Origin of the sequence: Nocardia sp. GCM10030253, from assembly GCF_042675075.1 — a bacterium.
In the GTDB taxonomy this organism is placed as follows: Bacteria; Actinomycetota; Actinomycetes; order Mycobacteriales; family Mycobacteriaceae; genus Nocardia.
Map to the genome: position 1 here is coordinate 56562 of NZ_JBHTDL010000010.1, position 110848 is coordinate 167409.

Sequence of the window (110848 nt, forward strand, 5' to 3'; positions counted from 1 at the left end):
ACCCCCGCATCGATGGCGGCGGAACCGGTCCTGCCACCCAGTGACGGGATCACATGATCGGTCAGCAGGGCATCACCACGGGCCACACCGAACTCGGTGTGCAACAGCTCCTGGAACTCAGTCAACCGCACCGTGTTCAAGATACTCGCGCCGTCCGACCCAGCCCGCTCCGGATACAGGTCCTATTGGGCTCGCACGTTGTCGAGTACCTCGCGGCAGAGATCGATCGGGTCGGCGACGGCGACAACGCCGGACGCCGCGGATCGGGCCGCTGTGGTGTAGGCGGGGGTGTGCAGCAGATCGAGGACTGCCGCGCGGACGGCTTCGGCGGTCAGTGGGCGGACCAGGATCGAACTGCCTTGACGGACGGCGCGATTGGCCAGTTCCCACTGGTCGCCACCGCCCGGGACCGTGACGATCGGGACGCCCGCGAGCAGGGATTTGGCCAGCAGGCCGTGGCCGCCGCCGCCCACGACGGCGGCAGCGTGGGTGAGCAGTTCGTCTTGGCGGCCAAGGCCCGCGATCGCCCATGGCGGCAGGTCGGTGGGCGGGGTATCCAGCATGGAAATCGCCACGCGGACGCCAGCGCCGTCGAGCGCCTCCAGCACGGTCTCGACCATGCCCGTGACCCCGGTGTGCGCGGTCGAGGGGGCGACCATGACCAGCGGTTCGTCACCGGGCGGCGGTTCGAGGATCTCGCTGGTCGGCTCCCACAGCAACGGGCCGACAACGTGGGTGCGCTCCGGCCAGTCCGGGCGCGGCACCTCGAGTGCGGGCAGCGTGGCGATCAGACGCGCGACCGGGCCCGGATCCGTCGCGGGCAGCCCCACACTCTCGCGGGCCTGCTCGCGCTGTCGCTGACCGTTGCGAATATCGCGTGCGGTCATGGTGCGCAGCAGTCCGTCGCGCAACCTGCCGCACACGCCCTCCCCCGGTGCGAGTCCACTCCCGATCGGCGGCAATGCTTTCGACGGCAGGTACAGCGGATGTGGGGACAGCTCGACCCACGGCACACCCAGCCGCTCGGCGGCCATGCCGCCGCCCGCGGTGAGCACATCCGACACCACAAGCTCGGGCAGCATCGCACTCATGTCGGGCAGGATCTCCGTCGAAATGTGCGCGGCTCGTTCATGAATCCGCTGCCCGGCGTCGCCGTCGTCATCGGCGGCCCGCGGTGCGAGCCCCTTGAGCCGGCGCACGGGAATGCCCGCCTCTCGAGCGACATCGAACCACCGTGGCCCGGTGAACAGCACGGGCTCGTCGCCGGCCGCCAGGAATCGCTCGCACAGCGCCAACGCCGGGAAAGCATGCCCTGGATCCGGCCCCGCTACTACGGCAACACGCATTCGCTCAGCCTGCCACACCATCGATCGCGTCGAGGGAACCTGTCGTGCTGATGTTCACGCAGTGGTCGATTGCTGGACGCCGCACGGGGACGAAATCGCCCCCATAATGGTCTAGACCAATAAGGCCCCCTATGGAGGATGAAGGTGCCCATCTCCACCGTGGACGAATTGATGAGCTTGCTGACCGGCTGTCACGACGTCTGGGATACGCCGGACCGCAGCGGCGACCCGGTCGATATTCTGGATCACGACCTGCAATGCGCGGAACTGCTGCGCCAGGCCTATCCAGCCGACGAGGAACTGCAAGTGGCCGGACTGCTGCACGACATCGGCCATATGCTCGTCCCAGGCGACGATGCGGGACACGGCAGGCACGGCGCACAGGCCGTCCGGCCGCTGCTCGGCAACCGAGTCGCCCGGCTGGTGGAGCTCCACGTTGTCGCCAAGCGATATCTGGCGGCGACCGACGCGGCGCACGCCGAAGGGTTGTCACCATCCAGCCGACGCACCCTGGTCGCCCAGGGTGGACCCATGGACACAGCGGAAAAAGCCGAGTTCCAAGCTGATCCGGACTTCACCGCCGCAATCGCCCTGCGCCGCGCCGATGACGCCGGCAAGGTTGTCGGACTGGAAGTAGCACCCTTGGAGTCGTGGCGCGACGTCATCGAACGAGTCGCGGCCGCAAGCTGACGACTGAATCGCAGGCTGCGCGGCCGACCCGAACGGACGATATCCTGCGCATGATTCCGCGCCTCATGTCGAGAGATGTCCATTCAGAACAGATCTCGCAGCAGGCCGACGCGCCTGGAATGCCATGGACAGCCACGGCCGAGCGCTGCCGGCCCGCCACTGTCGCAACACGCATCACCGACGCGAGCCGCCGAGGACTGATCGGCTGATCCCGGAGGACAGTTCACGCATTGCGCACGATTCCGGCCCAGTCACATCGCAAAGGTCCGTGACGACCGGATCGAGCGTCAGCTGCGGAAGTAATAGAGCTCGAAGCCGACAGCGTGCGCGGCGGGGAAGCCTTCCTTAGGGCCGATTGCCATCTCGATGACGGCACGAACCTGGTCGGCGACCGGCTCGGGGCTGAGGATCTCCAAGTAGCGGCGGTGCTCGGCGAGGGCGGCCGCGGCCTGGTCGAGGTTGTCTGAGACGTCGACGGCGTGCGTCGCGGTCGGGCCGGATACAGCCGCCCACCGTGGTGAACACGGCGCGAGGTCGGAAAGTTCCGGGAAGATCCACTCGTTGCCCGCGTCGGAGATGGCATCGAGGGCGGCGCGTCCTACCGCGCGATGGTCGGCGCTGTTGGCATAGCCGGGAGCCCAAGTGTCGCCGAAGTTGAACAGCACCACCAACTCTGGCTGATGGCGCCGGATCGCGGCCGCCAGATCCCGGCGCAACGCCAAGCTTTCTTCCACTCGACCATCGGGGTAGCCGAGGAACTCGACCTCGTGCACCCCGACAACCTTGGCCGAGGCAATCTCTTCCGCCTCGCGCAGCGGACCGGCCTCGGCAGGCGGGATCCCAGCCATCCCGGCTTCACCCGAAGTCACCAGGACGTACCGAATGTCCTTGCCCTGCCCTGTCCAGCGCGCCACTGCCGCAGCCGCCCCGTATTCGATGTCATCGGGATGGGCCACGATCACCAGGCCACGCCGCCAGTCTTCCGGAACCTGTTCCACAGCACACATTTAAGCACCTGGATTGCCGAACAGGCTGCGCCTCTCCAATTTCCACGCTCCGGCCGGTGCCTCGACTACGCCCCGGCCTGGTGTCGGCCGCCGACGCGGTACAGGTGCTCTCGATCACGTCGACCGAGGGCACTCGCGCCACCGCCTCGCGCGCCGACCACACAGCAGTCCGAGCTACAGCTTGGTGACGGAGGACTTGTCCGAGCCCGATACCGCCTTGTACAGCAGGTACAGGCCGAATACCACGGCGCTGATCACCAGGATCGGAAACAGTCCCTTGATGAGTGCGCCGATAATGGCGAGCGCGATCCAGACGACCGCCACGACACCGATGATCTTCCACAACATTTTTGCCTCCCAGCAGTCCTTTGTACGAACCAATCATGCCCCCTGGTCGAGGCGAAATCACCAGGTCAACACCGATATCCGGGTGAAGATCAGGGTTCACCCTGACATTCCGACAGCGCCCAATACATCCTGGGGATTCCCAGCAGTTGCTCCGGGACGACGAGGACCACGCTCCCACGCTGGTCGACGCTCGACTGGTCCCGGCCGCTGCGAAACGCAGGCACGGAGTTGGATTCGTGGAGTCGGGGCTACGAGCGCCCAGATCGATGGCTTCGGCTGGCTTCTGACGAACGCCGCGACCCCACCGTCTCGCATGGTTATGCTTCAGCAACACTGAGCCCGTCGGCGAAACGACCTGCGAACCGGACCTGCCAACGGCCAATTGCGGGTCCGCGACGTAGACCTCCTCGCCGACAAGGCGCTCCTGAGAACTGCGCGAATTAACTCGGATATGTCGAATTCTCACAGCTCAGAGCATTTTTCTCGTTCGCTACCCGCTAATCGCAGGCCACCTCGGTGAAAGCCTCGGCTCGAGGCGATACCTCGACGGTACAAGGGAAACCACCGAGCCGAGTGCGCGTCGCTGCTACCATCTAGCAAAGCATCGGAGTAATGGGCCCTGCGGTTGGGAGAGGCTGGGATTGCGATGGTTTCGAATTGGTGCCGATGGGCCGGGGCGGTGGTCGTGCTGGTTGCGGCAACCGCGGCATGTACGTCGAATAACAACGAGAAGCCAGCGTCACAGGAGTCGACAGGCACCACAACTGTGAGCCGGGTGCCAGACGCCGGAAAGTTCGTGCCCAAGTATGACCGTGCGATGGCTTCGCAACTGTCGAAAGATGGCAAGAGGGTCGCTCAAGACAACCGGATAATCGAAGATCTCGCCGAGGCGTTGGGTGCGGTGTACAAGCTGCCCAAGGATATTCCCGTCATCGGCATGGAATGCGGCCAGTTCAACGCGTACTGGGACCCGGAGAAGCGGTCGATTGTCCTCTGTTATGAGATGTTCGCGGTCGCGGAGGAATATGCGAACGCGCAGTCCGAGGGACGTCCTGACTACTTCAACCTGTACTTCGACGGCGTAACGCGCATGATCGCCTTCCACGAGTCCGCACACATGGCGATCGACGTGTATTCGCTGCCTGCGACGGGACGTGAGGAGGACTCCGCAGACCAGCTCGGCGCCCTACTCATGTTGACCACCCCCGGCCCTATAGGCGTCGGTAGCGTGGCAGCGGCGGCCGACTTCTGGTTCGACATCTCTGACGATCCGGGAAATTTCAATGCCAGCACCTTCGCTGACGAACACTCGCTCTCCCAGGTACGCGGCTATAACCTGTTGTGCTGGGATTACGGTGCCCTCCCCGACGAGCTCAGCGTCCTGGTGACTGCACCGGGTGAGCCGGAGCAAAAAGGGCGCCTGCCAGCGGAGCGTGCCGTCGAGTGTGTCGACGAATACCAGAAGATGCAGACAGCGTGGGAGACCCTTCTGAAGCCCTATCTAAAGGTCGACCTCGGCGTTCCCGACACCATGAGCACCGACACAACGCATGCGACACCCTCTACCACAACCACCCCTACGCGGTAGGGACTGCAATCGCGCGATCCGGTCTGCTGCTGCCGACGTCGAGAATCATTCGCTCCCGCACCGGAACCGGTTGGAAGCTGTGGTCTTTCAACTGCGACCGCAGCAATATCCAGGAGGTCGAGCACCCTAAAGTCGGGGTGGCGGCGGTTGAGCGGCGACCTGATGGTCGGCGACCTCGGTGAGCGCCTGCGCCCAGCCGTCGAGGCGGTCGGCGGCGTGCCGCAGGTCGGAGACGATCATGTCGAAATCGTGCCGCAGCACGATGGTCTCGGGCACCGCGAGAATGCGTCCGGCGGCGGCGACCACCTGCTCGTATTCGACGACGCCCGCATCGAGCCGGGCCAATGCGAATCGCATATTGCCCGAAAGGTCCTCTGCCGCATCGGAATTCGTCCCGCCCATCATGCTGACGGCCTGCTCCATCGCGGCCACGTCCGCGGCGAGCGCATGCAAGGCTGCGGCACCCGATTCCGCGGTCTCGAGCATGTCGGCCAATTCGTCGTCGGGCAGCCGGTTCGATCGTGCGATCTGCCCGGCCAATCCGTGCATGGCTCGCTCCGCACGGATCAATCTGGTGATCGGCGAACGCGCAGCCGACCACAGCGGGGGCTGCTTGCGTGGCACGAACGTCGCCTGCGGTAGCGGCGCATTGCGCAATCGCAGATAGCGACGCGCGCTCAGCGCGGTCCCGGTTACCAAGGCGACTGCTCCCCCGCCCACGACGACGACGGCCCAGGCCGGTGCGGCGATGATGACGAGCCCGACCGTGCCCGCGGTGGTGAGACCGGACACCGTGCCGAGCTGAAAGCTGCGACGGCGGGCCCTGCGCCGCTTGCGCAGCTCCCGTTCCCTCGGATCCGCCCAGCGGCGCACCGCGACCAAGGCGTGTTGGCCGACCTCGCGCAGATTGTCAGGAAGACTGCCCGGTTGCGGCACGATCGTGGACTGTGCGCGGACAACAGCGCGGCGTCCCGACCGCACGACACCGGCTCCCGCCCGGACCTCCCGGATTCGCCTGCGGCTCACGGCTTCCCTCCCACGGGTGGTGCGGGCCGAGCACGGTCGAAAAAAGGCCCGAGCGGCACCCGAGCGCTGCGCTCCCGCACCGAGAGCGCCTGTACCGAACGAGCCTTCACCGAACCAGTCCTCGCCGAGCCTCCGGCAGCGTAGTTCCGAGCGACCTGCCAGCGGTCGCCTGCGGCTACTGCTGCGCGGTCTGGCCCTTGTTCATCTGCGGCTGCGCCGGATTTGCCTGGGTCTGCGCCGGGTTGATGGCGGGCGCGCCGGCGCCGCCCGCGGGCAGCGCATCGCCGCGCATCGATGCGCGGATCTGCTCGAGCTTGCTGTGCCCGGCCATCTGGATGCTGGCCTGCTGGACCTCGAGCATGCGGCCCTGCACCGAGTTCTGTGCGAGTTCCGCGGAGCCGAGCGCATTGGCGTAGCGGCGCTCGATCTTGTCGCGCACCGCATCCAGGCTCGGGGTACTGCCCGGCGCGGACAGCGTGGAGTCCATCTGCTGCAACGAGGCGGAAACCTGCTCCTGCATCTTGGCCTGCTCGAGCTGGCTGAGCAGCTTGGTGCGCTCGGCGACCTTCTGCTGCAGCATCATCGCGTTCTGCTCGACGGCCTTCTTGGCCTGCGCGGCAGCCTGCAGCGACTGGTCGTGCAGCACCTTGAGGTCTTCGACGGACTGCTCGGCGGTGACCAGCTGCGCGGCAAAAGCCTCGGCCGCATTGGTGTACTGGATCGCCTTCTCGGTGTCATTGGCGGCCGCGGCCTGGTCGGCGAGCAGGACCGCCTGGCGCGCATTGGCGTTGAGCTTCTCGACCTCGTCGAGCTGACGGTTGAGCTTCATCTCCAGCTGACGCTGGTTGCCGATGACCGACGCGGCCTGCTGAGACAGGGCCTGATGCTGGCGCTGAGCTTCCTCGATAGCCTGCTGAATCTGGACCTTCGGATCCGCATGCTCCTCGATCTTCGAATCGAAGAGGGCCATCAGGTATTTCCAGGCCTTCACGAACGGATTAGCCATCGATTGATCCCGCCTCCATCTGATGCGCCGCGCTTACCGCGACTCTAGTGCGCGACCGTCACGCACCCGATATGTGCCTATCCTCCACCATGTGGGCACCTGACCGGGACAACCCGGCCTTTCCGACGCCTAAGGAGAATCTATCCGTTCCCGGCACCGGTCCGCAGCGTTGCCCGGGGCTGCCACCACTCGTTCTGCGTCAATTGCTCTTCACCAGGATCAGCATGTCGGCTTTCGGCGCCGGAATGACGATCCGCGTGTCCTCCGCGATATGCGGCGGGCGGACCTTGGTAGCGGCACCGGCCGCCGACATCGTGGCGGCCGCAGGCTCGGGTGCGGCGCTGGTCTCGGCGGGTTCGGCAGCAGGCGTCCGCTCCGCTTCGGTCGCGGGAGCGGCGGCGGTCGCGGGCTCGCGGGCGGGCGGGCCGTCGGAGCCGGCCATGATTGTGCTCACATCCCAGAGCACCCGCGACAGCGGCACATCCAGGGCGGCGCAGATGGCGGCCAGCAGCTCGCTGGATGCCTCCTTGCGGCCGCGCTCGACCTCGGACAGATAACCCAGGCTCACGCGCGCCGAGGTGGACACCTCACGCAGGGTCCGGCTCTGGGCGAGACGAGCACGCCGCAGACTGTCCCCGATCGCCTCTCGCAGCAGCGTCATCTCGTTCTCCTTCGCTCACTGACAGCGGACCACACGCCGCACCTACAAGCATTGCGCATGCCGTTCTTTCTGGCACAACGTCGGACACAGCACAGTTGGTTCCCGCGGAGCGAACTTCGATTCACCCCGCGCTCACTGTGCCGAACCCGAAGTCCCTCCGGCCGTCACATATCGCAGTAACTCCCGGATGGCCATGTGCGTCGCGCCAATCCTGATAGTCCACCGGTCACCGAGGAGTTTCAACCGGACGACCTCGGTATGCCCCGGACCTGCGAGTCCGAGGAAGACGGTGCCGACAGGATGCCCGTCCTGGGAGTCCGGTCCGGCAACCCCGGTCAGCCCGACGCCCCAGTCCGCGCCACATCGGATCCGAGCACCGACGGCCAACTGCTCGGCCGTGCTTGCGGCCACCGGACCCTCCGTCGCCAGTACTTCGTCGCTGACGCCCGCGAGGCTGTGTTTGAGATCGGTGGCGTACACCACCAATCCGCCGCGCAGCACCACGCTGGCGCCGGGCACTCCGGCGATGGTCGCCGCCAGCAGGCCGGCGGTGAGGGATTCCGCGGTCGCCACGGTCTGTCCCGCCGCGCCGAGTGCGCGCACCAGGTCGGCGGCAGGCACATCGGCGATCAGCGGATCTGTCATGCCCCGCGAGCCCGGCCCGGTGCGCCGGCGAACCACACCCTGGCCGCCTGACCGACGTAATCGAGGCCGGTGACGACCGTCAGCGCGACCGCCACGTACATCAACGCCATCCCCGCGGTGGCGAAGCCGCCCGCCAACGGCAGCAGCAGCGCCGCGATCGCGACGGACTGCACCAGCGTCTTGAGTTTGCCGCCGCGACCGGCCGGGATCACGCCGCGGCGCACTACCGCCAACCGCAACACGGTGACTCCGATCTCGCGGCCGCAGATCACCAGGGTGATCCACCATGCCAGATCACCGAGGACCGAAAGGCCGATCACCGCGGACCCGATGAGCGCCTTGTCCGCGATCGGGTCGGCCAGCTTGCCGAAATCGGTGACCAATCCGTATTTGCGGGCCAATTGCCCGTCGAAGCGATCGGTGATCGCGGCGATGCCGAACAGCGCGGCCGCGGCGATCCGCCAACCGGTCTGATGCCCGCCTGCCGCAAACAGCGCGAGCACGAACAGTGGCACCAGCGCGATGCGCACCATGGTGAGGATATTCGCGATATTCATCAGCGGAACGGCAGGCTCGGCCTGCGCGGGCACGAACCCGGAACGGGTCGGGGCGGACTCGGCCCAGTGGCGGTCGATCTCGTCGGGCTGCACGCTCATGCCTCCGCCTCGGCGGGCGGCCTCATGGCCGCCTCTCCATCCGGTCGCGCTGCTCGGCGCGATGCGGTGAGCGGAGCGATCGGATGTGCGGCACACCTTCAGCCTATCGGTAACCGGGCCGACTACTGTGCACCACATGACCTCTCGGGGACCAGTAGGTGGTCCGACCAGCGACGCGCATCCCAGCGTGGCACCCGCCGCGCACGACTCTGCCCTTGTGGTACGCCGCGCCCGAACCTCCGATGTACCCGAGATCAAACACCTCGTCGACGTCTACGCCGGTCGAATCCTGCTGGAAAAGAACCTGGTCACACTGTACGAAGCGGTGCAGGAATTCTGGGTGGCCGAACTCGACGGCCGGGTGGTCGGCTGTGGCGCGCTGCACGTGCTGTGGGCAGATCTCGGCGAGGTGCGCACGGTCGCGGTGCATCCGGACGTCAAGGGGCACGGCGTCGGCAAGCTCATCGTGCATCGGCTCGTCGCGGTAGCCAGGGAGTTGGAGCTCGGGCGGCTGTTCGTGCTCACCTTCGAGGTGGACTTCTTCGCCAGGCACGGCTTCGTCGAGATCGAGGGCACGCCGGTCACCGCCGAGGTGTATGCCGAGATGTGCCGCTCCTATGACACCGGTGTCGCGGAGTTCCTCGACCTCAGCTACGTGAAGCCCAACACTCTCGGCAATACTCGAATGCTGTTGAACCTCCGATAGGAAGCGACCCGCCGTGCCGATCTTCGCCGTTCACTACACCTATTCCGAGGCCACCGTCCCGGGCCGCGACACCTATCGCCCGGAGCACCGGGGCTGGCTGTCGGGTCTGGTCGAGGCGGGCACCCTGCTCAGCAGCGGGCCGTATCCGGATGGCTCGGGTGCGTTGCTGTTGTTTCAGGCCGACGACGAAACCGCGCTGAAGGGCCTGCTGGCCCAGGACCCCTTCGCGCGGGAGAACCTGATCGACGCGATCCGCGCCGTCGAATGGGTGCCGGTGATGGGCGCGTTCGCTTCTTGATTACTCGTCGGGGCCGTCGACCGGCTGCGTGGCAGCGCCGCGCGTCTTGATCAGACTGGCAACCGTCGCCACGATCAGGATGCCGAGGATGACCCCGAGCGACGCCGGCGTGGAAATCTCCGGGACGCTCACGTGCTCGCCGCCGTTGATGAACGGCAGCGTGTTCTCGTGCAGCGCGTGCAGCACGAGCTTGATGCCGATGAACGCCAGGATCGCCGAGAGCCCGTAGGACAGATAGACGAGGCGATCCAGCAGCCCGCCGATCAAGAAGAACAGCTGACGCAAACCCATGAGCGCGAACGCATTCGCGGTGAAGACGATGTAGGGCTCCTCGGTGAGTCCGTAGATCGCCGGAATCGAATCCAGTGCGAACAGCAAGTCCGCGAAACCGATCGCCAGCAGCGCGAGCAGCAGCGGCGTGACCACGCGGCGGCCATCGATCCGGGTGATCAGCTTGTCGCCGTCATAGCTGTCGGTAGTCGGTAGCACCCGCTTGGCCAAGGCGACGATCCGGCTGTCGCGTTTCTCCTCATGCTCGACCTCGTGACCGCTTTCGCGCAACAGCTTGACGGCCGTGTAGATCAGAAACAGCCCGAACAGGTAAAACACCCAGCTGAACGCGCTGATCGCCGCCGCACCGACGGCAATGAAGATGCCACGCATCACCAGTGCGAGCACGATGCCGATCAGCAGCACCTTCTGCTGATAGATCCGCGGCACCGCGAAGGTCGACATGATGATGACGAAGATGAACAGGTTGTCCACCGAGAGCGCTTTCTCGGTGACGAAACCCGCGTAGTACTCCCCGGCGAAGGTCGAACCCCACTGCCAGGCGACGAATCCGCCGAACACCAGCGCGAGTCCGATATACACCGCCGACCAGAACCCGGATTCCTTGAATGTCGGATCGTGTGGCGTGCGGACGTGTGCGAAGAAGTCGAAAACGAACAGCCCGAGGATCACGGCGATCGTGATCACCCACTCGAGAGCGGTTACGTGCATGCGGTGACCTTCTGGTTGATCATGACATCAAGCATGCCCGATTTGTCCGTTCCTGTCGGCTTGCGGGGTGATTGCTGTCAATAATTTCACATGCGCGTCCGCACCGGTCCATGCACCGGTGACGACGTGACAGACGACCGCCGCATCCTCAACTGCCGCTCAGCGACACCCGCGAACGTGCAAGCTCGTCGCCGAGGTGTGATCCCGTCGTTCGCTCGGCTGCGCTCCGGGCGGTCGGGTCATTGCGGGATGGCTTGTCCGCACGGCTCGTTCGAGGTCGACCCGGCACCCGCGCCGAGCATGTTGTCCGCGAGGAAATTGTTGACATATATGCCGATGCGGGTGAATACAGCCGCGTAGCCGGGGCGCGCGTGGCCGTTGGCCCAGGAATAAAGGCCGACGAGCGTCGCGTTGCCCTCGTTGCCGCGGGTAACCAGCGGACCGCCCTCGTCGCCGGCACCGGGCGACTTGCCGCCCGCGTCGATGCCGGCCGCGATCATGTTGGCGGTTATCGTCGAGGCACCGTACTGGCTCTGTGCCTGTGCGCGGCCGACGGTAGGCAGATCAACGGCCATCAGGTACGAGGGCGCTTGCCCGCCTTCGCCAATCGCTCCCCATCCCGAGGCCTGCGCGATCACACCATCGGCGGGGTCGCTGCCCGATTCGGGCAGACAGACCGGCGCGGCGTTCGTGCCGAACGCGAGGTTCTCGGTGGTGTGCAGCACGGCGATGTCGCTATCGCGGTTGACTGTGTCGTAGCGGGGATGTAGGACGATCTTCTGAATCTCGACCACGCTGCCACCGGAATCATGCCGGAGCGAGCCGTACCGCAGTTTCACTTGGTCCGGCTGGACGCCACGAACGCACATAGCCGACGTGATCACGGTGCGGTTGTTGAGGATAGCGGCGCCGCAGGCGTGCGCACCGCCCTTCTGCACACTGGCCGTCCATGGAAATTGATCGCCGGCTGCCGCATACCCGCCGACGATTGCCGACGCGGGCGTGGGCGCTCCGACCGCCACCACACTCACGCCGAGCACCACCGTCGCGAACGCCCGCCACCGAACAAAGGCCTTGCTCATAGCTCCCCTTACCACCGACTGTGCTGACGATGTGAAGTACGGAACTGCCGGGTATCAACGGTAGCCGCGCGGATGCCGAGAACACCCGAATCGGCCAGGTGTGTCGCAGGATCCATGCCCCGCGCCAGGCGATTGCTCGGTAGCCGACCGATACCGATGGCGATCGCATCGATCTTCCGCACCGATCCTCGCGCAATAAATCGGTTCCTTACCGGGAGCCCTGATGCTACCGTCGGAGACAACGAAGTCCACGAGCCACAGAAAGGCATAGGCAGATGACCGGGCAGACCATGCAGCAGCGATGGCGATTGCTAGCCGGTGCCTGGCTTACCTATGCCCTACGTTCAGCCATGCAACTCGGCTACCGCGCGATGCGTGTGAGCGGCCCCTGAGGTCTCGGTTTCGAGAAGACCTGCGACAGGGGTCATTCCGCGGCACACGCCGAGGAGTGACCCCTTTTTCATGCCTGCGGACGTAGCTCAACGGGAAGAGCGGCAATCTCCAAAGTTGTTGGCTGGGGGTTCGAGTCCCTCCGTCCGCGCCGACACCTGCACACCACGACAACTCCATAGCGACAAACGGCAGTATGCCCGAGCGGCCGAAGGGACCTGACTGTAAATCAGGTGCGATCACGCCACCGGAGGTTCGAATCCTCCTGCTGCCACCTAGTTTTCGGGCCCGTGTAGCTCAGTGGAGAGAGCGGCGTCCTCCGAGGGCGCAGGCCGGTGGTTCGATCCCACCCACGGGCACCGAAAACCAATCCCTCGTAGCCCAATTGGAAGAGGCACCGTATTCAGGATGCGGTCAGTGCGAGTTCGAATCTCGCCGAGGGAACCAGTCCGCGCCCGCGCGGATGAGCGCGCTCGTAGCTCAATCGGATGGAGCACCGGAATACGAATTCGGCGGCTGGAGGTTCGAGTCCTCCCGAGCGCACTGATGGAGTGTGGTGTAGCGGCGCCACCACTACTACCGGTCACTCTTCGTCCGCGTCGTCGGGCTCCTCGCCGCCGCCGCGGATCGACCAGAGCAGGCCCTCCAGTTCATCCGGTTTGATGAGCACATCACGGGCCTTGGAGCCCTCGCTGGGGCCGACGACACCGCGGGTTTCCATCAGGTCCATCAGGCGGCCTGCCTTGGCGAAGCCGACGCGCAGTTTGCGCTGCAGCATCGAGGTGGAGCCGAATTGTGAAGTCACCACCAGTTCTACGGCCTGGACGAAGACATCGAGGTCGTCGCCGATGTCGGGGTCGACGTCCTTCTTCTCACCCGCCTTCGCGGCGGTGACACCCTCCTGGTATTCGGGTTCGGCCTGGTTCTTGGCGAAATCGACGACGGCGTGGATTTCCTCGTCGCTGATGAACGCGCCCTGCAGACGAGTGGGTTTGTTCGCGCCCATGGGCAGGAATAGGCCGTCGCCCATACCGATCAGCTTTTCCGCGCCCGGCTGGTCGAGGATGACTCGCGAGTCGGTCAGCGAGGACGTGGCGAAGGCAAGCCGAGAGGGCACGTTGGTCTTGATCAGGCCGGTGACCACATCCACTGAGGGCCGCTGGGTGGCGAGTACCAGGTGAATGCCCGCGGCCCTGGCCTTTTGGGTGATGCGGACGATCGCGTCCTCGACATCGCGCGGCGCGGTCATCATCAGGTCGGCGAGTTCGTCGACGATGGCCAGAATGTACGGGTACGGGCGGTAGACCCGTTCGCTGCCCAACGGCGCGGTGATCGCCCCGGACTTGACCTTCTTGTTGAAGTCGTCGATGTGGCGAACCTTGTTGACCTGCATGTCCTGATACCGCTGCTCCATCTCTTCCACCAGCCAGGCCAGCGCCGCGGCGGCCTTCTTCGGCTGGGTGATGATGGGCGTGATCAGGTGCGGAATACCCTCGTAGGGTGTGAGTTCCACCATTTTCGGGTCGATGAGGATCATCCGGACCTCGTCGGGCGTGGCCCGGCCGAGCAGCGAAACCAGCATCGAGTTCACGAAGCTCGACTTGCCGGAACCGGTAGAGCCTGCCACCAGCAGGTGCGGCATCTTCGCCAGGTTGGCCGAGACGAAGTCGCCTTCGATGTTCTTGCCGAGCCCGATCACCAACGGGTGGTGGTCGTTTCGGGTCGAGGGCGCTTTGAGCACATCGGCGAGGCGCACCAATTCGCGGTCGGCATTGGGGACCTCGATGCCCACGGCGGACTTGCCGGGAATCGGCGCGAGCAGCCGGACGTTCTCCGTCGCAACGGCATACGCGATATTGCGGGTCAACGCGGTGATCTTCTCGACCTTGACGCCCGGCCCGAGCTCGACCTCGTAGCGGGTGACCGTCGGGCCGCGCACGAATCCGGTGACCGCCGCGTCGATTTTGAACTGCACCAGCACCTCGGTGATCGCCTCGATCATCGATTCATTGGCGGCACTGCGCTTCTTGGGCGGATCACCGTCGGTCAACAGCGTGAGCGGCGGCAAAACATAGTCGCCCTCGATCTCCCGGTCGGCGATCAGTTCCATCTGCTTCGGCGGCGGCGGGGTCTGATCGGCAACCTTGACGGGACGCTTCTTCGGCTTTGGCTTCGGTTCGGGCGGTTCGGCCGTAATCGGTTTGGCGTCACGCAACGGCGGCTCGCCGAGCACCTCGGTGACCACGTCGGCATCGCCGAATTCGTCGGGCGGATAGTTCTCGACCGGGGTGCGGCCACGCCGCTTCGACCCGCTGGAACGGTGTAGCGGAAACCCGTCCGCGTCGTAGTTGGCCGGATCGTATTCGCCGTTGTAGTCACCGTATTCGTCGGCACCGGTGCCGATGCCGAAGTAGTGCCGCAGCCGGTCCGGTACCTCTCGCACGGTGGTGCCGGTCAGCAGCAGCACGCCGAAGACGATGGCCAGCAGGAGAATCGGCACCGAAAGCCAGCCGGTGAGCCCGTCGGTGAGAGGGCCACCCACCACGAAACCGACGAAACCCGCGGCGCGGGAACGTCCGTGCGCGTCGGTCGGCGATCCGGCGGCGACATGCCACAGGCCGAGGATCGGCAGCCCGACCAGCAGTCCGCCGAGCACCAGGCGCGGCCGGATCTCCTGGCGCGCCTCGGTGCGCATCAAGACAATGGCGATCGCGGTGGCCACGAACGGCAACCCGGCCGATGCGGATCCGGAGACCGCGCGGATGGCCTCCTCGACCCAGTGCCCGACCGGTCCGCCCGCCGACAGCCACACCGCCGCCGCGATCACCGCGCTCAATGCGATGAGGGCGAGCGCGATGCCGTCGCGGCGATGGCCGTGTTCGATCTCGCCCGCCCGGCTCAGCGTGCGCGTGGTGGCACCGAGGCCGCGCGCGAGCACGGTCCAGCCGCTGCTGATGCCACGGCTGATCACCGCAAGTGGCGCGGTATCGGACTTACGGCGGACCGGGCGGCGTGCCGCCGCGGTGCGAGCGCGCGGCGCCGCGGTGGCACGCGGGGTGGCGGCACCACGCGGCGTCGCCGAACGAGACCGGGCCGCTGTGGTCCTCCCCCGGGCTGATCCCGCCCGCGCACGAGAGGTCGTGGAGCTGCGGGACTTACCTGCCATGACCTCAGGCTAGCCGCTAACGCACCATCCGGACCATCCGCAACACTGGTATCGGCCGTCTCAACCGTGTCGAATTGTGCGGAAGCCCAGGTCGCAGCCGCCGCCGTCGAGCTCTCTTTGCGCCCGAATCGGGCACGTGTGTCGAGCGTGCTGGGGCTACACCGAACGATCGAGGTCGAGTACCGCGCGCACGTCGCCCGGTTCGCCGGCGGTCTCGAGGCGAACTTCGTCGCGACCGAACGCGTGCAGCAACAACTCCGAGGGCTTGCCGGTCAGTGTCACTTCGGCGTCGGAACTCGACGGCACCACCGCCCGGTCGCCGTCCGGCGTCGCGAGCACGACGGTGACCGGTGATTTCCGGTAGGCCATTCGAGCCATCTTGCGCAGCTGCGACCAGAGCCGGGCCTCGTCGGCGTCCGACAGCGTGCGCGGTTCCCATCCCGGCGTGCCACGACGCACATCTTCATGGTGGACGAACATCTCCGACAGATTGGCCACGGCGTCGACCGGGCGCAACGGCGACCACCACGGCGGTCCGGTGCGCACCTCGTCCAGCAGTTCCGGGAACGGTTTGCGTGCCACCTTCGCCTGCACGCTTTCGAGATACCCGGCAAAGGGCTTCAGCATGATCCCCGGCGCCGCGTCGGGGCGGCGCTCGCGAACCACCAAGTGCGCCGCCAGTTCTCGCACCGTCCACTCCCCACAGAGGGTCGGTGCGTCCGGCCCCGCGGCGGACATCGTCCGGACCAGCGCCTGACGTTCCCGTTGTGCCATGCTCACGTGCTCGAACATAGTCGATCACCGATGCGTTGCCCTTGCCGCACAACGTGTCTTCGACTTGCACCCTGGCTACCGCTCAGCCAAACTATCCACCGCACGCCCGGTGCGGGGAGCCGTGATCCCCCGGCATCGCCCGGCACCGAGTGGGATCCGACGGCCGCGCCCCGAATTCTCGGGTAGCGCTTGCGGCTTCGGCTCTGTAGCTTGTCACTCGGTCCATCGGGTCGTGGACCTGTGAGCAAGAAGGGGATTCACCTGTGAAGAAATTCGTCACCGGTGCCGCCATCATGGCGGCAACGGTTGGATCTGTGCTGGCCACTGCGGCCCCTGCGCAAGCCGCGTACGGGTACTACGGCGCCATTGCCGTCTCCAGCGACGGGGACTACGCGATCTCGAACAACTACGGCAGCTACTCGGCAGCGGAGAATTCCGCCGTGTCGGCCTGTGGCTACGGTTGCTCGGTGCTGATCTCGTGGACCAACGGCTGCGGTGTCCTCGCCAGCTCGTCGTCGCAGTGGAGCGCATCCGCCCGCGCCAGCTACTCCGCCGCCAAATCGGCCGCGTTGAGCCGAGTGCCCGGCGGCCACGTCGTGGACTGGCGCTGCACCAGCGGCTACTCGCTGTAACTCCGACACCATTTCCGTCGCAGCGTCCGTCCGGGTCCGCGACACTCATTCCAGGGGAAATTTCGTGAAGCACAAAACAATTCGAGCGGCGGTCGCGGTCGTACTCGCGACTGCGGCACTCGGCCTCACCGCGTGCAGCTCCGACAAGGATTCGTCGTCGGGCTCCAGCACACCGACGTCGGCGCCGGGCAAGTTCGAGAGCGGTAAGAGCGGCGAGGGCACCGCGGAGGGATCCGCGAAGACCACGACGCCGCCGAACCTGGCCAAGCCTGCCGTCGGGCTGCTCAACGAGCGGATCACCAAGGCGTTCGATCCGAGCGTCAGCAGCGAGGAAAAGATCAGCTGGGTGCAGGACGCCGAGCGCGATCCGCAGCTGGTCGACAAGCTCGTCGAGGCTGCCAAGGCGCAGAACGTCAAGGTGGAGATCACCGGCGTGCAGGAGCCCAAGGACGGCAAGCTGAAGGCCGACGCCAAGGTCACCATCAATGGTGAGCCGGTGGAGAACGCCTTCGTCGAGTTTGTCGCCGAGGGTGACCAGTGGAAGGTCTCGCACCAGTTCACGTGCAACGTCGTGAAGTCGGCGAAGCTGGATTCGGCTGCCTGCCAGGCGAAGTAGGCTTCGGCTGTAGATAGCGAAACCGCCGGATGATGGTGACATCATCCGGCGGTTTTCTCTTTGCTAGACCCCGATGACGGTCGGCACGATCATCGGACGACGGCGGTAGACGTCCGCCACCCAGCGACCGACAACGCGGCGCACGCTCTGCGCGATGCGGTGGGTGTCGGTGACGCCCTCACCTGCCAGTCGCAGCAGTTCGGCTTCGACGAGTTCCGCGGCGTCGGCGAGCGCGGTGGGATCGTCGGAGAACCCACGCCCGCTCACCTCGGGGGTGCTGACCGCCTTGCCGGTGGACGAGTCGACCGCGACGGTGATCGAGATGAACCCGCCCTCACCGAGCACCAGACGGTCCGACAGCGTCGATTCGCCGACATCGCCGACCGACAGGCCGTCGACGTAGACGTGCCCGACCGGGACCCGTCCGACGATCGAGGCGATCCCGTCGACCAGGTCGACCACGACACCGTCCTCAGCGAGCACGACCCGGTCCTCCGGCACGCCGGTGGCGATGGCCAATGCGGCATTGGCGCGCAGATGCCGCCATTCCCCGTGCACCGGCATGGCATTGGTGGGTCGGACCGCGTTGTACAGGTACAGCAGTTCGCCTGCGGACGCGTGCCCGGAGACGTGCACCTTCGCGTTCTGCTGGGTGATCACCGTGGCGCCGAGCCGGGCCAGGCCGTTGACCACAGCGAAGACCGAGTTCTCGTTGCCGGGGATGAGCGAGGAGGCCAGCACCACCAGGTCGTCCTGACGGATATTGATCTGGCGGTGTTCACCGCGCGCCATCCGCGACAGCGCGGAGAGCGGTTCGCCCTGCGATCCGGTCGAGATCAACACCAGGCGGTCACCAGGAAGCGTCGCGGCGACGTCGAGGTCGACCACAACGGAGTCCGGGACCGTCAGATACCCGAGATCCTGGGCGATCTCCATATTGCGGACCATCGAGCGGCCCACGAAGCACACCCGCCGCCCGTACTTCTGCGCGACATCGACGACCTGCTGGATGCGATGCACGTGACTGGCGAACGACGCGACGATCACGCGATTGCGGGCCTTGCCGATCACCGTGTCGAGGACGCCGCCGATCTCCCGCTCCGGCGTGACGAAGCCGGGCACCTCGGCGTTGGTGGAGTCGACGAGGAACAGGTCGACGCCCTCGTCACCGAGGCGCGAGAACCCGGCCAGGTCGGTGAGCCGACCGTCCAGGGGTAGCTGATCGAGCTTGATGTCGCCGGTGTGCAGCACGACGCCCGCGGGGGTTCGAATGGCCACGGCGATGGCATCCGGGATCGAGTGGTTGACCGCGAAGTACTCGCACTCGAACGGGCCGTGCGTGGTGCGCTCGCCCTCGGTGACCTCGGTGAGCTTCGGTCGCTGGCGGTGCTCTTTGCACTTCGCGGCGACCAGCGCGAGGGTGAACTTCGAGCCGATGACCGGGATATCGGGGCGCAGCCGCAGCAGGAATGGCACCGCGCCGATGTGGTCTTCGTGGCCGTGGGTCAGCACCACGGCCACGACATCGTCGATCCGGTCCTCGATGGGCCGGAAGTCGGGCAGGATCAGGTCCACGCCGGGCTGCTGGTCCTCGGGAAACAGCACGCCACAGTCGACGATCAGCAGCTTGCCGCCGTACTCGAAAACGGTCATGTTGCGGCCGATTTCACCGATGCCGCCGAGGGCGAAGACGCGCAGGCCGTTCTTGGGCAGCTTCGGCGGGGCGCCGAGGCGATCGGCGACGGGGCGATCGACCGGGCGGGCCGGAGCCTGCTCGGCGCGGCCTCGACCGGACTGCTGGCGGGCACGTCCCGGTTTCTTCGCCGGCGCTTGCTGCTCGGCCTTGGCAGGAGTCTTGTCGGCCGAGGTCTTGGCCGCGGCCTTCTTGGCGGGCGCCTTGTCCGGTGCGGCCTGCTTCGTGCGTCGCGCGCCGGATTGCGCGCCGCCCGCGGTCTGCACGTTGCTCGCGGCCTGCCCCGCTGCTTCGACCTGCGCCGCAGCGGCGGCCTGCACGATGCTGTCGATCTCTACCGGGCTGTCCTGTGGTTCCGCCTTTGCGGCGCGCTTCGGCGCGGGTGGCGCGGGCGGCGGCGCGCCCGCGGCACGGGAAGCGCTACGACGGGGACGACGTGCTAGTGGCTCGCTCATCCGAGCACCCCCGCAATCTGCAGGTCAGCGGACAGCTCGTCGAGCTGTTCGGCGGTGGGCATCAGCTGTGGCAATCGAGGCTCCCCTACATTTATGCCGAGCAATCGCAGCCCGCCCTTGCTCATGGCGACACCGCCGAGCCGGGTCATCGCCGCGTTCAACGGCAACAGGCTGACATTGATTTCCCTGGCGCGCACCACGTCACCGGCCGCCCATGCGTCGCGCAGCGCGCGCAGCCGTTCGGGCACGAGATGCCCGATGACACTGATGAATCCGACGGCGCCGACCGACAGCCAGGGCAGGTTCAGCGCGTCGTCGCCGGAGTAGAAGGCCAGGTCGGTCGTGGCGATCAGATCCGCGCCCGCGTTCAGGTCGCCCTTGGCGTCCTTGACCGCGACGATGCGCGGGTGCTCGGCGAGCTTGCGAATGGTGTCGGTGGCGATGGGGACCACCGAGCGCGGCGGAATGTCGTACAGCGTGACCGGCAGGTCGGTGGCGTCGGCGACCGCGGTGAAATGGGCAAGCAGACCGGCCTGGGTGGGACGCGAGTAGTACGGGGTCACCACGAGCAGGCCATGCGCACCCGCCCGTTGGGCGTTGCGCGCGAGTTCGATGGAATGCGCGGTGTCGTATGTGCCCGCGCCCGCGATCACGGTGGCACGGTCGCCGACGGCGTCGACAACGGCACGCAGCAGGTCGGCCTTCTCGGATTCGGTGGTAGTCGGCGATTCACCGGTGGTGCCGGAGATCGCGAGCAGGTCGACGCCGCGCTCGACCAGACGGGCCGCCAACGCAACGCCGGCATCGACGTCGAGCTTGCCGTCGGCACTGAAGGGGGTCACCATCGCGACACCTACTGTGCCGGACGCGCGCAGCTCCGTTGGCGTCGATTCACCGTTCGTCATGGTCAGAAAGGCTACCCGCTCTAGGGAATGCCCTCGACACCCTGACCGCCGATCGGCCCGCCCGTGCGAGTGATTCGCCTCCCAGCGTGCAGCCTTGGCGTCAAACCGCGCCTTGTATGACATCACGAATGGCGTCACACTGATGTCATGGATCTCAACAAGTACACCACCCGGCTGCGTGACGATCTGATCGCGGCCGCCGCGCTCGGCGACGAAAAAACCCAGGCCACCGCGGCCGCACTGGCGGCGGCGGCGGAGAGTGCGACCCGTCTTGCACTGCTGGCGGCGTTGTCGGACATGGCCGCCGAGGTCAGCACCGCGCTCGGTGACCGCACGGTGCACGTCTCGGTCGACGGCACCGACGCGAGCGTGGATGTGCGCAAGAACTCGGCCACCACCGCCGACGGCGACCATCCGAGCTTCGAAGAAATGACCGGCGACATCAGTCGCGTCACGCTGCGTCTGGTCGAGCAGTTGAAATCGCGCGCCGAAGAGGCTGCCGCGCAGAGCAATATGTCGCTCAATTCGTGGCTGTCGGGCGTGGTTTCGGGTGCGCTGCGCGATCAGATGCGTGGTTACGGACCCAAGCGCGACGTCTGATCACACCACCGATCACAACAACGGGGCGAGGTCTCCGCGATCACCGATCACCACTTTGTCCAGCTCGAGCCAGTCCGCCATCTCACGCAGCGCATCGGTGAGCGCAGCCACCGTCTCCGGGGTGCAGTGGCCGGGTTCGGCGAAGGCGCCGGGTACCAGGAGCCGCCCTGCCGAGCGCTCGGCGCGCAGGTCGACCCGGCCGACGAGTTCACCGTTCAGTAGGAACGGAAAGACGTAATAGCCGTGCACCCGTTTGGGTTCCGGCGTATAGATCTCTATCCGGTAATGGAAATCGAACAGCCGCTCGGTGCGCGCACGGAAGAAGATCAGCGGATCGAAGGGGCACAGCAGGGCCGCGCCCTCGATCCGGCGCGGCGTCACGGCGCCGGTCCGTAGATAGCCGGGTTTGTCCCAGCCCGCGACGTCGACCTGTTCCAACTCTCCGGCGTCGACCAGGTCGGCGATGGCCGGTTGGGTCTGGGTGCGATGGGTCCGGTAGTAGTCGCGCAGGTCGGCTTCGGTCGCCACACCGAGCGCGGTCGCCGCGCGTAGCGTCAGTTCGCGGATCGCTTCGCCCTCGGGGACGTTGCGCGCCAAGATCTCCGGCGGAATCACCCGCTCGACCAGGTCGTAGTGCCTGGCGAAGCCGACCCGCTTGTCCACCGACAGCGCGCCATTGGCGAAGAGTTGTTCGCAGATCATCTTCGTATCGCTGAGATTCCACCAGGAGCCCTTGGGGCGAGGCTTGTCGAGTTCCAGGTGCCGTTCGACCTCACCGGCGGTCGACGCGCCGACCTCGGTGATCACATCCAGGATGTCCTTGCCGAGAGTGGGATTGCGTTCCGCCACCCGCCGCATGCCCGCCCAGCGACCGTGGTCGTATTCGGCCATCCGCCACCGCATCAGCGGCCAGTCCTCGACCGGGATCAACGCGGCCTCATGCGCCCAGTATTCGACGAGTTTGCGCGGCCGCCGAACCCCGTTGCTCCAGGCGGCATCGTCCAGCAGTGTGCGATCGTAGCCGCCGATCCTGCTGAACACCGGCGCATAGTGCGCGCGCACCACCGCCGACACCGAATCCAGTTGCAGTAGTTGCGTTCTGCCCAGCACGTCGAGCACCGTCCGCCGGCTCGGCGCGGCCGGTTTGCGCCTACCGAACCCCTGCGCGGCCAACGCCGTCCGCCGCGCCGCCGCCGCACTCATCTTCCTCATGGCTGGCACTTTGCCACGACGGTCCGACAAGCCGGGCCGCTGCCCGCCACCGGTCAGGTCGACACCGACACCTCGCCCGCGGTATCGATCTCGGTACGCCGATCACGCTCGGGCGCGTTCGCGAGCACCGTGGCCAAGATCCGGCGACCCATCGGCAGCACCCGCACGGTCACCGAACCCGCATTGGCCGCATCCAATTCCTTTGTCGCCGATTCGATTACCTGCTGGCGCACCCAGCGTGGCACGCCCGCGAAGCCACCGTCGTCGAGCAGCACCACCTCGACCCCGCGAGAGCGGGCGCCACGGGCCGCGCTGCTCAATTCGTCGGTGACCAACTGTGGGGCGCGCAGCCCGTCGCGCAGTTCGGCTTCCAGTAGCCTGCATTGTTCGCGCTCGGCCGCGCTGAGCTCTGCCCCGCCCGCGATGCGTTCGAGGATCGGGCGGGCGACCTTGTCGAGCCTGGCCAGCTGTCGATCCCGTTCGCCGTTCTCCGCGGCCATGGTCGCCTCCGCCGCCGCGCGCATGGTCGCTTCCTCCCGCAACAGGCGCAGGGATTGTTGCATCGGTCGCATGATCGCCGCGCAGATCGAGATCCCGGCCACCGTCGCCACCGGCACCACCGACCCGACTACGACGCCGACCCGGACTCCGGTCATCGCACCCACGACGCCGATCACTACCGCGATCCCGCCGACGCCGAGCCAGGCCGCGCCCAACCGACCACGCAGCACCAGAACCGCGAGGACGTAAGACGACGCGAAGGGAGTCCACACCGGTTTGGTCAGACCGTTGTCGATATCGATGATGGTCAGCACCGTCGCCACCGGTCCGGCGGCCGCGACGAACACGGTGGCCGGCCAGGGCAGCGGATCGACCGGAATCACCAGCACCAACACCCCGGCCACGACCATGATCAGCAGCGCGGCAAGCGCCGGTATCGGCGCCGAGTCTGGCAGATTCCGCAACATGTACAGCACGATGGTCAGTTCGAAAACAAGCAGGAACAGCCACGCCCAGCGATCCCGCAGGCCGAGCAGATCGCGCAGCCCGAATTCGGCTTGGGTGTCAGCCATCGCCACCCCAGACCAGCGTCACCGTAGTGCCTTCTCCCGGTTGGGATTCCACGAATCCGGCGCCACCCGCGAGCTGTCGCATCCGACCGAGGATGCTCACCGAAATGCCGAGCCGATCGGCAGGCACCCGGTCCAGGTCGAATCCGGCGCCGTCGTCTCGGAACGCCACCCGGATGCCGCCCGCACTCACGGTGACGGTGACCGTCCGCCGCACGGACCGGCCCGGCACCGTGGCGTGGCGCAGGCTGTTGCGCACCGCCTCGGCGAGCGCGGCGGCGATCGTGCCCGCGGCGTCCACCGGCAGCCGCAAATCGTCGAGCCCGGCCCAGCGCCGTGCGGTGAATTGGACTCCCGGATTCACCTCGTGCACCGCCGAGCGCAGGAAGCCGACCGCCGATTGCGCATCGAGGTGGTCGGATTCGGTGTTGCCGCCACGGCATTCGTCGAGTTGGTCGAGCGTTCGTTCCGCCTGGCGGCGCAGCACCGGCGACTCGGTGCCCGCCCGTGCGGCATCCAGCAATGTCGACAGCACCGCGTCATGGATCAGCGCGGCGAATCTCGCCTGCTCACGATCTCTCGCCGCGGCGCCGGCCACGGCCGCGGCACGCTTGCTCGCTGTCACCGACTCGCGGTCCACTCGCGCCGCCGACGCGAGCGCATACGTGGAGCACCACAGGAACATCGCGCACAGTCCAGCAGCCCTTGCGAAGTCGCCGATCAGCGACAACGTTGTCCCACCTGCCACCACGGCACGATTGGCCAGCGCCGCCTCCGCCGCCGCGACGACCAAATATATGACCGACAGCGGCGGCCGCCACGCCAAGGCGGCCGCGAGCACACCGAGCGCGAGCACCCGATACACCCACACCGAGGACGCGTCCGGCGTCGGCTCGGAATAGGCGAACGGGATAGTCGCCATTGCCGCAAGGAAACTCACTGCCGCCAGGCCCGCGACCGTCCGGATCACCCGCGCGCTGCGCCCGAGCGACACCGCGGCAAGCACCGGAAACCAGCCGAGCGCGAGGACCACGGTCAACGCGGTCCAGCCGGCCGTGACGAATCGACTCTGGTCGGCGATGTCGGGCAGCTCCACCACCGCGACGATCAGCCCGGCGAGACCAATGGTCAGACCCAGCCTGCGCAGAATGCGATCGGCCGTCGGCTCGGCATGGTTTTCCTTGGACACCGCCGCGACGCCACGGCGCCAACGACTCGACCGGAAACGGTCGAGCATCGCGGAGTCCGCAGCAGCAGGGGTGTCCAGCATGCTGGACGCGGTCATACCTGCGCCTCGCTGGCGCTCGGCTCCGGTATGACCGCGATTGCGGCTGTGTTCATTTTCGCTCGCTACGCTCACTCATGCGCGCGGATGCCGCTCGGGAACCGGTAGCCATCCGTCCTCCACCGCCCGCTTGTACAGGTCGGTCTTGGTCGGAGCCGGGCGACCGGCATCGGCATACTTCTGCCGGATCCGGCCGAGATAGTCGTTGACCGTCTGCTCGGAAAGACCTGTCAATCGCGCCACCCGGGAGGCCTTCTCACCGGAGGCGTACAGGGTGAGCACCTCTTCTTGACGCGGGCTCAAGCCCACGTCCGACAGCTGCGGGTCGCCGTCGATGGCCGCGGCCCAGTCGGTGGTCACCACCTGCTCGCCGGACGCGGCCCTGCGCACCGCCGCGACCACCGTGGGTACGTCCTCGGACTTGCGCACGACGCCGAGCACTCCGGCCTTCGCCGCCGCGCGCACCAGAAAAGCGTTGTCCGCCCCGGTGAACACCAGGACCTCGATCCCGCGATCACGCAGGGCACGCACGTTGTCCTCGGGCGAGGATCCGTCGGCAAGCCGCAGATCGAGCACCACCAGGTCCAGCGCGGGGTGCGGTGCGGTCGCGGTCGCGGCAACGGACGCGCGGCTCACCGCGGCGGCCAACAGTTCCGGCACGGTCCCCGCGGTCAGCACCAAATCGAGATCCGGTTCCGGTGCAAGCATTGCGGCAAGCCCGATCGCGACCGATTCATGATCTTCGACGAGACCAATCCGGCGCGGCACATGCTCGCCACCTTCGACCCAGGTCACCTCGAACTCCCATCCCGAGCAACTGCTCCACAGCCCCACCGGTACAACGTCACCATGAGTATGCCCGGCAGATGCTCCCGGAGGTCAGCCACCAAAATCAGGGGCCACCTGGATACCAACGGTGGCAGATTCTGCTCGGTCACGGTCGGGTTCGCGGAATCGGCTTCAGGACATCAGCTGCGCGGCGATGGTGGCGCCGAGCTCCCAGCACCGCTGGATGTCGTCCTTTGTCGGCGGCCCGGATACGACGACCGGGGCAGCGGCCTTGACCCAGCCCATACCCGTCGTGATGCTCTCGACAGCCCGCTGCGCACCCTCGGTGCCCTGGTTGCCGTGCAGGTAGAGGCCGTATGGGCGGCCGCAAGTCGAGTCAAGACATGGGTAGTAGCAAACATCGAAGGCGTGTTTGAGCGCACCGGACATGTAGCCCAGATTCGCCGGCGTCCCGAGCAGATAGCCGTCGGCCTCCAGCATGTCGGTGGGCGTGACCGCCAGTGCCGCGCGGCGAACCACTTCGACACCTTCGATCTCCGGGTCCGTCGCGCCGGACACCACCGCCTCGAACATCTCCTGCATGTGCGGCGAGGGTGTGTGATGAACGATCAACAGCCGAGGCACGTCGCAGAGCGTAGCGCGGCCCGAGCTCGGCGCGCTTCAGACCGCGGCCGGTGGTCAGCCGATCTGCACCGACTTGCTGGTATAGGTGCCGGATTCGCCCGCTGGGAGGATCGCGGTGGCAAAGCCGAGGCATCCGGTCGTCGGGTAGATGGATATGGTGTTGTCGGTGTTGTTCGTGAATGAGCGGTTCTTATCGACGCCGAGGTAAAGACAGCCGTGCGGATTTTTGTAGGTCGTGTCGTCGACGATCAGTTCGCCCTGGGCAGCAGTTGCCATCGGGGCGGCGGCGATCACCGCCGTTATCATCAGCACACCGGGTACTGCACGAACGCTGCGGCGCATGTTGTGCTCCTCGCCAGTCGAAACGGCCGGTGCACGCCCAACATCAAGCCGGACGATTCGCCGGATTGTTGCTACTACTCTAGTCGGTTGATACAGGGTGAGCGAGAAACCTGGTCCGGACGGTGGCCGGGACAGCCGCGTATCGGTTAGCCCTCGGTGTGTTCGCGTTCGAGCTTCTCCAGCGCCACCGCACGTCGCATGGTTTCACGGGCCCGGGTGCGGTCGCCCGCGTAGTCGTAGGCGCGGGCCAGCCGGTAGGAGACGCGCCAGTTGTCCGGGTCGGCCTCCCATTCCTGCTTGACCTGCCCGAACAATGCGTCCGCCGACTCGCGTTCGATGCGGCCGGACGGGCGGCGGGGCAACGCGGAGGTGTCGAGTTCCAGCCCCTCCTCGTGGATACGGCGGGCCAGGTGCTGATGCGACAGTGCCGCGCGCACGGTGGCCACCACCATCCACACACCCAGGAACGGCAGGATGAGCACGCCGATACCGATGACGATGGCGGCGACATCACCGGAACCGATGAGGCTCAACGCGATTCGGCCGAGCAGCAGGAAGTAGAAGCCGAGCACGAGGATCAGCGCCGCAAGCAGTGCGACGACCTTGCGGACCTCGGTGCTGTGGCCGGGATCTTGCGACTCGACAGGTTCCGATGTGCTCACAGATCCAGCAACGGGTCGAGTCCGACGGTCAGACCTGGGCGGTCGGCGATCTCGCGCACGCCGAGCAGCACGCCGGGGGCGAAGGAGTTCCTGTCGATGGAATCGTGCCGGATGGTGAGGGTTTCGCCCTGGGTGCCGAACAGCACCTCTTGATGCGCGACCAACCCGGCAAGGCGCACCGAATGCACCCGCACGCCGTCGACATCGGCGCCGCGCGCACCCTCGAGCTCGGTGCTGGTCGCGTCCGGACTGCGGCCGACGCCCGCACGTTCGCGGGCCGCCGCGATCAGTCCGGCGGTGCGGTAGGCGGTTCCCGACGGCGCATCGGCTTTGTTCGGGTGATGAAGCTCGATGACCTCGACCGATTCGAAGAACCGGGCGGCCTGCTCGGCGAAGCGCATGGACAGCACCGCACCGATCGCGAAGTTCGGTGCGATCAGCACGCCGGTCTCCGGCCGCTCGGCCAGCCAGCCGCGCACCTCGTCGAGCCGCGCGGCATCGAAACCGGTGGTGCCGACGACCGCATGGATCCCGCGCTCCACCAGGAACTTCAGATTCCCCATCACCACGTCGGGGTGCGTGAAATCGACGACAACCTGCGTATTCGCTTCAGTGAACGCCTCGAGCGAATCATCCTTGTCCACCGCCGCGACCAGCTCCAGATCGGTCGCCGCCTCCACCGCCGCACAGATCGCCTGTCCGACTTTCCCGCGTGCACCGAGCACTCCGACCCGAATGGTCACCGCACCTCCTCGTTCGCTCCTGTTCTGCCAGCCTATAAGGGCGCACTCGGACGCAATCCGCCCGCCGCCCCACGGTCACCTACCTCCCGATTCACATTGCTATATGCGCATGTTTGCGCATGAGCGACCGCTCGCATACGGTCGCTGGGTGACTTCGATTCGAGAGCTGGCCGCCGACTTCCTCCGGGACCACGAGAGCAAGAAACTCGTTGCCGGGCAGCATGATTGGCACTACTACCGCGGCGGAGACGGCGATCCGGTGCTCCTGCTCACCGGCGGCGCGGGCATCGGCATCGCCTGGCTCGACCTCGCACCGGCGCTGTCCCCCCGGTTTCGGACGCTGGCGGTCGACTTCCCGCCACTCATCGAAACCTGCGATGAGGTCATCGATGGTCTCGTCGCCGTGCTGGACACCGAAGGCGTCGAGCAAACCCACGTCGTGGGCCAGTCCGCGGGCGGCATGTTCGCCGAACTGTTGTCGCGGCGAGCGCCGGAGCGCATCAGATCCCTGACGTTGACCAGCACCGGCCTCTACGGCCCCGAAGATGTAGATCGCCTGCGAATGCGCGTCGACACCGCCGGGAACACCCCCTGGACGCAGGCTCGCGAATCGGTCCGCACGGCGCTGCGCAGCATATGGGGCGACACCGAGGACGCCGAATTCTGGATCGAGCAGATCGAGGCGGTCACCGACCCGGCAGGCAGCGCAGGCGCGGTCCTGTCGTATCAGCGAATGCTGCAACTCGCCGAACGAGTCGACGAGATCATGGCAGGCCCGTCATGGCAGGGACCCACGCTGATTCTCCGCGCCGACGACGACCCGCTCATCACCACCACGCACACCGAACGCTTACTCACACTCCATCCGGACTGCGAATACCGCACCATCCCGACCGGCGGCCACTCACTCCTGATCAGCCGCCCTACCGAGTACATCAGCGCCGTGACCGAGTTCCTCAGCGCGACATAGCTATTCGCCTGCCATATTTCCGGCCATCGTTTCGAGCATGCGCACCGTCTCGAGGTACTGCTCATCAGTGATGCCCTCGACCATCGCGCGGCGGCGGCGACCGATCCGGACGAACGCCTCGTCATGGGTTGTGCGACCCGTATCGGTCAGCGACAGCGCGCCCGAATCCTCGACAACGAGGCCGCGCTGGACCAGCTGCGTGAGCTGAACATCCCACTCCCCCGCGTCGGTCCAGAACGGCGTGAGGCCATCGCGGACGTCGTCGACCGGACGCGGCCCCTCGGCCAGCGAGTGGAGCATCTGCCAGTGTCGGCGACTCAGCTCGCCTGCGGCGAGATCCTCGTCGAAACGCTGGTTGATCAGTCGATCGAGTTCCTTCAGCCAATAGCCGATCAGGCGCTTTTCGGCCATCATTCCTCCAAAGCATGTATTTTTACAACTAAATGTATCTTTACATGAAGGTGAAGGCGATGGAAGTGCACGAGGCGATCACCGAAGTCGTCGAAGCGGCGATGGTCCGAATTCGGCGCAGGCAGACCCTCGGCGCACTGGCGGGCAAGTCTCCTGTCCCTGTGGCCGTATTCCGCGTCCTGGACGCCGTAGCCGTATCCGACGCCGCCACCGTCGGAAGCCTGGCGCCTGCATTGGGTGTCGATCAGCCGCGCGCGAGCCGCCTAGTTGCCCAGGCAGTTTCGTCCGGCCTCTTGGAACGGGTAGCCGACCAGCTGGACGGACGCCGGGCCGTGCTCCGTCTCACCCGCGAAGGCACGAACCTGGTGGACGCCGCGCGCGACGGCCGCCGCTGCGCCATGGCCACCGCCATGGCGGACTGGACCGACCACGAACGCACCGAATTCGCCCGCCTACTTAACCGTTTCGTCGACGCGCTCGACCATCCCGCCACAGCGGGTCGCGATACGAACGGTCGCTGACACTTCGACAAAGCTACGTAGCGGAGACAGGTTTCCTGAGTACCTCGATCAGCGCCGTAATGCTCTGGTCGCCATGGCCTTGCGCGATCGCCCGCCGGAGCAGCTCGTACATCGGCGCGTGCCAGGACATATCGATGCCCACCTCCGCCCCGAGTTCCTCGTCATTGCCGATCGCCGCGTGGAACAGGCCGACAGAAGCCCCCAACTTCGTGTAATCACCGGTATCGATTTCATCGGCGAGGACCGGCAGCAGCGACTCGATCATCTGCAGCCACTTGATCGAATAGTGCACCATCGAGCTTGCGGTGTGGCCCCGCGCCGTCAACACCGCCGCGCCCTCGAAGAAGCCGAGCAACGCGGGCAACAGCGTCGCGCCGACCGCTGATTCGTACAGCGCGCCGAGATCCGGTTCGGTGCCGAGATGGACGACATCACCGCCGAGCACCCGTAATGTGTCGGCCTGCCGGTCGAATGTCGCGCGGGCGCCGCCGAAGTACAACAGCGTTTCCGGATTCCCCACCGCCGCGGGCACATTCTTGATTGCGCCGCCGAGGAATTCGGCACCGTGCCCGGCCGCCCAGGTCGCCAGCTCTCGCGCGCCGTTCGGAGTTCCGCTGTTCAACGTGACGAGGGTCCGACCGGACAGCGTGGCACCGGCAGACCGCAGCGCGTCCAGCGTAGCGGCGAAGGTGGTCAGGCAGGAGACGATCAGCGGACTGGCGGCGACCGCATCGCCTATCTCGACATACTGCGTCGCACCCAGTTCCACCAGCGGCGCTGCCTTCTCGGGGCTCCGGTTCCACACGGTGGTCGGATGCCCCGCTTTGACAAACGCTTCGGCCAGCGCGCGGCCCATCGAACCCAGCCCGAGCACGGTCACCGGCGTGTGCTCACGATCTGTCATTGTGGCTCCATTCCAAGATGATCCGAACCGGGCATCCAAAACCCGGAGTACGGAGCCAAGTCTTCGAGACAGCTCAGAAAGCCTACAAGTACTCACTTTTCGGTCGAATACCTACGTCGGGGTAAGCGAACAGGTCGCGGGCAGGCGCCACGCCAGGTCTATGAGAACGATCACCTCCGCGGCGAATCGGAACTCCCGTGCGACCACGTCGGGTCACTCGAAGACGATCACCTGACGCAGCGCGTGGCCCGCGGCGAGTTCATCCATCGCGTGGTTGATTTCGTCGAGGCCGATGTGCGCGGACACCAGCCGCTCGACCGGTAGCCGACCCTCGCGCCACATCCGGACGTACTCGGGGATATCGCGCGCCGGGACGGCCGAGCCGAGGTAGCTGCCGATGATCGAACGGCCCTGCGCGACAAGCGCGAGCGGCGAAATACTCGCCCGCGCATCGGGTGCGGGCAGGCCGACGGTGACCGTCGTGCCGCCGGGTGCCGTTGCGGCGATGGCGGTTTCGAACGCGCGAATATTGCCAGCAGCCTCGACGACGACCTCCGCCTGCACACCCTGTGCGCCGACCTCGGCCGGCGTGTAGACCGCAGTGGCACCGAGTTCTTTTGCCAGAGCGAGCTTTTCCGGAACCGTATCGACCGCGATGACCTCCGCGCCGCCCAGTGACACCGCCACGAGCAACGCCGCCATCCCGACACCGCCGAGCCCGACGACCATAACCCGATCAGCGGGGCCGGGCTTCGCGGAGTTGAGCAAGGCGCCGCCGCCGGTCAATACGGCGCAGCCGAGCACTGCCGCGACTTCGGGTGGAACATCGTCGTCGACCGGAACCACCGAACGGCGATCCACGACGGCGTGGGTGGCGAACGCGGAAACGCCCAGGTGGTGGTGCACTTCTTCACCGTCACGGTGCAGCCGCCGCCCGCCGTTGAGCAACTCGCCCCGATTGTTGGCCACGCTGCCCGGCCCGCACGGCGTCCGCCCCTCGCTGGCACAGCCCGCACAATCGCCGCAGCGCGGCAGGAAGGTCATCACCACGCGCTGCCCGACCGCGATATCGGAATCGCCCGGACCGACCGCCTCGACGCGACCGGCCGCCTCGTGCCCGAGCAGCATCGGCACCGGTCGCACTCGATTGCCATCGACCACCGACAGGTCCGAATGGCACAACCCTGCCGCCTCGATCCGCACCAGCAGCTCACTTGGCCCGGGTTCTCCCAGATCCAGCTCACACACGGTGATCGGCGCCGATTCGGCGAACGGCACGGGCGCTGCGATCCGCTCCAGGACCGCCCCACGAATCTTCATTCCGCCGACGCTACCGCCCGCGGTCCCCGCGGCCCAGCGAATGCCACCGAAAGCGATCCGGAGTTGCCATCACCGCCCACTCGCGCAAGCGTGCGACCGGCAGGGCTGCCCGATCTGGCAGGCCCGCCCGATTCGGCAGGCCGCACGCTGGCGTACCCGCCAGTTTCGGTGCTAACGTTTTCGGCCGTGACGGTGCTCCCGTAGGCCGCCTTGTACCGAGCCCGGGGTCGGGACCGTCACGACACAAGGAGCAATCCCCTGTCAGTACAGTTCAATCACACCATTGTCGGTTGTCACGACAATCGGGTGTCCGCCGAATTCTGGGCAGACATCCTCGGCTTGGAAATCGGAACAGAATGGGGCCCGTTCATCCCGCTTCCCACGGGTAACGGAGTCACCTTCGACTTCGCCAAGGTGCCCCCTCCATTCACCGAAATCCAGCCACAGCACTACGCATTCCTGATCTCCGAGGCCGAGTTCGACGAGGCCTACGCCAAAATCCAGCGCTACAAGCTGGACCATTGGGCCGACCCCCGCAAACAGGGTGTCAACGAGATCAACCACAACGACGGCGGCCGTGGCGTCTACTTCCAAGACCCCAACGGCCACTTCATGGAATTGATCACCGTCCCTTACGGCGGCTGGCCGACATAAGAACAGCAGGGCGGCGTCCAACCTGGACGCCGCCTGACCGGCAGCCGTGTCATCGCGGGCCCATACATCTGGTGAGCTGGCGCTCGTCGGCGCACTCACCGGGTCGGTGCGGGAGGCTGAGTCGGTGCCGGAGGCCAGGGGTTGGGCTTGACGCAGGTCGGCTTGCGGACGGGATTGTCGTCCCAATCGAAGTGCGCACCGACCCACGCCTTGGGGTGGTCGAACCGGACTTCGTTGGCGGCGAAGCGGGTGGTGCGGAAGGAGATATCACCGAAGAAGTCGCCTTCGGAGAAGTCGACGGTGCGGCCGCCGAGGGTGGTGCGGGCGAAGGTGACAGCGCCATGGAACTCGGCCTGCGTGAAGTCTGTTTCGCGAGTTCCCCTGGTGTGCAACCGCGACGGCGCGCCCAGCTGGGCGTCGTCGAAGTCGATGGTGGCCGCGTAGAACTGGGTGCCGACGAAGGTGATTCGCTGGCTCGCGAACTCGGCGCCCGCGAAGGTGATCCGTTCGCCGTCCAGCGCCGCACGCTCGAGCGAGGTGACCTCAGCGCGGAACTTCGCCTCCTGGAATGATGTTCGCGCACCGAGGAACCGGGCACCGATGAAGGTGGTGCGCGGGCCACGGAAGGTCACGCTCTCGAACGACGTCGTGCAGTCGAACGTGGCGTCGTCGAAGGTGGTGCCGAACCCGGCGACCTCGTTTCTTCTCGACGCGAGTCGATCCGAACTCGGCTTGGTCGAACAGCGCGGAACCGTTCTGAAAGGTTGCTTCGCGGAAGGTGACGTGTGGACCGGTGAACGTCGCACGCTCGAATGTGGTGGTACCGGTGAATATCGCTCGGGCGAACGAGGTATGCCTGCCCGCGAACACGGCGTATCGAAAATCCGCCTTCTCCAGGACCGCGCCGTTAAAGGTGAAATCGCAATCCGACCAGGAGACGTCCGCCGAGCGCCGCACGTGGTCGGCGATCACCTTGACGATGGTTCGACGCACCTCGCGGTCGTTCTGCCGGAACTGATAGACCCTTTCGACCTTGACCCCGGCTTCCTCGGTCGACTCCGCCCGCGACACAAGGTGATTCGCTGCCTCATCGGGGTCGAACGGCAGCCGAAGATAACCACACAGCACATCGATGCACTGCTGTCGTCGACTCGGGCCGGAAAATTCGTCGGCGGCCCCCGCCATCGCGTAGACTCCCGCGATCCGCACTGCCACATCGGCATCGCCCAGCTGTTCGGCCGCCGCCCCGAACAGCTCCGCGAACCGTCCACGCTCCAGATCCCGTTGCCGCCGATAGGCCACGACCAGAGCAACCGCGCCACCCACGCCCGCCGCCACCGACAGCGCGATCTTGGTGAGGTCCAACTGATTCGGTGTCTCCGCCTTCGCCCCCAGCCCCCACCACAACAACCACCAGGTCAGACCCGCGATCGCCAAGCCACACACCACGACCGTCACCACCGCGAGCAACAATGCCGCGCGGTGCAGTCGGTCGCCCAACCTCCCCCATCGCATGTCCGCATGGTAGCCGGATTGTCGCTCCCCGACTACCGACAAGATCGGCGACCGGTGCGCACCAAACCTTTTCGAATATCCGCCCATCCGAGACACCGACACGCGCACAGCTCGGCGATCAACGAGCCCGGCGATCCGCGGCCCTATGATTCGCGGATGTTTGCTGACGTCTCTTGTGGTCCGGTGGCAGCGATCGAGATGCTGCACGCCGACCTGGCAGCGTGGCTGGGTTCCAACGCAGCCGCGGAAGTCTTCGAGCGATTCGCCGCGGCCCAGCACGAGGAATTCTCGATGGTGACCACGTCGGGCGAGGTGCTGGGCCGGGCCGAGTTGCTTTCGGTGTTACGTGGTGCTCGAAATACCCAGCCGGGGTTGAAGATCGATATCTCCGAGGTGCAAGAGCTGGCGCGCGAGGGCGACACCGTGGTGGTCCGCTTTCTCGAGCTGCATCGCGTCTGCGGGACGGAAAGCTGTCGACGGGTGACCGCGGTGCTGGTGGCCGACGGGGCTGAATTCCGCTGGCGCACCGTGCACGAGACCGAAGTGTCTACCTGAGAAAGCCGAGATGTCCAAGGTCCGGCATGGCGAACCGCTACCTTTCCGCTCGGTCGACGGCCGCTCCATGTCCGGCAGTCCGCGATCCGACTACGACAGCGATCAGCACAACGAAGGCGGCCAACGCGCAGCCGGTCCGAGTGAAGTGAAAGAGCTCCCAGCGCCGCAGGATCGCGGCGTAGTCACTGGGCGGGCCGCTGACCGCCCATACCTTGATCTCCTGGTTGATCGGCACATTGCCCAGGCGCGTGACCAGGAACGAGGTGACGGCCAGCGCCGATGCGGCGGCAGCCGACCATCGCGATCGGGACGTCGATCGCACGGCAAGAATCAGCGCGCTCAGTATGGTCAGCCCCATGAGGATCTGCATGACCGGGCCGTTGACCCGCATCAGTGCGGTGTGGAAGGTGAATCGAACGTCGAGCGGCACTTCACGGAACGCATACAGGACGTTGACCGCGCCGTATCCGAAGGCTCCTGCCAGCAAGCCGGGAAACAACAAGGCCGCTGCCCGAACGAGTTTCGACAACATGGGAACTCCCGTCTCAAATATTGCAACATCAAGTTGCGATAGCATGAGCTTGCCTCGATCCAGCCAATATCGCAACAAGGAGTTGCAATGAGTTCCGCCGCACCGCTCGGACGTGGCCCGAAGGTTCGCACCGCCGTGCTGGCCGCCACGGTCGACGAACTCGGCGAGCAGGGTTATGCGGCGCTCACGGTGGAGAACGTGGCCCGCCGTGCGGGTGTGCACAAGACCACCGTCTACCGCCGCTGGCCCGACCGCGACACCCTGATCGCCGATGCGCTCGCCGAAAGCGTCACCGCCGAAATCCCCATCCCCGATACGGGTTCGATCGATGAGGATCTGCGCGGTCTGGCACGAAGCCTGGTCGCCTGGGTGAAAAGCTCAGGAGGACGGGCAGTTTTATCCGTGCTGCTGTCGGAGACTGCTGGCTCTTCCCGGCCGCCCGACGCGGTCAGGCACGTCTTCCGTGACCGCATCCGCAAGTCGCTGCCGGTGGTCGGGCGCGCCATCGAGCGCGGTGAGCTCCCTGTGGGCACCGATGCGGCCGAACTCGTCAAGGCACTCGTCGCGCCGATCTATTTCCGCACACTCATCACCCGAGAGCAGGTGACCGAAGCGACCGCCGACGCCGCCGCACGCCTGGCGCTCACCGGTGCGCGAGCCGGACTGTTCGGCTGAGATGCCGCTTGGGCAGTATCGGAAACGTGTGCGCAGACCATTGCGGGCGCTGACGAAAGAGGAAGTCCAGCAGGACGTTCAGTCCGCAGCTGCCGTTTCGTGAACGCTGCGCCAGCGCAGTCCATTACGGCCCTGCGCGTCGGGCAGAAGAAGCGCGGTCGTCCACCGCGACGCAGGGCCATCGGGACGGTGATGAATCTCCCGGAACCGCACCACCACACAACCGTCCGACCGATGCAGTATCTCGAGATCGACAATATCGATCGTGAGACCGGGCAGGGAATTCCCCGCGTTGTCCAGCAGCTGGAGCAATTGCTCGAGCGATACGACCGCACCTTCCAGGACGACCAGGGAGCAATCGCGATGCAACTGCGTCACGAACCGGTCCCGTGCCTCGTGTTCATCCGGCGCGCCAATCCAGCGCGCGAGGTCGGCGTGCATCGCGTGGATCTCATTGACAACCGTGTCGTGATGGATGGCCATAAATAGCGAGCCTATCGAATATCGCTTGATACGTAGCGAATGATTCCCGACGCGCTCGGGTCGGGTATCCGTTGGTGGCGCTCGGGTAGACCTACCAGCGGACCATGGGCAGCGGACGGGTGGGGTGGGTCAGCGCGTAGGTGGTGATATGGCGGGCGAGGAACCGATGAAAGCCGAGGTAAGGCAACTGCGCGACAACAGCTTCGACATCCGCCCGAGCCACTGGTCGGCGGAGCAGACCACTGCTTGCGTCGATGCGGTCGGCGATGCGGAACGATTCGGTCAATCGGTCGTCGCTGCAGCGCAGTCGATGACGGTCCAGGACCATCCGTCGCGCGCTGTCGATTCCGGTGATGGTGAACCAGAAGTGCATGTCGCGCCCGAGTGGGCGTTGTGGCACGAATTTCACTGGAGTCCAGCTGACCAGCGTGACCGTGGCGTGTTCCGCGAGTTCCACAGCGATCTGAACCGCTGAGTTCCCCGCACCGACGACGATGACTCGTTGTCCGGCGTACTCGTCGGGTGATCGGTATCGGCTGGCATGCAGAACTGTTCCGGTGAAGGAGACTTGTCCGGGCAGGGTGGGGACGTTGGGTGAGCCGAACCCTCCTGTCGCGGCGACAAGCCTGGGCGCGGTGAAGGTCGTTCGAGTGTCGGTGCGTGCGGTGAAGAACTGTCCGTCGTGGGCGACGGTGCCGACGTGTTGGCCGGTGTGGATGTCGGCGTCGAGTGTTTTTGCGTAGTGGCGAAGGTAGTCGATGACTTCGTCGCGGTGCGGATAGTGATCGGGGTCGCCAGGGAACGGAAGTCAGGGCAGGGAGCTGTATTCGGCGGGCGAGAACAGGGTCAGGCTGTCGTAGTAGTTCAGCCAGGACCCGACCGGTTCCGCGCCCGCTTCGAGGAGTGCGACGGATGGTCCGCGTTGGCGGAGGTGGTAGGTGGCGGCCAGACCTGATTGTCCGCCACCGATGACGAGTGCGTCATAGTCGGTGTTCACGGTATGTTCTTGTGACTCAGATGGTTTCGGTGTGTCGCGGTTCGGAAACGAGTGCGGCCAGAACCGCGATTGCGGCGAGGATGAGGTAGGCGCGCGTAGCTGCCTGTCCAGGACGACAGTGCGGTCCCGGCCCACGGCGCCAAGGCTGTGACGATGACGACGGGTGCGGACATCAGACCGCTGAGGCGGCCGTAATATGTTGCGCCCCATCGTTCTGTGATCGCGGTGGCTTTGATCAGTGTCATGACGCCACGAACGAGCCCGGCACCGACAGCGACCGCGATCAGCACGGTGACGGTGTCGCCGAGGCCGAGTAGCGCGGTCGAGATTGCGGTCGCAACGAACGCTCCGACGATGCGCCCACGGGCGGTCGTGTTAGCGGCCAACGGTAGATAGCCGATACGCCCGAGAACTTGCCCGGCACCGCCCAGGCCGAGAGTGAGCGCGGCCAACGATGGGGAGAATCCTCGTTCGATCAGCAGCGGAACCAGGTTGAACACTGCCGCGAAGGCGGTGAACGTGCCGAGAGTCAGTGCGATCGTCAGCGCCAGGAATGCGGGACTGCGCGATACGGCGTCGTGGTCAGCATGGAAGCTGTTGGCGGGTGCTGGTGGATGCGGCCAAGGGCCGCGTAGTCCGATCAAATGTGCGGGGATGGTGATCACGGCGAGGATGGCGGTAAGGACCAGATTGGTTGCGCGCCAATCGGTGCGTTCCACGAGGGTCGCGGTCAGTGGCGCGAAGACGGTGCATTGCTTCACACCATGGGGATACACGGTGCCGCACGAGTGCACGTTCGGGTCGATCAACGGAGCCAGCTCCACCGGTGCCTGCAAGACCGGGTCGAGGGCGAGACGGATTTCCGACAACCACGACAGGTCCGGACGGAACCCGGTCAGCACCACGACTCGGTCCACACCCTCGATGCGCTGCCCGACATCAGAGACCAGCACCTGGCCGCTGCCGTTGGATTCGATTGCGGTGGTGCGAAATCCGGTGACGACATGCAGCAGACCCTCGTCGAGGGCTCCGTCTACGTCGCCGACGGTATGCGCGGACGTGGCATCGGCAAGTCTCTGCTGCACAAACTGGTCATCGCCGCAGACGAAGCCGGGCTCTGGATGCTGCAAACCTCGATCTTCCCGGAGAACCGCGCCAGCATCGCCCTGCACCACTCGGCGGGCTACCGCACCATCGGTGTGCGCGAACGGATCGCTCAACGCAACGGGGTATGGCGCGACACCGTCTTCCTCGAACGCCGCAGCCCGATCCACTGACCAGCTGAACCGAGGTGGGTGTTCGTGACTACTCCGACGACCGAACATTTGTCCGCCACCATCGCATTCGCGGCGATTTCGGGGTTGCATTCGGTACCGGGGTACAGCCTTACCGTGGCGTTATGACCATCGACATCACCTCACAGGACTGGGTGCCGGACTCCTGCACCCTGCCCACCACCGAGCGCCCGATACGAATCGCCGAGTTCGACCAGTTCTTCACGACCTCGGTCCACGAGGCCGTGCGACCGCAACCCACCAGGTTGGACCTGTGGCTCACCGCTGGCGCGGAACCCATCGGGCGGGAGTTGGCCGCGCGTGAATCCGGGTGCTGCTCGTTCTTCGCCTTCACCTTTGACACGACCGGGACCGCTCCTGTGATGCACATCGACGTCCCGGCCGCCCACGTCGATGTCCTCGACGCTCTCGAGGCTCGGGTGAGCACCGCCATCGACAGGAGTTCACGATGACCGCGGGATTACGGACCGGCGAGGTCGCTGCGGCGGCCGGGGTCAACGTGCAAACGCTGCGCTACTACGAACGGCGCGGACTTTTGGCAGAGCCGGATCGCTCACTGGGTGGGCATCGGCTCTACCCTGAGCAGACCGTGACCGTGTTGCGGGTCATCAAGGCCGCCCAGCGCCTCGGCTTCACCCTTGAAGAAGTCGCAGACCTGCTCGAGGCCACCCAGTTGCGCAACCGCCGCGCCGACGCCGGACTTCGCGCCCGCGCCTCGGTCAAACTCGCTGAGGTCGACACCAAACTCGCCGAACTCACCGCAGTCCGGAACACCCTACGTGCCGCGCTCGACGCCGGATGCGACGATCTGCTGACATGCAGCGAAAGTCCCTGCTGCCCAATACCGTTCACCAACGAATCCGAAACCATAGCTTCCGCTGGTGGTCGCTGTGACAGCTGAAGACCCCAAGACGCGGCGGTGGCGGGCACCGATCGATCTCGGCGCGATCCTGTGTGTCGGTTGCTGTCTGGCCCCGATCCTGGCGGCCGCGGGTATCGCCACCGGTGGTGTGGCGCTGCTGAGCTTGTCGTGGCTTGAACCGCTCGGGTTCGCTCTGATCATCCTCGGCGCAGTCGGGCTCCTGTGGTCGCGAGCGCGCTCCCGCCGCCGTGGCTGCGCCACTACGAGCGGCTGCCGCAGCCACGGAGCGACCGGAGTCAGTTGCGGCTGCGCCCCGGCCTCGACGCACTGATCGCACGGAGTTTCGTAGGGTTCACCACGTGACTGTGCTGCGCTCGCTCCTGTTGTTCGCCCTCGCTGCCGTCGCCGAGATCGGTGGCGCGTGGCTGGTCTGGCAAGGTGCGCGCGAACATCGAGGATGGGCGTGGATCGGCGCCGGAGTCATCGCCCTTGGCCTCTACGGATTCGTCGCGACTCTGCAACCCGACGCCAACTTCGGGCGCATCCTCGCCGCCTACGGCGGCGTCTTCGTCGCCGGTTCCCTCGCCTGGGGAATGGCCCTGGACGGATTCCGACCCGACCGATGGGACATCACCGGCGCTCTCATCTGCCTGATCGGCGTCGCGGTCATCATGTATGCACCACGCAGCGCCTGAACACGCCCCCCGCGAGTCGGTGAAGACGAAGGCGCCGACCGCCGAAACGACGACCCCGGCCTGCCGCAGCGGCGCTCGGCTCGATCGGGTGGTGGCCGCCTTTCCGTGAACGCATTTGCCCAGCGCGAGGGCACCTTGGCGCGACACCGTCGTCCTCGAACCCGCAGCCCGATCCGCTGATCACTGTCCGCAGGCGCAGACATGTCACCGGCTTCCGGGCTTGACCTTGTACCTGGGTACAGGGTTGAGAATGGCGGTATGCGCAGCAATGAGCTAGCCAGCCGTGCGGGGGTGAACGTCCAGACTCTGCGGTACTACGAGCGCCGGGGCCTGCTGGCCCCGCCGCCGCGCTCACCGTCGGGGTACCGGGCCTACCCGGCCGACGCCGTCTCGGTGGTCAGGTTCGTCAAGCGCGCCCAGGACCACGGATTCAGTCTCGATGAGATCACCGACCTGCTTCACCTGGCCGAGGGTGGGCCCGAGGACTGCGACACCGTGCGGGAGCTGGCGCAATCACGGCTCGACCAGCTCGCCGCGCGGATAGCTGATCTGCGACGCATGCAGCACGCGTTGTCCGAGCTCGTGTCCACCTGCGAACGCCCACGCGGCGATCGATCGTGCCCGCTGCTGCACACCCTGAAGGACGAAGGAGACCCTCGATGAAACTGGAGATTCTGCAGGTTCCCGACTGCCCCAATGTCGCCGTGCTCGAACACCGTATCCGCCAGGTGACCGCGAGCCAGATCGGCGACGTCGAGATCATCCATCACGTGATCGACGACCCGGCCGATGCCGCCACCGCGGGGATGACCGGCTCGCCCACGCTGCTCGTGGACGGGCGGGACCCGTTCGCGACCCCAGGGCTGATCCCTAGTCTGTCGTGTCGGCTCTACCGCCGTGAGGACGGCGGCCTCGAGGGTCCCCCGTCGATCGCGGCACTACGAGCTGCACTGCACTACCCGGACACCGTTCACGAAGCGTCGACCGTTCAACTCAGCGGCGGCGACTGCTGTACGCCCTCGGGTGACTCCTCCGCTTCGACGCTCAGCGCCTGGCGTGGTGCCGCGCGACCAGCCGATCCCGCGGAGCGGGCCGTACACCACGCCGTCCTGCGGGCATTCGCGACGAGTGGCCGACCACCGAGCATCGCGGACCTGACCACGGTCGCCATCGAGTACACGGAGTCCGCGCAGGAGATTCTTACTCGCCTGCATGTCGCGGACGTGATCCGTCTGGACACCTCCGGCGCCATCGCATCGGCCTACCCGTTCTCGGCGCTACCCACCGAGCATCAGGTTCAGATCGTTGGTGGCGCACGGGTTTACGCGATGTGCGCCATCGACGCCCTGGGTATCCCCGCCATGCTCGACACCGATGCGAAGATCGAATCCGCCGACCCGGTGAGCAGCGAACCCATCACGGTGACCATCCACAACCAGACCACCACCGCACACCCGGCAACCACAGTGGTGTTCGTCGGCGCACAATCCTCGCAAGGCCCGTCCGCCGATACATGCTGCAACTACCTGAACTTCTTCACCGACCGCCACAGCGCCCAAGGATGGGCCGACGCACACCCCCACGTTTACGGCGGCATCCTCGAACTCGCCGACGCCCAGCAACTCGGCAAACACATCTTCGGAGACCAGCTCCGCTGACCGACAGCATTCCGATCCCGCCTGGCGAAGATGGTTCAGGTGATGCTCGCGAGGCTCAGTTGCCGGCGGTGGTGGTCGTAATGCTTGCCGGGGTAGCCGTAGATGTCGGCGAGGGTCATGAAATCGGCAAAGTAGGGATCCCATCGGGTCGGGTAGTGCATGCCGCGCGTGAAGTTGCTGTCGCGTTCGTGTTGCAGTGAACGCTGCAACGAGCCGATCACTCGGTCGAGCTCGGCACCCATACGTCGCCGGTTGAACATGAGCGCGGCCAGACAAGAACCGTAGAAGTTGATCAGATGGAACGGCGGTGTCGCCACGTCGAGGACGCGCGCGAAGCCGCGGCCCACCGGGTCGGGCAGTCGCCCGAACACACGCACCAGGATCAGCAGTTTCCGCACGAGCATGTAGCCGAACACCATGTGGAACAACAGCTGCTCGTTGGTCCAGCGTGTTCCGTCCGACGGCTTGCCCCACTCGTCCTCGCGCACGCCCGCCAACAGACGATGAAAGTCGACCCGAGCTCGCTCCGGCTCCGCTGCCAGCGCTGCCCGGTCCACCAGAGGCTCGGCCATGACGGACCTTCTTCCTACCCGAACCGCATTGTCGCAGGTCTTGCCCGGCGTCAGCTACTACGATCGAGTCTCCGACGACCCCGAAAGCCAGGGGCGTCGCGACGGCACGAGCCATCGCCGGTCAGATCGCAACCAGAGCGAACCTCGGGTTCACCGAATGTTCGCTTGCCACCCATTTCGATGATCGTCAATATCGATGCGTGTCTAACCATGAGTTGCCGATCACGGACGTATCGACGCCGTTGTGCGCCGTCTCGCCGCTGGTCGGGGAACCGCTGACCGCCGAGGCCGCGACCGAGCTAGCGGCGGTGTTCAAGGCGTTGTCCGATCCGGTCCGATTGCGGCTGCTCAGCCTTATCGCCAGCCACACCGGCGGCGAAGCGTGCGTGTGCGATGTATCCGCCGGGTTCGATGTCAGCCAGCCGACGATCTCCCACCACCTGAAGGTGCTGCGCGAATCCGGGCTGCTGACCAGCGAACGCCGTGGATCGTGGGTGTACTACCGGATCGAACCGAGAGTTCTCGCGCAACTGTCGCACCTGCTCAGCGGCACTCGCGCACCCGTGGCAGTGCGGGGATGAGCGTCGCATACGCGCGGCGACTGGCAGCGGAGTTCCTGGGCAGCCTGCTGCTGGTGTGCGTGGTTGTCGGCTCCGGGATCGCCGCCGAGCAACTCTCCCCGGGCAACGTCGGCTTGCAGCTGCTGGAGAATTCCATGGCGACCGTGTTCGGGCTCGGGGTGCTGATCCTGGTGTTCGGCCCGGTTTCCGGCGCGCACTTCAACCCGGTTGTGTCGGTAGCGGATTGGCTACTAGGTCGACGACGCGGCACCGGCGTCCCCGGCAGAGAACTGACCGGATATATCCCAGCCCAGATCGCCGGGGCCATCGTCGGCGCGGTTCTGGCGAACATCATGTTCGACCTGCCCGCCGGGCAGATCTCCACCCACGACCGCATCACCAGCGGTCACCTCGTCGGTGAAATCGTCGCCACCGCCGGGTTGCTCGCGGTTATCTTCGCTCTCGCACGTACCGGCCGCGCCGCACTCTCGGCGGCAGCAGTCGGGGCGTATATCGGTGCGGCGTACTGGTTCACCAGCTCCACCTCCTTCGCCAACCCTGCTGTCACCATCGGACGCATCTTCTCCGACACCTTCGCCGGAATCGCGCCCGCCTCGGCACCCGGCTATATCGCTGCACAAATCCTCGGTGCCGCAATCGGGCTCGCGACCATCGTCTGGCTCTACCCCGACAGCGCCACCACCGCCGACAACGTCGTCGTTCCCCACGACGGCACCTCATCCGCCACCGATACCCCAGCCTTGCTCGACCACCGGAGTACACCATGACCGAAAGCCCGCTCGCCCACGCCGCTTACGTGCGCGAGGACCTCACCATCGACCAGCAACTCGCCATGAAAACCGCGGCCACTCGCCTTCAGCGGGAGTTCGAAGGCGCCTTCGGCGTGGAAACCATCGAACGGTTCCTGCACTCCTCCTACGACCAGTTCGCCGGACGCGCCACCGTAGTGAACTTCCTGCCCCTATTGGCCGAACGGTTTGCCCGCCAACGACTGCGGGCTCTGGCGAAGGTCGAGGGCAAGGCCCTCACGGGGACGCCGACTGTGCTGTTCCTGTGCACCCACAACGCGGGCCGCTCGCAGATGGCACTGGGCTTCTTCACCCACCTTGCCGGAGACAAGGCCGTCGCCTGGTCCGGTGGTAGCGAACCCGGCGACGAAATCAACCCTGCCGCGATCGAAGCCATGCGCGAGGTCGGCATCGACATCACCACCGAATTCCCCAAACCGTGGACTGAGGAAATCCTTCGCGCCGCCGACGTGATCATCACCATGGGCTGCGGCGACGCTTGCCCGCTCTACCCGGGCCGCCGCTACGAGGAATGGAACCTCGACGACCCCAACGGTCTCGATGTCGCCGCGATCCGCCCCATCCGCGAAGAGATCGAAACTCGCGTCCGGCACCTGCTCGCCGAACTCGACATCCCCACCGCGTGACCGCCTCTTCCGTTCGAAAGGTCAACCAGCCCATGGCAACCAAGCCCAGCGTCCTGTTCGTCTGCGTCCACAACGCCGGCCGATCCCAGATGGCGGCGGGGTTCCTCGGCCACCTCGCCGGTGACGCGATCGAAGTCCGTTCCGCAGGCAGCGCCCCCGCTGACTCGGTCAACCCGGCGGCGGTCGAAGCGATGGCCGAACTCGGCATCGATATCTCCGACCAGTCCCCGAAAATCCTCACCTACGACGCGGTCGAAGCCTCCGACGTCGTCATCACCATGGGCTGCGGCGACACCTGCCCGGTCTTTGCCGGCAAAAGCTACCGCGACTGGGTACTCGAAGACCCAGCGGGCAAGGGAGTGGAATCAGTGCGTCCCATCCGCGACCAGATCAAGTCCCGCGTCGGAGCGCTGGTTGCCGAACTGCTGCCCGCACACGCCTGAGGTTCCGCCACACCGGTAACGCAACCCCGTGGCTGCGCCACCGGCCAGCGAGCCGCCACGGCGGTGAGCGGATCCGCTGCTCGTCGTCGATACCGAAACACTGCGAGCTGAGCTGCGGCCAGAATCCTTCGGCAGCCCGAGTTGCCGAAAAGATTCCACGCCGCTGCCTCATCCGCCGAGGCCGGCTGGCCTCTGTGAATCAAGCCCGCGGTAACCGCGGCTGTCCCCGCCGCGCAAACCGGATGCCGCGATGAGTGGCGACCGGTGGTCCTCGCTGCGGCGCCTGGAACCACCACGCAAGGCACTTGTCGGCCCCTCAACCCTGGGGATCGGTCGCGTCCTGATGCGCGTGGCGGAACCGTTGCCCCTGCGGTTCGGTGCCGACCACCTGATGCGTGACTCGCCGCCTTACCTCACCGCCGCCGGCTTCGACATCGAGCAGTCTCACCGCAGCGGGCGCGGTGGTGTCGCGTTCCGGTCCTTGCCTGTAAACCCGCCGCGCCCTAACCACACATCACAGCCTTGCACGAGTTATGCAGCGGCCTGGGCGATTTCGGTGGCGAGGTCGTGCGGCGTCTCCATCGGTGTGCGTAACCCGGCGGCGGTGAGTCCGGTGTTGCCATCGGGGAATCGCCCGGACAGTGATGCGGGTGCGGCCACGATGATCCGCACGACTTGGCCGAGGGCTTCACGGCGATCATGCTGGGCCACGGCGAGCCGGAACATGGCGATGTGGTTGTGGGTGTGCAGCCACGGGTAGGGCTGGGAAACGATATGCGCGCGCCCGAGATGGACCCACCGCGCTTGCGGATCGAGGGTGTGTTTGGCCGCGGCCATCTCGTGGTCATAGAGCGCCTTGGTCGCCGGTGTCGGGCTCATCGTGAAATACCCTTCATTTCAGTGTTTTTTGGGTTCAGCCATCGCAGCAGGAGCAGTCGTGCTCGGCAGTTTTGGTGTCGGTGCCGAGGGCGACCGGTGAGGGGCAGCAGGTGTCGCCTTTCCAGGCGTTGATGCCTTCCTTGACCGCGATGCCCGCGATCACCAGCGCGGCGATCGGGTCGGCCCACGACCAGCCGAACAGGCTGTTGAGCAGAAGCCCGACCAGCAGCACCGCCGACAGGTAGGTGCACAGCAGGGTTTGCTTGGAATCGGCGACCGCGGACGCTGATCCGAGTTCACGCCCGGCGCGGCGCTGTGCCCATGACAGCACCGGCATCACGGCCAAGCTCACTGCAGCGAGGGTGATACCGATCGGGGAATGCTCGGCTTCCCCGACGCCCAGCAGGCCACGGATGGAGTCGACGGTGACGTAGGCGGCCAGTGCGAAGAACGAGAACGCGATGACCCGCAGCGCGATCTTCTCCCGCTTCTCGGGATCGCGGCCGGCGAACTGCCAGGCGACCGCGGCCGCGGAAGACACCTCGATAACCGAGTCCAGCCCGAACCCGATCAGCGCGGTGGAAGAGGCGCGGGTGCCCTCGGTCAGAGCGATAATCGCCTCGATCACGTTGTAGGTGATCGTGGCCGCCACGAACCAGCGGATCCGTGACGCCAGCAACGCAGGCCGCTCCGCCGACGGTCCCAGCGTCACCGCCGAAGGCAGCGAGGGCATTCCCAGCGATGACATCAGCAGCATTCCTCGGTATCGGAAGCCGGGCAGCATGCCGGATCAACAGCCAGCACCAGCCCGGTCAAATCGTCCAGTGCCCGCCCGATCCGCGCATCGGCCAGCTCATAACGCGAACGCCGACCTTCCGGCACCGCCACCACCAGCCCGCAACCTCGCAGGCACGCAAGGTGATTGGACAGGATCTGACGGGAGACCCCGATCTGATCGGCCAGATCCGACGGATACGCCGGCGCCTGGCGCAGGCTCAGCAGGATCTGGGTTCGGGTCGCATCCGAGAGCGCGTGCCCGAAGCGGGCCAGCGCGTCGCGGTGCAGCAAGGCGTCCATGGCCCTACTGTACAGCGGAATCTGTATTCAGAAAATACTGAACTAGCGGCGGCGTAGAGGAACGACGCACCCCTCGAAGGTCTACCCTCCACCAGTTATTCGGCGGCGCAGGCGATTGGCTTGCACAGGTTCGTTCAAGGCGGCCCAGGTGCGTCCTTTGCTGTTCTCCTACGTCTGTCCTGGTGCCTGTCCCCACAGATCAAGGAGTCATCATGACCAACCCGAATGAGTTCGAGTTCCCGGCGGCAAATCGACCGGACGCATCACCGCAGCCTGTGGCGCCCACGTGTTGCAGCACCGAACGGCAGACCACGTGCTGCGATCCCAGTGAAAAGGCGGCGTGCTGCGGTCCGGCGACGTCCGGCGGCGGGTGCGGCTGCCAATAGCCTGAGCCGGAACGGTGCGGTGCGAGCCTCGAGCGGCTCGCACCGCACCTGCGTGTGGTCGTGGTGACGTAACCGACGGCCGTTCCCGGAGCTGGTGTGCCGGTCTATTGGTCCGATGGCGATGTGGCCCCACAGGCGCAGGTTCCACTGCGGGGTTGGTAGTCGTGCACGTGGCCGGTGCGGTCCTGGCTGATCTGACAGCAAGCGTGTAATTGGGCATGGAGGGCGGCGCGGCCGCGTTGGACGCGGGATTTCATCCCGGACACCGAGATACCCGCCTCACTGGCAGCGGCGGCGTGCGTGCGGGCGTCGAGGTCGACCATTTTCACCGCGGCAGCCTGCTCGGTGGGCAGCGCGGAGAGCATCGGCACCAGGCACGAGGCGAGCTCTTTCTCCGCTGCCTGGTCGGGTTCCCCTTCGCCTGCGGATGGGTTGTCCGGGACGGCGTCGACGGGTAGTTCGCGGCGATGGGAAGCGGACCGGTAGTAGTCGGTGATCGCGTTGCGGGTGATGGCATAGATCCAGCCCAGGAGCCGGTCCTGATCGCGCAGATCGTCCAGGCTCTTGGCCATCCGCAGGAACACGATCGACAGGATGTCATCGGCGTCTTCCGGGTGCGAGACCCGGCGGGCGATGAAGGCCCGCAGGTCGCTGGAAAAGCGGCGCCAGAGCTGCTCGAGATCACCCTGTTCTGGCCGCGGTGTGGTCGCGGTGGCGGCCGTTTCCTCGCTCATGATCCTGGCTCCTTTCCGTCTCCAGCATCCTCGCCCGCCGCCGCGGTGGCGAGCCTTGGTTCCTCGTCACCGGTTCCGACGACGGTCACCGCGATCGGACGCATCCTGCGTCCAATTCCGGGGTGTCACGTCTGTATGAGTGTCGATGTCGATTCCGAGTTCTCCGATTCGACGAATCAATAAGCGTGGTGAGGAGGTGAGAGCGATGCTGACGACACATTTGTTATCGGATCTGACCGACGAAGAGGTCGATCTGATTGTGGCGGAGGAACTGCATCTACTCGACCCGCCATGAGCACCACCGACGTCCACACCGGGCGTATCCGCTGAAACAGCACCCAGATGTGCCTCTACCCCCTCGCGCGGTAGAGGCCATCGGCGTGCCCGGTTCCGGGCGAACAGCACACACGAAAACCTGCCCCGCCTTCCCCTGCCGGAGGAGAAAGGACGAGGCAGTTGCGTACTCGTTCAGCGAGCGCGTGTCGGCCGAACCAGACGGGTGAGGACAGGGACAGCGGTGACCGCGGCCCACAGTCCCATCGCCGCGACCAGGGCTGTGACGGTATCCCCGGCCGTGGCAGTGCCGAGCACATGCCCGCGCAGGGCGTCGGTGGCGTGCGCGACCGGATTCACCGTGGCCATGGCCTGCATCCAGCCGGGCATAGTCTCGATCGGTGCGAACGCACTCGAGACGAACATCAAAGGCATCATCACCATCATTCCGGCGAACTGGACCACGTCCGGGCGGCGTAGTCGGTCCCCGATCAGCCCGAACAGGGCGCTCATCGCCCCCGCCAGCACCACCAGCACAACCACCGCGGCGACGGCATCCACGGCGGTGCCGTGGAAGTCGAAACCCAGCAGCACGGCGGCGATCCCGAGCAGCGCAGCTCGAGCGAGGGTGAACACGGCCTCGTTGATGGTGCGCGCCATTCCAGGCAACATCGCCCGCATCGGCAGCGCCGCGAACCGGTCATGGAGACCGTTGGTGTGATCGATCGCGGCGGAGACTCCGGCATTGGTGCCGGCCATCACCGTGGAGACGGCGAGCATGGCCGGGGTGAGGAAGTCGATGTAGCTGACCCCAGCCGGGAAGCCCGGTCCGGCGGCGACGCTGCGGAACACCTGACTGAACAGCACGAGCATCGCCATCGGCATGGTCAGCGAGAACATCAGCAACTGCGGGACGCGGGCGCTGGTGCGCAGGTTCCGGACAGTCAGGGCGGCGAGCTGGTTCCCGATCGGGGAACGCCCGATCATCGTCGTGGTGGTAGTCATCGGTGGGCTCCGGTGGTGTGGGCGAGATGAGTGAAGACGTCGTCGAGGCTCGGGGAAGTCACATCCAGGTCGGTGACGTCGATGCCGCGGCAGTACAGGTCGGCGACCAGTGCAGTCGCAGTGGGGGCATCGTCGACGGTGATCGACACCCGCACCCTGGTGCCCTCGACCTGGTCGGTGTCCGGGGTGAACGGCAGATCCGCGATTTGGTGGGTGGGGACGGTGGCGTGCAGGACCTTGCCGCCGACAATCCGTTTCAGCTCGGCCGGAGTGCCGCGCGCGGCGACCCGGCCGCGGCTCAGGACCACGATGTGGTCGGCGAGCCGGTCGGCTTCCTCGAGATACTGGGTAGTAAGCACCACGGTGGTACCCGCGGTGGTGAGCTCATCGACGACATCCCACAATCCGGCGCGCGCGAGGGGGTCCAGACCGGTGGTCGGCTCGTCGAGGAAGAGCACCGACGGGTCACCAACGAGGCTGGCGGCCAGATCGACGCGGCGGCGGGAGCCGCCGGAGAGTTCCCCGACCCGCCGGGCTGCGTACTCGTGCAGCCCGAGCCTATCGATCAGCGCGTCGGCACGTGTGCGGGCGGTGTTGCGCAGCCCAGTCAGGCGACCGATCAGCTCCAGATTCTCCCGGGCAGTGAGGAATTCGTCGAGTCCGGCGTATTGACCGGTCACCCCGATCCGGCGGCGAACCTCGGTGGCGTCGGCGACCACGTCGAGGCCCCTGATCTCCACGCGGCCGATGGTGGGCCGCACCAGAGTAGTGAGGGTGCGGATCAGGGTGGTCTTGCCGGCACCGTTGTGGCCGAGCACACCGAGCGTCGTCCCCGCAGCAGCCTCCAGGTCTATACCGTCGAGGGCCCAGGTTTTGCCGTAGGCGACGTGCAGATCCTCGACCACGACAGCCGGGGCGGTCATCGCACACCCCCGAGGTGGTCACGAAGGTGGTTGGACAGGTGGATGGTCATCGGAGGGTTCCTCTCGGAGAAAGCTCTGCTCACACCCGGGGTGGATGGGAGTCCGCTTCTTCAGACGAACCAGCTGCGAGTTGGACGCACCGGCACCAGTGGCGGCCGACGATCAGGTGATCGCAGGGGTCACCGTAAGCGGCACCCGTCCCGGGGCGTCGGCGAGATCGAGAACGCCGCCCAGGAGTTGAACGCCAACCGCAGATCCACCGGCCCGCCTCGATCGGTCAACCGTCCATCGCGGCCTGCGCCCACGCTTTGATCACGAGGTCGGCGATAGCAATCGCGGCGGCAGCCGCGGCCCACCGCTGCCGCCGCCCCCACCGGGCGCCGGTGGGAGCGGGCGACGCGGCGCGAAGCACGACGATGCTCCGGCCAGCGCAGGTGTCGGCTTCGTGGCCGAGTCCGATACGGGGGCAAGGGGTTTGGTGCGTCCGGCGCGGACACCGTTGGCGATGGGTAGTGCGCGGGCTGGTCATCGCGTTCCTCGATCGCACCCAGCAATCCCCGAGTGCAGGCACACCGGTCACGATCGACACCGACGATCTCTGCGACGAGTGCCGAGACCACTTCCGGATCGCCGCCTGACCCCCGTTCTTCGCCCGCTCTCGGCGGGACCCCTGTTCCCGGTCCGCCGCGAGGTGTCGTTGCTGGTGTGGACCAGCAGCTCGTCACCCGGCCGATCGAGGTCGAAGCGATCGAGGGTTTCCAGCGGAACAGTGATGGTGCGAATACCGCGGGAGGACTTGGGTTTTTCCAGTTTCATCGTGTTGCCGATGTGCTTCCAAGCCTTGTTGATGCGGACATCGCCGGTTTTCTTGTCGATGTCGCGAATCTGCACAGCAGTGACCTCACTTGGGCCGGGCCATCGAGACGAGGTTGAACTCGGCGTGCGGACGCCAACGCTGCGGCATCAACTGCTCGAACAACTCCCATTCGTCGTTGTCGAAGATGTCCAGCTCCGGGGCATCGTGGCGCGGCAGCCGGATTCCGAGACAGGGGTTGTACGGGATCAGCGGGGAAGGCCGTTCAGCCACAGCAGCATTCAGACCGGCCGAGAGGAAACCGCTCCAGAGTAGCTCGACGCCACTGACCGGGGGATTTACGAGAGCGGATGACGGGATTTGAACCCGCGACCCTCACCTTGGCAAGGTGATGCGCTACCACTGCGCTACATCCGCATTCACGTCCCGCTGGCTTGATATCTGCCAACGCGGCGCGACAAACAACAATAGCGGACACCCTGCAGGGATCGGAATCGCGGTCCCCCGCACGGTGTCGTATTGCCCCGACCTGGGCCGCGATGCGCCTGCTGCGGGCTCACGCTGCGGGTTGCAGCGCCTCCCGGTTGCGCCGCAGGCCAAGTCCCGCGGCGATGAGGCAGGCGAGCGCGACCACACCGACGAACCACGGGAAGACCGTGGTCAAGCCCCAGGTAGTGGCCGCCCAACCGGCCAGAATGGTGGGCAGCGCCATGGCGCTGTAGGCGAGCAGGTAATACGCCGACATCGTTTCGCCACGCTTGTGCTGTGGCACAACCTCCGACAGGTGGCGTAGCGAACCGCCGAACCCGAGACCGAAGGTCGCGCCGAGCAGCACGCCGGCGCCGAGGACGACGACCCAGTTGTGGGTGCCGAGAGCGGGCACGGTGAGCAGCAGAGCAATCGCCATCCCGGTGTCACCGATGATCGCCGCCCGGCGCGCGGGGATGCCGGTCGCGAACAACTGCGCGGCGGCGCCGGACAGCGCGGTGGACGCCACGACAGCGCCACCGAACACCAGATTGTGGATCCCGGTCTTCTGCGCGGCCAGCGAGGGGTACAGCGACAGCAGCACTCCGAGCACCGACCATGCCGCCATCACGCCGATCGCCGAGAACCAGAAGTCACCACGGATCTCTTGCGGGACAGCCGGTTTGGCGATCCTGATCCGTCCGGCAACCCTGGCATTGTGCGGCTCGTTCAGCGCGAGCACGCCGACACCGATAATCAGGCAGATTACGGTGATAACGACATAGGGCGTACGCAGCGGATTCGGCGCGTACTGGGCCAGCAGCGCGGAACCCAGGATCGCCACGGCCATACCGACATTGAACGCGACACCGCTGAGCTGCCCGGACCGCGCACCCCGGGTGGGCCGCATATCGAGCAGCGCCGCAGCGCCCGCCACGACCGTCGAGCCGACCGCAATGCCGTGCAGGGCGCGAGCCAAGAGCAGCATCGGCACCGAATCGGCCAGCATGAACACCACGAGTCCGACGATCATGGTGACAATGGCGCCGAGCAGCACCGGCTTGCGCCCGACGACATCGGAGATCCGGCCGGACACCAGCACCGCGCCGAGCGCGGCGACCGCGTACACGGCGAAAACGATGGTGGTGGTGAGTGGCGAGAGGTGCCACTCCTGCTCGTAAATGCCGTACAGGGGTGCGGGCACCCCCGACACTCCGAGTGCGACGCCGCTGGCGGCCAGCACGAGCGCGTAGGCCCAGCGCTGCGAGGTCTGTTCGTCGGCGGCCACGATTGTCGCTGCCATCGCAGCTCCCATCAGGTAAGTTTGATCCTCATCGAACTTGATAACCCTACATCCGGTATGATGAACGTCAAACCACCGAGTGAGGTAGATCATGACCGGAGCTAAGGAGCTGGCCTCGGAGACCGTAACACCGCCGGTGGCGCCGCTGGCCACGGTGCTCGGCGCACTACACGACCCGGTGCGGCTCGAGATGGTGCGTCGCCTGAGCAACGCAGGCGACGCTGTGCGTTGCGGTGCGCTCTATGAGGTGATCAACAAGTCGACCGCAACGCATCACTTCAAGATTCTGCGCGAAGCGGGCGTCATCGAGAGACTGACTATCGACGGCCAAACCTGTCAGCGCCTGCGCACCGAGGAGCTGGAAACCGCACTCCCCGGCCTGCTCCCACCGATCGTCGAAGCGGCGAACCGCGCCCGCGGAGCATGACCGTCGACGCTCAGCTGTCGACCAATCGGCGTACGGCAGCGGGCAATTCGCGGGTGCGCCGGTAGGGTCCGGCAACAGAAGCGCCGAACGGCCTGGCCAGCAGCGAGGCCGCGATCGCCGACACCTCCTCGGTGGTCACCGCGTCGATGCGCGCCAACGTTTCCGAAACACTCCGGTGGTTGCCGTAACTGAGTTCGCTGCGGCCGATCCGGTTCATCCGGGACGCGGAATCCTCCAGACCGAGCACAAGCCCGCCACGCAACGATCCCTTGGCGCGTGCGCACTCGGCGTCGGTGATCCCGTTGGCGGCAATCTCTTCCAGCACGCCGCGGGCCAGCGACGCCACTTTGCCGAGGTTTTCCGGCTGGCAGCCGATGTACACCGAGAACGCGCCGGTGTCGGCGAAGGTGTCGACACTCGAGTACACCGAGTACGCCAGGCCGCGTTCCTCCCGAATACGTTGGAACAGACGGGAACTCAGCCCGCCACCGACCACGGTGTTGAGCACCGACAGCGGCCAGCGCCGCTCTCCTTCGTGCCGTCCGAAGGCGCGCACCCCGAACACCAGGTGGGCCTGTTCGCTGTCGCGGTGGCTCCAGTGCAGCTCCGGCACACTCTGCGGGCGGAATCGTCCCTCGCGACGGGGCGCGGGCTCGGCTGCCGGATCGAGCCGGTCGACGAACGCTCGGTGCACCAGCTCGACGGTGTGCTCGTGCTCCACATTGCCCGCCACCGCGACGACCATCCGGTCGGGCCGGTAGCGGCGCAGGTGGAACCCGCGCAACTGCGCGGCCTGCATCGATTCGATGGACTCGACAGAACCGATTACCGGCCGTCCGATCGGGTGATCACCGAACAGCGCGCTGAGGAACGCGTCGCCGACCAGATCCTCCGGATCGTCGTCACGCATGGCGATTTCCTCGAGCACAACCTGTCGTTCCACGTCCACATCGGATGCCCGGCACAGGCCGTTGAGCACCACGTCGGAGACCAGGTCCACGGCCAGTGGCAGGTCCTCGTCGATCACGTGCGCGTAGTAGCAGGTCTGCTCCTTCGCGGTGAACGCGTTGAGTTCCCCGCCGACCGCGTCCATCGCCTGGGCGATGTCCAGCGCCGATCGTGTCGGAGTCGCCTTGAACAGCAGGTGTTCCAGGAAGTGCGCGGCGCCGGCGACGGTAGGTCCCTCGTCACGCGAACCGACGCCGACCCAGACGCCGATCGAGGCCGAGCGCACACCGGGCACGTGCTCGGTGACCACACGCAGACCACCGGGTAGCACGGTGCGCCGCACACCGGTGTCGGTCATCCGTGCCTCGTTTGCCCGCAGCTCTAGTGACGAACCCCCCTGCTCGCCGCGGAGCAGAGGGGTTGCCGTCTTCTTCTTCGTCACAAAGACAAGTACTACTCGGTCTCCGCCGTGCCCGCATCGGCGGCATCGGCGGCAGCAGGCTCGTCAGCGCTCTCGTCGACCGGCACCAGCGAAATCTTGCCGCGGTTGTCGATATCGGCGATCTCCACGCGCAGCTTGTCGCCGACGTTCACCACGTCCTCGACCTTGGCGACGCGCTTGCCGTTGCCCAGCTTGGAGATATGGACCAGACCGTCACGGCCCGGCAGCAGCGAGACGAACGCGCCGAAGGCAGTGGTCTTGACGACCGTGCCGAGGAAGCGCTCGCCGACCTTCGGCAGCTGCGGATTCGCGATGGCGTTGATCATGTCGATCGCCGCCTGCGCCGCAGGGCCGTTGGTCGCACCGACGTAGACGGTGCCGTCATCTTCGATCGAGATGTTGGCGCCGGTCTCCTCGGTGATCTGGTTGATCACCTTGCCCTTGGGGCCGATGACCTCGCCGATCTTGTCGACCGGGATCTTGATCGCGGTGACGCGCGGCGCGTACTGGCTCATCTCGTCCGGAGTGGCGATGGCCTCGGCCATGACCTCCAGGATGGTGGCGCGAGCGTCGTGCGCCTGGGCCAGCGCACCGGCGAGCACCGGCGAGGGGATGCCGTCGAGCTTGGTGTCCAGCTGCAGCGCGGTGACGAACTCACTGGTGCCCGCGACCTTGAAGTCCATGTCGCCGAAGGCATCCTCGGCGCCGAGGATGTCGGTGAGCGCGACGTAGCGGACCTCGTCCTCACCCTTGTCGTTCTTGATGGTGTCGGACACCAGGCCCATGGCGATACCCGCGACCGGCGCCTTCAGCGGCACACCGGCATTGAGCAGCGACAGGGTCGAGGCACAGACCGAGCCCATCGACGTGGAACCGTTGGAGGACAACGCCTCCGACACCTGACGGATGGCGTACGGGAACTCTTCCTGGCTCGGCAGCACGGGCATCAGGGCCCGCTCCGCAAGCGCGCCGTGGCCGATTTCGCGGCGCTTCGGCGAACCGACGCGACCGGTCTCACCGGTGGAGAACGGCGGGAAGTTGTAGTGATGCATGTAGCGCTTGCTGGTCTCCGGGCCGAGCGAGTCGACCTGCTGCGCCATCTTCACCATGTCGAGGGTGGTGACACCCAGGATCTGGGTCTCGCCACGCTCGAACAGCGCCGAACCGTGTGCACGCGGCACCACGGCGACCTCGGCGGAGAGTGCACGGATGTCGGCGAGACCGCGACCGTCGATACGGAAGCCGTCGGACAGAATCCTTTGACGGACAAGCTTCTTGGTAACCGAGCGGAACGCGGCGCCCAGCTCCTTCTCGCGACCGACGAAGTCGTCGCCGAGGCGGGCAAGCACCTCGACCTTGATCTCATCGATCTTGTCTTCGCGCTGCTGCTTGTCGGCGATCGACAGCGCCTCGCCCAGCTCACGCTTGGCGGTGCCCTCGACAGCCTCGTAGACGTCAGCCTGGTACGGCGGGAACAGCGGGAACTCGCCGGTCGGCTTGGCGGCCAGCGACGCGAGATCCTGCTGCGCCTTGCACAGGCGGGCGATGAACGGCTTGGCGGCCTCCAGGCCCTCGGCGACGACGGCCTCGGTCGGCGCGGTGGCGCCGCCCTCGATCAGCGCGATGACCTTATCGGTGGCCTCGGCCTCGACCATCATGATCGCGACATCGCCGGACTCGACAACGCGGCCCGCGACAACCATGTCGAACACGGCGTCCTCGAGCTGCTCGACGGTCGGGAACGCGACCCACTGGCCCTCGATCAGCGCGACGCGCACGCCGCCGACCGGACCGGAGAACGGCAGGCCCGCGATCTGGGTGGACGCGGAAGCAGCGTTGATGGCCACCACGTCGTAGAGATCATTGGGATCCAGGCTCATCACGGTGACGACGACCTGGATCTCGTTGCGCAGACCGTCGACGAAGGACGGACGCAGCGGCCGGTCGATCAGGCGACAGGTCAGGATCGCGTCGGTGGAGGGACGGCCCTCGCGGCGGAAGAACGAGCCGGGGATGCGGCCCGCGGCGTACATCCGCTCTTCGACGTCGACCGTCAGCGGGAAGAAGTCGAACTGGTCTTTGGGGTGCTTGCCTGCGGTGGTGGCCGACAGCAGCATGGTCTCGTCGTCCAGGTAGGCAACGACCGAACCGGCGGCCTGACGGGCCAGACGGCCGGTCTCGAAGCGGATGGTGCGGGTGCCGTAGCTGCCGTTGTCGATCAGCGCGACGGACTCGAACACACCGGGTTCGACCTCTACGGCCGAGGACGTGCGTTCAGTTGTTTCGGTCATTTTCTTCTCTCAACCTCTCGTCTTCGCCGAGTCGAGCGCATCATGGGCGCGACTCGGCTATTCGTCAGCCGTACCGGATACGGGCGCGCGGCAACCCTCCTGGTTGCAACGCGCGCACCCGGCCAGATCCCCTTGGATTCGGCGACGCGGAGGCGGTCATCGATCGAAGCCCGCCGGCGGAGTTTCACCTGCCGGGAGGCCACTACCGAAGACCGACGCCACGCGGCGGGTGCATACGGCTGTGCAATGTTGTCGTGTAGATGGGTAATGCTGTCTCGAGCAACCTACAAGCAGTCGCTACGACTTTTACCCCTCATACACAAATAGCCAACGGGGAGATTGTACGTCTCCCCGTTGGCCGGGTATTCGACCGCCTCAGGTAAGCAGCGTGTCGAGCAGATCCACTCGCAACCCAACACCACGGAGCGAGTCTTACGAGCGACCGTTCGCGGCCGAAATTATCGCCGCAGGCCGAGACGCTCGATCAGCGAACGGTAACGCGCGATGTCGCTCTTCTGCAGGTACTTCGAGAGCCGACGGCGACGGCCGATCAGCGCGAGCAGGCCGTGGCGCGTGTGGTGATCGTGCTTGTGCACCTTCAGGTGCTCGGTGAGGTCGGAGATCCGCTTGGACAGCAGCGCGATCTGGGCCTCCGGCGAACCGGTGTCCTTCTCGTGCAGGCCGTACTCGGCGAGAATTGCCGACTTCTGCTCGGTGGTCAGTGCCATGGGGCATCCACTCCTATTTCTCAGTCCCGCGCTCGGAATCCGGATTCCCGGCTGGGTGCCACCGCGGACCGCAGCAAACCCGAGGATCCACCTTACCGGACATGCCCGCTCCCACCGAATCGCACCCACCAGCGGCCGCTCGGTTATCGGGATTCGCAGTCCTCGTGGGCAACCGCAAAGGGCGTGGATCCCGACAAGGAGCGGGGCTTTCGTTCAGGAATCGGCGGCGGCCAGGACTTTGCGGGCGGTTTCTACGTCGCGAGCCATAGCTTCCAGGAGTTGCTCGATCGAATCGAATTTGCGCATGCCGCGCAGGTGCTCGACGAAGTCGACCGCGACGTGCTGACCGTAGAGGTCGGCTTCGCCATCCAGCACGTACGCCTCGACTGTCCTGGCGCGGCCGGAGAAGGTGGGGTTGGTGCCGACCGAGATGGCGGCCATCGCGCGTTCGCCCGGCGTCACAGTGCCGATGGTCGGACCGGGGCCGAGCACGGTGAACCAGCCCGCGTACACGCCGTCGGCGGGGATCGCCGCGTGCATCGGCGGTGCGACGTTCGCGGTGGGGAAACCGAGTTGCTTGCCACGTCCGTCGCCGTGCACGACGACACCCTCGACGCGGTGCGGCCTGCCGAGCGCCTCCGCGGCCGCCGCCATATCGCCCGCGTCGACGCAGGCGCGAATGTAGGTGGAGGAGAAGGTGACCGCGTGCTCGCCGATCAGCTTGACGCCGTCGACCTCGAAGCCGAACCGATCACCCAGCTCGCGCATGGTGTCGATGGTGCCTGCGGCCTTCTTGCCGAAAGTGAAGTTGTCCCCCACCACCACCTCGACCACATGCAGCCGCTCGACCAGCAGATCGTGCACGTAGCGGGCCGGCGTCAGCTTCATGAATTCTTGGGTGAACGGGATTACGCAGAACACATCGACGCCGAGCTCTTCGGCCAGCTCGGCGCGCCGGGTCAGTGTGGTCAGCTGCGCAGGATGCGAGCCGGGGCGCACAACCTCCATCGGGTGCGGATCGAAGGTCATCAGTACCGCGGGAACACCGCGCGCGGCAGCGGCCTTCACGGCTCGGCTGATCAGCTGCGCGTGACCGCGGTGCACACCGTCGAACACACCGATCGTGAGTACACACCGCCCCCAGTCCGCGGGCACCTCGTCGAGACTTCGCCATCTCTGCACAGTGCGCAGCCTATCGTGCACAGCCGGGCGCAGTCCGACCGAAGCCTGCGCCGGGCCGGCGTAGCCGCCGATGTCACACAACGCTTCCGTTGTCGTATACGGACGGTGAATACGGTGTTCACCCGTGCGGCGCAATGTGTGATTCGGCAGGCATGTGCCTAAGCTCGGGTATGTGCCCGGTAAACGAGATATCGCCACCCGTCGCGAGCTGAACGACACCTCGGCGCAGCTGACAAACGCCGCCGCGCAACAGGCGGGCAGCTCGACGCAGGGCGAACCGCACGGCAGCACCGCGACGATGGCGCCGGTGCTCTCCTCGGTGGCTCAGGACTATCTGAAGGTGATCTGGACCGCGCAGGAGTGGTCGCAGGAGAAGGTGTCGACGAAGCTGCTCGCCGAGCGAATCGGCGTTTCGGCCTCCACCGTCTCCGAGGCGGTCCGCAAGCTCGCCGATCAAGGTCTGGTGGAACACGCTCGCTACGGCGCCATCACGCTGACCGAGGACGGCCGCCTCGCCGCGATCGCCATGGTGCGCCGTCACCGGCTGATCGAGACGTTCCTCGTCAGCGAGCTCGGCTACGGCTGGGACGAGGTACACGACGAGGCGGAGATCCTCGAGCACGCCGTCTCCGAGCTCTTGATGGCCCGCATCGACGCCAAACTCGGTTTCCCCGACCGCGACCCGCACGGCGACCCCATCCCCTCGGTCGACGGCGCCGTCCCCACCCCGCCGGCCCGCCAGCTCAGCGACTTCTCCGCCGCCGAATCCGGCCGGGTGGCCCGCATCTCCGACGCCGACCCCGACATGCTCCGCTACTTCGACTCCGTCGGCATCGCCCTCGACACCCCCATCGCCGTCGTGGAGCGCCGCGACTTCGCGGGCACCATCGCCATCCGCATCGACGACCGCACCATCGACCTGGGCAGCCCCGCCGCCGAAGCCATCTGGGTCATCAGCGCCGACTGACCGCCGGCTCGTGTGGGCTGCACGTACCGACTTATCGTGCAACACAACGAAGTTCGCACAGCAGGATTCGCTGCGCGGCGGGTGTGGCGGCGAGGCGGGTCAGCAGGTAAGGAAGTAGCGCTGCAGGCGGGTGGGGACACCATCGGCGACGGCTTCGGTCCAGCAGACGTCGTGCGGGAAATAGACGTAGGTGGTCCAGCCGTCGGGATTGCGGACGACGATGCGTTGGGAGTCGCCGGGGACATCCCAGACGATGACCGCCCAGCCGCCTTCGCATTCGGAGACGGTGACGCGGGCGGCAGCGAGGTACGGGGGAACGTCGAGGTCGTCGACGATCGCTTCGGCGGTGCATGGTAGTGGCGCCGGATCCTCGAATCGCAGTACGCCGGACACGATCTGGCCCGGTGCTGTCACGAAGGCGCTGTGCATGCCCTCGGGCACCGGCGACGATCCCGGCGGGGGATCCATGGTGAAGACGTAGCAGCCGACCGGTACGGAGAACGTGGTGGTTCCGTCCCGGTCCGTGCTACCGGTCCAGTGACGCACCTCGGCCGTCTCGCCGACCGGAATATCGTGCAGCGCAGGATCACACGGCTGCACCAGCCGAACAGTGACCGGCACATCCGGTACGGCGCCGCCGGATATGGTCAGCGTCTTGATGATCAGCGCCGAGTGCTCCGGCGGCGGACCGCTGGGCGGAGCCTCGGGTGCCTGCACCGACGGAACGGTGGTCCCCTGTGGTGCGCGCGCGTGGCTCGACGGCCCTGGCGCCGTGCCCGTATTCGTCACCACCGCCGACCTCTCCCGCGACGGTGGTGACGATTCGTTGCCACCACCGCACGCGACCGCGACCACCGCGACCGCGGCGAGCACCACTATCCGCTCGACGACCCCACGCATCCCCATTGCCATCGGCCCTTCCGATCGATCCTCCCGATACCGATCTATCGACCCAACCGTCGCCGTAGTTAACGCAGGTCAATCCCAGTAAGCAAGGTCGCGATCCTGGCCGATCCGTGACCTACCCGTGTCGGCGATTATTCGCAGCCAAGCACCAGCTGGACAGGGTCAGCGGGAGAGGAAGTCGAGGAGGGCCCGAAATTCGGTGAGAGATAGGTAGCCGTCGCCGTCTTTGTCGGCGGCGGCCAAGAGGGATGCCGCGGGTTCGTCGATGCGGCCGGCGCCGACGTGGCGGATCAGGGATTCGAGTTCTTCGACCGAGATCTGGCCGTCGCCGTTGGTGTCGAAGACGCGGAAGGCAGCGTCGGCGTCGGTGACCTCGATGCGGCCGGTGGCCAGCGCCGCGTCGAATTCGGCCTTGGAGACCAAGAAGTCGCCGTTGGTGTCGGCGGCCGCGACCAGGCGTTCGATCGCCTCGTTGTCGACGTCCAGTCCGAGGGAGCGGATGCCCTCGGTGATGTCGGCTACCGAAACCAGCCCGTCGCCGTCACGATCCCACAGCTCGAATGTATCGACCGGTCGTTCACTCATTGCCCACGCCTTCCCACCGCCGCCGCCGCCGATCCTGATTGCCGACGTCCGGCCAAGGGACACTCTACGGATTCCGTTGTCCCCGAGACTGTCCAGGTGAGACGCGCACCGGGCCATCCGCCCGATCAACCCGGCGCCAGCGCGGGCACGGCTCAGTCGACCAGCCCGCGTGGACGGATCACCATGACCGAGGAGGAGCGTTTGCCCTTCTCCTCCAGCAGGGCAATGGCGGTTCCGTCCTCGGTCAGCGCGGCATGAACACCCTTGATTCCGATCGGCTCGAGCCAGCGTCCGTCACGCAGCGACTCGGCTTCCCCAGCATCGATCGCGCGGTGCGGGAAGGCGGTTCGGACGGCGTCGTCGATCCCCAGACTCAGGAGCGGGGTGTCCGCCTCGGCGGCGAGCGCCAATTCGTCCAGGGTGCGGGCGTGTTCGAGGGTGAAGGGGCCGACCCTGGTGCGGCGCAACGCGGTCAGGTGGCCGCCGACGCCGAGAGCGGCGCCGAGGTCACGGGCAAGTGCGCGCACATAGGTGCCCGACGAGCACTCGACCTCGACATCGAGGTCTACGAAATCACCGTCCGAAATATCGCGGCGGGCAAGGATATCGAACCGGGACACCGTCACGGGACGGGCGGCCAACTGCACGTCTTCACCCGCACGGTGGCGGGCGTAGGCGCGTTCGCCGTTCACCTTGATGGCGCTGACGGTGGCCGGAACCTGTTCGATATCGCCGGTCAGTTTCGCTGTGTGCGTGGCGATTTCGTCGTCGGACAGGTGCGTGGCCGGAGTCGTCGCGAGCACCTCGCCCTCGGCGTCGTCGGTGGTGGTGGCCTGACCGAGGCGAATGGTGGCGGTATAGGCCTTGGTGGTGAGGGTGAGCAGACCCAGCAGCTTGGTGGCGCGCTCCACACCGAGCACGAGCACCCCGGTGGCCATCGGGTCGAGCGTGCCCGCGTGGCCGACCTTCTTGGTGCGCAGCAGCTTCCGGCATTTCGCGACGACATCGTGACTGGTCCAGCCGCCGTCCTTGTCCACGATCAGCAGACCGCCGAGCACGTCGGGACGCACCGTCGAGCCCGCCATCAGCCGTGCACAATCGCGGTGAGGATGAGCCTGTCGCCGATCATCCAGCGGCCGTCGAACGACGTCAGTGGCACGCCGCCGTCGTTGGTCTGTCCGGGCACCAGCAGCTCGCTGTGGAAGGTTCCCGCACCCGCGCCGTCGGAGCTCTCGTCGATGGTGAAGGTGATGTGCGCGTCCTCGAACCCGAGCCAACGCGACGTCAACGGGAACCACGCCTTGTAGGTGGCTTCCTTGGCACAGAACAACAGTCGGTCTAGATGCAAGGCAGCGATGGGGCTCGCGCTGTTCAGCCATTCCCGCTCGGCTGGCAGACTCACCGAATCCAGCACGCCCTCCGGCAGCGGACCATGCGGTTCCGCATCGATCCCGACGGACCGGAACCGCAGCTTGTGCGCCAGCGCGGCCGCCTGATACCCGTCGGTGTGCGTCAGGCTCCCGACGATCCCGCGCGGCCACACCGGAGCACCACGCTCGCCTTTGCCGATAGCGACCGGCGGCTCACCGAGCTCCGCCAACGCGAGTCGCGCGCAATGCCGCGCCCCGATGAAGTCCCGACGCCGCTTCTCCACCGACTTCGCGATGAGATGCTCCTCCGCCGGATGCGGCTTCAGCTCCTCCGGGTACGCCAGCAGTTCGGCCGAGGCCACACCAGCAGGCAGAATTTTCTCGATCATCGCCAACGAGCGTAGTCCAGCCCCGGCGAACCGCCTGCGCGTGCTGTGCAAGTCAGACTCCGCGGCGTCTTTCGGCCTTGCTGCGCAGCTCAGCGGCGGCCGCTTCCATTTCGGGTGTGACCTTGAAATGCCCGCCCCATTTGTTCAGCGAGCCCGGCGGGTACTCCGGGGTCGGGAGGATCTGGCGGAGCAGGCGGTCCGGCAGGCCCCGGCGCTTCCATTCGCGGGGGTAGCCGAGGGAGACCTCTTCGAATCGGACGCCGTCGTAGTAGGAGGTGCGCGGGATGTGCAGGTGGCCGTAGACCGAACACACCACGTTGTAGCGGGTGTGCCAGTCGGCGGTCAGGTCGGTGCCGCACCACAGGGCGAATTCTGGGTAGAACAGCACGTCAGTGGGTTGGCGAACCAGCGGGAAGTGGTTGATCAGCACCAACGGCGTGCCGGGCGCCAGCGCGTCCAGCTTGCGCTGGGTGACCTTGACTCGGGCGTGGCACCAGGCGTCGCGCGTGGCGAACGGGTCCGGCGAGAGCAGGAACTCGTCGGTCGCCACCACATTGCGATCGCGTGCGACGGCCAGCCCCTCCGCCTTTGTCGTGGTGCCCGCGGGCAGCCACGAGTAGTCGTAGAGCAGGAACATCGGGGCCAGCGTCACCGATCCACCGTGCTCCTCCGCACCCGCACCCTCCCACACCGGGAACGGATCCTCCGGTGTGAGCACGTCGAGATCACGGCAGATCGACACCAGGTAGTCGTATCGCGCCGCACCGTGCATCTGCACCGGATCCTTTGCCGTGGTCCACAGTTCGTGGTTACCCGGAACCCAGATCACCTTCGCGAATCGGCGGCGCAACAGCTCCAGCGTCCACCGGATGTCGTCGGTCTTCTCAGCCACGTCACCGGCAACGATCAACCAGTCCTCCGGCGAATCCGCCCGGATCTCCTCGACCACTGGACGATTCCCCTGGTGGCCGACATGAACGTCGCTCACCGCCATCAACTTGGGTATCACCACACCTACTCTGACAGGTTCTTGCTTCGAACTCGCTGTCACCCCAGTGTCATTACACCGATCGGGCACTCTCGCGCCCGCGATCCCCTGCGGCAAGCTGTTCGTTCTGCCAGGTAGACGCTCGATATGACCGACGAGACTCTCGCTTGCCCGCGGCCGCCGGGCTGCTGGACGGGCGGGCGATCACGCACTGGTCGACCGCGGCGCTGCTCGCGGCCGATCCGAAGGTGAGGGTCGACGCCGACCCGATCTTCGTCCGCTCCGGCCGGGTGTGGACCGGGGCGGGCATCAGCACCTGTTGGGCCTGGCGCTTGCCCTCGAACACCTCACCATCCGACCCGACCAGTCGGTGTGACGGCCCCAGCCGCTCCGACGCCCATGCCTCCTAGCACCTACGGCAATTTGCCGCGATTCAGCACCTGCTGACCGGCGGCTACGCTCCCGTTATGACTGTGCGTCCGTCCGTCAGGCTCGCGCCTGAGGCCGCCCGCGAGTTCCAGCGCCTGCTGCCTGTCGAGATCGCACCGGGGCTCACCAGCCGGTGCTATCGGTCCACCGATCCGACGTCATCTACTGCGGCAACGACCTGGCCGACTATCTCCGGCACCAGTTCAGCGGGCCGTCCGAACACCTCGGATCCGCCTGGGCGACGGCTCCCTTCTGGTCGTACCTCCTCGGCGACAACGGTGGGCCACCGTGGGCGACGTTCATCACGCCGCCCGATCCCTATGCCGTCAGTCCCGAGGAAGCCGTCGAGCACCTGCGCATGCTTGCCCTGGAACGCCTCATCGGGCGTCGGGTGGAGCCGGCGCAGCTGATCCAGGCGGGGCTGGTGGCGCTGGTACTCGACATCGAGAGCGAGTCACTGCCCCTGCTCGCCGGTCTCTCCCGCCACGAGAAGGACCGTGCGGCGGGTCTGTTCGACCAGGTCGTGGACGAGTTCGACCTGGCAGCGACGTTTCCAGCCGATGAGTTCGAGGTCCGACACCTGTTGGTCGGCTGGTGGCTTCGCCAGATCGTGAACGGAAGCTTGCCACCGGCCATCGGCGGCGACGTCATCCGGTACGAGGCCTGGGCGCAGCTGGGCCGACCCGACTCACTGCGTCCGCTGCTCGAGTACGTGAACCGGTACGGCGACTGGAAGGCCAACCAGACCGCCACGCCCGCCGAGCTTGCCGCCGACATCGTCACGGAGGCGAAGCGGCTGCTGCGAAGCCGGCGCGAAATCCGCTGCAGTGGTGGGCCTTCCACTCGCGGCGCCTGGTGAAACGATGACAGTCCGGCGGGCGAACGCTAACCGCAGCACAGTTCCGCTAGCGTTCCCAGCGGATCCGGGCGGTGGCTGCGAAACCCGCAGCGACAATGAGTTTTCCCGTGGCTTCGCGGCGGCAGGAGGCAATCGCGATGTGGCATGGGCGGTCGATGTCTTCGGGGATGCGGACGCCGCCGTCGATGTCGTAGCGCGCGTTGGTGACCTTCCACGCGCGAGCTTGCGAGTCGTCCGGGGTGCTCGGCGGTTCGTCGGCGCGGGCGACGATCAGGACTTCGGTGACGCCGCTCGGCCAGGCGAAGACCAGGAGGCCACCTTGTTCGGCCAGGTTGGTGACGGCGGGGATTCCACTGGGATCAGGCTCGTCTTGCCGGTGTGCGGGATCACCCTGCGAGGGAGCAAGATCGCCCCGCGAGTGCCAACCACTGTCCCGCGTCGAATGGTCGATCGACTGTTGAGACGGTGAGAGTTGTTGCTCACCAGTGGGTTTCGGTGACGCATCTACGCTCTGAGGTGCAGCAGCGGGGACTGTGTCGGACCGGGTGATCTCCGAGTATTTCCCAGCCACTACAGCGGCCACGGCGTACACGGGCGGTGGTCCGGCGGGCGCGCCGCCGTCTTCCAGGTCGGTGGCTTTGGTGCGGCCGACTACGCGCCAGGAGCCGTCCGGCTGCAGGCGGGTCACTCGGTAGTCGACGGTGCCTGTCGACGACGGCGACCAGACCACCCGGATCGATCCGTTCGCCATTCGGGTGGCCTCGACACGGGTCGGGGCCTCGACCGGCGCTGCCGCGAGTGCGGCTGCCGCGGCGGCATGATCAGCGCAGATGGCCTGGGCGTCGAGCAAACCGCGCAGCCGAGCGTCGGCGGGGCCTGCCTGCGCCTCGGTGACAAGTCGGTCCGCTTCGGCAATCGCGGCTCGGGCTTCGGCGAGCAACTCGTCGAGGGCGCGAACATCCGCAGGGGGCGGTACATCGGAGGCGGTGCGCTGCAAGGACTCCAGGTGCGGCAATGCCTCGACATACCGCTTTGCGGCGCACGCGGCGCTCGCGCTTCGCCAGTGTAATGCGGCCTCGGCGAGCACCCTGTCCACTTCGTCGGCCACCGACCGGATGGGCGTCAGCCCGTCATCATCGGCGCCGAGAAGTCGACGCGCCTCGGTGACCTGACGTGCCGCCTCGGCCGGGCGGCCCGCCCGCAACGCTGCTCGTGCCGCCTTCAGCGGTGTCTCCCATTGCCGTGGTGCGGCTGCTCGCGGCGGCGACGCCGGTGGGAATGCGGGCCCGCCACGCGGCGAATCCTCTACGCGGGCACCGAGTTCCGTAGCCAGATCGGTGAGCAGACGGGTGGCGGCGACGCGGTCGAGTCCCTGCGCGATCGCCTCGTCCACGAGGTACTGGAAGTCATCACCCACCAGTTGGTCTTCGACAAGCACCGCGGCCCTGACCTTCGGACGCAGCTCTCCTGCGACGTCCTCGATCACCGCGCGCAGATATTCCTGGACGGCGGAATCACCGGACTCGAGTAGGTCGTGGACGTGAATCAGCAATTCGTCCAACACCACTCGGATCCGCCCTGGCGGCAGCTCCCGAGATCGGGCGCGCAACGCCTCGGCGCGCAGCCGGATCTCGTTGGTCTGGCCCGCCTTCGTGGAATCCATTCCGAGCAGGGCGAACAACGTCGGTGTCGGCGGCCCCTCCAGCAGCCGTTCCCACTCGCTGAGCAATTGCCTGATTTGCCGCCTGCGCTGGTCGGTGAGCACGCTGGGGGCCACGGGCGCTGGTTCGGCGTCGGCGATGACCCGGTGCCTGCGCAGGCGCGTCGCGACCTCCGCAGCGCTGAGCCCGCCCATTGCGCCGATCTCCGCCAACCCCTCGACCTTCCCGGCCGGAACACCACCGTGGCGCTGCACCAATCGGGATATCGCGGTATCGAGCATCTCGTACCGGTCGGCATCGCGCTTGGCACGCATCTCCCGCACCCGCGCCGCCTCGGCCCGCCGCGATCCGGCCACCAGCACCAGCTCCGACAGTGTGGGATGGGCACCGACCAGCAATCCGACCAACACCCGATACTTCGGATGATCGCGCTGGCGCTGCCAGAAGCCCCACACCTCCGCGACCTGCGCGGCTACCTCGGATTCGCTCAGTGTGTCCGCTTCGTCCAGCGGAATGTCGTAGAGCTCGAACGGATCCGAGTGCTCGATGCCGCCTCTGCGCTCGACCTCGGCGAGCACCCGCTTGCGGTAGTCGTTCGGGTTGAAGGCCTGCACGGCGTGCCTCAGCTACTACGACGGCGCGAGCGCTGGACCTGATCCAGCTCGCGCTCCACGTCCGCTTGTGACAACGTCGCGCCGGTCTGCGTCGAGAGGACCAACGGGATATCGGCGTCTATATGGTGTGCCGTCACGTGCAGCACGCCGTCGAAGCCCATTTCGAAGGTCACCCGCACCTCGCTGCCTTCGGGATACCCAGGCGGAATCCCCCGAATTCGCCCTTCTATCAGCACTTTCGTGTCTTCGGGCCGCATCGACGCCGCCTGGCCCTGCTGCTCGACGATGGTCAAGGCGATCTCGTCCTGATCCGGGCGGACCGTGCCGAAGGACCGTCGCACCCGCACCGGCAACGTCTGATTGCGGTTCACCAGCCAGGTGGCCGCCAGCCCGTACTGATGGTCCAGCGCGAGCACGCCGAATCCGCGTGACACCACCGTGTCGACCTGAATTTCCAGCATCCGGCGCACCAGGCCCACCGGCTGCCCGAACGACGCGGCGACCCTCCCGATCGCGCTGTCCAGATCCTGTTGCGGCGCATCTTGAATGCTCGCCCCGTCGCGCAGCCTGCCCCGCGTGACCAGGTCCGCGATGATCAACCGCTCCATCTCGAGCTTCTCGCCGTACAGCGCGGCGCCGCGAGCCACCGACAGATCGGGATCTCGCAGTTCGCCGACCAGCCCGAGTTCCTGCTGAAGTTCGCGCTCCACCATGGGCATTCGAGAGGAACCGCCCACCAGCAGCAAACGGTCGACAGCCGAAATACCGCGCTTACCTGCCGCGGCCAAACAGTCGCGGGTGAGATCGATCGTGCGCCGCATCAGTGAGGCGGTCATCGCCTCGACGTCGTCGCGCGTCAGCGAAATGACGGCCCTTGCGCCGTCGTGTGCGACCACCACGTCGGTGCTGTCGGCGTCGCTCAACTCGCGCTTGGCGCGCTCGGCGGCCAGCACCAGCATCTGTGATCCCGCCGAATCATCGAGTGGGTCTTCGGCATCCGGATTGGCCGCACAGAATTGCTGCGACAGATAGAGCGCAATCCGCTCGTCCCAGTCCGCGCCGCCGAGCTGATGGTCACCCTCGACGGCGAGCACCGAGATGCGGCGATCGGCGAGTTCGATGACGGTGGCGTCGAAGGTGCCACCGCCGAGGTCATAGACGAGTACGGTCTCGCGCGCTCCTTGCTTGTCGACATCCATACTGCCGTCGAGCCGTCCGAACCCGTACGACAGCGCCGCGGCGATCGGCTCGGACAGCACACCGGCGACATCGAAACCGGCGTAACTGCCCGCCTGGATTGTCGCGCGACGCTCCTCGTCTCCGAAGTAGGCCGGCACGGTGATGACAGCGCGTTTCACCGGCTCGCCACCACCGAATTCGGCATCGGAGGCAAGACTTTTCAGGATGAGCGCCGATACCGCGGGCGCCGACCACGTCTCGCCGTGCGCCGCGAACCGCCACTCGGTGTCGCCCATTCGGCGCTTGACCAACGCGCACACGTGTTCCGGATCCAGCCGGGCCTGGCGTCGCGCGCCTTCGCCGACGAGGTGATCGTGTGCGGACGCGAACAGCACCACCGAGGGAACCGTCGAGTCGCCGGTCATCCCGACCATGATTTCGGGGCGGCCGTCGGCGTCGATCCGCGCGATGGCCGAGTTCGTGGTGCCCAGGTCGATGCCGTAAACCCCCATGAGACGCGATCGTAGCAGCCGGATCCGACCGGAACCCAGCCGTATTCGGCTGGTACACAACCCGATCGACCGGGTCCGGTTATGGTGCGAACATGACGGAACCAGCCGCCCGGTCGACCGAAGATCCGGAGACCACGCTCGACCAGCTCGCCGAGCGTATCGAGGACCTGTCCCGAGTGATCGCCCGCCAGGCCGCCACCATCGAGCGCATGGTCGACGATGCCAAGGACCGCGCCGAGCGGGACCGCGCTGGTACCGATCTTCCCCTCGTCGTAGAACTGTTCGCCCTGCATGCCGACACCATCGCCTGCGCCGCAACCGCTGAGTCCCCCCGCGAGCGCGACGCCTTCGACGCCATCGCCACCCGCGTCGAACGCCTCATCGTCGGCCGCGGCGGAGCCATCGTCACGCCCCGCCCTGACACGCCCTTCGACGCACTGACCATGGAGGCGGCCGACGTCACGAAAACCGATGACCCAGCAGCGGATCGCACCGTCGATGGCCTGCGTCAACCCGGCCTCACCGTCTCCGGCCGCTCCATTCGCCCCGCAACGGTCGTCGTGCGCCGGTACGTCGAGCGCTGACCGACCCTGCGCCATGAGGCAGCTCGCTTTGTCTGCCATCCAAGGGATTACCGGGCAGTGCTGGGCACGTCGAGAGCCGTACCCGACTTGGTCTTCCGCAACCCGAGCAGGCAGGCACACGGTTTCCAGCGTGAGGACTGGCTGTGGTCCCGTCTCGAGCCGGGACTCCACGGTTGACCTGGTCTAGGGAAGTTGGGCTACCAGTGGTTTACCCGGGGCAGTGCTGGGCACGTCGTGTGCCGTACCCGACTTGGTCTTCCGCAACCCAGGCGGCAGGCACACAGCTTCCAGCGTGAAGACTGGCTGTGGTCCCGTCTCGAGACGGAAAACCACAAACAAGCACAGAGAATGGTCGAGCGGAGGAAAGGTCGGCTCCCCCAACACGACACAGCCACCATTTCGCTCCCCTCGCTCCCCTCGCTTCGCTCCGACCCGAAACACACCCCCCGACCGGCGTCCGCACACCCCGTGTCGCAACTCCACACCCCCCAACAGTCGTCCGCACACCCCGTCCCCTAACCACACACCCCGTACACCGAGTGCGCAGTCACAACAAGGGGTGTCCGGACGATTTCTCTACCGCCCGAAAACGCAACCACAGCCAGTCCCCACGCCGGAAGCCGTGTGCCTGCCTGCCTGAGTTGCGGAAGACCAAGCCGGGTACCACACACGACGCACCCAGCACTGCCGGGACACCACCGGGAGGCACAACCTCCCAGGACAGGCCAACACACCCCGTGTCGCAAGTCGACACCCCCCGACAATCGTCCGCACACCCCGTCCCATAACCACACACCCCGCATACGCGGTGTGAAGTCGCAACACGGGGTGTGAGGACAATTTTGTCCGACACGCAACCACAGCCAGATGACCACGCCGGAACTCGACCATCACTCACCAACTGCGGGAGGTAAGCCGGGTACCGCACACGACGCACCCAGCACTGCCCGGAACACCGCCGGAAGGTGAGCTCAGCTCCCAAACCGGGGCACGCTACCCAGTTTCCGAGTTCAGGTGGCGGCGCGCCCCCGGCCAGGAACTTCCATGCCGACCTGTGCCCAACGGCCCGACTCGGCCCTCCAGACCACGGCGATCAACCGCAGCACCATGAATCCGACCAGGCCGGACCAGATTCCGGCGAGGCCCCAGTCGAAGGCCAACGACAGCCAAATCGCCGGGAGGAAACCGATCAGTGCCGCGCCGAGAGTGGTAGTGCGCAGATAGGCGGCGTCGCCCGCGCCGAGGAGGACGCCGTCGAGTGCGAAGACGATGCCCGCGACCGGGATAATGGCGACGAAGAACCACCAGGCGACGTGGGTGCGGTCCAGTACGGCGGGGTCGTCGGTGAAAAGTTTCGGGATCACGACGGCGCCCGCGGCGAAGAAGGCCGCCAGGATCAGTGCGAAGATCTCCGACCAGCGCGTGATACGCCGGGCCAGACTGCGCGCGCCTCGCGCGTCACCGGCTCCGAGCGCGGCCCCGACCAGGGTTTGCGCGGCGATCGCGAGCGAATCCAAGGTCAACGCAAGGAAATTCCAGAGTTGCAGGACCAGTTGGTGGGCGGCGACGGAGGCAGCGCCGAATCGGGAGGCAACGGCGGCCGCAGAGACGAAACAGGCTTGGAAGGCGAGACTTCGGACGATCAGGTCACGACCGAGCAACATTTGCGCCCGCATCACCGACCAGTGCGGAGCCAGCGGAATACGTTCGCGCACCAAGGCACTCAGGAACAACACCGCTGTCAAGGCCTGGCCGGCAACGTTGGCCACCGCGGATCCCGGTAGCTCCAGCCGCGGCGCGCCGAGCAACCCGTGCACCAGCACCGGGCACAGCACTCCCGAAATCGATAGCCCGGCAACAACGAACAACAGCGGCCGACGAGTCTCCTGCACCCCGCGCAGCCACCCATTGCCCGCCATCGCGATCAGGATCAACGGCACGCCGAACAACGCGATCCGCACCCAGAGCAGCGCCTCCGCCGCGATATCCCCACCGCCCGCGATCACGCTCGTCAGCGGAGCCGCGAACGCCTGCACAGCAATAAGAATCAGCGCCCCCAACACCACCGCGATCCACGTCGCCTGCACCCCTTCGGCTACCGCCCCGCGCTCATCCCCCGCGCCATGCCTGCGCGCCGCACGCGCCGTCGTGCCGTAGGACAGGAAGGTCAGCTGCGAGCTCGCCTGAGCCAGAATCAATCCCCCGACCGCAAGACCGGCCAGCGCCAACGCCCCGAGCCGCCCGACCACCGCAAGATCGAACAGCAAGTAGATCGGTTCGGCGACGAGCACCCCCAGCGTCGGCACCGCAAGCCCGAGAATCCGCCGCGGCCCGGCATCCGCCGCCGAATCAGCGCGCTCCTGCGACGCGACAATGCCCGCTCGATCGTTCCCCGCGCCCCCGCCGAGATCCTCAGCGCTCACCAACACCTCCCCCTGCCGAACCTTGCTGTCGCACAAGATATAGCGGCTGGGTACGACACAGATCGAAGGCGAGCCCGACCGACGGGACCGAAACTCGCCACCACGAATTCGTGGGCGAAACCTGAACTCCCAGCTCAGCAATCGCTGCCGCGCACTGTCTCAGCCCTTGTGCACGGTGACGCCGGGGACCGGCTGCTGCACATCGCGGACCTCGACGACGGCTCCACTGTGCAGCTCGAGACGGCCCTGGTCGGCGAGCTGGCCGACGCCCTGCGACACGCGAGAGGCGGCCACACTCGACCACGGCAATCGTCCGCGACGGCCATCGTTCTGCTGCGGCACGCGAGGTTCGCCGCATGATCGAACTCGACCGGCGATGCGGTAGCTCGGGCCGAGGCGAGCAGGGTTCGACGCGACGCCGAGGATCGTTCACCCGAGGGCGGCCAGCAGCGCCGCGACGATCGTGTCGGGAGTGCCGTTGGTGGTGTAACCGGCGGCGAAGCGGTGGCCGCCGCCGCCCAAAGTGGTTGCTATCGCGGCCACGTCGACGCCGTCGTGGGCGCCGGGGGTGGTGTCGCGGGAGCGCAGCGACACGATCCAGCGCTCCGAGATGGTGCGTGATTCCTTGAAGACCGCGGCGACGCCTGCTTCGGCCACGGTACGGACGATGTCGATGACGCTCTCCGCCTCCTCCGAGCTCACCTCGGCCGCGTCGGCGCGGCGCACGAACGCGTACACAAGGCCGGTGCCGCCGTTCGCCGAGGGCACCAACTGCGCGGAACCCAGGACGCGCGACAGCATCGGTAGCCAGTCGAACGGGTGGGTGTCCATCAGCGTGCGGGAGATCTCCGCACCGTCGATGCCGGTGGACAGCAGTCGTTCGGCGAGGCGGTGCGTCCCGGGGCGGACCCAACGGAAGGAGCCGGTGTCGGTAACCAGCCCTGCGTAAAGGCAGTGCGCCACTTCGGGATCGATCGGCACCTGCCAGGCATCGAGCAGTGGGACGATCACGCTGGTAGTCGACTCCGCGTTCGGATCGACCACATTGATCGTCCCGAACCTGGTGTTGGATCGGTGATGATCGAGCACCAGTGTCGTTGCGGCGCCGGACAATCGGTCGGCGAGCGCGCCGAGCCTGCCCGCGCTGCCGCAGTCCACGGCGATGAGCAGGTCCACCTCACGCGGTACCTGTGCGGGCGCGACCAGATGATGCACACCCGGCAGCGACCGCATCGAAACGGGCAACTCGGCAGGTTCGGCGAACGATACGCACACCGGAATGCCGCGACGCTGCAGTACCAACGCCAACGCCAGCCCACTGCCGATGGTGTCGGCGTCGGGCTGCACATGGCACAGGATGGTGACCGACCGTGCGGCCGTCAGCGCCGCGACAGCCGCATCGAGATCCGCCGCGTCGAGACCGACTGCTTCGGGCATCGTCGTCATTGCCTACCGCAAGTCACTCGTCGGTGTCGCGTTCGACCTTGTATGGGTCGGATTCGCCCGCGTGCGTCGCATTGGCCGCCACCTTCGCCACCGCTTCATCGGCGGCTCTGGCCTTGGCCAGCAGCGCCTCCATGTCCGCCGCCACCTCCGGTACCTTGTCGAGCACGAAGGCCAGCGTCGGGGTGAACTTCACGCCGGTACCGGCGCCCACCTTCGAACGCAGCACGCCCTTCGCCTTCTCCAGACCCATAGCCGCACCCTCGTAATCGGGTTCGACGTCCAGGCTTTCGCCCAATACGGTGTAGTACACCTTGGCGTCCCGCAGATCCGGGGAGACTTTGGCGTCGGTGATGGTCACGAAATTCAGCCGCGGATCCTTCACCTCGTATTCGATCGCGGTCGCCACGATCGCGGAAATCCGCTTGGCGAGTCGGCGTGCCCTGGCTTGATCCACCATGGCTGAACCCTCCTCAGCAATAAATCGTCAGTCTTCGGGTCCGAAGATCCTGCGGCGCACTGCCAGCAACTCTAACTCCGGACGGGCGGCAACGTGCCGCTCACATTTGTCGAGTACCTCGGTCAGGTGATCCATTCCGGAACTGACCATGGCAACTCCCAGCAACGACCGGCGATGCCGATCGTGTTCTCCGCCCTCGGCGGCACTCACCCCGAAGCGCTGCAATTCGGCCAGGACCGGCCGAATCACCGAGCGCTTCTCTTTCAGCGAATGCACATCACCGAGCAGGATGTCGAACTCCAGTGCACCGAGGTACACACACACCTCTTCAGTGTCGAAACGACCGGACCGTCAGGCCGCGCCCGCCCGGACCCCGGCTTTCACCGGAGTGACGGGCGGACGCGACGTGCTCGGACTATCAGTCGCGCGGCTTCTCACGCAGCTCGTAGGCCTCGATGATGTCGCCTTCCTTGATGTCGGAGTAGGTGACGGTCATACCGCATTCGAAGCCCTCGCGGACCTCGGCGGCGTCATCCTTCTCACGCTTCAGGGAGGAAATCGACATCGTCTCGGCGACCACCACGTTGTCACGCAGCAGCCTGGCCTTCGCATTGCGCTTGACCGAGCCCGAGGTGACCATGCAGCCCGCGATGTTGCCGATCTTGGAGGACCGGAAGATCGCACGGATCTCGGCGCGACCGAGCTCGACCTCTTCGTAGATCGGCTTGAGCATGCCCTTGAGGGCCTTCTCGATCTCGTCGATGGCCTGGTAGATCACCGAGTAGTACCGGATGTCCACGCCTTCGCGGTTGGCCAGCTCGGTCGCCTTGCCCTCGGCACGGACGTTGAACCCGATGATGATCGCGTTCGACGCCGACGCCAGGTTGACGTTGGTCTCGGTGACACCACCGACACCGCGGTCGATGACCCGCAGGCGCACCTCGTCGTCCACCTGGATACCGAGCAGAGCCTCTTCGAGGGCCTCGACGGTACCGGAGTTGTCGCCCTTGAGGATCAGGTTCAGCTCCGAAGTCTCCTTCAGTGCGGCATCCAGATCTTCCAGGCTGATCCGCTTGCGGCTGCGGGCAGCCAGTGCGTTGCGTTTGCGCGCATTGCGGCGGTCGGCGATCTGACGTGCGATGCGGTCCTCGTCGACAACCAGGAGGTTGTCACCGGCGCCCGGCACCGACGTGAAGCCGATGACCTGGACCGGCCGCGACGGCAGCGCCGCGACGACATCCTCGCCGTGCTCGTCGACCATGCGACGGACGCGACCGTAGGCGTCGCCCGCCACGATCGAGTCGCCGACGCGCAGCGTGCCGCGCTGGATGAGCACGGTCGCCACCGGACCACGGCCACGGTCGAGGTGCGCCTCGATGGCGACACCCTGGGCGTCCATATCCGGGTTGGCCCGCAGGTCCAGCGATGCGTCCGCGGTCAGCACGACCGCTTCCAGCAGCGCCTCGATGTTGGTGCCCTGCTTGGCGGAGATGTCGACGAACATGGTGTCGCCGCCATACTCCTCGGTCACCAGACCGTATTCGGTCAGCTGCTGCCGGATCTTGTCCGGGTTCGCGCCTTCCTTGTCGATCTTGTTGACCGCCACCACGATCGGCACGTCGGCCGCCTGTGCGTGGTTGATCGCTTCCACCGTCTGCGGCATGACGCCGTCGTCGGCCGCGACCACGAGGATCGCGATGTCGGTGGCCTTCGCACCACGGGCACGCATGGCGGTGAACGCCTCGTGACCCGGGGTGTCGATGAAGGTGATCAGTCGATCTTCGTCGTTGACGTGTGTCAGCACCTGGTAGGCACCGATGTGCTGGGTGATGCCACCGGCCTCGCCCTCACGGACGTTGGCCTTACGGATCGTGTCCAGCAGTCGGGTCTTACCGTGGTCGACGTGACCCATGACGGTCACCACCGGCGGCCTGATCTGCAGGTCTTCCTCGCCACCCTCGTCCTCGCCGTAGGTGAGGTCGAAGCTTTCGAGCAGCTCGCGATCCTCGTCCTCCGGGCTGACGACGTGCACGACGTAGTTCATCTCGCTGCCGAGCAGCTCGAGGGTCTCGTCGTTCACCGACTGGGTCGCGGTGACCATTTCGCCGAGGTTGAACAGCGCCTGGACCAGCGAGGCCGGGTTGGCGTCGATCTTCTCCGCGAAGTCCGACAGCGATGCGCCACGGGCGAGACGGATGATCTCGCCGTTGCCGCGCGGCAGCCGAACGCCGCCGACGGCGGGCGCCTGCATGTTCTCGTACTCGGCGCGCTTCGCCCGCTTCGACTTACGGCCACGACGGACCGCGCCACCGGGACGACCGAACGCACCGGCCGCGCCGCCGCGTCCACCCGGACCACCGGGACGACCACCGCCGCCACCGGGACGACCGCGGAAACCACCGGCCGCGGGAGCACCGGCACCTGCACCGGGCGCACCCGTGCCGCCACCGCCACCACCGGGACCGTCGCGGGCGCCACCGCCACCGCCACCGCCGCCACCGGGACGACCGCCGGGTCCACCCGGACGGCCACCGGGTCCACCCGGACGACCGGCACCCGCGCCGCCGCCCGGACCCGGACGGGCCGAACGAGCAGGCATGGCACCGGGATTCGGGCGCGGCGGCATCGAGCCGGGGCTAGGCCGCGGTCCACCGGGACGCGGACCACCCTGGCCCGCGGCCGGACGAGGACCGCCCTGACCGGGAGCCGGGCGGGCGCCGCCCTGGGCGGGGGCACCGGGACGCGGGCCGTGCCCGGGACCCGGGCGAGGACCGCCCTGGCCGGGGGCAGGACGCGGCGCCGGACGCTCACGCTCGGGAGCCGAGGAATACGGATTGTTGCCGACCCGAGGGGTCTTGGGGCCGGGCTTCGGACCACCCGCGGGACCACCGGGACGCGGGCCTGAGCCCTGTGCCGGGGTACCGGGACGCTGCTGCTGCGGCTGACCGGGACGCGGACCACCGGGGGTCGGGCGCGGACCGGCAGGAGCCGGAGCGGCCTGTGCCGCAGGCGCCGACTGTGCGGCGTCCTGAACCGGAGCGGACTCGCGGGCGACGGGGGCCGGAGCCGGCTTCACGACCGGACCGGGACGCACCGCATCGGCGACGCGCTCGGCAGGCCGAGCAACGGGCTCAGCGGTTTCCCGCGCGGCAGGAGCCGCGGGGGTGGCGGCCGGAGCCGGAGCCGGAGTACGGGGACCCGGACGCGGACCACCCGGGGTGGGTTTGGCGGCCGGACGGGCCGTCGAAGCGGATCCGGGACGCGCCTCGGACTTGGCTGTTCCATTGGCCGGAGCGGACTTCGCCGCCACCGACTCGCGCAGCCGACGTGCGACAGGTGCCTCCACCGTCGAGGACGCCGACTTCACGAACTCGCCTTGCTCCTTGAGCTTTGCGAGTAGTTCTTTGCTTGTGACACCGAGTTCTTTGGCCAACTCGTGCACGCGGGCCTTGCCTGCCACTGCTCTCCTCACTGAGAGGTCGAGCAGTGCCTCCGCCTAGGGAAGGCGGGCCCGCACGACCTCGGGTTATCTCCGATGGACGTTCATCGTTGGTGCTTCACGGTGTGCTCATGAGTGCTCGTGCCTGTTCTCGAGGTACTTCTCCAGGGCTGAGATATCCAGATGTCCGGACACTCGTAGTGCTCTGCCGAATGCTCGGCGTCGCTCTGCTGCGGTCAAACAAACCGAAACGGGGTGCAACCAGGCACCCCGTCCGGGAAGTCTGCGTTGTGGATCGGGAACGACCGCAAAAAAATGAGAACCATTTCCTTCGGTCTCATATTCCCGCGCCACGATCCGCAACAGGTCGACGGCCAACTCTCGCTTCCGGCATCCGATGCACGTCCGCACCGGAGCTGCCGGACGCTGGAGCGTCTTGGGCTGCTGGGTGGTGCGTTCGGGCAACGAAACCGAAGGCTCGCGTTGAACCTGAGACCACTCTACCGCTGCTCCGGTCGGAACACCGAACCCCGCCCCCGCGGAAGTTACCAACATGTCATCCGGAGCGTCCGGTGTCGGGCCCATACGCGGCTCACCGCGAGCGGTGTCGGTCAACTTCGATGCGCCTCCGTTCGCACACTGCCGCCCATGTCCGGGGCCGCGTCGCTGCGAATATCGATGCGCCAGCCGGTCAGGCGGGCGGCCAGGCGGGCGTTCTGCCCTTCCTTGCCGATGGCGAGCGAGAGCTGGAAGTCCGGCACCACCACCCGCGCCGCGCGCGCCTCCGCATCGACGATGGTGACCGAAACCACCTTCGACGGCGAGAGCGCATTGCCGACGAAAGTCGCCGGATCCTCCGCGTAATCGATGATGTCGATCTTCTCGCCCGCCAGCTCGCTCATCACGTTGCGCACGCGCTGCCCCATCGGGCCGATACAGGCGCCCTTGGCGTTGACGCCGGGCACGGTGGTGCGCACCGCGATCTTGGAGCGATGCCCGGCCTCCCGAGCGACCGCGACGATCTCCACCGAGCCGTCGGCGATCTCCGGGACCTCTAGCGCGAACAGCCGGCGCACCAGATTCGGGTGCGTCCGCGACAGCGTGATCTGCGGGCCACGCGGGCCACGCGAGACGCCGACGACGTAGCACTTGATCCGGTCGCCGTGCTCGTAGGTTTCGCCGGGCACCTGCTCGGCGGGCGGGATCAGTCCCTCGGTCCCGTGCATTTCGCTGCCGATGCGCACCACGATGGTGCCGCGGGCGTTGGCGCGCGCGTCACGCTGCACGACGCCGCCGACGATGTCGCCCTCATGGGTGGCGAACTCGCCGAAGGACTTCTCGTTCTCGGCATCGCGCAGCCGCTGCAGCACCACCTGGCGCGCGGTGGTCGCGGCGATCCGGCCGAATCCCTCTGGGGTGTCGTCCCATTCGGAGATCATGTTGCCGTCGGCGTCGACCTCCATGGCCATCACCCGCACCACGCCGGTCTTCTGGTTGATGTCGATGCGCGCGTGGGGCTGGTGGCCCTCGGTGTGCCGGTAGGCGGTGAGCAATGCCGACTCGATCGCGGAGATCACGGTCTCGATCGAGATCCCCTTGTCGGCGACAATCGCGCGCAGGGCTTCGATTTCGATGTTCATTCCACGATCCCTTCGGTCGGCGAATCGGACGCTGTTACTGATTCAGGCAGTGCATCGGTCGTTCCTGGAACTTCTTCTTCCTGTCCCGGCCGCGGACGGCCGGGGGCGACTCCACCCGCAAGCTCGAGCTCACGCGCACCGGGCGGCGAGAACTCGACCTGGACGACGGCTTCGGCGATGTCGGCGAGCGCGACGCTGACCCGATGCGGGTTGCGTTTGCCGCCGAGCACCAGCGCCACCGTGCCGTCAGCGAGCGCCCCGACCCTGGCTTCGAACTTGTCCGATCCACCCGAATCAGGGGCGGGCACCCCGGGTCGTAGCGAGATCCGCACTTTACGCCCACGGGCGCGGCGCCAGTGCCGGTCGACGGTGAGCGGACGGTCGATACCGGGTGTGGTGACTTCCAGCAGGTACTCCGTCTCGCCGAAATCGCCTGCCTCGTCGAGGTGCTCGGAGAGCTCCCTGCTGAGTTCGGCGATGGTGTCCAGATCCGAAGCGTCATCGCTGTCCACGATCACCTTCACCCGAGCCTGCGCTTCCGCGTGCTTGCCGGCCGTCGAAATCTCGACGCCCTCGAGGTCGAATCCTCGGCGTTCGACGAGTCCAGCAACGAGCTGGCTCAGCCTTTCCTCGGTCGGCATCGGCATGTGGGGCGGCTCCTGGTTCAGTTGTGACGTGGCGGGAAAATTCTCTACCGAAGGTCTAGCGTAACGCGCCACGAGAGTGTAAAGGACCAGCGGCCTGAGGCAAGTTTCCTGTGCGTGCGGCGGCCGGTCCGGGGCGCGCTGGGCGGTCGACGGGTGGTCCGGGGCGCCGCGCGAATCTGGCACGATGGTGCCGTGCCCATCCGCCATTCCGCCCCGCCGCACGCCGGGTGCACCTCCGGCATTCCGCTCGACCGGCACGGGTCCGCGGACTGCTTGTCGGTCGCTCGCGGCGTCGCGATCGACCGGCGCACCGCGTTGCGACTCGCTGGTGGTGGGACAGTCGGCATACTCGCCCTCAGCGCGGCGGTCGGCTGCGCCGACGACACGATCTACGAGCCGGATCCGCTTGCCGCACAAGAGGTCCTGGCCCGCGCCGACGCCGCGGCCGCAACCGCGGCGATCGCGCTGACGCCACAGCGGCACGCCGCGCTGACCACGATCGCGAGCGAACGCACCGCGCACGCCGACGCCTTGCGCGCCGAGATCAACCGAGCAGTCGGGGTCTACGGCGACGGCACCACCCCCACGCACCGCACCCGTTCGATGAACGCGCCTGCCGACACCGGGCCGTCGCCCGCGGCGTCCGGTACCGCCGTGTCGTCCGTAGCGCCGCCGACCGTCGACCAGTTGCGGGATCGCCTCACCGATTCCCAGCAGTCGGCCGCCGAGCTCGCGCGCACCCAATCGGGCTACCGCGCAGGGCTGTTGGCCTCCATCAGCGCGGCCTGCGCCACCGAGGCAGGAGTATTGCTGGCATGACCGACGCCGAACGCCTGGCCCTGCTCGACGCACTGAACGCCGAATACGCAGCGGTGTACGCCTACGGCGTGATCGACGCCTACGCCTCCACCGAACGCGACCGCCTCGTCACCCAGTACACCGCAGCCCACCGCGCCCGTCGCGACAGCACCATCGATGCCCTGACCGCGGCAGGCGCCACGGCCCCACCCCCGAACGCCGCCTACACGGCCCCATTCCCGGTCGACGACCCGATCCCGGCAGCCAACCTGGCTGTCACCGTCGAAACCGACTGCACGGTCGCCTGGCGCTCCGTGGTCGAGCGCGCCGACACCGAGCCGGTCCGCCGCACGGGCATCGAAGCCCTCACCGAATGCGCTCTCCGCCTGGCCACGTGGCAGTCGATCCTCGGCGCCGACCCGCCGACCGTCGCCTTCCCCGGCAAGGCCTGAACGCCCTCGATCCGCACTGTCTATCGAGCTCTGTACCTGTTGCAGGCATCCGCGAGGCGTGCGGATCCGCCCCAGGCCGCCGAGCACCGCTGGCTGCGTCACCCGGGCGAGCATCCGCCGGCTCTGTACGCACCACGGGTGGCGTGACAGCCGCACCCGGCATCAGGGATCACCCCTGTTGTCGGTGACCACAGAGGTGAATTCCGAGACGACTGCGTTTCCGATCAGCTGTCGTGCCTGGTGCCGGTGGGTAGTACGGGATCGGCCGACCCCGTTGCGAGGTCGGCCGATTCCGATGAATTGCGGTGACTACGGGCGCATTTCGTAGGCACCGTCGTAGGACGCGACCTGGGTCCAGACGCGGTCGAACCGCTCACGGTCGGCGAGCGGGGTGCGCAGGGCACCAACAGCCCAGGCCTGTTGGGCGGGGGTGGCAGTGGGCTTGCCGTAGAGGGTGGTGGCGTAGGTGTTGAAGTCGCGGATCTGGAAGTCGAAGATCTGGTCGAGAACGTCGCGGTCCAGGCCGGTGATTGCGGCCTGTTCCAGGATCAGCTGGCCGTAGACCACCAGGGAGAACAGGTGGCCGATGGTCAGCATGAAGTCAAGGTCCTTCTGCTGGTCGGCGTCGGGGGCGGCCGTGGTCAGCAGGGTGCGCAGGGCCTGGGCCTGTTCGTAGAAGCGGGCCACGTTCGCGACGTCGGTGTGCTTGTCGTAGACCGGGGTCCAGTCGGCGAACTGCACCTTGCCCGCGCCACGGGCCGGGCCCTGCGCGAAGAAGAACTCGTCGTCGGCCGCGTCGAGGCGGGTACCGACCTCCGGGTAGTCCTTCGGGTTGAACAGGTAGTTCGGCATGAACTTCAGGATCTGACCGACATTGACGTGCACCGTACCCTCGAGCCGGGGCAGCGTGCCGATGTAGCGGGCGACTTGGGCGAAGTAGGTGTTCTTCTCGAAACCCTTCGCGGCGAGCACATCCAGCAGCAGCGTCATGACGGTCTCGCCCTCGGAGGTCACCTTGGACTTCGTCATCGGGTTGAACAGCAGGTAGCGGCGGTCCTCGAGACTCGCGCTGCGGAAGTAGTCGACAGCGCGGTCGCTGAACAGCTTCATCGCGGTGATGCGGGCATAGGCATCCACGAAATTCGTACGCACATGTGGGAATTCGGTGACCGGATTGCCGTAGAGGATGCGGTTGTTCGAGTGCGTGATCGCCTCGTAGAACGAGTGCTCGACCATGCCGATGCTGCCGTGGCACAGGTTGAACTTGCCGACGTTGACGGTGTTCAGCGCCGCGGAGAACGCCTCGGGGCCGGTGGAGAGGATGTCGTCGGCCGTCACCGGGTAGTTGTGCAGCGCGAAGGTGCTGACGTACAGCTGGCCGTGGATGACGTTGTCGATGAGCTCATAGTCGTCGTGGCGGCTGTCGGCGGCGAACCATACATAGCCGTCGGCGCCCTCGATATCGGCGCGGCGCGAGAACACCGAGACCATGCTGGCGACGTTGCCGTTGCCGATGTAGTACTTGGTGCCGTTGGCGCGGAACAGGATTCCCGCCTCCGCATCGGCGCTACCCGGCTCGGACGGTGTCAGCACGAGGTCGGTGTTGTAGATGTCGGCGCCGTGATCGCGCTCGGACAGCCCGAATGCCATCACCTGGCCGTCGGCGAGGTCGGCGGCGGCACGCTTCTTGGCAGCCTCGTTGTCGCTCTGCCAGATCGGGCCGAGACCGAGGATCGTGACCTGCTCGGCGTACCAATACGCGAGACCGTAGAACCCGAAGATCTCCGAAAGCGCCGCGTTGCGGGCCGCGTCCCAGCGCCGGTTCTCGTCGCCGTCGGCATAAGCGGCGGGCGTCAGGAAGGTCGCGAACAGCTTCTCTTTCTTGGCGAACTCGAGAAACTCCGACACCCATACCGCGTCCGCGTCGTCGGCAAGCAGCTGACGCTTACCTCGCGATTCGAACCACTCGATGGTGGCCTTCAGCAGTCGCCGCGTCTCAGCGTCGAACTGCTGCGGGTCGTAGGTGGCGGGGTTGAACAACAACGCATCGGTACTCGTCATGCCGGTTAACTTACCAGCGAGTAACAGCACCTCGAGGCGGGTCCGGTCCAGCTGTTCCAGCAAATCCTGCCTACGGAACCGTAGGTATGACCGCTCGCGTCGGTTGGTCGCCGCGCCCGGACGCGGAACGGCCCCGACCGAGTAGCTCGATCGGGGCCGTGTGCATCCGACGCGTCGTTACCCGCGAACCTTGGCGACAATCGCCTCGATGGCGGACTCGGCTGGGACCTCGACGCCTTCGCCGGTGAACCGGTCGCGGATCTCGACCTTGCCATCGGCCCAGCCGCGGCCCACGACCACGACCACGGGGACGCCGATCAGCTCGGAATCCTTGAACTTCACACCGGGCGAGGCCTTGCGGTCGTCGAGGACCACCTCCAGGCCGGCCGCGTCCAGTTGTGCGGCAACATGTTCGCCGCCCTCCTTAGAGGACTCGTCTTTGTTGGCGATCACCACGTGCACATCGAACGGGGCGACCTCACGCGGCCAGCGCAGGCCCTTGTCGTCGTGCTGCTGTTCGGCGATGACGGCCACCATCCGAGACACGCCGACACCGTAGGAGCCCATGGTCAGCCGCACCGGCTTGCCGTTCTCGCCGAGTACATCGACATCGAAAGCGTCGGTGTACTTGGTGCCGAGCTGGAAGATGTGTCCGATCTCGATGCCCCGCGCGGCGACCAGCGGGCCCGCACCGTCCGGTGACGGGTCGCCGTCGCGCACCTCGGCGGCCTCGATGGTGCCATCGGGGGTGAAGTCGCGGCCGGCGACCAAGCCGACGACGTGCTTGCCCTGACTGTCCGCGCCGGTGATCCAGGCGGTCCCGGTAACGACGCGAGGATCGACCAGGTAGCGAACCCCGTTGTCCTGCAGCGCCTTCGGGCCGATGTAACCCTTCACGAGGAAGGGGTTGGCCGCGAAGTCGGCCTCGTTGAGCAGCTCGACCTCGGCGGGTTCGACGGAAGCGCCGAGGCGCTTGTCGTCGACCTCGCGGTCGCCGGGGATGCCGATGCCGAGGATCTCGGTCTTGCCGCCCGGGTGGCGCAGCTTCACCATGACGTTCTTCAAGGTGTCGGCCGCGGTGACCGGGCGGTCGAGGACGCCTGCCGCGTTGGCCCAGTCGACCAGCGTCGCAATGGTCGGCGTGTTCGGTGTGTCGTGCACGACCGCCGCTGGCTGTCCCTCGATGGGCAGCGGATCGGGGGCGTGCGTGACCACCGCTTCCACGTTCGCCGCATAGCCGGATTCGAGACACCGCACATAGGTGTCCTCACCGAACGGGCTGTCGGCGAGGAACTCCTCCGAAGCGCTGCCGCCCATCGCGCCGGACGTGGCGGCGACGATGACGTAGTCGACCCTCAGTCGATCGAACATGCGCTGGTAGGCGTCGCGGTGTGCGTTGTAGCTCGCCTTCAGTCCGTCCTCGTCCAGGTCGAAGGAGTAGGAGTCCTTCATGGTGAACTCACGCCCACGCAGGATGCCCGCACGGGGACGCTCCTCGTCGCGGTACTTGGTCTGGATCTGGTACAGCGTGACCGGAAGGTCCTTGTACGAGTTGTATTCACCCTTCACGGTGAGCGCGAACAGCTCCTCGTGGGTGGGGCCGAGCAAGTAGTCGGCGCCCTTGCGGTCCTGCAGCCGGAAGAGGCCGGGACCGTACTCGGTCCACCGGTTGGTGGTCTCGTACGGTTCGCGCGGCAGCAGCGCGGGAAGCGAGATCTCCTGGGCGCCGATGGCGTCCATCTCTTCCCGGACAACGTTCTCCACCCGGCGTAGCACCCGCAGGCCCAGCGGCAGCCACGAGTACACACCCGGGGCGACGCGGCGCACATATCCGGCGCGGACGAGGAGTTTGTGGCTGGGCACCTCGGCGTCGGCGGGATCGTCGCGCAGGGTACGCAGGAACAGGCGGGAGAGGCGGGTGATCACGGAACGACAGGGTAGTCGCTGGCCGGACGATGTTCGCAAGGCATTACCGTATCCGCTCGTGCTGGTGCTGCTGCCTCCTTCCGAAACCAAGTCCGACGGTGGTTCCGACGCGCCTCTCGAGCTGGCGTCGTTGGCGATGTCACAGCTCACCCCGGTGCGCGACCGCCTGATCGACAAGGTGGTCGAGCTGGCCGCCGACCCCGGCACCGCCCGCACCGTCCTCGGTCTCGGCAAGGGGGCCGACGCCGAGATCGCCCGCAATGCGGGCCTGCGCACCTCCCGCACTCGGCCCGCCCTGGAGCGCTACACCGGCGTCCTCTACGACGCACTCGACGCGCGCGCCTTCACCAAGGCGCAGCGGGCCAAGGCCGATGCCCGCCTCGCCATCGGCTCCGCACTGTTCGGCGCTGTCCGCGCCACCGATCCGATCCCCGCCTACCGGCTCTCCGGTGGCTCCAAACTCCCTGGCCTACCCACCCTTTCGGCCCTCTGGCGCGACTCGCTGCCCGACGCGCTGCACGCCGAAGCCGCGGGCGAGCTGGTCATCGATCTCCGCTCGGGCACCTACCAGCAGCTCGGCCGGGTCCCCGGCGCAATCACCGCCAACGTCCTGACCGAACACCCCGACGGCACCCGCACCGTGGTGAGCCACTTCAACAAGCACCACAAGGGCCTGCTGGCCCGCGCTCTGGTCCTCACCCGCGCCGATCCCACCGACATCCGCGCCGTCGCCCGCATCGCGACCAAGTCGGGCTTGAAGACCGAAATCGCCTCCCCTACAGAGCTGTTGATACTCACCTGAGGCGATGCGCCCGAATCTCGATCATCGCGATCCGGGCCAGTTCGGCGGTGAGGTTTCGCGCGGGCTCGAGTTTCGTAGCGGGCGCGGGCGGTCGGGGTTCGGAATAGGTGTGGCTGTTGGGCCAAAGCCTGGAGTACGGCTGTGCGGCCTATACGAAAGAGCTCGTCGGGGACGTGGTGGCATTCGGCGCGGACGGCTGCGGAGTAGGCGGCGTAGCCGGGTTCGTCCGCGGCATCGGATCAGATCGCTCTCAAATCTACGTCGATCCGCGCGAAGCCAGCCGGGCCGCCGACGAACAAAGCGGGAGTCGCGGGATCGTTCGTTGCCGCCATCGCATCAACGCGGTCCGCCAGGCACACTATCGACAGCTCCGTCCCCAGCACGGTGTCCCATAGGCCCACGGTCCCGTCTGTACTGCCAACTGCCAGTAGCGGATCGGCGTCGCGTCGTTGGATCGCGACCATCGCGGTAACGGGACCGTATCGGTACTGCAGCTGACCGATCGGAGTGTCTGCCAACGCATCCCATATCCACACTGACTCGGCTGTGCCGACCGCGATGAGGACTCGGCCGCTGGCCCGACCGACAACTGTGATCGCGCGTACGTCACCTTCGCACGTGAAGTTGTGGACCACAGTGCTCGCTGCCGGGTCCCACAACCACACATATTCATCGACACAGATGGCCAGCAGAACACTGCCATCCGGCAGCGGCACTTCGGCCAGCAGAGCCTGACCATTTCGGTGCCCGATCGGCACGTCCACGTCTGCAACTCGGCGCGTTGCCAAATTCGTCACCGCGATTCTGCCCGCACTGCTCGCCGCCAAGAATACGGTTCCATCCGGCATCCGCAGAATTGCGATCGTCGAGATCTCGCCCAGCACAGCACGAATAGGGCTGCCAACCGGGGTGCCGGACAACGGATCACGTAACCGGACACCGTCATCGTCACCGGTAGCCAGCAGCACCTGACCGTCTGGGAGATGTACTGCGGCGATCGCCGAAGATCGCCCCTGTCTCGGTGTCGCCGTACCTTGCGAGATACCGGTCACCGGATCCCACCAGCCGACGCGACCGAATGAACCGGTGGCCAGCAGCACACCTCGATCAGGAAGGGACAGCACGGCAAATGCAGTCACGCCCGGCCGGTGCCGCGCATCTTCCTCCAAGCCGACACCAGCGCGGCCGCCAGTCGGATCACTGAGCCATACGGTGTCTTGGCTGGCGATGGCCAGCAGCACACGGCCGTCCGGCATGGGCAATGCTGCGAGCGCTTCGGCCCACTCAGGATGCGGTGGCCACGGCTTCCCGATCACGTCGCGGGAAACCGAATCCCATAGTTGGACACCATCGGCCGTGCTGACGGCGAAGACAGTTCGTCCATCGGGCAATGCGATCGATGTCGCGCTTGTCGAGACGCGGGGTTCTGTGATGCGGGCCGCAGGTGACCGAGCCTGCATCAGGTCACCTGACAGTGGATCCCAAAAGTGCATTTCCTCTGCGAAGTATCGGACAAAGCCGAGCACCGCTCGCCCATCGTCCGCATACGCCGTCCATAGTTGCCAAACCCGTCCGGGGACTACCGGTTCGGTGCTCACATTGTCCGTGAACGGGTCCCACGTCCAGACTCCGTCCTTGTCGCCAATGGCGAGTAGTATCCGGCCATCGCCGATCGGAATGGCCGCAAGCGCCAGCACTGCGCGACCGGATTGCGCCCACAGCTGACCGATCGTGGCACCGGTAACCGGATCGAGCATGACAACACCATCCCGGGCAACCGCCAAGAGGGAACGCCCATCCAACAGCGGCACGCTGGCGAGGTGGATGTGCGCGCCGTACCGGTCCCTGACAATAGGTTTAGGGACGCGGGCCAGAATGTTGCCTTTCGGAAGTCGCCAGGAAGCCCACCGGGAGCGCAGCGGTAGTGACATACGTTCCAGCGGGCGCGGCAATTCGATTTCCGCTGCAACGAGAGCAAATTGCAAGGTTGCCTGTCGGGCACGGACGTCTTGATCTGCCAAGAACGGCTCAACACGCGCCCACGCCGTCAAGCCATTCTCACCAGCGTCGCCGAGCGGGAGCCCGAGCGCCGTACGCACCACAGTTCCGTTGTTCCACGGTAGGAAGGCAAGCGGAATCGTCTCGGCAGTGAGGGAGTCGCCGCGACGTGCATGCTCGATGAGATAGCTCTGCACATACGGATGCGGAGGCGTCTGCCCGCTCGAATCGAGCGAGGCGGCAAGAGCGCGCGCAATCTGCCGATTGAGCAGACTCGGCGCTTGGAACGGTGACTCCGGGAAGTCGAGCGCGACAGGAAGTAGGTGCTGCGCGTTGTCCCGCATGGTCTCGGCCAGGCGTTCGTGGCTGGGCCGATACACCATCCGACCGGATTCCTCGTCGGTGGTGAAGTAGCCGCCCAGCCGCCCAGCCAGGATAGTTTCGATGAGCTCGCCGACCCTTGGCAGGCCTCGGCCCGCGACCCCCGCGGCAACGGCGGGCCATACATCAGCGAAGGGCAGTCCGCGCCCGAGGGCAAACGCGGTCGCACGCATCACCGGCAGCAGTGATTCGACGTCTTCGCCGATATCCCGTGCGACATCGATGAGGTCGGCGCGCAGCAGCGAAACGGTACCGTCGGCCAAGGTCCCCAGCCACTCCTGGTCGTCGAGTCGCTGTCGGTGGGGAGACTCCCGCAAGCGCTGCCCCGCCAGACGCGCATCCAGAAATGAAGGGGTGACCGTCGCAGCTACGATTTCGGCTGCTCGGGTCCGCTCCAAGTGGAGGTCTGCACTGCTGTACCGCCCTGTTGCGCTGAGTAGTTCGTCGATGTAGGACGCGATGTCCGCGGTGACGGTTGGCGCCTCGTCGGTTCGAACCACCTGCAGGGGCTGCTCGATCAACATTCGACCGATCAACGCAAGCAGTGTCGGCCCGGAATCAGGTTCGGAGGCGATCATTTCCGAGCGGGAGCTGCGCAATCCGATCAGCATCCGGATCAGTGGCCGCCCATCGGCGTTTCGCAGGCGAGCCATCGGCCCGATGACCTCGACGACCAGACGTGCGGGATGCGCAGCCTCATCTACACCGTCGACGACGATGGTCCGTGGCGTAGCCGCAGCGGTCAGGAAGGTCAAAAGATGCCGCACGCTCGATACATTGATCGGTGCGGGTTCGGAGCCGCCGAGTAGCGTATACAACTCGGCGCTGAAACGGTCGATATCGCTGTTGCGAGCCAGAATCGCCGCATCGATGGACCCGGGCTCCGGTAGCGCATCGGCGGGAATGACGGCAACCAATTCGGCGTTCTGCTGCCGGAACCTGATGTCCGACAAGGTGACCGCTCTGGCTAGGATGGCTGACTTACCGGAACCGGCTGCACCAGTGACGATTAGGTGCCCGGTCGTCCCATGTAGGAAACCGACCACAGAGCGCATGAGGTCGGCTCGACCAGAAAAGTACCACCCGGCATCATTGCTGTGTACTCGTCCGGAGGCTCGGGCTACCCAATATTCGTCGACGACAGCGCTGGTCAGTGCGACCTGCTGTCGCGCAGAGTCCACGACGTCGCGGTGCGGCCGAAACCCTGGATTGGGTAGGCAGAGCATAGTTTCGGACAGTGCAGTGTGGTTTCGCGGCCATACAGTCAACGGTTCGAGCAGCTCTCGATGTTCGAGCAGCACTGCAGAAATCTCGGTCTGAAACTCGCTCAACGTCAAATACTCGCTCGTGATCCCAGCACGAGTGCGAAGCCTTTCGTGCACGTAGCGCAGCAGTTGAGCGAACTCACCGATCCGAGGCTTGGCGTCGAAGTCGGCGCTGGTTATGACGGCGATCGTCTTGTGTTGCTGCCGCTGTGGCGACAGGTCTTTGCGCAGCTGGGCCCACTCGGCGTCGATCGCTCCGGCATAGCAGGAGTCGACAAGGACGAGTAGATGTTCTGCATCCGTGTCCAGTATCTCGGACAACAGGTTAGATGTTCGGTAGCGGGTCGAGGGGCGACACGGATCGCTGTCGCTGACAAGCAGATAATGGAACCCACTCCCGCCCTTCATTCCATGACCGGTGATATAAATGATCACGACATCGCTCGTGCCGAGTTCAGTGAGCCCCTCCGATTCCAAGAATCGGCCGATGACACGTTGAGTTGTCGGGTAGGCCGCGGTGTGGGCGAACACGCGGTCGCCGAGGTCCGAGTCAGCAAACCAGCCGACCACAGCCGTCACCTGGTCGTCTATTCCCGCACCGAATGACGATGGCTCGTCCGGATATTCACGCGCGGCGATGGTAATCAGGCGCCTGGTCCACGCATCCCCTCCGTTCATCTCCCCGGGTGCCCCGTCTCGACGCCATCAAGGATCGCTCGGGCCGTCACCCGCTGCGACAGGTATCTGGTCAGCGAATGCGGGTCGGCCCGGCCGTTATCCACCTCGACGTCGACAGCCTCGGGGGTAAGTCCCCGTCCAGCAGTGACAACATCCCACGGATCGAACACATTGGTCCACACGACGTTCGGCGCCAGCACCCCAGAGTGCTGCGTCGCCAACGCTGTCTGAATCGTCCGCCACGGCAAAGGGGAACCGATCGTCACAAACGTCGTGATCTGTCCGGCGAGCCCACGACGCAAGATGTCGAAGCCAACCACGCTGCCGAGCGAATGCCCGACCAACACCCTTGCATCGGAGGCGATTCCATGTGCTACCGCTTCCCGGATCACTGCACCAGCCCCGGTTCGGAAGAGGTACGCGTAGACCTGACGTAGGTTGCCGATCAACAACGAGCTCCGTCCGCCTCCCCAGCGACGGTCGACCGATGCCAAACCCCGCAGCAGCGCTGGCGGAATCACTGCAGGTGGACCAAGGTTCCCCGAGCTGGCCATAGGCTCACTGCTGTCGGTACTTTCGGTGATTTCGGCTATCGCGTCGGCCACGAACTGCAATTCGTCCGGATCTCTGATCGGCTCGTCATCGTCACCGAGATAGGCGGAGCCGTCCCTGAACAGGAACCCGTAGTACGGTGCGGCGAATGTTGGCATCTCTTTCCCGAATCCGGACGCGCTGAGACCGATCCGCAGCGCATCCGACCACAGCTTCAGCTGCCGACCAGGATTCGACCCCTGCTGGGCAATCCCATGAATTCCCACCACCAGTGCCACAGCTCGGCCTCCCACCTCAACGGCAACAGACCCAAATCCTAGGGTCCGCAGCTGCTCTCGGAACAACTATTCGAGGCAGGTGACTTCACAACTCCGATGCATTGAATCGACGCCACCCAACCGTGGCCGATGAGCTCGGCCAGCAGCCGGCAGCGGGACTACAGATACGGCCCATGAGCGGAATTCTCCGCTCATGGGCCGCAATGATTCAGTGTTCAGGACGTGGGCTGCAACGTCGGCCGGGTGGATTCGTCGTCCCAGTCGGCATATTCCGACCGGTACGTCGACTCACCGCCCATCCGGCTCGGCCACCACACCCGGCGGCCGAGCAGTGCCGTGACAGCGGGCGTGAAGAACGTCGCCATGACGAAGGCGGCGATGGCGACACCGACCGAGATGGCGAAGCCGATCTGCGACAGAACGGTGTTTCCCGCCAGCATCATCGACGCGAACGATCCGGCAAGAATGATGCCCGCGGCCGCGATCGTGGGAGCCGTGTGCCGCACGGCCAGCGCTGCCGCCTGCTTCGGGTCGTGGCCCTCCTTCGCCTCTTCGCGCAGTCGGGCCACCATCAGGATGTTGTAGTCGGTGCCGAGCGCGACCACGAACATGTACATGATCACCGGGAGCGAGAAGATCAGGCCCGAATTCCCTTGCGCCTGCTGGAAAACCAGCACCGCTGAACCGAGAGTGGCCGCGAAGCCGAGACCGACCGACACCATGAGATACCACGGTGCGATCACGCTGCGCAGCAGCAGTGCCAGCACGATCGCGATCAGGATCGCGGCCACCGGGAACACGACGGTGTAATCATGGTTCATCGCGTCCTTGAAATCGACGAAGACCGAGGTCATTCCGCCGACCACTGCCGTGGCTCCTGCGGGTGCGGCCGCATGCGCGGTGTCGCGCAATGGCCCACGCACGGTGGCCAACGCCGCATCGGAGTCGGGTTGCGCGGTGAGAGTCACCTGGAACTCGGCTACCCCGCGATCGCTCGACAGCCGCGGCTCACCCACCTGCCCGACGCCGGGCGTCGCGGCCAGTTCGGTGCGGTAGACGCCCAACTGCTCATCGGCGAGCCCGGCCCCGGATTGCAGGTACACCAGCGACGGCTGGGTCGCCCCAGCGGACATGCCCTTGAGCAGTTCCTTTCCGTAGACAGCGGATTCGGAGGTATCCGAGGTCGAGCCCGAGGTCAGATCGAAGGTCGGGTGGAAGCCGAAGGCGGCCGCGCCCAGCGCGACGAGCACACCGCCGGAGACGACGGCGGCTGCGGCGGGCCGTCGCCCGAGCGCCGAGCCGAGCGCGCTGAACAGCACTCCACGCGGCTCCCGCTGCCACGATTTCGAGGGCCAGAACACCTTCGTGCCCAGTAGCGAAACGATGGCAGGGATGAGGGTGAGTCCGGCCAGCATGGCGACCGCCACCGCAATGGCCAGCGCCGGGCCGAGCGCCCGGAACATGCCGAGCGTGGACAGGGTCAGCGCGAGGAAGGCGATGATCACCACGCCCGCAGCGGAGGTGATGGCCTCGCCGACCCGGGTGACCGCGCTGATCATGGCGGTCTTGGGATCCTCACCGGCGCGCAGCCGCTCCCGGTACCGGAACATGAGGAACAAAATGTAATCGGTTCCGACACCGAACAGTACGACGGTCAGCAGCGAGTTGACCGAGCTGTCCATCTTCAGGTCGAATGCCTCGACCGCTATGGCGATCAGTCCGCCGACGGTGCTGGAGATCGCGCCGATGGTGACGATCGGCAGCAGCGCGATCACCGGGCTGCGGAAGATGATCAGCAGCAGCACCAGAATCAGCGCGATGGTGGCCGCGCCGATAATGGCCATACCCTTCTCGCTGGATTCGGTCTGATCCAGCAGCTGGGCGGCCGTACCGGTGATACCGGCCTTCAGGTCGGTACCGTCCACCCGTTCACCCAACGCCTCGCGCAGCTTCTTCACCGCGTCGGTCTGCGTTTTGTCGGTCGGGTCGGTGACCTTGGTCATCTGCACAGCGATGACCTGGATCATCCTGTTATCGGCGGGCGGTGTGGCCTGAATGCCGTTGATGCCCTTGATATTCGCGCCAGACAGCTCCCCTGCGATTGCGGTGACGATCGCCGAGTCAGCGGCGGTCAGGGCTGTGTCGTCGGCGCGCTCCACCACGATGAGCGCGGCAGGTGTCACATCGTTCGGAAATGCCTGCTGCTGGAGGTTCATTGCCTGAACCGATTCATAATGTGACGGCAGGAAGGCGGATTGATCTGTGGTGGCAGTGAGCGTCGGCGCTGCCGATACCACCGCGATGGCGGCGAGTATCCAGACGACTATCACCTTCCACGGGTGACGGACGGCAATGCGCCCGAGCCGAGCGAACATGGGGTGAGTCCTTTCGAAGAAAATTGTGAAAATCAATGAGTGGTGCCGGCCGGTGGCGACCACTCGGTCAGCTGCACTTCCACACCATTGGGGTCAGTGAGCTGCAGAAGCCATTGACCGCCCGGCTCGCGGCGCAGGGGAACGGTGATAGGTGCGTGCGCTCGAAGCAGCCGGTTCTGCTCGGTGACGATGTCGGTGACCGCGAACGACATCAATACCCCGGTCGGTCCGGGGCTCGCCGACGGCGGCAGCTCTGGATCACGCTGCAGCAAAACGACTTCGACGGCGCCATCGTCACGTTCGAGGCAGGCGAAGTCCTCGCTTGCCACCAGTTCGCGAAAGCCGAGATGGGTGGTGAAAAACTGACAGGATGCCGCGAGGTCGGCGACGCTCAGCGCGATCGCCGAGCCGACGATATTCATTCCATGGTGCCCTCCTGTGTGAACTGCGTCCGTACATCCGGCCCGCCCGACCGAATCGGCCGGTCAGGAAAGTGTCGAAGTTTGCGCAGTTCAGAACAATGGCGAAGTACGAATGGCCGATTAACACAGGGGTTTACGAACGCAAAGCAGGCCCGCGAGCGAACACTGTGCGCATCTGTGCGCACAGCGTCGGGCTAGGCTCTCGGCGGCCGTGAGCGAGGAGGATGCGGTGGAGTTGCGTGATATCGAGATTTTTCTCACGCTCGCCGAGGAACTGCATTTCGGCCGAACCGCAGAGCGGTTGCACGTGTCACCCGCGCGGATCAGTCAAGCGATCAAGAAGCAGGAGCGCGGCATCGGCGCGGATCTGTTCGAACGCACCAGCCGCACTGTGAAGCTGACGGCAGTCGGGGAGCAGCTCCGCCATGATCTGCGACCGATCTATCGAGATCTGCACGAGAGCGTCGCGAGGGCGCGATTGTCGGCGCAGGGCAAGACCGGTGAACTGCGCATCGGCACGATCAACTTGAACTCTTACGAGCTGCGAGTGTTCTGGGATGCGTTCAGAACCCGATGTCCGCAGTGGGGCCTGCGGATTCGGCACAACGGCTGGTCCGGCCCGTTCGAACCGCTACGGAACGGGGATATCGACGCTCTCGTCACCTGGCTGCCGGTAGAGGAACCGGATATCACCGTCGGACCTGTGGTTTTCGCCGAGCAGCAACGAATGATCATGTCGGTCGAACACGCTCTGGCCGAACGAGATTCGGTGTCAATGGAGGATTTGGGCAACTATCCGACCATTACGGGCGGAGTAACCGTGCCCGACTACTGGGAGGACGCGTATCTGCCCTTCTACACACCGAAGGGGCGATCGGTGGGGAAAATTGTGCCGGTGGCCAATATGGAGGAAATGCTGGCGGCGGTGAGCCATGACGGCGTCATCAACACCTTGGCCGAGCACTTCCGCCGCTATTCGACGGGCGTTCGTCCCGATGTGGTCGACCGGCCGATCCGCGACGCACCGCTGCTGCGCTGGGGCCTGGTGTGGCGCTCGGACGCCGAGGACGAGCGGATTCGCGCACTGGCCGACGTGATCCGTGACCTCGGTCCGCTGACCTTGTAAGCAAATGGCAGCCCAGAGGCGAATTCTCCTGGTGCTCGACAAATTCGGATGCGCCCCGCCGGGACCGTCTGTACCGTGGCATCGGCGGCCCACTGGGGGATCCGAAAACAGGAGCCGCACAACGAGTGTGACGGCGCCGGATAGTGCCGCGGGGAGGTCGATATGACGAAACTGAATCAAATCATCGCTGTGGAGAAGGGGATCAAGAGCGACGCCCTGCGTCAGCTGGGCGAGACCCACACTTCGCTGCAGAAGCCGGGGCTGCTGGCCGGCATCGCTCGCACATACCAGCCGAAAGACGAAGAGGGCGAGCAGCTTCCGCCGGAGTCGACACGCGTGCAGGTGACCTCCGAGGAGGTGCTGCGGCAGACCGCGGCCACCCTGACCCGCCTGTTCGACGTGACGGCGACGAAGGACTGGGCGAACACCGAGGCCGATGCCGACGTCAGGGTGGACGGCGAGGTGCTGCTGTCCGCGGTGCCGGTGTCCTACCTGTTGTTCCTGGAGAAGCAGCTGGCCGACCTGTACGCCTTCGTCAAGAAGCTTCCCGTGCTCGACGCGGCCGAGGTGTGGTCGTTCGACGATTCGTCCGACACGTGGCGTACCGATGCCGTGCGCACCATTCGCACCAAGAAGGTGCCGCGCAACCACGTGAAGGCCGAGGCGACCGAGAAGCACCCGGCGCAGGTCGAGGTGTACTACGAGGACATCGCGGTGGGTTACTGGACCACCGTGAAGTTCTCCGGCGCACTGCCTGCCCGTCGCATCAACGAGCTGGCCGGGCGAGTCGAAAAGCTGCAGCAGGCAGTGAAATTCGCCCGCGAGGAAGCCAACGGCACGCAGGTCACCGATCGCAAGACCGGTGACGTGGTCTTCGGCTACCTCTTCCGATAGTTCAGGTCGGGGCGGATACCCGCCCCGACCCCACAAACTCCCCCGCCTGTGTGCGGGGGAAGCGCACAGAGCGCAAACTCAAACTGAAGATAAGCCTGAATCACACGGTGTCAGTGCGGGGTTCGAATCCCGCTCCGGGTACACGCCCGGATAGCCCAATCGGTAGAGGCAACCGTGACGAATCTCAGACTCTCGCTCCAGCATGAGTATTCGCCGCCGATCACCGGATCACGAGGAAAGGACACGGAGCGACGAGGTGCGGGTTCAACCCCCGTTCTCCCAGCCACGATGGGAGATGGTCCAAACGTAGGACGCGTCGCGGTGAGTTTGATCCGATCCCATCGATCCCGGTGCGCGAATTGGGTGGCATTTCAGGAACCCGGGGGCAGGCTAGACCCCCGGGTTCTCACCCCGCCTCTCCGCGTATTCAGTCCGTACTGAATAGGTGTCGCTCGATTTGCGTCCAGGTCCTGCGTCAGGTGCATGGCCGGGGTCAGGTGCGGCCGCATCGGCTTACAGTTCGTCGGCATTCGCGGTCAGATCTCGGATCAGCAGCGCGGTGTGCAGCGAGGTCCGGGATTCACCGTCCTCGAGATCCACGTCGAGGATGCGCTCGATGCGGGCCAGCCGGTCATACAGGGTCGGTCTGCTGATGTTGAGCCTGCGTGCGAGTTCGGTCTTGTTGCCCGCCACATCGAGGAATTGCCGCAGGGTGCGGGTCAGGTCGGCCGCGTGCCGAATGTCGTAGCGCAGCAACGCACTCAGCTCGGTCTCGGCGAAGCTCTGCACGCCGGGTTCATTGCGGATCAGCGAGAGCAATCCGCGCAACCGAACGTCGCCACCGCGATAGAAGACCCGAGGTGCCGACGTCTCCAGCGACAGCGCGACCTCGGCGACATGCGCCGCGTGCGCGAGCTCGCGCGCGGTGTCCAATAGCGAATCCGATTCCGCGCCGACACCGATGACGACCCGCTGCACACCGTCGACGCGGCGCACCTCGGCCGCGATCGCCGAGCAGACGGCGCGTAGGACATCATCGAGGTCGGCGGTGCGCGGGACGGCGAGGATCATGCTGACCCGATCCCCGTGATCGGCGGCGGTCAGCGCGGTGGCTTTCGCCAGCCCGAGGCCGTGCGTCACCGCGTCGAGCACACCCGCGCTGCGGCGCTGCCTGGCGACCTGATCCGTTTCGTCGAGCGCGGCGACATCCATCGCCAACGGGACGTAATTCGCCCGGCGCGCAAGCAAACCCAGCGCCGCGGCCCTGGCCTGCGCGTCGCGCTCGTCGAGAACCCTGCCGTTGACCATGTCGTCGATGAGGCCGGTCTGCGCCTGCCGGTGCAGACCGAATCGGTCTTTGTCGATCATCCGATGCAGGGTCAGCGTTTGTGCGGCACGCTCGAGCACCATGCGCGCCCGCGGTGTCGGCACTCGGCTGGAGCGCAGGATCAGCCTGCCCCACCGCTGGGTGTGCGGACCGACGGCCACCACATCCCAGCCTTCGGGCAGCATGCGCGAGGTGGTCTCCCAGTTCTCCAGGATCGCCGAAGTAGTGGTGTGCCGCGCGGACAGCGCAAGCACCCGATGAGAAAGATCCTCGAGCACCACCGAGTAGTCCAGCATGCCCGCCGCGGTCTTGACGATCTCCGACAGCGAGGCGCGCCGGACGCTGAGTTCGGTGAAGGTCTCGTGCACCGTCCTGGCGAACTCCAGCTCGGCGTACTGGTCGGCGACGATCACCCGGTGCACCGCCTCGGTGATCTCGACGAACCTGGTGATTCGGCGCAGTGCGATCACCGGCATTCCGAGCGCATCGGCGGTGGCGGCGACCACCGGCGCCAATTCCGGGACCGCGTCGCCGAGCTCGACGACCAGGCCCGACACACCCGCGGCCGCCAATGCCGACAGATAGTCGACCGTCGCCGCATCGCCGCCGCTCAATGCCGGTCCTGTGGTCAGAATCAGCTCACCGCCGACCAGCAGCTCGGCGACATCGGGCAGATCGCTGACGTGCACCCACCGCACCGGACGATCCAGCGATCCCCCACCGACGACCTGCGGCTCCCCCGCACGCACCACCGGCATGGCCAGCACATCGGCAACGGAGAGCAACACCGACGAATCGTAATACGAAAACGCAAATCACGTACAGATCGTCGGCCTGCGGATGCCGATTCATGCGGAAGAGTCGAGACCGGACAACTTCAATCCGGCGCATGCCGGGATCCGGCAAACCACGAGTGCGGACACCGCCCCGCGCGCATTCTGGATCCCGGCGTGCGCCGGGGTGACGATCGAACCCACGGGATCGCGCCAGGGCACCGACGCCCGGAGGCAGTACACACCGACGCTCACGGATCGAATCGAGGAGATATGCAGACAATCGCGCATTGGGTCGACGGCAAGGGCTTCGCGGGAACAAGCGCGGCGACCGCACCGGTGACGAATCCCGCGACCGGTGTGGTGACCGGGCAGGTGGCGCTGGCGAGTGTCGAGGACGTCAAGGCAGCCGTCGAATCCGCGACCGCGGCGTTCCCCGCGTGGCGCGACGCCTCGCTGACCCGGCGGACCCAGGTACTCTTCCGGTTCCGTGAGCTGCTCAACGAACGCAAGGAGGAGCTGGCCCGGCTGATCACCGCCGAGCACGGCAAGGTGCTCTCCGATGCGCTCGGGGAGGTGACCCGCGGCTTGGAGATTGTCGAATTCGCCTGTGGCATCCCGCATCTGATCAAGGGTGGGTACACCGAGAACGCCTCGACGAAGGTGGACATCTTCTCGATCCGTCAGCCGCTCGGGCCGGTGGCCGTCATTTCGCCGTTCAATTTCCCCGCGATGGTGCCGATGTGGTTCTTCCCGGTCGCGATCGCCGCCGGAAACACCGTGGTGCTCAAGCCGAGCGAGAAAGATCCGTCCTCATCGCTCTGGATGGCAGAGCTGTGGCATGAAGCAGGCTTGCCCGCAGGCGTTTTCAATGTGGTGCAGGGCGACAAGGTCGCCGTCGACGAGTTGCTGGACAACCCGGACATCAAGGCCGTCTCGTTCGTCGGCTCGACCCCGATCGCGAAATACGTCTACCAGCGCGGCACCGCGAACGGCAAGCGGGTGCAGGCGCTCGGCGGTGCGAAGAACCACATGCTGGTGCTGCCGGACGCGGACCTGGATCTGGCCGCGGACGCCGCGGTCAACGCCGGTTTCGGCTCCGCGGGCGAGCGCTGCATGGCGATCAGCGTGGTGCTCGCGGTCGGCACAGTCGGCGACGAGTTGGTCGCCAAGATCGCCGAACGCGCCAAGACGATCAAAACCGGCGACGGCACTCGCAACACCGACATGGGCCCGCTGGTGACCCGCGAGCACCGCGATCGCGTCGCCACGTACATCGATGCGGGCGAATCCGCGGGAGCCACGGTTGTTCTCGATGGCCGCGGCGTCGAAGCCGATGGCGAGGCGAACGGATTCTGGCTCGGGCCGACAATTCTCGATCATGTCGGCACCGATATGAGCGTGTACACCGACGAGATCTTCGGTCCTGTCCTTTCGGTGGTCCGGGTCGACACCTATGACGACGCGCTGGCGCTGATCAACTCGAACCCCTATGGCAACGGCACCGCGATCTTCACCAACGACGGTGGCGCGGCCCGGCGTTTCCACAACGAGGTGGAGGTCGGCATGGTCGGCATCAATGTGCCCATCCCGGTTCCCATGGCGTACTACAGCTTCGGTGGTTGGAAGAACTCACTGTTCGGTGATTCGCATGCGCACGGCACCGACGGCGTGCACTTCTTCACCCGCGGCAAGGCCGTCACCAGCCGCTGGCTCGACCCGAGCCACGGTGGACTCGAATTGGGCTTCCCCCAGAACAAGTAACGCCCGCCGAAGCAGGCAATGCCCATAGATCAAGTGACGCAGGAGAACTCGCCGATGACTCTGCCCAACGGATTGACGCCCGACCAGGCAAGGCAGGCCGCTGCCCGCGCCTATGAACTCGACCGCCGCCACGTTTTCCACTCGTGGGCGGCACAGGCGCAGATCAACCCGATGACCATCACCGCCTCGCAGGGTTGCTATGTGTGGGACGGCGACGGCAACAGGCTGCTCGATTTCTCCTCGCAACTGGTCAACACCAATATCGGCCATCAGCATCCGAAAGTCGTTGCCGCGGTGCAGGAGCAGGCGGCCAAGCTCTGCACCGTGGCACCGCAGCACGTCAATGCAGCGCGCTCGGAGGCCGCGCGGTTGATCGCCGAGCGCACGCCCGGTGCGTTGAACAAGATCTTCTTCACGAATGGCGGCGCCGACGCCGTCGAGCACGCCGTGCGGATGGCGCGGCTGCACACCGGCCGCTACAAGGTGCTGGCGCGCTATCGCTCGTATCACGGCGGTACCGAGACCGCGATCAACCTCACCGGTGATCCGCGACGCTGGCCCAACGACCACGGCAATAGCGGCGTGGTGCATTTCTTCGGGCCGTTCCTCTATCGCTCGCAATTCCATTCGAGCAATGAAACCGAGGAAACCGAGCGCGCTCTCGCGCATCTCGAGCAGACCATCGCGTTCGAGGGACCGAGCACCATCGCCGCGATCATCCTCGAATCCGTCCCGGGCACAGCGGGAATCATGGTCCCGCCGCCCGGCTACCTGGCCGGGGTCAGGGCGCTGTGCGACAAGTACGGCATCGTCTTCATCGCCGACGAAGTGATGTCAGGCTTCGGCCGGACCGGAAAGTGGTTCGCGATAGAGCATTTCGAGGGTGTCGTCCCGGATCTGCTCACCTTCGCCAAGGGTGTGAACTCCGGATATGTGCCGCTCGGCGGCGTCGCGATCAGCCCGGCCATCGCCGCGACCTTCGACGATCGACCGTATCCTGGCGGGCTCACCTACTCGGGACATCCGCTGGCGACGGCCGCGGCGGTAGCGACGATCAACGCGATGACGGACGAAAGTATCGTCGACAATGCCGCCGACATCGGTGCGCGAGTACTCGGCCCCGGCCTGCGGGATCTCGCCGAGCGTCACCCCAGTATCGGTGAGGTCCGCGGCGCGGGTGTCTTCTGGGCTTTGGAACTCGTCCGTGACAGGGCGACCCGCGAACCACTCGCGCCCTACGGTGGCACCAGTCCGGCCATGAACGAGGTCGTCGCGGCCTGCCGCGCCGCGGGCCTGCTGGTGTTCGTCAACTTCAACCGCCTGCATGTGGTGCCGCCCTGCATCATCAGCGAGGGCGAGGCGAAGGAAGGTCTGACCATCCTCGATCATGCGTTGCTGGCGGCCGACCAGCACACCGCCTGACAGTCGACCGGGGTCTGGCGGCACCACTCGAGCACCGTCTATGGAATTCCCGCCGCCCGAACGCGGTTTCAGTAATGCGTGACCCCTACAGTTGTGCTTTCCGATGACCTGAAGAAGTACCTGGACGAGTCGAAGGTGTTCGCGACCGCGGCGACCATCGGACCCAACGGGCAGCCGCACCTGACCGTCATCTGGCTGAAGCGTGACGGCGAGGACCTGTTGTTCTCCACTACCGTAGATCGGCAGCAGGGTAAGAACCTGGCCCGCGATCCCCGCATCACCGTGATGATCAATCCGCCGGAGAATCCGTATGTGTATGCGGAGATTCGCGGCACGGCGACGTTGACGCCAGATCCCGACAAAACGCTGCCGAACGAGCTGTCGCACAAGTACAGCGGCCTGCCCTACCTGGAATTCAATCCCGCGTCGGTCAACGATGGACCCCGCGTCATCGTGCGCGTCACCCCGCGCAAGGTCGCAGGCCGCTTGTAACTCGCATAGGGCGCGGCAGGCTCAGCCCTGCTGGGCCTCTTCCTGCGCGTGCTGCGCCTGCGCCACCTCAGCGGGGGTGTAGCGCAACGTCAGTGCGATGAGCCCGACGAGCAGGGCGCCGATCGCTGCGACGAACAGCACCAAGGTGTAGCCACTGCCCAAGGCATCGAGTTCGGCGGTCGTCATGCCGGTGGGGCTGCCGGTGCGGCCCCCGAGTGCCAGCGTTCGCGAGGCCGCCACCGGAGCGAGCAGGCCGATCGCGATAGGCGTGCCCAGGTTGAGGAACATCTGGCCGACCGCGGAGAGCGGGCCGATATCGTCCGGCGCCACACCGACGAGCACGCACAGCGGGATCAGCACGATCGCCATGCCGATGCCCAAACCGATCACGACGAACAGGATGAGCAGGGTCGGCAGGTACTGCACACCCCGATCGAGCGTCGAGCCGAACACCAATCCGGCGACCAGAATCGCCGCCCCAATGCTCAACAACCATCGTGGTGCGACGGTCATCGCCAGTTTCGACGACAGGGCGGTACCGATACCGGCGCCGATGGTGAACGGGATGAAGGCGACGCCTGCGACCAGCGGGCTGTAACCGACCACATTCTGAATGAACAGACCCGCGAAATAGGTTGTCGCACCGAGCACACCGCTCGCCAAGATGATCGCGGCGAAGGTGGCGACCCGATCGCGATGGTCGAAAAGGGACCACGGCAGCAGCGGATTGTTCACCCAGCGTTCGGCGAAGACGAAGGCGACCAGCAACACCGCACCCGCTACCAGCGAACCGACGATGATCGGGCTGCCCCAGCCGAATTCGGGTCCTTCCGTCGCCCCGAACACCAGGGCGGCACACGCGAGCGTGCCGAGCACCGCGCCGCGCACATCCAAGGAGAGCCGCTGGTGGGTGGTGTCGCGCAGCCGATACACCGCACCGAGGATGATGAGCGCGCCGATCGGCACATTGATCAGGAAGATCCATCGCCAGCTCACCTCGGTCAGCGCACCGCCGATCACCAACCCGCCGACCGACCCGACGGCCATCATGGAGCCGAAGATCGCGAAAGCGTGATTGCGCACGGTTCCCGGCGCGAACGTACTCGCCACCAAGGCGAACGCGGTCGGAGCAGCGAGTGCCGCTCCGGTGCCCTGGACCGCGCGTGCGGCGATGATCATCGCCTCGTTCTGCGCGAGCCCGCACAGCAGCGAGGCCAGCGTGAACAGCGATACCCCGACGATGAACATGTGTTTGCGGCCGAAGGAGTCACCGATCCGACCGCCGAGGAGCATCAACCCGGCCAGCGGCAGGCCGTAGGCGGTGACCATCCAGGCGCTGCCGGAACTCGTCAGCCCGAGCTCGTCCTGTAGTCGTGGCAGCGCAAGGATCACCACGGTGCCGTCGAGCACCACCATCAACTGCAGCCCGCTCAGCACGAGGATGGCGAGCCCGAAGGCCCGCTGCGTCACCGGATACTGCACCGTCGCAGCGGAGTTATCGAGCACGGTCAGCTCTCGTAGTCGGACCGACGGACGACCGGCATGGGACCAGTCCGCGGACGGACGACCGGCATTGGACCGGTTCGCTGAGCTTCCTCTTGCGCGTGCTGTGCCTGCGCCAATTGTTGCGGCGTGAAGCGCAGCACCAGCGCGATGAAGCCCGCCACCACCGCGACGAGCGAGCAGACCGCAAGGACCAGCGTGTACCCGCTGCCCAGCGCGAAGATCTCGGCCTCGTTCATATCCGCCGCCTTACCGGTGCGGCCGCCCATCGACAGCGTGCGCGAGGCCGCGATGGGGGTGAGCAGACCGATGAACACCGGCGTCGCCAGGTTCATGAACATCTGCCCCACCGCGGACAGCGGGCCGATATCCGACGGCGGCACACCGACGAGCACGCACAGCGGCGCGAGCACCATCGCCACGCCGACACCGAAGCCCATCACGATCAACAGCGGCAGCAAGGTCGTCAGATAGTTCACGGTGCCATCAAGCTGCGAACCGACCAGCAATCCGGTGGACAGGACGAAGGCCGACCCGCACAGCAGCCAGCGCGGTGCGATCACCAACGCCGCCTTGGAGGCCAGCGCGCCACCGATGCCGATGCCGATGGTGAACGGAATCGATGCCACGCCCGCGACCAGCGGACCGTAGCCGAGCACGTTCTGCAGGAACTGCGCGACGAAGAAGGTCATCGCGCCGAGCACACCACCGGCCAGGAAGATCAACAGGAAGGTCGCGACGCGATCGCGGCTGTCGAACAGCGACCACGGCAACAACGGATTCTCGATCTGCCGCTCCACGACCACGAAGATGATCAGCAGCACCACACCGCCGACGAGCGCACCGATGATGGCCGGGTTGGTCCACCCCATTTCCGGCCCCTCGGTCGCACCGAACACGATCGCGGCGCAGGCCAGGGTGCCGAGCACCGCGCCGCGCACATCCAGCGAGGATCGGTGGTGCTCGGTGTCGGCGAGCTGGTATATCGCACCCAGGATAATCAGCGCACCGATCGGCACATTGATCAGGAAGATCCACCGCCAGGACAACTGGGTCAGCGCGCCGCCGACCACCAACCCGCCGACGGATCCGATACCGACCATGGAGCCGACGATCGCGATCGCCTGATTACGTGCCTTTCCTGGCGCGAAAGTGGTTGCCACCAGCGCGAATGCTGTCGGCGCCGCGATCGCCGCGCCGGCGCCCTGCACCGCGCGCGCGCCGATCAGCATGGATTCGTTCTGCGCCAGCCCGCATAGCAACGAGGCGAAGGTGAACAACCCGACGCCGACGATCAGCATGCGTTTGCGTCCGAACGCGTCGCCGAGCCTGCCACCGAGCAGCATCAGGCCCGCGAAGGTGAGACCGTAGGAGGTCACCGTCCACGCGCCGCCCGCGCTGGACATCCCCATCTCCTGCTGCAGACGCGGCAGGGCGAAGATCACCACGGTGCCGTCGAGCACAACCATCAGCTGCAGCCCGCTCAGCACGAGGATCGCGAGCCCGAAGGCCCGTTGCGTCACCGGATACTGCATCGTCGCAGAGGGATTCTCGAGCACGGTGAGCCACTGTAGTTGACTCGCCGGTATCGACTCGGCACGCCGCGAGTCCGAGTGGCCGAGTCACAACGGATCACGCACTGGTTTGTGACGCTCGGCCAAGTTGCCGCCGCCGGAGCCATCATTCGAAAAATGCCCTATTCGGTAGCGGATGGACGCACGGAGTCCGTGGAGAACCCGGCCGTAGGGCCGATCACCACGATGGCCGGTGGGCGGATGCCTTCATCGCGCACCCGAGCGGCGACGGTGCCGAGCTCCGAACGCAGCACCCGCTGGGTGCGAAGGGTGCCTTCCTGGATCACGGTCGCCGGTGTGTCGGCGGGTCGCCCGCCTTCGATCAACACGGTCGCGAACTGTTCGATCCGCTCGACGGCCATCATCAGCACGAGGGTGCCGCGCAACTTGGCCAGCGCTGGCCAGTCGACCAGGGAATCCGGGTGGTCCGGTGCGACGTGCCCGCTCACCACCACGAATTCGTGGGTGACACCGCGATGGGTCACCGGGATGCCCGCGGCCGCCGGGACGGAAATAGGGCTGGTGATGCCGGGCACCACGGTGACCGGGATCCCGGCCGCGACGCACGCTTCGACTTCTTCGTAACCGCGACCGAACACATACGGGTCGCCGCCCTTGAGCCGCACCACGAACTTGCCCGCCTTGGCGCCCTCGACCAGCGCGGTATTGATCGCCTCCTGCGCCATCGCGCGGCCGTACGGGATCTTCGCCGCGTCGATCACCTCGACATCCGGTCCCAGTTCGGCGAGCAGTTCCGGCGGTGCCAGCCGATCGGCGACCACGAGGTTCGCCCTGGCCAGCAGTCTGCGGCCGCGCACGGTGATCAGATCCGGATCGCCTGGACCACCGCCGACCAGCGCGACGCCCGGAGTGATCGGTATCGAATCATCGGTCACCACACCGGATTGCAGTGCCTCGAGCAGCGCGGTGCGCACCGCGGCCGAGCGCCGATGCTGGCCGCCTGCCAGCACGCCGAGGGTGAGCCCGTCGTAGCGGGCCGTCGCCGGAGTGACGGCGGTTCCGAGCCGGGCGACATCGGCGCGCACGCAGAAGATCCGGCGGCGTGTGGCCTCTTCGACCACGGCGGCATTGGTATCGGGTTCGTCGGTGCAGGCGATCGCGTACCAGGCGCCGTCGAGGTCGCCGTCCGCGTATGCGCGCAGGGTCACGGTGAGCTGCCCCGAAGTGGCCATTCCCTCCACCGCCGGAGTGACCTCACGGCTGACTACGTGGACGTCCGCACCGGAGGCGATCAACAGCCCGAGCCGCCGCTGCGCCACCGTGCCACCACCGACCACGACAACACGCCGCCCGTTCAGATCGAGCCCGACCAGGTAGTTCGGGTCGCCCTCGGGGCGGGCGGCGGGGTCGAGCTCCGCCTGGTCATCGGTGGGTGTTGACGTGTTCGGCACAGTATTCGAGCCTACGTCCTGGATATTCGAGGTTTGTGTCAGACCCTTCACCGCACGCCCCGGGCGGTGGGGAGCACTCGGCCGACCGGTCGTCCAGGGATCACATTCGGCGGTCCGATCGGCTGCGGCCCCGGACCTCCTCGGCGTCGATATCAGGCCGGAGCTCCGTCGAGCACTTCGACTTGTCCGGTGTCGAGGGAGTAGTAGGCGCCGACGACCGAAAGGGCGCCACTACCCGCCAGCGGCGCGAGGTCGTTGTTGCGCCGTAGATTCTCCGCGGTCAACTCGATCTGGATGCGGGTCATCGTTTCGACCGGGTCGTCACCCGGCGAATCCATCCGCTCGTATGCCGGGCGCAGCGCCTCCACGATCGCCTGCAGATTGCCCGGCAGTGGCGGGCCCTCGCGCAAGGCCTTATACGCCGCGGACACCGCACCGCAGCGCTGGTGTCCGAGGACCACTATCAACGGGGTGCCGCTGGTCATCGGGCCGTACTCGACCGACCCGGTCACGATGGGGCCCACTGCGAGGCCGCCGGTTCGCATGACGAACAAATCGCCGAGCCCGGTGTCGAAAAGCAGCTCCGGCGGGACGCGCGAGTCGATGCACGACAGTACGACGCCATACGGCTGCTGATTCTGGGCGAGTAGCTGGCGACGATCCGGATCCCGGTCCGGGTGGTTCAGGTTGCCGTCGACCCACCGTCGGTTGCCGGCCATCAGGCGATCGAAGGCAGCCTTCGCGGTCTGCGGAGGCGCTTGCGTCGTATCGACTTGCTCCGATGGCTCGTCGCGACCACATCCCACGATCAGAGCGGTTGTCGCTGTCAGAGCACCGGCCAGCGCTGTTCGACGATCGAGCACACCCATGTCGTCACCTCCGCACTTGATGGATCTCCATCGGTTACGAGACGGCAAACTATGCGATGACTGCGTTGGCCAGTATGCCGGACAACTCCACGTCGATACTGCCCATCCACCGCCGCGACACTCCGCACATCGACCACATCCACGCCGAGAGTTTCTCGCCGCAAAGTCGGCACACGGGTCGTTCCTATACTCGAGCTCATGACTCAGTGGGCGCGAGCGATGTGTGCGGTGGCGGCAGCGGTGACGCTGACCGGAGTCGGTACGACACCGGTTGTCGCACAGGCAGATTCGCAGCCCTACGTGCCCGCTCCCGGCGTCGAGTCGAAGTACATCCGACAAGGCCCGTGGGCGGTGACCGAGGAAATCGGCTTCGGCTGCTGCGATTCCACCGGGGCGAAGTACGACGTCTGGTACCCGACGGACCTCGGCGCGGGCGGCGCACAGCACCCGATTGTGTTGTGGGGCAACGGAACCAACGCCGTGCCCAGCCAGTACGCCTATCTGCTCCGGCACCTGGCGTCGTGGGGTTTCGTGGTGATCGGCACCGAGAACCAGCAGACCGGCTCCGGTAGAGACATTCTCGGCTCGCTGACGTATCTGCACGGGCTCGCGGCGGATCCGGCGAGCGTCTTCTTCGGAAAGCTCGACACAGCAGCAGCCGGAGCGATGGGCCATTCGCAAGGCGCCAGCGGCGTGCTCAACGCGATGCCGGCGTCGGGTGGCGCGATCAAGACCGCGGTACCGATCGAAATTCCGGCCCAGCTCTGGTGCACGTCGGGCATCACGTGCGCCGACAGTCGCAAGCTCACCTCGGGTTCGGTGTTCTTCGTCAACGGCTCGGCCGACCGGTTCATCTCCCCCTCGACTCAGACGCTGCCATGGCAAGCGGTCGACCTGCAGTCGAACCACGCGTACTACGAGGCGACCACAGCGAGCGTGCCGACGCTATGGGCGACGCTCAACGGCCCCGATCACAATGACGTGCAAGGCCAACCGGACTGCGCGAAGGCGTCAACCCCCTGCACCAGCGGCGTCTACGGCTATCTGGGTTATCCGACGGCTTGGATGATGGCCCAGCTCCGCGGCGATGCCGAGGCCCGCGGCGTATTCCGCACTGGCACCGGCGAATTCCTCGCTCCATCGCCGAACTGGAGCAATCAGTCGAGCACCGTCACCCGCTGAGCGGGCTGCGCCACAAGCCATCGCCCGTCCCAGGTCAGCGGCGGCCATCTCGGCGTCGACAGCGCGCCACGCGAGCGGTCGGTGGCAGGTTGGCGAGCTGGTCGGCCGCCTAGCGGCTCGGCCGCGCTGAACTGATCGGCCGGTAGCTCGCGAACTGTGGACAACATACGGTCATCCACCTTCCCGAACGGTATGGACGATCTGTACGTTGCGACATGGGCCCGATTGCTTGGAGTGTGGAGCTATGACGCAGGTACCGGCACAACAGTTGCTCGAGGTGGCCTATGACGAGGCGCTACGCGGTCTGTCCGAGGGCGGTATTCCGATCGGCGCGGCCTTGTTCGCCGCCGACGGCACGCTGCTCGGCCGCGGCCACAACCGGCGCGTGCAATCCGGCGACCCCAGCATCCATGCCGAAACCGACGCCTTCCGCGCGGCGGGCCGCCGCCGCGACTACAGCTCGACGATCATGGTGACGACACTGTCGCCGTGCTGGTATTGCAGTGGGCTGGTGCGCCAGTTCGGCATCGGCGCCGTGATCGTCGGTGAATCGCAGACTTTCTACGGTGGCCACGACTGGCTCGCCGAGCACGGAGTGAACGTCACCGTCTTGGCAGACCAGCGCCTCATCGACTTGATGACCAAGTTCATCGCCGAGGAGCCTGCACTGTGGAACGAGGATATCGGCGTCGCCGACGAGATCGAGGCGTGGTGAGCGCCCCCGACGCGCACCGACGGCCGCCGGGCGCGACAACCGCAACCGAACACGAAAGGAAGGTCGCGAAATGAACGCGATTGCCTCCATCGACCTCGCCGCATGGCGCGCCGGCGGTACCGCAGCGGCCGAGGTCGAGCGCGAAGTGGACGAAGGGTTGCGTCGCGCCGGGTTCCTCCTGGTGTACGGGCACGGGCTACCGGAGGGGCTGCCCGCAGCGGTGCGCGCCGCGGCCCGGCGTTTCTTCGCCCTCCCCGAGCAAGTGAAGCAGCGCTACGCCGTGACCGTCGGCGGACGCGGTTGGATCGGCCCCGGCAAGGAGGCCAACGGCTACGCCGAGGGCACCGAAACCCCGCCGGACCTGAAGGAGACCTTCGCCGTCGGCGCGGACACCAGGACCGGTGACCCACAGATCGACGACGTCTGGTTCCTGCCGAATGTGTGGCCAGAGGAGGTGATCGAGCTGCGCGAGCTGCTGACCACCTACACCGCCGCCATGCGCACCCTTTCGGACGAACTGCTCGCACTGTTCGCCGCCGCACTTCGCTTGCCCGCCAACCCTTTCGAGGGACTCGCCGGACGACCGACCTGGACCTGCAACATCAACCACTACCCGCCGCTGACGGTGGTCGGCACGCCGGAGCCCGGCCAGTTCCGTATCGGTCCGCACACAGATTTCGGTACCGTCACCGTGCTGGACCGCGAGCCGGGCGCGGGCGGACTTCAGGTCTACACCGAGGCCGGAGGCTGGGCCGACGCGCCGTACGACCCTGCGGCGCTCACAGTGAACATCGGTGACCTGCTTGCCTATTGGAGCGGTGAGCGCTGGCCGTCCGGTCGGCATCGGGTGCTGCCGCCGCAGGCGCAGGCACCGGAAGAAGACCTCGTTTCCCTGATCTACTTCTACGAACTCGACCACGACGCCGTTGTCACGCCGCTGGAACCGCCGATCGGCGAAGTAAGCGGTCTGCCTCCGGTTGTCTCCGCCGAATTCCTGCGCACCCGGCTGGATGCCATCACTGTTGGATAACCCGTTCGTCCGAGCGCGGGGTCAACGGAAGTACGGATAATCCTGGATCCAGTGGAAGCCGCGGCTACGCAGCGGGAAGCTGTCGAGATCCAGCGCGTCCAAAGACACGGTCACCGGCCGGTCGTTCACCAGCCCACGCAGTACAAGCCGGTCCGGACCGGGCTGCTCGAAAGTGAAAGAGGCGAACCGATTCGGCTGTGCCGAGGCTTCCTGCGCGGGTTCGGAAAGAACAATCGTCTCGGCGTTCGGGTCGACCACGGCAACGACCGGCACCCGGCTACCATCCATTCGCTGATACATCGCACCGCCGGTATCGAAAACCAGTCGCTGCCAGCGATTCTCCTCGGTAGTCAGTGGCGGCAGCGGGACCCCGTCCATGTCGAATTCCGTCACGTTCCAGATCCCGTACAGCGGCGGTTTCGGCGCACCGTCACCGTATTCGTGCCAGTCGTCCCAGCCGGTGCGCACACAACCGAGCAGCACCCAGATGCCGAGGAAGATCTGGACGGCGACGACGACCCGTTCGGCGCGCCGGCTGCGAAACAGTCGCGGCTGTGTGGCCGGCTCGGATGGCCGTTCCAGGACAAGGACATTCGCCAACCGGCGTGCCTGCGGAGCCAGCACAACCAGGCACAGCAACACCAGGTGGAACGAGAGGATCTTGACCGGCACGTCGAAGGTCATGTTCAACACGAACACCTGCGC

113 protein-coding genes, 6 tRNA genes and 3 pseudogenes (2 of these 122 only partly in view) are annotated in these 110848 nt (G+C 66.3%); 45 read left to right on the forward strand and 77 right to left on the reverse strand.

Going from position 1 to position 110848, the window contains the following annotated elements:
* A protein-coding gene (locus tag ACFQZZ_RS22830; RefSeq protein WP_378684274.1) for a DUF3046 domain-containing protein crosses the window boundary here: on the reverse strand, positions 1-131 show its 5' portion. It extends 64 nt beyond the left edge of the window; 131 of the gene's 195 nt are visible here — the first part of the coding sequence; its start codon is at positions 129-131; the stop codon falls past the left edge of the window.
* A 51-nt stretch (positions 132-182) separates the two neighbouring features.
* Positions 183-1346: a glycosyltransferase gene (locus ACFQZZ_RS22835; RefSeq protein ID WP_378684277.1), complete on the reverse strand. Its 1164-nt coding sequence runs from the start codon at positions 1344-1346 to the stop codon at positions 183-185.
* A gap of 144 nt (positions 1347-1490) precedes the next feature.
* On the opposite strand from ACFQZZ_RS22835, the gene ACFQZZ_RS22840 reads away from it, so the two are divergent.
* Positions 1491-2036, forward strand: a complete 546-nt coding sequence (locus ACFQZZ_RS22840; protein ID WP_378684280.1) for an HD domain-containing protein — start codon at positions 1491-1493, stop codon at positions 2034-2036.
* A gap of 287 nt (positions 2037-2323) precedes the next feature.
* Here ACFQZZ_RS22840 and ACFQZZ_RS22845 read toward each other — a convergent pair whose 3' ends face one another.
* Both ACFQZZ_RS22845 and ACFQZZ_RS22850 read right to left on the reverse strand, forming a co-directional pair.
* Positions 2324-3034 (reverse strand): PIG-L deacetylase family protein, encoded by a 711-nt coding sequence (locus ACFQZZ_RS22845; RefSeq protein WP_378685063.1) that lies wholly within the window; start codon positions 3032-3034, stop codon positions 2324-2326.
* 183 nt (positions 3035-3217) lie between these two features.
* Positions 3218-3391: a hypothetical protein gene (locus tag ACFQZZ_RS22850; RefSeq protein ID WP_378684283.1), complete on the reverse strand. Its 174-nt coding sequence runs from the start codon at positions 3389-3391 to the stop codon at positions 3218-3220.
* 817 nt (positions 3392-4208) lie between these two features.
* Between ACFQZZ_RS22850 and ACFQZZ_RS22855 the strand changes: the two genes are divergently transcribed.
* Positions 4209-4979 carry a DUF4344 domain-containing metallopeptidase gene (locus tag ACFQZZ_RS22855; RefSeq protein ID WP_378684286.1) on the forward strand — a complete coding sequence of 257 codons (771 nt, stop codon included), beginning with the start codon at positions 4209-4211 and terminating at the stop codon, positions 4977-4979.
* Between the two features lie 126 nt (positions 4980-5105).
* On the opposite strand, the gene ACFQZZ_RS22860 is transcribed toward ACFQZZ_RS22855, so the two are convergent.
* The 5 genes from ACFQZZ_RS22860 to pgsA form a co-directional block, all read right to left on the reverse strand.
* Positions 5106-6005 (reverse strand): hypothetical protein, encoded by a 900-nt coding sequence (locus ACFQZZ_RS22860; RefSeq protein ID WP_378684289.1) that lies wholly within the window; start codon positions 6003-6005, stop codon positions 5106-5108.
* A 175-nt stretch (positions 6006-6180) separates the two neighbouring features.
* A complete protein-coding gene (locus ACFQZZ_RS22865; protein ID WP_378684291.1) occupies positions 6181-7011 on the reverse strand; it encodes a PspA/IM30 family protein in 831 nt (276 codons plus the stop codon).
* A gap of 199 nt (positions 7012-7210) precedes the next feature.
* Positions 7211-7672 (reverse strand): helix-turn-helix domain-containing protein, encoded by a 462-nt coding sequence (locus ACFQZZ_RS22870; protein ID WP_378684294.1) that lies wholly within the window; start codon positions 7670-7672, stop codon positions 7211-7213.
* 132 nt (positions 7673-7804) lie between these two features.
* Complete coding sequence (locus tag ACFQZZ_RS22875; RefSeq protein WP_378684296.1) at positions 7805-8317, reverse strand: CinA family protein; 513 nt, start codon at positions 8315-8317, stop codon at positions 7805-7807.
* Positions 8314-8973 carry a CDP-diacylglycerol--glycerol-3-phosphate 3-phosphatidyltransferase gene (gene pgsA / locus ACFQZZ_RS22880; protein WP_378684299.1) on the reverse strand — a complete coding sequence of 220 codons (660 nt, stop codon included), beginning with the start codon at positions 8971-8973 and terminating at the stop codon, positions 8314-8316. The genes ACFQZZ_RS22875 and pgsA overlap by 4 nt, the downstream gene beginning before the upstream one ends.
* A 136-nt stretch (positions 8974-9109) precedes the next feature.
* On the opposite strand from pgsA, the gene ACFQZZ_RS22885 reads away from it, so the two are divergent.
* The gene (locus ACFQZZ_RS22885; protein WP_378684301.1) at positions 9110-9679 is read left to right on the forward strand and encodes an amino-acid N-acetyltransferase; all 570 of its coding nucleotides are present in this window, start codon (positions 9110-9112) and stop codon (positions 9677-9679) included.
* Between the two features lie 13 nt (positions 9680-9692).
* Positions 9693-9977: a YciI family protein gene (locus ACFQZZ_RS22890; protein WP_378684304.1), complete on the forward strand. Its 285-nt coding sequence runs from the start codon at positions 9693-9695 to the stop codon at positions 9975-9977.
* On the opposite strand, the gene ACFQZZ_RS22895 is transcribed toward ACFQZZ_RS22890, so the two are convergent.
* A complete protein-coding gene (locus tag ACFQZZ_RS22895; RefSeq protein ID WP_378684307.1) occupies positions 9978-10979 on the reverse strand; it encodes a TerC family protein in 1002 nt (333 codons plus the stop codon).
* Between the two features lie 239 nt (positions 10980-11218).
* Positions 11219-12010 (reverse strand): serine protease, encoded by a 792-nt coding sequence (locus ACFQZZ_RS22900; protein WP_378684310.1) that lies wholly within the window; start codon positions 12008-12010, stop codon positions 11219-11221.
* Positions 12011-12529: 519 nt separating this feature from the next.
* Between ACFQZZ_RS22900 and ACFQZZ_RS22905 the strand changes: the two genes are divergently transcribed.
* The 5 genes from ACFQZZ_RS22905 (at position 12530) to ACFQZZ_RS22925 (ending at position 12994) form a co-directional block, all read left to right on the forward strand.
* Positions 12530-12602, forward strand: a tRNA-Trp gene (locus ACFQZZ_RS22905).
* A 39-nt stretch (positions 12603-12641) separates the two neighbouring features.
* Positions 12642-12725, forward strand: a tRNA-Tyr gene (locus ACFQZZ_RS22910).
* A gap of 12 nt (positions 12726-12737) precedes the next feature.
* A tRNA-Arg gene (locus ACFQZZ_RS22915) sits at positions 12738-12810 on the forward strand.
* 11 nt (positions 12811-12821) lie between these two features.
* Positions 12822-12898 (forward strand) — tRNA-Leu (locus tag ACFQZZ_RS22920).
* Positions 12899-12920: 22 nt separating this feature from the next.
* Positions 12921-12994 (forward strand) — tRNA-Arg (locus ACFQZZ_RS22925).
* A gap of 40 nt (positions 12995-13034) precedes the next feature.
* On the opposite strand, the gene ACFQZZ_RS22930 is transcribed toward ACFQZZ_RS22925, so the two are convergent.
* Entirely contained in the window at positions 13035-15617 is a 2583-nt protein-coding gene (locus tag ACFQZZ_RS22930; RefSeq protein ID WP_378684313.1) for a DNA translocase FtsK, read from the reverse strand.
* Between the two features lie 156 nt (positions 15618-15773).
* Complete coding sequence (locus tag ACFQZZ_RS22935; RefSeq protein ID WP_378684316.1) at positions 15774-16397, reverse strand: TIGR03085 family metal-binding protein; 624 nt, start codon at positions 16395-16397, stop codon at positions 15774-15776.
* Between the two features lie 257 nt (positions 16398-16654).
* On the opposite strand from ACFQZZ_RS22935, the gene ACFQZZ_RS22940 reads away from it, so the two are divergent.
* Both ACFQZZ_RS22940 and ACFQZZ_RS22945 read left to right on the forward strand, forming a co-directional pair.
* Positions 16655-17023, forward strand: coding sequence for a DUF4189 domain-containing protein (locus ACFQZZ_RS22940; RefSeq protein ID WP_378684319.1), 369 nt, complete (start codon positions 16655-16657; stop codon positions 17021-17023).
* Positions 17024-17087: 64 nt separating this feature from the next.
* Positions 17088-17639, forward strand: a complete 552-nt coding sequence (locus ACFQZZ_RS22945; RefSeq protein WP_378684322.1) for a hypothetical protein — start codon at positions 17088-17090, stop codon at positions 17637-17639.
* 63 nt (positions 17640-17702) lie between these two features.
* Here the strand turns inward: ACFQZZ_RS22945 and ACFQZZ_RS22950 are convergent, their stop codons facing one another.
* On the reverse strand, positions 17703-19787 hold the full coding sequence (locus ACFQZZ_RS22950; protein WP_378684324.1) for a ribonuclease J: 2085 nt from the start codon (positions 19785-19787) through the stop codon (positions 17703-17705).
* Positions 19784-20692: a 4-hydroxy-tetrahydrodipicolinate synthase gene (gene dapA / locus ACFQZZ_RS22955; RefSeq protein ID WP_378684326.1), complete on the reverse strand. Its 909-nt coding sequence runs from the start codon at positions 20690-20692 to the stop codon at positions 19784-19786. The genes ACFQZZ_RS22950 and dapA overlap by 4 nt, the downstream gene beginning before the upstream one ends.
* 147 nt (positions 20693-20839) lie before the next feature.
* Between dapA and ACFQZZ_RS22960 the strand changes: the two genes are divergently transcribed.
* Positions 20840-21292: a hypothetical protein gene (locus ACFQZZ_RS22960; RefSeq protein WP_378684329.1), complete on the forward strand. Its 453-nt coding sequence runs from the start codon at positions 20840-20842 to the stop codon at positions 21290-21292.
* 12 nt (positions 21293-21304) lie between these two features.
* Here ACFQZZ_RS22960 and ACFQZZ_RS22965 read toward each other — a convergent pair whose 3' ends face one another.
* From ACFQZZ_RS22965 to dapB, 8 genes are all read right to left on the reverse strand, one after another.
* Positions 21305-22504, reverse strand: a complete 1200-nt coding sequence (locus tag ACFQZZ_RS22965) for a winged helix-turn-helix domain-containing protein (protein WP_378684332.1) — start codon at positions 22502-22504, stop codon at positions 21305-21307.
* 53 nt (positions 22505-22557) lie between these two features.
* Positions 22558-23577, reverse strand: a complete 1020-nt coding sequence (locus ACFQZZ_RS22970; protein WP_378684335.1) for a hypothetical protein — start codon at positions 23575-23577, stop codon at positions 22558-22560.
* Positions 23570-24859, reverse strand: coding sequence for a sensor histidine kinase (locus tag ACFQZZ_RS22975; protein ID WP_378684338.1), 1290 nt, complete (start codon positions 24857-24859; stop codon positions 23570-23572). The genes ACFQZZ_RS22970 and ACFQZZ_RS22975 overlap by 8 nt, the downstream gene beginning before the upstream one ends.
* A gap of 75 nt (positions 24860-24934) precedes the next feature.
* Positions 24935-25654 carry a DNA-binding response regulator gene (locus ACFQZZ_RS22980; RefSeq protein ID WP_378684340.1) on the reverse strand — a complete coding sequence of 240 codons (720 nt, stop codon included), beginning with the start codon at positions 25652-25654 and terminating at the stop codon, positions 24935-24937.
* A gap of 165 nt (positions 25655-25819) precedes the next feature.
* Positions 25820-26230, reverse strand: a complete 411-nt coding sequence (locus ACFQZZ_RS22985; protein WP_378684342.1) for a flavodoxin family protein — start codon at positions 26228-26230, stop codon at positions 25820-25822.
* A 96-nt stretch (positions 26231-26326) separates the two neighbouring features.
* A complete protein-coding gene (locus tag ACFQZZ_RS22990; RefSeq protein WP_378684345.1) occupies positions 26327-26614 on the reverse strand; it encodes a hypothetical protein in 288 nt (95 codons plus the stop codon).
* Between the two features lie 146 nt (positions 26615-26760).
* A complete protein-coding gene (locus ACFQZZ_RS22995) occupies positions 26761-27207 on the reverse strand; it encodes a hypothetical protein (RefSeq protein WP_378685066.1) in 447 nt (148 codons plus the stop codon).
* 65 nt (positions 27208-27272) lie between these two features.
* Complete coding sequence (gene dapB / locus ACFQZZ_RS23000; RefSeq protein WP_378684348.1) at positions 27273-28019, reverse strand: 4-hydroxy-tetrahydrodipicolinate reductase; 747 nt, start codon at positions 28017-28019, stop codon at positions 27273-27275.
* Between the two features lie 148 nt (positions 28020-28167).
* Here dapB and ACFQZZ_RS23005 point away from each other — a divergent pair, with 148 nt between their 5' ends.
* The gene (locus ACFQZZ_RS23005) at positions 28168-28989 is read left to right on the forward strand and encodes an alpha/beta fold hydrolase (RefSeq protein WP_378684350.1); all 822 of its coding nucleotides are present in this window, start codon (positions 28168-28170) and stop codon (positions 28987-28989) included.
* On the opposite strand, the gene ACFQZZ_RS23010 is transcribed toward ACFQZZ_RS23005, so the two are convergent.
* Positions 28990-29403 (reverse strand): hypothetical protein, encoded by a 414-nt coding sequence (locus ACFQZZ_RS23010; RefSeq protein ID WP_378684353.1) that lies wholly within the window; start codon positions 29401-29403, stop codon positions 28990-28992.
* A gap of 56 nt (positions 29404-29459) precedes the next feature.
* Between ACFQZZ_RS23010 and ACFQZZ_RS23015 the strand changes: the two genes are divergently transcribed.
* Positions 29460-29921 (forward strand): MarR family winged helix-turn-helix transcriptional regulator, encoded by a 462-nt coding sequence (locus tag ACFQZZ_RS23015; protein WP_378684356.1) that lies wholly within the window; start codon positions 29460-29462, stop codon positions 29919-29921.
* Between the two features lie 13 nt (positions 29922-29934).
* Here ACFQZZ_RS23015 and ACFQZZ_RS23020 read toward each other — a convergent pair whose 3' ends face one another.
* Positions 29935-30825, reverse strand: a complete 891-nt coding sequence (locus ACFQZZ_RS23020; protein ID WP_378684359.1) for an NAD(P)-dependent oxidoreductase — start codon at positions 30823-30825, stop codon at positions 29935-29937.
* A gap of 213 nt (positions 30826-31038) precedes the next feature.
* Positions 31039-32145 (reverse strand): zinc-binding dehydrogenase, encoded by a 1107-nt coding sequence (locus tag ACFQZZ_RS23025; protein WP_378684361.1) that lies wholly within the window; start codon positions 32143-32145, stop codon positions 31039-31041.
* Between the two features lie 258 nt (positions 32146-32403).
* On the opposite strand from ACFQZZ_RS23025, the gene ACFQZZ_RS23030 reads away from it, so the two are divergent.
* Entirely contained in the window at positions 32404-32799 is a 396-nt protein-coding gene (locus ACFQZZ_RS23030) for a VOC family protein (protein WP_378685069.1), read from the forward strand.
* A gap of 95 nt (positions 32800-32894) precedes the next feature.
* Here the strand turns inward: ACFQZZ_RS23030 and ACFQZZ_RS23035 are convergent, their stop codons facing one another.
* A complete protein-coding gene (locus tag ACFQZZ_RS23035; RefSeq protein WP_378684364.1) occupies positions 32895-33431 on the reverse strand; it encodes a hypothetical protein in 537 nt (178 codons plus the stop codon).
* Entirely contained in the window at positions 33343-34314 is a 972-nt protein-coding gene (locus ACFQZZ_RS23040; RefSeq protein ID WP_378684366.1) for a pentapeptide repeat-containing protein, read from the reverse strand. The genes ACFQZZ_RS23035 and ACFQZZ_RS23040 overlap by 89 nt, the downstream gene beginning before the upstream one ends.
* A 183-nt stretch (positions 34315-34497) precedes the next feature.
* Here ACFQZZ_RS23040 and ACFQZZ_RS23045 point away from each other — a divergent pair, with 183 nt between their 5' ends.
* Complete coding sequence (locus ACFQZZ_RS23045) at positions 34498-34869, forward strand: nuclear transport factor 2 family protein (protein ID WP_378684369.1); 372 nt, start codon at positions 34498-34500, stop codon at positions 34867-34869.
* Positions 34870-34906: 37 nt separating this feature from the next.
* On the opposite strand, the gene ACFQZZ_RS23050 is transcribed toward ACFQZZ_RS23045, so the two are convergent.
* The gene (locus tag ACFQZZ_RS23050) at positions 34907-35401 is read right to left on the reverse strand and encodes an anthrone oxygenase family protein (protein WP_378684372.1); all 495 of its coding nucleotides are present in this window, start codon (positions 35399-35401) and stop codon (positions 34907-34909) included.
* Positions 35402-35488: 87 nt separating this feature from the next.
* On the opposite strand from ACFQZZ_RS23050, the gene ACFQZZ_RS23055 reads away from it, so the two are divergent.
* A complete protein-coding gene (locus ACFQZZ_RS23055) occupies positions 35489-36076 on the forward strand; it encodes a TetR/AcrR family transcriptional regulator (RefSeq protein ID WP_378684375.1) in 588 nt (195 codons plus the stop codon).
* Positions 36077-36154: 78 nt separating this feature from the next.
* Here the strand turns inward: ACFQZZ_RS23055 and ACFQZZ_RS23060 are convergent, their stop codons facing one another.
* The 4 genes and pseudogenes from ACFQZZ_RS23060 to ACFQZZ_RS23075 form a co-directional block, all read right to left on the reverse strand.
* The gene (locus ACFQZZ_RS23060) at positions 36155-36559 is read right to left on the reverse strand and encodes a hypothetical protein (RefSeq protein WP_378684378.1); all 405 of its coding nucleotides are present in this window, start codon (positions 36557-36559) and stop codon (positions 36155-36157) included.
* Between the two features lie 91 nt (positions 36560-36650).
* Positions 36651-37319 carry an NAD(P)-binding domain-containing protein gene (locus tag ACFQZZ_RS23065; RefSeq protein ID WP_378685072.1) on the reverse strand — a complete coding sequence of 223 codons (669 nt, stop codon included), beginning with the start codon at positions 37317-37319 and terminating at the stop codon, positions 36651-36653.
* 48 nt (positions 37320-37367) lie between these two features.
* Complete coding sequence (locus tag ACFQZZ_RS23070; RefSeq protein WP_378684381.1) at positions 37368-37556, reverse strand: FAD-dependent oxidoreductase; 189 nt, start codon at positions 37554-37556, stop codon at positions 37368-37370.
* 635 nt (positions 37557-38191) lie between these two features.
* Positions 38192-38584: pseudogene (locus tag ACFQZZ_RS23075) on the reverse strand (flavoprotein); the annotation flags it as partial.
* On the opposite strand from ACFQZZ_RS23075, the pseudogene ACFQZZ_RS23080 reads away from it, so the two are divergent.
* The 6 genes and pseudogenes from ACFQZZ_RS23080 to ACFQZZ_RS23105 form a co-directional block, all read left to right on the forward strand.
* A pseudogene (locus ACFQZZ_RS23080) lies at positions 38579-38833 on the forward strand (GNAT family N-acetyltransferase); the annotation flags it as partial. The pseudogenes ACFQZZ_RS23075 and ACFQZZ_RS23080 sit on opposite strands and share 6 nt — an antisense overlap.
* A gap of 122 nt (positions 38834-38955) precedes the next feature.
* Positions 38956-39303, forward strand: a complete 348-nt coding sequence (locus ACFQZZ_RS23085) for a hypothetical protein (RefSeq protein WP_378684383.1) — start codon at positions 38956-38958, stop codon at positions 39301-39303.
* Positions 39300-39752 (forward strand): MerR family transcriptional regulator, encoded by a 453-nt coding sequence (locus ACFQZZ_RS23090; RefSeq protein WP_378684386.1) that lies wholly within the window; start codon positions 39300-39302, stop codon positions 39750-39752. Before ACFQZZ_RS23085 ends, ACFQZZ_RS23090 begins: the two co-directional genes overlap by 4 nt.
* A gap of 320 nt (positions 39753-40072) precedes the next feature.
* The gene (locus ACFQZZ_RS23095; RefSeq protein WP_378684389.1) at positions 40073-40408 is read left to right on the forward strand and encodes a YnfA family protein; all 336 of its coding nucleotides are present in this window, start codon (positions 40073-40075) and stop codon (positions 40406-40408) included.
* A gap of 258 nt (positions 40409-40666) precedes the next feature.
* Positions 40667-41071, forward strand: coding sequence for a MerR family transcriptional regulator (locus ACFQZZ_RS23100; RefSeq protein ID WP_378684392.1), 405 nt, complete (start codon positions 40667-40669; stop codon positions 41069-41071).
* Positions 41068-42066 carry an alkylmercury lyase family protein gene (locus tag ACFQZZ_RS23105; protein WP_378684395.1) on the forward strand — a complete coding sequence of 333 codons (999 nt, stop codon included), beginning with the start codon at positions 41068-41070 and terminating at the stop codon, positions 42064-42066. The genes ACFQZZ_RS23100 and ACFQZZ_RS23105 overlap by 4 nt, the downstream gene beginning before the upstream one ends.
* A 35-nt stretch (positions 42067-42101) precedes the next feature.
* On the opposite strand, the gene ACFQZZ_RS23110 is transcribed toward ACFQZZ_RS23105, so the two are convergent.
* Entirely contained in the window at positions 42102-42638 is a 537-nt protein-coding gene (locus ACFQZZ_RS23110) for a DinB family protein (protein WP_378684398.1), read from the reverse strand.
* Between the two features lie 200 nt (positions 42639-42838).
* Between ACFQZZ_RS23110 and ACFQZZ_RS23115 the strand changes: the two genes are divergently transcribed.
* The 4 genes from ACFQZZ_RS23115 to ACFQZZ_RS23130 are packed head-to-tail and all read left to right on the forward strand — an operon-like array spanning position 42839 to position 45097.
* The gene (locus ACFQZZ_RS23115) at positions 42839-43219 is read left to right on the forward strand and encodes an ArsR/SmtB family transcription factor (RefSeq protein WP_378684401.1); all 381 of its coding nucleotides are present in this window, start codon (positions 42839-42841) and stop codon (positions 43217-43219) included.
* The gene (locus ACFQZZ_RS23120; protein ID WP_378684404.1) at positions 43216-43986 is read left to right on the forward strand and encodes an aquaporin; all 771 of its coding nucleotides are present in this window, start codon (positions 43216-43218) and stop codon (positions 43984-43986) included. Before ACFQZZ_RS23115 ends, ACFQZZ_RS23120 begins: the two co-directional genes overlap by 4 nt.
* Positions 43983-44654 (forward strand): arsenate reductase ArsC, encoded by a 672-nt coding sequence (locus ACFQZZ_RS23125; protein ID WP_378684407.1) that lies wholly within the window; start codon positions 43983-43985, stop codon positions 44652-44654. The genes ACFQZZ_RS23120 and ACFQZZ_RS23125 overlap by 4 nt, the downstream gene beginning before the upstream one ends.
* A gap of 32 nt (positions 44655-44686) precedes the next feature.
* Positions 44687-45097, forward strand: coding sequence for an arsenate reductase ArsC (locus ACFQZZ_RS23130; protein ID WP_378684410.1), 411 nt, complete (start codon positions 44687-44689; stop codon positions 45095-45097).
* Positions 45098-45628: 531 nt separating this feature from the next.
* Here the strand turns inward: ACFQZZ_RS23130 and ACFQZZ_RS23135 are convergent.
* The 7 genes from ACFQZZ_RS23135 to ACFQZZ_RS23165 all read right to left on the reverse strand — a co-directional run bounded on the left by ACFQZZ_RS23135 (position 45629) and on the right by ACFQZZ_RS23165 (position 50903).
* Positions 45629-45976: a DUF3703 domain-containing protein gene (locus ACFQZZ_RS23135; protein WP_378684413.1), complete on the reverse strand. Its 348-nt coding sequence runs from the start codon at positions 45974-45976 to the stop codon at positions 45629-45631.
* Between the two features lie 34 nt (positions 45977-46010).
* Positions 46011-46727, reverse strand: coding sequence for a cation transporter (locus ACFQZZ_RS23140; RefSeq protein WP_378685075.1), 717 nt, complete (start codon positions 46725-46727; stop codon positions 46011-46013).
* A complete protein-coding gene (locus ACFQZZ_RS23145; RefSeq protein WP_378684416.1) occupies positions 46724-47053 on the reverse strand; it encodes an ArsR/SmtB family transcription factor in 330 nt (109 codons plus the stop codon). Before ACFQZZ_RS23145 ends, ACFQZZ_RS23140 begins: the two co-directional genes overlap by 4 nt.
* Before the next feature lie 490 nt (positions 47054-47543).
* Positions 47544-48173, reverse strand: a complete 630-nt coding sequence (locus ACFQZZ_RS23150) for a sigma-70 family RNA polymerase sigma factor (RefSeq protein ID WP_378684419.1) — start codon at positions 48171-48173, stop codon at positions 47544-47546.
* A gap of 468 nt (positions 48174-48641) precedes the next feature.
* A complete protein-coding gene (locus ACFQZZ_RS23155) occupies positions 48642-49451 on the reverse strand; it encodes an ABC transporter permease (RefSeq protein WP_378684422.1) in 810 nt (269 codons plus the stop codon).
* Complete coding sequence (locus tag ACFQZZ_RS23160; protein WP_378684425.1) at positions 49448-50374, reverse strand: ATP-binding cassette domain-containing protein; 927 nt, start codon at positions 50372-50374, stop codon at positions 49448-49450. Before ACFQZZ_RS23160 ends, ACFQZZ_RS23155 begins: the two co-directional genes overlap by 4 nt.
* 277 nt (positions 50375-50651) lie before the next feature.
* The gene (locus ACFQZZ_RS23165) at positions 50652-50903 is read right to left on the reverse strand and encodes a hypothetical protein (protein WP_378684429.1); all 252 of its coding nucleotides are present in this window, start codon (positions 50901-50903) and stop codon (positions 50652-50654) included.
* Between the two features lie 176 nt (positions 50904-51079).
* Here ACFQZZ_RS23165 and ACFQZZ_RS23170 point away from each other — a divergent pair, with 176 nt between their 5' ends.
* The gene (locus ACFQZZ_RS23170; protein ID WP_378684431.1) at positions 51080-51307 is read left to right on the forward strand and encodes a hypothetical protein; all 228 of its coding nucleotides are present in this window, start codon (positions 51080-51082) and stop codon (positions 51305-51307) included.
* On the opposite strand, the gene ACFQZZ_RS23175 is transcribed toward ACFQZZ_RS23170, so the two are convergent.
* The 3 genes from ACFQZZ_RS23175 to ACFQZZ_RS23185 all read right to left on the reverse strand — a co-directional run bounded on the left by ACFQZZ_RS23175 (position 51276) and on the right by ACFQZZ_RS23185 (position 52959).
* Complete coding sequence (locus ACFQZZ_RS23175) at positions 51276-51461, reverse strand: hypothetical protein (protein WP_378684434.1); 186 nt, start codon at positions 51459-51461, stop codon at positions 51276-51278. The genes ACFQZZ_RS23170 and ACFQZZ_RS23175 overlap by 32 nt on opposite strands.
* Before the next feature lie 72 nt (positions 51462-51533).
* Positions 51534-51605, reverse strand: a tRNA-Gly gene (locus ACFQZZ_RS23180).
* Between the two features lie 139 nt (positions 51606-51744).
* A complete protein-coding gene (locus ACFQZZ_RS23185) occupies positions 51745-52959 on the reverse strand; it encodes an MFS transporter (RefSeq protein WP_378684436.1) in 1215 nt (404 codons plus the stop codon).
* A gap of 91 nt (positions 52960-53050) precedes the next feature.
* On the opposite strand from ACFQZZ_RS23185, the gene ACFQZZ_RS23190 reads away from it, so the two are divergent.
* Positions 53051-53386, forward strand: a complete 336-nt coding sequence (locus ACFQZZ_RS23190; RefSeq protein ID WP_378684439.1) for an ArsR/SmtB family transcription factor — start codon at positions 53051-53053, stop codon at positions 53384-53386.
* A gap of 10 nt (positions 53387-53396) precedes the next feature.
* Here ACFQZZ_RS23190 and ACFQZZ_RS23195 read toward each other — a convergent pair whose 3' ends face one another.
* The 4 genes from ACFQZZ_RS23195 to ACFQZZ_RS23210 form a co-directional block, all read right to left on the reverse strand.
* Positions 53397-54692, reverse strand: coding sequence for a M16 family metallopeptidase (locus ACFQZZ_RS23195; protein WP_378684442.1), 1296 nt, complete (start codon positions 54690-54692; stop codon positions 53397-53399).
* A gap of 95 nt (positions 54693-54787) precedes the next feature.
* Positions 54788-57067 carry a polyribonucleotide nucleotidyltransferase gene (locus ACFQZZ_RS23200; RefSeq protein WP_378684445.1) on the reverse strand — a complete coding sequence of 760 codons (2280 nt, stop codon included), beginning with the start codon at positions 57065-57067 and terminating at the stop codon, positions 54788-54790.
* Positions 57068-57525: 458 nt separating this feature from the next.
* Complete coding sequence (gene rpsO / locus ACFQZZ_RS23205) at positions 57526-57795, reverse strand: 30S ribosomal protein S15 (RefSeq protein WP_328403782.1); 270 nt, start codon at positions 57793-57795, stop codon at positions 57526-57528.
* 213 nt (positions 57796-58008) lie between these two features.
* Complete coding sequence (locus ACFQZZ_RS23210; RefSeq protein ID WP_378684449.1) at positions 58009-58977, reverse strand: bifunctional riboflavin kinase/FAD synthetase; 969 nt, start codon at positions 58975-58977, stop codon at positions 58009-58011.
* 298 nt (positions 58978-59275) lie between these two features.
* On the opposite strand from ACFQZZ_RS23210, the gene ACFQZZ_RS23215 reads away from it, so the two are divergent.
* A complete protein-coding gene (locus ACFQZZ_RS23215; protein ID WP_378685077.1) occupies positions 59276-59944 on the forward strand; it encodes a metal-dependent transcriptional regulator in 669 nt (222 codons plus the stop codon).
* Between the two features lie 99 nt (positions 59945-60043).
* Here the strand turns inward: ACFQZZ_RS23215 and ACFQZZ_RS23220 are convergent, their stop codons facing one another.
* From ACFQZZ_RS23220 to ACFQZZ_RS23240, 5 genes are all read right to left on the reverse strand, one after another.
* Positions 60044-60856, reverse strand: a complete 813-nt coding sequence (locus tag ACFQZZ_RS23220) for a hypothetical protein (RefSeq protein ID WP_378684452.1) — start codon at positions 60854-60856, stop codon at positions 60044-60046.
* 156 nt (positions 60857-61012) lie between these two features.
* Entirely contained in the window at positions 61013-61435 is a 423-nt protein-coding gene (locus ACFQZZ_RS23225) for an EF-hand domain-containing protein (RefSeq protein WP_378684455.1), read from the reverse strand.
* 152 nt (positions 61436-61587) lie between these two features.
* Complete coding sequence (gene truB, locus ACFQZZ_RS23230) at positions 61588-62520, reverse strand: tRNA pseudouridine(55) synthase TruB (protein ID WP_378684458.1); 933 nt, start codon at positions 62518-62520, stop codon at positions 61588-61590.
* A complete protein-coding gene (gene npt, locus ACFQZZ_RS23235) occupies positions 62520-63194 on the reverse strand; it encodes a 4'-phosphopantetheinyl transferase Npt (RefSeq protein WP_378684461.1) in 675 nt (224 codons plus the stop codon). The genes truB and npt overlap by 1 nt, the downstream gene beginning before the upstream one ends.
* A gap of 52 nt (positions 63195-63246) precedes the next feature.
* A complete protein-coding gene (locus tag ACFQZZ_RS23240) occupies positions 63247-64203 on the reverse strand; it encodes a metallophosphoesterase family protein (protein ID WP_378685079.1) in 957 nt (318 codons plus the stop codon).
* A gap of 146 nt (positions 64204-64349) precedes the next feature.
* On the opposite strand from ACFQZZ_RS23240, the pseudogene ACFQZZ_RS23245 reads away from it, so the two are divergent.
* Together ACFQZZ_RS23245 and ACFQZZ_RS23250 are read left to right on the forward strand one after the other, a co-directional pair.
* A pseudogene (locus ACFQZZ_RS23245) lies at positions 64350-64496 on the forward strand (AraC family transcriptional regulator); the annotation flags it as partial.
* A gap of 248 nt (positions 64497-64744) precedes the next feature.
* Positions 64745-65470, forward strand: a complete 726-nt coding sequence (locus tag ACFQZZ_RS23250) for a hypothetical protein (protein ID WP_378684463.1) — start codon at positions 64745-64747, stop codon at positions 65468-65470.
* Between the two features lie 46 nt (positions 65471-65516).
* On the opposite strand, the gene ACFQZZ_RS23255 is transcribed toward ACFQZZ_RS23250, so the two are convergent.
* Together ACFQZZ_RS23255 and ACFQZZ_RS23260 are read right to left on the reverse strand one after the other, a co-directional pair.
* Positions 65517-67745 carry an Ig-like domain repeat protein gene (locus ACFQZZ_RS23255; RefSeq protein WP_378684465.1) on the reverse strand — a complete coding sequence of 743 codons (2229 nt, stop codon included), beginning with the start codon at positions 67743-67745 and terminating at the stop codon, positions 65517-65519.
* An 8-nt stretch (positions 67746-67753) separates the two neighbouring features.
* Complete coding sequence (locus ACFQZZ_RS23260; RefSeq protein ID WP_378684468.1) at positions 67754-69436, reverse strand: Hsp70 family protein; 1683 nt, start codon at positions 69434-69436, stop codon at positions 67754-67756.
* Between the two features lie 92 nt (positions 69437-69528).
* On the opposite strand from ACFQZZ_RS23260, the gene ACFQZZ_RS23265 reads away from it, so the two are divergent.
* Positions 69529-70020 (forward strand): nucleotide exchange factor GrpE, encoded by a 492-nt coding sequence (locus tag ACFQZZ_RS23265; RefSeq protein ID WP_378684471.1) that lies wholly within the window; start codon positions 69529-69531, stop codon positions 70018-70020.
* Between the two features lie 1010 nt (positions 70021-71030).
* Here the strand turns inward: ACFQZZ_RS23265 and ACFQZZ_RS23270 are convergent.
* From ACFQZZ_RS23270 to rimP, 9 genes are all read right to left on the reverse strand, one after another.
* Positions 71031-72395, reverse strand: a complete 1365-nt coding sequence (locus tag ACFQZZ_RS23270) for an MATE family efflux transporter (protein WP_378685082.1) — start codon at positions 72393-72395, stop codon at positions 71031-71033.
* A gap of 207 nt (positions 72396-72602) precedes the next feature.
* Positions 72603-72737 carry a hypothetical protein gene (locus ACFQZZ_RS23275; RefSeq protein ID WP_378684474.1) on the reverse strand — a complete coding sequence of 45 codons (135 nt, stop codon included), beginning with the start codon at positions 72735-72737 and terminating at the stop codon, positions 72603-72605.
* Positions 72738-72872: 135 nt separating this feature from the next.
* The gene (locus tag ACFQZZ_RS23280; protein WP_378684477.1) at positions 72873-73889 is read right to left on the reverse strand and encodes a bifunctional oligoribonuclease/PAP phosphatase NrnA; all 1017 of its coding nucleotides are present in this window, start codon (positions 73887-73889) and stop codon (positions 72873-72875) included.
* A 13-nt stretch (positions 73890-73902) separates the two neighbouring features.
* A complete protein-coding gene (gene rbfA, locus ACFQZZ_RS23285; RefSeq protein ID WP_378684480.1) occupies positions 73903-74346 on the reverse strand; it encodes a 30S ribosome-binding factor RbfA in 444 nt (147 codons plus the stop codon).
* A gap of 27 nt (positions 74347-74373) precedes the next feature.
* Positions 74374-74664: a DUF503 domain-containing protein gene (locus ACFQZZ_RS23290; RefSeq protein WP_328413231.1), complete on the reverse strand. Its 291-nt coding sequence runs from the start codon at positions 74662-74664 to the stop codon at positions 74374-74376.
* 100 nt (positions 74665-74764) lie between these two features.
* Positions 74765-77806: a translation initiation factor IF-2 gene (gene infB, locus ACFQZZ_RS23295; protein WP_378684483.1), complete on the reverse strand. Its 3042-nt coding sequence runs from the start codon at positions 77804-77806 to the stop codon at positions 74765-74767.
* A 108-nt stretch (positions 77807-77914) separates the two neighbouring features.
* Complete coding sequence (locus ACFQZZ_RS23300; RefSeq protein WP_378684486.1) at positions 77915-78250, reverse strand: YlxR family protein; 336 nt, start codon at positions 78248-78250, stop codon at positions 77915-77917.
* Positions 78251-78396: 146 nt separating this feature from the next.
* Positions 78397-79425: a transcription termination factor NusA gene (gene nusA / locus ACFQZZ_RS23305; protein ID WP_378684489.1), complete on the reverse strand. Its 1029-nt coding sequence runs from the start codon at positions 79423-79425 to the stop codon at positions 78397-78399.
* The gene (gene rimP / locus ACFQZZ_RS23310; protein ID WP_378684491.1) at positions 79422-80072 is read right to left on the reverse strand and encodes a ribosome maturation factor RimP; all 651 of its coding nucleotides are present in this window, start codon (positions 80070-80072) and stop codon (positions 79422-79424) included. Before rimP ends, nusA begins: the two co-directional genes overlap by 4 nt.
* Positions 80073-80369: 297 nt before the next feature.
* On the opposite strand from rimP, the gene ACFQZZ_RS23315 reads away from it, so the two are divergent.
* Both ACFQZZ_RS23315 and ACFQZZ_RS23320 read left to right on the forward strand, forming a co-directional pair.
* A complete protein-coding gene (locus ACFQZZ_RS23315; RefSeq protein ID WP_378685085.1) occupies positions 80370-80891 on the forward strand; it encodes a hypothetical protein in 522 nt (173 codons plus the stop codon).
* A complete protein-coding gene (locus ACFQZZ_RS23320; protein ID WP_378684494.1) occupies positions 80888-81322 on the forward strand; it encodes a ferritin-like domain-containing protein in 435 nt (144 codons plus the stop codon). Before ACFQZZ_RS23315 ends, ACFQZZ_RS23320 begins: the two co-directional genes overlap by 4 nt.
* Positions 81323-81631: 309 nt before the next feature.
* On the opposite strand, the gene ACFQZZ_RS23325 is transcribed toward ACFQZZ_RS23320, so the two are convergent.
* A complete protein-coding gene (locus tag ACFQZZ_RS23325; RefSeq protein ID WP_378684497.1) occupies positions 81632-83383 on the reverse strand; it encodes an acyl-CoA dehydrogenase family protein in 1752 nt (583 codons plus the stop codon).
* Positions 83384-83560: 177 nt separating this feature from the next.
* Positions 83561-85309 carry a proline--tRNA ligase gene (locus ACFQZZ_RS23330; RefSeq protein ID WP_378684500.1) on the reverse strand — a complete coding sequence of 583 codons (1749 nt, stop codon included), beginning with the start codon at positions 85307-85309 and terminating at the stop codon, positions 83561-83563.
* Between the two features lie 58 nt (positions 85310-85367).
* Here ACFQZZ_RS23330 and yaaA point away from each other — a divergent pair, with 58 nt between their 5' ends.
* Complete coding sequence (gene yaaA / locus ACFQZZ_RS23335) at positions 85368-86111, forward strand: peroxide stress protein YaaA (protein WP_378685088.1); 744 nt, start codon at positions 85368-85370, stop codon at positions 86109-86111.
* Positions 86112-86350: 239 nt separating this feature from the next.
* On the opposite strand, the gene ACFQZZ_RS23340 is transcribed toward yaaA, so the two are convergent.
* Positions 86351-89443 carry a WD40 repeat domain-containing protein gene (locus ACFQZZ_RS23340; protein WP_378684503.1) on the reverse strand — a complete coding sequence of 1031 codons (3093 nt, stop codon included), beginning with the start codon at positions 89441-89443 and terminating at the stop codon, positions 86351-86353.
* 333 nt (positions 89444-89776) lie between these two features.
* Here ACFQZZ_RS23340 and ACFQZZ_RS23345 point away from each other — a divergent pair, with 333 nt between their 5' ends.
* Positions 89777-90043: a hypothetical protein gene (locus tag ACFQZZ_RS23345; protein WP_378684506.1), complete on the forward strand. Its 267-nt coding sequence runs from the start codon at positions 89777-89779 to the stop codon at positions 90041-90043.
* A 386-nt stretch (positions 90044-90429) separates the two neighbouring features.
* Here the strand turns inward: ACFQZZ_RS23345 and ACFQZZ_RS23350 are convergent, their stop codons facing one another.
* From ACFQZZ_RS23350 to ACFQZZ_RS23360, 3 genes are all read right to left on the reverse strand, one after another.
* A complete protein-coding gene (locus tag ACFQZZ_RS23350) occupies positions 90430-91263 on the reverse strand; it encodes a hypothetical protein (RefSeq protein WP_378684509.1) in 834 nt (277 codons plus the stop codon).
* A 215-nt stretch (positions 91264-91478) separates the two neighbouring features.
* Entirely contained in the window at positions 91479-93638 is a 2160-nt protein-coding gene (locus ACFQZZ_RS23355) for an MMPL family transporter (RefSeq protein WP_378684512.1), read from the reverse strand.
* A 32-nt stretch (positions 93639-93670) separates the two neighbouring features.
* Positions 93671-94060 (reverse strand): VOC family protein, encoded by a 390-nt coding sequence (locus ACFQZZ_RS23360; RefSeq protein WP_378684515.1) that lies wholly within the window; start codon positions 94058-94060, stop codon positions 93671-93673.
* A gap of 211 nt (positions 94061-94271) precedes the next feature.
* Here ACFQZZ_RS23360 and ACFQZZ_RS23365 point away from each other — a divergent pair, with 211 nt between their 5' ends.
* Both ACFQZZ_RS23365 and ACFQZZ_RS23370 read left to right on the forward strand, forming a co-directional pair.
* Complete coding sequence (locus tag ACFQZZ_RS23365) at positions 94272-95186, forward strand: LysR family transcriptional regulator (RefSeq protein WP_378684518.1); 915 nt, start codon at positions 94272-94274, stop codon at positions 95184-95186.
* A 162-nt stretch (positions 95187-95348) separates the two neighbouring features.
* On the forward strand, positions 95349-96080 hold the full coding sequence (locus ACFQZZ_RS23370; protein WP_378684521.1) for a hypothetical protein: 732 nt from the start codon (positions 95349-95351) through the stop codon (positions 96078-96080).
* A 513-nt stretch (positions 96081-96593) separates the two neighbouring features.
* Here the strand turns inward: ACFQZZ_RS23370 and ACFQZZ_RS23375 are convergent.
* Entirely contained in the window at positions 96594-98195 is a 1602-nt protein-coding gene (locus tag ACFQZZ_RS23375) for a PucR family transcriptional regulator (RefSeq protein WP_378684524.1), read from the reverse strand.
* A gap of 258 nt (positions 98196-98453) precedes the next feature.
* On the opposite strand from ACFQZZ_RS23375, the gene ACFQZZ_RS23380 reads away from it, so the two are divergent.
* The 3 genes from ACFQZZ_RS23380 (at position 98454) to ACFQZZ_RS23390 (ending at position 101858) form a co-directional block, all read left to right on the forward strand.
* The gene (locus tag ACFQZZ_RS23380) at positions 98454-99944 is read left to right on the forward strand and encodes a CoA-acylating methylmalonate-semialdehyde dehydrogenase (protein ID WP_378684527.1); all 1491 of its coding nucleotides are present in this window, start codon (positions 98454-98456) and stop codon (positions 99942-99944) included.
* 54 nt (positions 99945-99998) lie between these two features.
* Positions 99999-101366 carry an aspartate aminotransferase family protein gene (locus ACFQZZ_RS23385; protein WP_378684530.1) on the forward strand — a complete coding sequence of 456 codons (1368 nt, stop codon included), beginning with the start codon at positions 99999-100001 and terminating at the stop codon, positions 101364-101366.
* Between the two features lie 78 nt (positions 101367-101444).
* On the forward strand, positions 101445-101858 hold the full coding sequence (locus ACFQZZ_RS23390; RefSeq protein WP_378684533.1) for a PPOX class F420-dependent oxidoreductase: 414 nt from the start codon (positions 101445-101447) through the stop codon (positions 101856-101858).
* Between the two features lie 21 nt (positions 101859-101879).
* On the opposite strand, the gene ACFQZZ_RS23395 is transcribed toward ACFQZZ_RS23390, so the two are convergent.
* The 4 genes from ACFQZZ_RS23395 to ACFQZZ_RS23410 all read right to left on the reverse strand — a co-directional run bounded on the left by ACFQZZ_RS23395 (position 101880) and on the right by ACFQZZ_RS23410 (position 107216).
* The gene (locus ACFQZZ_RS23395) at positions 101880-103364 is read right to left on the reverse strand and encodes an MFS transporter (protein WP_378684536.1); all 1485 of its coding nucleotides are present in this window, start codon (positions 103362-103364) and stop codon (positions 101880-101882) included.
* Between the two features lie 2 nt (positions 103365-103366).
* The gene (locus ACFQZZ_RS23400; protein ID WP_378685091.1) at positions 103367-104896 is read right to left on the reverse strand and encodes an MFS transporter; all 1530 of its coding nucleotides are present in this window, start codon (positions 104894-104896) and stop codon (positions 103367-103369) included.
* Between the two features lie 161 nt (positions 104897-105057).
* Entirely contained in the window at positions 105058-106269 is a 1212-nt protein-coding gene (gene cobA / locus ACFQZZ_RS23405; protein WP_378685093.1) for a uroporphyrinogen-III C-methyltransferase, read from the reverse strand.
* A 230-nt stretch (positions 106270-106499) separates the two neighbouring features.
* Positions 106500-107216 (reverse strand): carbonic anhydrase, encoded by a 717-nt coding sequence (locus tag ACFQZZ_RS23410; protein WP_378684539.1) that lies wholly within the window; start codon positions 107214-107216, stop codon positions 106500-106502.
* Positions 107217-107414: 198 nt separating this feature from the next.
* On the opposite strand from ACFQZZ_RS23410, the gene ACFQZZ_RS23415 reads away from it, so the two are divergent.
* Complete coding sequence (locus tag ACFQZZ_RS23415; protein ID WP_378684542.1) at positions 107415-108398, forward strand: hypothetical protein; 984 nt, start codon at positions 107415-107417, stop codon at positions 108396-108398.
* Here the strand turns inward: ACFQZZ_RS23415 and ACFQZZ_RS23420 are convergent.
* Positions 108374-108565 (reverse strand): hypothetical protein, encoded by a 192-nt coding sequence (locus ACFQZZ_RS23420; protein ID WP_378684545.1) that lies wholly within the window; start codon positions 108563-108565, stop codon positions 108374-108376. The two genes, ACFQZZ_RS23415 and ACFQZZ_RS23420, sit on opposite strands and share 25 nt — an antisense overlap.
* A 77-nt stretch (positions 108566-108642) precedes the next feature.
* Here ACFQZZ_RS23420 and ACFQZZ_RS23425 point away from each other — a divergent pair, with 77 nt between their 5' ends.
* Both ACFQZZ_RS23425 and ACFQZZ_RS23430 read left to right on the forward strand, forming a co-directional pair.
* Positions 108643-109113 (forward strand): nucleoside deaminase, encoded by a 471-nt coding sequence (locus tag ACFQZZ_RS23425; RefSeq protein ID WP_378684547.1) that lies wholly within the window; start codon positions 108643-108645, stop codon positions 109111-109113.
* Positions 109114-109183: 70 nt separating this feature from the next.
* A complete protein-coding gene (locus ACFQZZ_RS23430) occupies positions 109184-110143 on the forward strand; it encodes an isopenicillin N synthase family dioxygenase (protein ID WP_378684549.1) in 960 nt (319 codons plus the stop codon).
* Between the two features lie 21 nt (positions 110144-110164).
* Here the strand turns inward: ACFQZZ_RS23430 and ACFQZZ_RS23435 are convergent, their stop codons facing one another.
* Positions 110165-110848, reverse strand: partial view of a DoxX family protein gene (locus tag ACFQZZ_RS23435; protein WP_378684552.1) — the 3' portion only. 675 nt of this gene lie beyond the right edge of the window; 684 of the gene's 1359 nt are visible here — the last part of the coding sequence; its start codon lies beyond the right edge, outside the window; the stop codon is at positions 110165-110167.

What these genes read in the sequence shown, in the direction of transcription:
- ACFQZZ_RS22960 (WP_378684329.1), top strand. Translation starts at nt 20,840, where the DNA reads ATGGATCTCAACAAGTACACCACCCGGCTGCGTGACGATCTGATCGCG.
- ACFQZZ_RS23430 (WP_378684549.1), top strand. Translation starts at nt 109,184, where the DNA reads ATGAACGCGATTGCCTCCATCGACCTCGCCGCATGGCGCGCCGGCGGT.
- ACFQZZ_RS22975 (WP_378684338.1), bottom strand. Translation starts at nt 24,859, where the DNA reads ATGACCGCGTCCAGCATGCTGGACACCCCTGCTGCTGCGGACTCCGCG.
- ACFQZZ_RS23260 (WP_378684468.1), bottom strand. Translation starts at nt 69,436, where the DNA reads ATGGGGGTTTACGGCATCGACCTGGGCACCACGAACTCGGCCATCGCG.
- ACFQZZ_RS22985 (WP_378684342.1), bottom strand. Translation starts at nt 26,230, where the DNA reads ATGCAGGAGATGTTCGAGGCGGTGGTGTCCGGCGCGACGGACCCGGAG.
- ACFQZZ_RS23325 (WP_378684497.1), bottom strand. Translation starts at nt 83,383, where the DNA reads ATGACGAGTACCGATGCGTTGTTGTTCAACCCCGCCACCTACGACCCG.
- ACFQZZ_RS23165 (WP_378684429.1), bottom strand. Translation starts at nt 50,903, where the DNA reads ATGACCAGCCCGCGCACTACCCATCGCCAACGGTGTCCGCGCCGGACG.
- ACFQZZ_RS23195 (WP_378684442.1), bottom strand. Translation starts at nt 54,692, where the DNA reads ATGACCGACACCGGTGTGCGGCGCACCGTGCTACCCGGTGGTCTGCGT.
- ACFQZZ_RS23155 (WP_378684422.1), bottom strand. Translation starts at nt 49,451, where the DNA reads ATGACTACCACCACGACGATGATCGGGCGTTCCCCGATCGGGAACCAG.
- ACFQZZ_RS23105 (WP_378684395.1), top strand. Translation starts at nt 41,068, where the DNA reads ATGAAACTGGAGATTCTGCAGGTTCCCGACTGCCCCAATGTCGCCGTG.
- ACFQZZ_RS23370 (WP_378684521.1), top strand. Translation starts at nt 95,349, where the DNA reads ATGACGAAACTGAATCAAATCATCGCTGTGGAGAAGGGGATCAAGAGC.
- ACFQZZ_RS22990 (WP_378684345.1), bottom strand. Translation starts at nt 26,614, where the DNA reads ATGCGCCGCAGCGTTCGTGCAGTACCCGGTGTGCTGATGATAACGGCG.
- ACFQZZ_RS23215 (WP_378685077.1), top strand. Translation starts at nt 59,276, where the DNA reads ATGGCGCCGGTGCTCTCCTCGGTGGCTCAGGACTATCTGAAGGTGATC.
- ACFQZZ_RS23110 (WP_378684398.1), bottom strand. Translation starts at nt 42,638, where the DNA reads ATGGCCGAGCCTCTGGTGGACCGGGCAGCGCTGGCAGCGGAGCCGGAG.
- ACFQZZ_RS23050 (WP_378684372.1), bottom strand. Translation starts at nt 35,401, where the DNA reads ATGTTGTCGAAACTCGTTCGGGCAGCGGCCTTGTTGTTTCCCGGCTTG.
- ACFQZZ_RS23055 (WP_378684375.1), top strand. Translation starts at nt 35,489, where the DNA reads ATGAGTTCCGCCGCACCGCTCGGACGTGGCCCGAAGGTTCGCACCGCC.
- ACFQZZ_RS23415 (WP_378684542.1), top strand. Translation starts at nt 107,415, where the DNA reads ATGACTCAGTGGGCGCGAGCGATGTGTGCGGTGGCGGCAGCGGTGACG.
- ACFQZZ_RS22865 (WP_378684291.1), bottom strand. Translation starts at nt 7,011, where the DNA reads ATGGCTAATCCGTTCGTGAAGGCCTGGAAATACCTGATGGCCCTCTTC.
- ACFQZZ_RS22895 (WP_378684307.1), bottom strand. Translation starts at nt 10,979, where the DNA reads ATGCACGTAACCGCTCTCGAGTGGGTGATCACGATCGCCGTGATCCTC.
- ACFQZZ_RS22930 (WP_378684313.1), bottom strand. Translation starts at nt 15,617, where the DNA reads ATGGCAGGTAAGTCCCGCAGCTCCACGACCTCTCGTGCGCGGGCGGGA.
- ACFQZZ_RS23125 (WP_378684407.1), top strand. Translation starts at nt 43,983, where the DNA reads ATGACCGAAAGCCCGCTCGCCCACGCCGCTTACGTGCGCGAGGACCTC.
- ACFQZZ_RS23015 (WP_378684356.1), top strand. Translation starts at nt 29,460, where the DNA reads ATGGAAGTGCACGAGGCGATCACCGAAGTCGTCGAAGCGGCGATGGTC.
- ACFQZZ_RS23360 (WP_378684515.1), bottom strand. Translation starts at nt 94,060, where the DNA reads ATGAATATCGTCGGCTCGGCGATCGCGCTGAGCGTCGCCGACCTCGCG.
- ACFQZZ_RS23420 (WP_378684545.1), bottom strand. Translation starts at nt 108,565, where the DNA reads ATGTTGTCCACAGTTCGCGAGCTACCGGCCGATCAGTTCAGCGCGGCC.
- ACFQZZ_RS23135 (WP_378684413.1), bottom strand. Translation starts at nt 45,976, where the DNA reads ATGAGCCCGACACCGGCGACCAAGGCGCTCTATGACCACGAGATGGCC.
- ACFQZZ_RS23150 (WP_378684419.1), bottom strand. Translation starts at nt 48,173, where the DNA reads ATGAGCGAGGAAACGGCCGCCACCGCGACCACACCGCGGCCAGAACAG.
- truB (WP_378684458.1), bottom strand. Translation starts at nt 62,520, where the DNA reads ATGGCGGGCTCGACGGTGCGTCCCGACGTGCTCGGCGGTCTGCTGATC.
- ACFQZZ_RS23225 (WP_378684455.1), bottom strand. Translation starts at nt 61,435, where the DNA reads ATGAGTGAACGACCGGTCGATACATTCGAGCTGTGGGATCGTGACGGC.
- ACFQZZ_RS23400 (WP_378685091.1), bottom strand. Translation starts at nt 104,896, where the DNA reads ATGCAGTATCCGGTGACGCAACGGGCCTTCGGGCTCGCGATCCTCGTG.
- dapA (WP_378684326.1), bottom strand. Translation starts at nt 20,692, where the DNA reads ATGACGAACGGTGAATCGACGCCAACGGAGCTGCGCGCGTCCGGCACA.
- ACFQZZ_RS23085 (WP_378684383.1), top strand. Translation starts at nt 38,956, where the DNA reads ATGACCATCGACATCACCTCACAGGACTGGGTGCCGGACTCCTGCACC.
- ACFQZZ_RS23040 (WP_378684366.1), bottom strand. Translation starts at nt 34,314, where the DNA reads ATGCGATGGGGGAGGTTGGGCGACCGACTGCACCGCGCGGCATTGTTG.
- ACFQZZ_RS23185 (WP_378684436.1), bottom strand. Translation starts at nt 52,959, where the DNA reads ATGGCAGCGACAATCGTGGCCGCCGACGAACAGACCTCGCAGCGCTGG.
- npt (WP_378684461.1), bottom strand. Translation starts at nt 63,194, where the DNA reads ATGATCGAGAAAATTCTGCCTGCTGGTGTGGCCTCGGCCGAACTGCTG.
- ACFQZZ_RS23020 (WP_378684359.1), bottom strand. Translation starts at nt 30,825, where the DNA reads ATGACAGATCGTGAGCACACGCCGGTGACCGTGCTCGGGCTGGGTTCG.
- ACFQZZ_RS22965 (WP_378684332.1), bottom strand. Translation starts at nt 22,504, where the DNA reads ATGAGGAAGATGAGTGCGGCGGCGGCGCGGCGGACGGCGTTGGCCGCG.
- ACFQZZ_RS23100 (WP_378684392.1), top strand. Translation starts at nt 40,667, where the DNA reads ATGCGCAGCAATGAGCTAGCCAGCCGTGCGGGGGTGAACGTCCAGACT.
- ACFQZZ_RS23425 (WP_378684547.1), top strand. Translation starts at nt 108,643, where the DNA reads ATGACGCAGGTACCGGCACAACAGTTGCTCGAGGTGGCCTATGACGAG.
- ACFQZZ_RS22850 (WP_378684283.1), bottom strand. Translation starts at nt 3,391, where the DNA reads ATGTTGTGGAAGATCATCGGTGTCGTGGCGGTCGTCTGGATCGCGCTC.
- ACFQZZ_RS23190 (WP_378684439.1), top strand. Translation starts at nt 53,051, where the DNA reads ATGACCGGAGCTAAGGAGCTGGCCTCGGAGACCGTAACACCGCCGGTG.
- ACFQZZ_RS23130 (WP_378684410.1), top strand. Translation starts at nt 44,687, where the DNA reads ATGGCAACCAAGCCCAGCGTCCTGTTCGTCTGCGTCCACAACGCCGGC.
- ACFQZZ_RS23160 (WP_378684425.1), bottom strand. Translation starts at nt 50,374, where the DNA reads ATGACCGCCCCGGCTGTCGTGGTCGAGGATCTGCACGTCGCCTACGGC.
- ACFQZZ_RS23060 (WP_378684378.1), bottom strand. Translation starts at nt 36,559, where the DNA reads ATGGCCATCCATCACGACACGGTTGTCAATGAGATCCACGCGATGCAC.
- ACFQZZ_RS23200 (WP_378684445.1), bottom strand. Translation starts at nt 57,067, where the DNA reads ATGACCGAAACAACTGAACGCACGTCCTCGGCCGTAGAGGTCGAACCC.
- rimP (WP_378684491.1), bottom strand. Translation starts at nt 80,072, where the DNA reads ATGCCGATGCCGACCGAGGAAAGGCTGAGCCAGCTCGTTGCTGGACTC.
- rpsO (WP_328403782.1), bottom strand. Translation starts at nt 57,795, where the DNA reads ATGGCACTGACCACCGAGCAGAAGTCGGCAATTCTCGCCGAGTACGGC.
- ACFQZZ_RS23385 (WP_378684530.1), top strand. Translation starts at nt 99,999, where the DNA reads ATGACTCTGCCCAACGGATTGACGCCCGACCAGGCAAGGCAGGCCGCT.
- ACFQZZ_RS23345 (WP_378684506.1), top strand. Translation starts at nt 89,777, where the DNA reads ATGTTCGAGCAGCACTGCAGAAATCTCGGTCTGAAACTCGCTCAACGT.
- ACFQZZ_RS23265 (WP_378684471.1), top strand. Translation starts at nt 69,529, where the DNA reads ATGACGGAACCAGCCGCCCGGTCGACCGAAGATCCGGAGACCACGCTC.
- nusA (WP_378684489.1), bottom strand. Translation starts at nt 79,425, where the DNA reads ATGAACATCGAAATCGAAGCCCTGCGCGCGATTGTCGCCGACAAGGGG.
- ACFQZZ_RS22970 (WP_378684335.1), bottom strand. Translation starts at nt 23,577, where the DNA reads ATGGCTGACACCCAAGCCGAATTCGGGCTGCGCGATCTGCTCGGCCTG.
- ACFQZZ_RS23410 (WP_378684539.1), bottom strand. Translation starts at nt 107,216, where the DNA reads ATGGGTGTGCTCGATCGTCGAACAGCGCTGGCCGGTGCTCTGACAGCG.
- ACFQZZ_RS22855 (WP_378684286.1), top strand. Translation starts at nt 4,209, where the DNA reads ATGGCTTCGCAACTGTCGAAAGATGGCAAGAGGGTCGCTCAAGACAAC.
- ACFQZZ_RS23145 (WP_378684416.1), bottom strand. Translation starts at nt 47,053, where the DNA reads ATGGACGCCTTGCTGCACCGCGACGCGCTGGCCCGCTTCGGGCACGCG.
- ACFQZZ_RS23355 (WP_378684512.1), bottom strand. Translation starts at nt 93,638, where the DNA reads ATGTTCGCTCGGCTCGGGCGCATTGCCGTCCGTCACCCGTGGAAGGTG.
- ACFQZZ_RS22870 (WP_378684294.1), bottom strand. Translation starts at nt 7,672, where the DNA reads ATGACGCTGCTGCGAGAGGCGATCGGGGACAGTCTGCGGCGTGCTCGT.
- ACFQZZ_RS23280 (WP_378684477.1), bottom strand. Translation starts at nt 73,889, where the DNA reads ATGACGACGATGCCCGAAGCAGTCGGTCTCGACGCGGCGGATCTCGAT.
- ACFQZZ_RS23380 (WP_378684527.1), top strand. Translation starts at nt 98,454, where the DNA reads ATGCAGACAATCGCGCATTGGGTCGACGGCAAGGGCTTCGCGGGAACA.
- pgsA (WP_378684299.1), bottom strand. Translation starts at nt 8,973, where the DNA reads ATGAGCGTGCAGCCCGACGAGATCGACCGCCACTGGGCCGAGTCCGCC.
- ACFQZZ_RS23025 (WP_378684361.1), bottom strand. Translation starts at nt 32,145, where the DNA reads ATGAAGATTCGTGGGGCGGTCCTGGAGCGGATCGCAGCGCCCGTGCCG.
- ACFQZZ_RS22950 (WP_378684324.1), bottom strand. Translation starts at nt 19,787, where the DNA reads ATGAGCGAGCCACTAGCACGTCGTCCCCGTCGTAGCGCTTCCCGTGCC.
- rbfA (WP_378684480.1), bottom strand. Translation starts at nt 74,346, where the DNA reads ATGGTGGATCAAGCCAGGGCACGCCGACTCGCCAAGCGGATTTCCGCG.
- ACFQZZ_RS22885 (WP_378684301.1), top strand. Translation starts at nt 9,110, where the DNA reads ATGACCTCTCGGGGACCAGTAGGTGGTCCGACCAGCGACGCGCATCCC.
- ACFQZZ_RS23010 (WP_378684353.1), bottom strand. Translation starts at nt 29,403, where the DNA reads ATGATGGCCGAAAAGCGCCTGATCGGCTATTGGCTGAAGGAACTCGAT.
- ACFQZZ_RS22835 (WP_378684277.1), bottom strand. Translation starts at nt 1,346, where the DNA reads ATGCGTGTTGCCGTAGTAGCGGGGCCGGATCCAGGGCATGCTTTCCCG.
- ACFQZZ_RS23090 (WP_378684386.1), top strand. Translation starts at nt 39,300, where the DNA reads ATGACCGCGGGATTACGGACCGGCGAGGTCGCTGCGGCGGCCGGGGTC.
- ACFQZZ_RS23220 (WP_378684452.1), bottom strand. Translation starts at nt 60,856, where the DNA reads ATGGCAATGGGGATGCGTGGGGTCGTCGAGCGGATAGTGGTGCTCGCC.
- ACFQZZ_RS23120 (WP_378684404.1), top strand. Translation starts at nt 43,216, where the DNA reads ATGAGCGTCGCATACGCGCGGCGACTGGCAGCGGAGTTCCTGGGCAGC.
- ACFQZZ_RS22875 (WP_378684296.1), bottom strand. Translation starts at nt 8,317, where the DNA reads ATGACAGATCCGCTGATCGCCGATGTGCCTGCCGCCGACCTGGTGCGC.
- ACFQZZ_RS23320 (WP_378684494.1), top strand. Translation starts at nt 80,888, where the DNA reads ATGACCGACGCCGAACGCCTGGCCCTGCTCGACGCACTGAACGCCGAA.